Source organism: Streptomyces sp. RPT161, from assembly GCF_027533845.1.
Classification (GTDB): domain Bacteria; phylum Actinomycetota; class Actinomycetes; order Streptomycetales; family Streptomycetaceae; genus Streptantibioticus_A; species Streptantibioticus_A silvisoli_A.
Map to the genome: position 1 here is coordinate 115344 of NZ_JAPZVN010000003.1, position 113501 is coordinate 228844.

At 70.4% G+C, this 113501-nt stretch carries 105 protein-coding genes and 2 pseudogenes (2 of these 107 cut by a window edge); 62 read left to right on the forward strand and 45 right to left on the reverse strand.

Annotated features, from left to right (window positions below; all coding sequences use genetic code 11):
* Window positions 1–1608, reverse strand: partial view of an FUSC family protein gene (locus tag O5O46_RS08610; protein WP_269854709.1) — the 5' portion only. 804 nt of this gene lie to the left of the window's left edge; the window shows 1608 of its 2412 coding nt (coding positions 1–1608); it begins with the start codon at window positions 1606–1608; its stop codon lies beyond the left edge, outside the window.
* 175 nt (window positions 1609–1783) lie between these two features.
* On the opposite strand from O5O46_RS08610, the pseudogene O5O46_RS08615 reads away from it, so the two are divergent.
* From O5O46_RS08615 to O5O46_RS08630, 4 genes and pseudogenes are all read left to right on the forward strand, one after another.
* Window positions 1784–2038: pseudogene (locus O5O46_RS08615) on the forward strand (IS5/IS1182 family transposase); the annotation flags it as partial.
* Between the two features lie 328 nt (window positions 2039–2366).
* Window positions 2367–2615, forward strand: coding sequence for a V-type ATP synthase subunit D (locus O5O46_RS08620; protein ID WP_269854710.1), 249 nt, complete (start codon window positions 2367–2369; stop codon window positions 2613–2615).
* Window positions 2612–3484, forward strand: coding sequence for a universal stress protein (locus O5O46_RS08625; protein ID WP_269854711.1), 873 nt, complete (start codon window positions 2612–2614; stop codon window positions 3482–3484). The genes O5O46_RS08620 and O5O46_RS08625 overlap by 4 nt, the downstream gene beginning before the upstream one ends.
* Window positions 3485–3620: 136 nt before the next feature.
* Window positions 3621–4277 carry a CBS domain-containing protein gene (locus tag O5O46_RS08630; RefSeq protein ID WP_269854712.1) on the forward strand — a complete coding sequence of 219 codons (657 nt, stop codon included), beginning with the start codon at window positions 3621–3623 and terminating at the stop codon, window positions 4275–4277.
* 18 nt (window positions 4278–4295) lie between these two features.
* Here the strand turns inward: O5O46_RS08630 and O5O46_RS08635 are convergent, their stop codons facing one another.
* Window positions 4296–4964: a CBS domain-containing protein gene (locus tag O5O46_RS08635; protein ID WP_269854713.1), complete on the reverse strand. Its 669-nt coding sequence runs from the start codon at window positions 4962–4964 to the stop codon at window positions 4296–4298.
* 220 nt (window positions 4965–5184) lie between these two features.
* Here O5O46_RS08635 and O5O46_RS08640 point away from each other — a divergent pair, with 220 nt between their 5' ends.
* The 6 genes from O5O46_RS08640 to O5O46_RS08665 are packed head-to-tail and all read left to right on the forward strand — an operon-like array spanning window position 5185 to window position 12501.
* Window positions 5185–6330 carry a 4Fe-4S dicluster domain-containing protein gene (locus O5O46_RS08640; protein WP_269854714.1) on the forward strand — a complete coding sequence of 382 codons (1146 nt, stop codon included), beginning with the start codon at window positions 5185–5187 and terminating at the stop codon, window positions 6328–6330.
* Window positions 6327–6785 (forward strand): Crp/Fnr family transcriptional regulator, encoded by a 459-nt coding sequence (locus tag O5O46_RS08645; RefSeq protein WP_269854715.1) that lies wholly within the window; start codon window positions 6327–6329, stop codon window positions 6783–6785. The genes O5O46_RS08640 and O5O46_RS08645 overlap by 4 nt, the downstream gene beginning before the upstream one ends.
* Before the next feature lie 23 nt (window positions 6786–6808).
* Window positions 6809–7615, forward strand: a complete 807-nt coding sequence (locus O5O46_RS08650; RefSeq protein ID WP_269854716.1) for an FAD/NAD(P)-binding protein — start codon at window positions 6809–6811, stop codon at window positions 7613–7615.
* Window position 7616: 1 nt separating this feature from the next.
* On the forward strand, window positions 7617–8405 hold the full coding sequence (locus tag O5O46_RS08655) for an oxidoreductase (RefSeq protein ID WP_269854717.1): 789 nt from the start codon (window positions 7617–7619) through the stop codon (window positions 8403–8405).
* Window positions 8402–9763, forward strand: a complete 1362-nt coding sequence (locus O5O46_RS08660; RefSeq protein ID WP_269854718.1) for a Ni/Fe hydrogenase subunit alpha — start codon at window positions 8402–8404, stop codon at window positions 9761–9763. The genes O5O46_RS08655 and O5O46_RS08660 overlap by 4 nt, the downstream gene beginning before the upstream one ends.
* A gap of 38 nt (window positions 9764–9801) precedes the next feature.
* On the forward strand, window positions 9802–12501 hold the full coding sequence (locus O5O46_RS08665) for a cation-translocating P-type ATPase (protein ID WP_269854719.1): 2700 nt from the start codon (window positions 9802–9804) through the stop codon (window positions 12499–12501).
* 3 nt (window positions 12502–12504) lie between these two features.
* Here O5O46_RS08665 and O5O46_RS08670 read toward each other — a convergent pair whose 3' ends face one another.
* The 4 genes from O5O46_RS08670 to O5O46_RS08685 all read right to left on the reverse strand — a co-directional run bounded on the left by O5O46_RS08670 (window position 12505) and on the right by O5O46_RS08685 (window position 18778).
* The gene (locus tag O5O46_RS08670; RefSeq protein WP_269854720.1) at window positions 12505–15198 is read right to left on the reverse strand and encodes a bifunctional acetate--CoA ligase family protein/GNAT family N-acetyltransferase; all 2694 of its coding nucleotides are present in this window, start codon (window positions 15196–15198) and stop codon (window positions 12505–12507) included.
* A gap of 20 nt (window positions 15199–15218) precedes the next feature.
* Window positions 15219–15503: an Hsp20/alpha crystallin family protein gene (locus tag O5O46_RS08675; RefSeq protein WP_333482348.1), complete on the reverse strand. Its 285-nt coding sequence runs from the start codon at window positions 15501–15503 to the stop codon at window positions 15219–15221.
* Window positions 15504–15649: 146 nt separating this feature from the next.
* Window positions 15650–18049, reverse strand: a complete 2400-nt coding sequence (locus O5O46_RS08680; RefSeq protein ID WP_269854721.1) for a glycoside hydrolase family 65 protein — start codon at window positions 18047–18049, stop codon at window positions 15650–15652.
* 45 nt (window positions 18050–18094) lie between these two features.
* On the reverse strand, window positions 18095–18778 hold the full coding sequence (locus O5O46_RS08685; protein ID WP_269854722.1) for a helix-turn-helix domain-containing protein: 684 nt from the start codon (window positions 18776–18778) through the stop codon (window positions 18095–18097).
* A gap of 412 nt (window positions 18779–19190) precedes the next feature.
* Between O5O46_RS08685 and O5O46_RS08690 the strand changes: the two genes are divergently transcribed.
* The 12 genes from O5O46_RS08690 (at window position 19191) to O5O46_RS08745 (ending at window position 38391) form a co-directional block, all read left to right on the forward strand.
* Window positions 19191–19874, forward strand: coding sequence for a pyridoxamine 5'-phosphate oxidase family protein (locus O5O46_RS08690; protein WP_269854723.1), 684 nt, complete (start codon window positions 19191–19193; stop codon window positions 19872–19874).
* 819 nt (window positions 19875–20693) lie between these two features.
* Window positions 20694–21377, forward strand: a complete 684-nt coding sequence (locus O5O46_RS08695; RefSeq protein WP_269854724.1) for a hypothetical protein — start codon at window positions 20694–20696, stop codon at window positions 21375–21377.
* A 284-nt stretch (window positions 21378–21661) separates the two neighbouring features.
* A complete protein-coding gene (locus O5O46_RS08700) occupies window positions 21662–22405 on the forward strand; it encodes an IPT/TIG domain-containing protein (protein ID WP_269854725.1) in 744 nt (247 codons plus the stop codon).
* 178 nt (window positions 22406–22583) lie between these two features.
* Window positions 22584–24155: an IPT/TIG domain-containing protein gene (locus tag O5O46_RS08705; protein ID WP_269854726.1), complete on the forward strand. Its 1572-nt coding sequence runs from the start codon at window positions 22584–22586 to the stop codon at window positions 24153–24155.
* Window positions 24156–24658: 503 nt separating this feature from the next.
* Complete coding sequence (locus O5O46_RS08710; RefSeq protein WP_269854727.1) at window positions 24659–25126, forward strand: peptidase inhibitor family I36 protein; 468 nt, start codon at window positions 24659–24661, stop codon at window positions 25124–25126.
* On the forward strand, window positions 25111–26097 hold the full coding sequence (locus O5O46_RS08715) for a hypothetical protein (RefSeq protein ID WP_269854728.1): 987 nt from the start codon (window positions 25111–25113) through the stop codon (window positions 26095–26097). The genes O5O46_RS08710 and O5O46_RS08715 overlap by 16 nt, the downstream gene beginning before the upstream one ends.
* 582 nt (window positions 26098–26679) lie before the next feature.
* Entirely contained in the window at window positions 26680–27546 is an 867-nt protein-coding gene (locus tag O5O46_RS08720) for an IPT/TIG domain-containing protein (RefSeq protein WP_269854729.1), read from the forward strand.
* A gap of 786 nt (window positions 27547–28332) precedes the next feature.
* Entirely contained in the window at window positions 28333–28542 is a 210-nt protein-coding gene (locus tag O5O46_RS08725) for a DUF5988 family protein (protein ID WP_269854730.1), read from the forward strand.
* 84 nt (window positions 28543–28626) lie between these two features.
* Window positions 28627–29970 carry a beta-ketoacyl synthase N-terminal-like domain-containing protein gene (locus O5O46_RS08730; protein ID WP_269854731.1) on the forward strand — a complete coding sequence of 448 codons (1344 nt, stop codon included), beginning with the start codon at window positions 28627–28629 and terminating at the stop codon, window positions 29968–29970.
* Between the two features lie 115 nt (window positions 29971–30085).
* A complete protein-coding gene (locus tag O5O46_RS08735; protein ID WP_269854732.1) occupies window positions 30086–36400 on the forward strand; it encodes a type I polyketide synthase in 6315 nt (2104 codons plus the stop codon).
* 331 nt (window positions 36401–36731) lie between these two features.
* Window positions 36732–37640 (forward strand): hypothetical protein, encoded by a 909-nt coding sequence (locus O5O46_RS08740; protein WP_269854733.1) that lies wholly within the window; start codon window positions 36732–36734, stop codon window positions 37638–37640.
* Window positions 37641–37860: 220 nt separating this feature from the next.
* Window positions 37861–38391: an ATP-binding protein gene (locus tag O5O46_RS08745; RefSeq protein WP_269854734.1), complete on the forward strand. Its 531-nt coding sequence runs from the start codon at window positions 37861–37863 to the stop codon at window positions 38389–38391.
* Between the two features lie 293 nt (window positions 38392–38684).
* Here O5O46_RS08745 and O5O46_RS08750 read toward each other — a convergent pair.
* From O5O46_RS08750 to O5O46_RS08765, 4 genes and pseudogenes are all read right to left on the reverse strand, one after another.
* A pseudogene (locus tag O5O46_RS08750) lies at window positions 38685–40031 on the reverse strand (transcriptional regulator); the annotation flags it as partial.
* A 673-nt stretch (window positions 40032–40704) separates the two neighbouring features.
* Window positions 40705–41001, reverse strand: coding sequence for a hypothetical protein (locus tag O5O46_RS08755; RefSeq protein ID WP_269854735.1), 297 nt, complete (start codon window positions 40999–41001; stop codon window positions 40705–40707).
* Between the two features lie 323 nt (window positions 41002–41324).
* Window positions 41325–42488: an acyltransferase family protein gene (locus O5O46_RS08760; RefSeq protein ID WP_269854736.1), complete on the reverse strand. Its 1164-nt coding sequence runs from the start codon at window positions 42486–42488 to the stop codon at window positions 41325–41327.
* Window positions 42489–42620: 132 nt separating this feature from the next.
* Window positions 42621–43871, reverse strand: a complete 1251-nt coding sequence (locus O5O46_RS08765; RefSeq protein WP_269854737.1) for a glycosyltransferase — start codon at window positions 43869–43871, stop codon at window positions 42621–42623.
* Between the two features lie 384 nt (window positions 43872–44255).
* Here O5O46_RS08765 and O5O46_RS08770 point away from each other — a divergent pair, with 384 nt between their 5' ends.
* From O5O46_RS08770 to O5O46_RS08815, 10 genes are all read left to right on the forward strand, one after another.
* Window positions 44256–44543 carry a hypothetical protein gene (locus tag O5O46_RS08770; RefSeq protein ID WP_269854738.1) on the forward strand — a complete coding sequence of 96 codons (288 nt, stop codon included), beginning with the start codon at window positions 44256–44258 and terminating at the stop codon, window positions 44541–44543.
* A gap of 41 nt (window positions 44544–44584) precedes the next feature.
* Window positions 44585–45043 carry an SRPBCC family protein gene (locus O5O46_RS08775; RefSeq protein ID WP_269854739.1) on the forward strand — a complete coding sequence of 153 codons (459 nt, stop codon included), beginning with the start codon at window positions 44585–44587 and terminating at the stop codon, window positions 45041–45043.
* Between the two features lie 400 nt (window positions 45044–45443).
* Window positions 45444–45671 (forward strand): hypothetical protein, encoded by a 228-nt coding sequence (locus tag O5O46_RS08780; RefSeq protein ID WP_269854740.1) that lies wholly within the window; start codon window positions 45444–45446, stop codon window positions 45669–45671.
* 100 nt (window positions 45672–45771) lie between these two features.
* Window positions 45772–46278 (forward strand): nitroreductase family deazaflavin-dependent oxidoreductase, encoded by a 507-nt coding sequence (locus tag O5O46_RS08785; protein ID WP_269854741.1) that lies wholly within the window; start codon window positions 45772–45774, stop codon window positions 46276–46278.
* A gap of 359 nt (window positions 46279–46637) precedes the next feature.
* Window positions 46638–48071, forward strand: coding sequence for a molybdopterin-dependent oxidoreductase (locus tag O5O46_RS08790; protein WP_269854742.1), 1434 nt, complete (start codon window positions 46638–46640; stop codon window positions 48069–48071).
* Between the two features lie 2 nt (window positions 48072–48073).
* Complete coding sequence (locus tag O5O46_RS08795; protein WP_269854743.1) at window positions 48074–48577, forward strand: hypothetical protein; 504 nt, start codon at window positions 48074–48076, stop codon at window positions 48575–48577.
* Window positions 48578–48651: 74 nt separating this feature from the next.
* The gene (locus O5O46_RS08800; protein WP_269854744.1) at window positions 48652–49254 is read left to right on the forward strand and encodes a class I SAM-dependent methyltransferase; all 603 of its coding nucleotides are present in this window, start codon (window positions 48652–48654) and stop codon (window positions 49252–49254) included.
* A 277-nt stretch (window positions 49255–49531) separates the two neighbouring features.
* Window positions 49532–51355 (forward strand): glycoside hydrolase family 15 protein, encoded by a 1824-nt coding sequence (locus O5O46_RS08805; protein WP_269854745.1) that lies wholly within the window; start codon window positions 49532–49534, stop codon window positions 51353–51355.
* 786 nt (window positions 51356–52141) lie between these two features.
* On the forward strand, window positions 52142–52465 hold the full coding sequence (locus O5O46_RS08810) for a putative quinol monooxygenase (RefSeq protein WP_269854746.1): 324 nt from the start codon (window positions 52142–52144) through the stop codon (window positions 52463–52465).
* Window positions 52466–52540: 75 nt separating this feature from the next.
* Entirely contained in the window at window positions 52541–52777 is a 237-nt protein-coding gene (locus O5O46_RS08815) for a hypothetical protein (protein ID WP_269854747.1), read from the forward strand.
* Between the two features lie 27 nt (window positions 52778–52804).
* On the opposite strand, the gene O5O46_RS08820 is transcribed toward O5O46_RS08815, so the two are convergent.
* A complete protein-coding gene (locus tag O5O46_RS08820; protein ID WP_269854748.1) occupies window positions 52805–53176 on the reverse strand; it encodes a hypothetical protein in 372 nt (123 codons plus the stop codon).
* Window positions 53177–53330: 154 nt separating this feature from the next.
* On the opposite strand from O5O46_RS08820, the gene O5O46_RS08825 reads away from it, so the two are divergent.
* Both O5O46_RS08825 and O5O46_RS08830 read left to right on the forward strand, forming a co-directional pair.
* A complete protein-coding gene (locus tag O5O46_RS08825; RefSeq protein WP_269854749.1) occupies window positions 53331–55319 on the forward strand; it encodes an aconitate hydratase in 1989 nt (662 codons plus the stop codon).
* Window positions 55309–56328 carry a zinc-dependent alcohol dehydrogenase family protein gene (locus tag O5O46_RS08830; protein WP_269854750.1) on the forward strand — a complete coding sequence of 340 codons (1020 nt, stop codon included), beginning with the start codon at window positions 55309–55311 and terminating at the stop codon, window positions 56326–56328. The genes O5O46_RS08825 and O5O46_RS08830 overlap by 11 nt, the downstream gene beginning before the upstream one ends.
* 3 nt (window positions 56329–56331) lie before the next feature.
* Here the strand turns inward: O5O46_RS08830 and thrS are convergent, their stop codons facing one another.
* Window positions 56332–57603, reverse strand: a complete 1272-nt coding sequence (thrS, locus tag O5O46_RS08835; protein ID WP_269854751.1) for a threonine--tRNA ligase — start codon at window positions 57601–57603, stop codon at window positions 56332–56334.
* Window positions 57604–57846: 243 nt separating this feature from the next.
* Here thrS and O5O46_RS08840 point away from each other — a divergent pair, with 243 nt between their 5' ends.
* On the forward strand, window positions 57847–58233 hold the full coding sequence (locus O5O46_RS08840) for a VOC family protein (protein WP_269854752.1): 387 nt from the start codon (window positions 57847–57849) through the stop codon (window positions 58231–58233).
* Between the two features lie 48 nt (window positions 58234–58281).
* Here the strand turns inward: O5O46_RS08840 and O5O46_RS08845 are convergent, their stop codons facing one another.
* On the reverse strand, window positions 58282–59148 hold the full coding sequence (locus O5O46_RS08845) for a DUF4142 domain-containing protein (RefSeq protein ID WP_269855143.1): 867 nt from the start codon (window positions 59146–59148) through the stop codon (window positions 58282–58284).
* 242 nt (window positions 59149–59390) lie between these two features.
* On the opposite strand from O5O46_RS08845, the gene O5O46_RS08850 reads away from it, so the two are divergent.
* Window positions 59391–59720, forward strand: a complete 330-nt coding sequence (locus O5O46_RS08850) for a DUF3040 domain-containing protein (protein ID WP_269854753.1) — start codon at window positions 59391–59393, stop codon at window positions 59718–59720.
* Window positions 59721–59730: 10 nt separating this feature from the next.
* Here O5O46_RS08850 and O5O46_RS08855 read toward each other — a convergent pair whose 3' ends face one another.
* The 5 genes from O5O46_RS08855 to O5O46_RS08875 all read right to left on the reverse strand — a co-directional run bounded on the left by O5O46_RS08855 (window position 59731) and on the right by O5O46_RS08875 (window position 62832).
* On the reverse strand, window positions 59731–60375 hold the full coding sequence (locus tag O5O46_RS08855) for a LysE family translocator (RefSeq protein WP_269854754.1): 645 nt from the start codon (window positions 60373–60375) through the stop codon (window positions 59731–59733).
* 103 nt (window positions 60376–60478) lie between these two features.
* Window positions 60479–60952: a group III truncated hemoglobin gene (locus tag O5O46_RS08860; protein WP_269854755.1), complete on the reverse strand. Its 474-nt coding sequence runs from the start codon at window positions 60950–60952 to the stop codon at window positions 60479–60481.
* A gap of 70 nt (window positions 60953–61022) precedes the next feature.
* The gene (locus tag O5O46_RS08865) at window positions 61023–61343 is read right to left on the reverse strand and encodes a nuclear transport factor 2 family protein (RefSeq protein WP_269854756.1); all 321 of its coding nucleotides are present in this window, start codon (window positions 61341–61343) and stop codon (window positions 61023–61025) included.
* Between the two features lie 65 nt (window positions 61344–61408).
* Entirely contained in the window at window positions 61409–61861 is a 453-nt protein-coding gene (locus O5O46_RS08870; protein WP_269854757.1) for a Crp/Fnr family transcriptional regulator, read from the reverse strand.
* A gap of 491 nt (window positions 61862–62352) precedes the next feature.
* The gene (locus O5O46_RS08875; protein ID WP_269854758.1) at window positions 62353–62832 is read right to left on the reverse strand and encodes an RrF2 family transcriptional regulator; all 480 of its coding nucleotides are present in this window, start codon (window positions 62830–62832) and stop codon (window positions 62353–62355) included.
* Between the two features lie 113 nt (window positions 62833–62945).
* On the opposite strand from O5O46_RS08875, the gene O5O46_RS08880 reads away from it, so the two are divergent.
* From O5O46_RS08880 to O5O46_RS08890, 3 genes are read left to right on the forward strand one after another with little or no spacing between them, the layout of a single operon-like run.
* Window positions 62946–63680, forward strand: coding sequence for a VIT1/CCC1 transporter family protein (locus O5O46_RS08880; RefSeq protein WP_443072431.1), 735 nt, complete (start codon window positions 62946–62948; stop codon window positions 63678–63680).
* Between the two features lie 42 nt (window positions 63681–63722).
* A complete protein-coding gene (locus O5O46_RS08885) occupies window positions 63723–64391 on the forward strand; it encodes a transcriptional regulator (protein WP_269854759.1) in 669 nt (222 codons plus the stop codon).
* Complete coding sequence (locus tag O5O46_RS08890) at window positions 64381–64539, forward strand: hypothetical protein (protein ID WP_269854760.1); 159 nt, start codon at window positions 64381–64383, stop codon at window positions 64537–64539. The genes O5O46_RS08885 and O5O46_RS08890 overlap by 11 nt, the downstream gene beginning before the upstream one ends.
* Before the next feature lie 29 nt (window positions 64540–64568).
* Here O5O46_RS08890 and O5O46_RS08895 read toward each other — a convergent pair whose 3' ends face one another.
* Window positions 64569–64841, reverse strand: a complete 273-nt coding sequence (locus O5O46_RS08895) for a hypothetical protein (RefSeq protein WP_269854761.1) — start codon at window positions 64839–64841, stop codon at window positions 64569–64571.
* Between the two features lie 84 nt (window positions 64842–64925).
* The gene (locus tag O5O46_RS08900) at window positions 64926–65813 is read right to left on the reverse strand and encodes an alpha/beta hydrolase (protein WP_269854762.1); all 888 of its coding nucleotides are present in this window, start codon (window positions 65811–65813) and stop codon (window positions 64926–64928) included.
* A 147-nt stretch (window positions 65814–65960) separates the two neighbouring features.
* On the opposite strand from O5O46_RS08900, the gene O5O46_RS08905 reads away from it, so the two are divergent.
* A complete protein-coding gene (locus O5O46_RS08905; protein WP_269854763.1) occupies window positions 65961–66965 on the forward strand; it encodes an aldo/keto reductase family protein in 1005 nt (334 codons plus the stop codon).
* Window positions 66966–67064: 99 nt separating this feature from the next.
* Complete coding sequence (locus O5O46_RS08910) at window positions 67065–67850, forward strand: VOC family protein (RefSeq protein WP_269854764.1); 786 nt, start codon at window positions 67065–67067, stop codon at window positions 67848–67850.
* 5 nt (window positions 67851–67855) lie between these two features.
* Here O5O46_RS08910 and O5O46_RS08915 read toward each other — a convergent pair whose 3' ends face one another.
* The 3 genes from O5O46_RS08915 to O5O46_RS08925 all read right to left on the reverse strand — a co-directional run bounded on the left by O5O46_RS08915 (window position 67856) and on the right by O5O46_RS08925 (window position 70921).
* On the reverse strand, window positions 67856–68620 hold the full coding sequence (locus tag O5O46_RS08915; protein WP_269854765.1) for a bestrophin-like domain: 765 nt from the start codon (window positions 68618–68620) through the stop codon (window positions 67856–67858).
* A gap of 67 nt (window positions 68621–68687) precedes the next feature.
* The gene (locus tag O5O46_RS08920; RefSeq protein ID WP_269854766.1) at window positions 68688–69434 is read right to left on the reverse strand and encodes a hypothetical protein; all 747 of its coding nucleotides are present in this window, start codon (window positions 69432–69434) and stop codon (window positions 68688–68690) included.
* Window positions 69435–70048: 614 nt separating this feature from the next.
* Complete coding sequence (locus tag O5O46_RS08925; RefSeq protein WP_269854767.1) at window positions 70049–70921, reverse strand: chitosanase; 873 nt, start codon at window positions 70919–70921, stop codon at window positions 70049–70051.
* Between the two features lie 170 nt (window positions 70922–71091).
* Between O5O46_RS08925 and O5O46_RS08930 the strand changes: the two genes are divergently transcribed.
* Window positions 71092–71604 (forward strand): DinB family protein, encoded by a 513-nt coding sequence (locus O5O46_RS08930; RefSeq protein WP_269855145.1) that lies wholly within the window; start codon window positions 71092–71094, stop codon window positions 71602–71604.
* 10 nt (window positions 71605–71614) lie between these two features.
* Here O5O46_RS08930 and O5O46_RS08935 read toward each other — a convergent pair whose 3' ends face one another.
* A complete protein-coding gene (locus O5O46_RS08935; protein ID WP_269854768.1) occupies window positions 71615–71914 on the reverse strand; it encodes a hypothetical protein in 300 nt (99 codons plus the stop codon).
* A gap of 264 nt (window positions 71915–72178) precedes the next feature.
* Here O5O46_RS08935 and O5O46_RS08940 point away from each other — a divergent pair, with 264 nt between their 5' ends.
* Window positions 72179–72598, forward strand: a complete 420-nt coding sequence (locus tag O5O46_RS08940; protein ID WP_269854769.1) for a hypothetical protein — start codon at window positions 72179–72181, stop codon at window positions 72596–72598.
* 205 nt (window positions 72599–72803) lie between these two features.
* Here the strand turns inward: O5O46_RS08940 and O5O46_RS08945 are convergent, their stop codons facing one another.
* Complete coding sequence (locus tag O5O46_RS08945) at window positions 72804–73178, reverse strand: RNA-binding S4 domain-containing protein (RefSeq protein ID WP_269854770.1); 375 nt, start codon at window positions 73176–73178, stop codon at window positions 72804–72806.
* A gap of 48 nt (window positions 73179–73226) precedes the next feature.
* On the opposite strand from O5O46_RS08945, the gene O5O46_RS08950 reads away from it, so the two are divergent.
* From O5O46_RS08950 to O5O46_RS08960, 3 genes are read left to right on the forward strand one after another with little or no spacing between them, the layout of a single operon-like run.
* Window positions 73227–73574, forward strand: a complete 348-nt coding sequence (locus tag O5O46_RS08950; protein ID WP_269854771.1) for a hypothetical protein — start codon at window positions 73227–73229, stop codon at window positions 73572–73574.
* 45 nt (window positions 73575–73619) lie between these two features.
* On the forward strand, window positions 73620–74264 hold the full coding sequence (locus O5O46_RS08955; RefSeq protein WP_269854772.1) for a TetR/AcrR family transcriptional regulator: 645 nt from the start codon (window positions 73620–73622) through the stop codon (window positions 74262–74264).
* On the forward strand, window positions 74261–75157 hold the full coding sequence (locus O5O46_RS08960) for a VC0807 family protein (protein ID WP_269854773.1): 897 nt from the start codon (window positions 74261–74263) through the stop codon (window positions 75155–75157). The genes O5O46_RS08955 and O5O46_RS08960 overlap by 4 nt, the downstream gene beginning before the upstream one ends.
* Before the next feature lie 142 nt (window positions 75158–75299).
* Here O5O46_RS08960 and hpnH read toward each other — a convergent pair whose 3' ends face one another.
* On the reverse strand, window positions 75300–76304 hold the full coding sequence (hpnH, locus tag O5O46_RS08965; protein WP_269854774.1) for an adenosyl-hopene transferase HpnH: 1005 nt from the start codon (window positions 76302–76304) through the stop codon (window positions 75300–75302).
* Window positions 76305–76416: 112 nt separating this feature from the next.
* On the opposite strand from hpnH, the gene O5O46_RS08970 reads away from it, so the two are divergent.
* The gene (locus tag O5O46_RS08970) at window positions 76417–77067 is read left to right on the forward strand and encodes a TetR/AcrR family transcriptional regulator (protein WP_269854775.1); all 651 of its coding nucleotides are present in this window, start codon (window positions 76417–76419) and stop codon (window positions 77065–77067) included.
* On the opposite strand, the gene O5O46_RS08975 is transcribed toward O5O46_RS08970, so the two are convergent.
* Window positions 77064–77813 carry a (2Fe-2S)-binding protein gene (locus O5O46_RS08975; protein ID WP_269854776.1) on the reverse strand — a complete coding sequence of 250 codons (750 nt, stop codon included), beginning with the start codon at window positions 77811–77813 and terminating at the stop codon, window positions 77064–77066. The genes O5O46_RS08970 and O5O46_RS08975 overlap by 4 nt on opposite strands.
* A gap of 339 nt (window positions 77814–78152) precedes the next feature.
* Between O5O46_RS08975 and O5O46_RS08980 the strand changes: the two genes are divergently transcribed.
* On the forward strand, window positions 78153–78776 hold the full coding sequence (locus tag O5O46_RS08980) for an acetate uptake transporter (RefSeq protein ID WP_269854777.1): 624 nt from the start codon (window positions 78153–78155) through the stop codon (window positions 78774–78776).
* Here the strand turns inward: O5O46_RS08980 and O5O46_RS08985 are convergent.
* A complete protein-coding gene (locus O5O46_RS08985; RefSeq protein ID WP_269854778.1) occupies window positions 78724–78984 on the reverse strand; it encodes a hypothetical protein in 261 nt (86 codons plus the stop codon). The two genes, O5O46_RS08980 and O5O46_RS08985, sit on opposite strands and share 53 nt — an antisense overlap.
* Before the next feature lie 468 nt (window positions 78985–79452).
* On the opposite strand from O5O46_RS08985, the gene O5O46_RS08990 reads away from it, so the two are divergent.
* Window positions 79453–79689, forward strand: a complete 237-nt coding sequence (locus O5O46_RS08990; protein WP_269854779.1) for a chaplin — start codon at window positions 79453–79455, stop codon at window positions 79687–79689.
* Window positions 79690–79801: 112 nt separating this feature from the next.
* On the opposite strand, the gene O5O46_RS08995 is transcribed toward O5O46_RS08990, so the two are convergent.
* On the reverse strand, window positions 79802–81250 hold the full coding sequence (locus O5O46_RS08995) for a dihydrolipoyl dehydrogenase family protein (RefSeq protein ID WP_269854780.1): 1449 nt from the start codon (window positions 81248–81250) through the stop codon (window positions 79802–79804).
* 182 nt (window positions 81251–81432) lie between these two features.
* On the opposite strand from O5O46_RS08995, the gene O5O46_RS09000 reads away from it, so the two are divergent.
* A complete protein-coding gene (locus O5O46_RS09000; RefSeq protein WP_269854781.1) occupies window positions 81433–82038 on the forward strand; it encodes a histidine phosphatase family protein in 606 nt (201 codons plus the stop codon).
* 44 nt (window positions 82039–82082) lie between these two features.
* On the opposite strand, the gene ligD is transcribed toward O5O46_RS09000, so the two are convergent.
* The 3 genes from ligD to O5O46_RS09015 are packed head-to-tail and all read right to left on the reverse strand — an operon-like array spanning window position 82083 to window position 85142.
* Window positions 82083–82982, reverse strand: coding sequence for a non-homologous end-joining DNA ligase (ligD, locus tag O5O46_RS09005; protein WP_269854782.1), 900 nt, complete (start codon window positions 82980–82982; stop codon window positions 82083–82085).
* Between the two features lies 1 nt (window position 82983).
* Window positions 82984–84375, reverse strand: a complete 1392-nt coding sequence (locus O5O46_RS09010; protein ID WP_269854783.1) for an NADP-dependent succinic semialdehyde dehydrogenase — start codon at window positions 84373–84375, stop codon at window positions 82984–82986.
* Between the two features lie 53 nt (window positions 84376–84428).
* Window positions 84429–85142, reverse strand: coding sequence for a YoaK family protein (locus O5O46_RS09015; protein WP_269854784.1), 714 nt, complete (start codon window positions 85140–85142; stop codon window positions 84429–84431).
* A 646-nt stretch (window positions 85143–85788) separates the two neighbouring features.
* Here O5O46_RS09015 and O5O46_RS09020 point away from each other — a divergent pair.
* On the forward strand, window positions 85789–86925 hold the full coding sequence (locus tag O5O46_RS09020; RefSeq protein ID WP_269854785.1) for a baeRF3 domain-containing protein: 1137 nt from the start codon (window positions 85789–85791) through the stop codon (window positions 86923–86925).
* A gap of 173 nt (window positions 86926–87098) precedes the next feature.
* Window positions 87099–87989 (forward strand): trypsin-like serine peptidase, encoded by an 891-nt coding sequence (locus O5O46_RS09025; protein ID WP_269854786.1) that lies wholly within the window; start codon window positions 87099–87101, stop codon window positions 87987–87989.
* On the opposite strand, the gene lysX is transcribed toward O5O46_RS09025, so the two are convergent.
* Both lysX and O5O46_RS09035 read right to left on the reverse strand, forming a co-directional pair.
* Window positions 87986–91276 (reverse strand): bifunctional lysylphosphatidylglycerol synthetase/lysine--tRNA ligase LysX, encoded by a 3291-nt coding sequence (gene lysX, locus O5O46_RS09030; protein ID WP_443072432.1) that lies wholly within the window; start codon window positions 91274–91276, stop codon window positions 87986–87988. The genes O5O46_RS09025 and lysX overlap by 4 nt on opposite strands.
* A 238-nt stretch (window positions 91277–91514) precedes the next feature.
* Entirely contained in the window at window positions 91515–92489 is a 975-nt protein-coding gene (locus tag O5O46_RS09035) for a TauD/TfdA family dioxygenase (protein WP_269854787.1), read from the reverse strand.
* A 281-nt stretch (window positions 92490–92770) separates the two neighbouring features.
* Between O5O46_RS09035 and O5O46_RS09040 the strand changes: the two genes are divergently transcribed.
* Window positions 92771–94162, forward strand: coding sequence for a glutamate decarboxylase (locus tag O5O46_RS09040; RefSeq protein WP_269854788.1), 1392 nt, complete (start codon window positions 92771–92773; stop codon window positions 94160–94162).
* Between the two features lie 19 nt (window positions 94163–94181).
* On the opposite strand, the gene O5O46_RS09045 is transcribed toward O5O46_RS09040, so the two are convergent.
* Window positions 94182–95639 (reverse strand): aldehyde dehydrogenase family protein, encoded by a 1458-nt coding sequence (locus tag O5O46_RS09045; RefSeq protein WP_269854789.1) that lies wholly within the window; start codon window positions 95637–95639, stop codon window positions 94182–94184.
* Window positions 95640–95737: 98 nt separating this feature from the next.
* The gene (locus tag O5O46_RS09050) at window positions 95738–96604 is read right to left on the reverse strand and encodes a helix-turn-helix domain-containing protein (RefSeq protein WP_269854790.1); all 867 of its coding nucleotides are present in this window, start codon (window positions 96602–96604) and stop codon (window positions 95738–95740) included.
* Window positions 96605–96828: 224 nt separating this feature from the next.
* Between O5O46_RS09050 and O5O46_RS09055 the strand changes: the two genes are divergently transcribed.
* Window positions 96829–97320 (forward strand): ATP-binding protein, encoded by a 492-nt coding sequence (locus tag O5O46_RS09055; protein WP_269854791.1) that lies wholly within the window; start codon window positions 96829–96831, stop codon window positions 97318–97320.
* A 94-nt stretch (window positions 97321–97414) separates the two neighbouring features.
* Here the strand turns inward: O5O46_RS09055 and O5O46_RS09060 are convergent, their stop codons facing one another.
* Entirely contained in the window at window positions 97415–97639 is a 225-nt protein-coding gene (locus O5O46_RS09060) for a DUF397 domain-containing protein (RefSeq protein WP_269855147.1), read from the reverse strand.
* A gap of 168 nt (window positions 97640–97807) precedes the next feature.
* On the opposite strand from O5O46_RS09060, the gene O5O46_RS09065 reads away from it, so the two are divergent.
* The gene (locus O5O46_RS09065; RefSeq protein ID WP_269854792.1) at window positions 97808–98068 is read left to right on the forward strand and encodes a hypothetical protein; all 261 of its coding nucleotides are present in this window, start codon (window positions 97808–97810) and stop codon (window positions 98066–98068) included.
* Here the strand turns inward: O5O46_RS09065 and O5O46_RS09070 are convergent, their stop codons facing one another.
* Together O5O46_RS09070 and O5O46_RS09075 are read right to left on the reverse strand one after the other, a co-directional pair.
* A complete protein-coding gene (locus O5O46_RS09070; RefSeq protein ID WP_269854793.1) occupies window positions 98069–99070 on the reverse strand; it encodes a GNAT family N-acetyltransferase in 1002 nt (333 codons plus the stop codon).
* A 14-nt stretch (window positions 99071–99084) separates the two neighbouring features.
* On the reverse strand, window positions 99085–99606 hold the full coding sequence (locus O5O46_RS09075) for a GNAT family N-acetyltransferase (RefSeq protein ID WP_269854794.1): 522 nt from the start codon (window positions 99604–99606) through the stop codon (window positions 99085–99087).
* A gap of 75 nt (window positions 99607–99681) precedes the next feature.
* Here O5O46_RS09075 and O5O46_RS09080 point away from each other — a divergent pair, with 75 nt between their 5' ends.
* Window positions 99682–100479 carry an exodeoxyribonuclease III gene (locus tag O5O46_RS09080; protein WP_269854795.1) on the forward strand — a complete coding sequence of 266 codons (798 nt, stop codon included), beginning with the start codon at window positions 99682–99684 and terminating at the stop codon, window positions 100477–100479.
* 15 nt (window positions 100480–100494) lie between these two features.
* Here the strand turns inward: O5O46_RS09080 and O5O46_RS09085 are convergent, their stop codons facing one another.
* On the reverse strand, window positions 100495–100914 hold the full coding sequence (locus tag O5O46_RS09085) for an ankyrin repeat domain-containing protein (RefSeq protein ID WP_269854796.1): 420 nt from the start codon (window positions 100912–100914) through the stop codon (window positions 100495–100497).
* A gap of 345 nt (window positions 100915–101259) precedes the next feature.
* On the opposite strand from O5O46_RS09085, the gene O5O46_RS09090 reads away from it, so the two are divergent.
* Both O5O46_RS09090 and O5O46_RS09095 read left to right on the forward strand, forming a co-directional pair.
* Window positions 101260–101454: a hypothetical protein gene (locus O5O46_RS09090; RefSeq protein WP_269854797.1), complete on the forward strand. Its 195-nt coding sequence runs from the start codon at window positions 101260–101262 to the stop codon at window positions 101452–101454.
* 85 nt (window positions 101455–101539) lie between these two features.
* Window positions 101540–103075, forward strand: a complete 1536-nt coding sequence (locus O5O46_RS09095) for a hypothetical protein (protein ID WP_269854798.1) — start codon at window positions 101540–101542, stop codon at window positions 103073–103075.
* 43 nt (window positions 103076–103118) lie between these two features.
* Here the strand turns inward: O5O46_RS09095 and yczR are convergent, their stop codons facing one another.
* A complete protein-coding gene (yczR, locus tag O5O46_RS09100) occupies window positions 103119–104618 on the reverse strand; it encodes a MocR-like transcription factor YczR (RefSeq protein WP_269854799.1) in 1500 nt (499 codons plus the stop codon).
* A gap of 102 nt (window positions 104619–104720) precedes the next feature.
* On the opposite strand from yczR, the gene yczE reads away from it, so the two are divergent.
* From yczE to O5O46_RS09120, 4 genes are all read left to right on the forward strand, one after another.
* Window positions 104721–105392 (forward strand): membrane protein YczE, encoded by a 672-nt coding sequence (gene yczE / locus O5O46_RS09105; protein ID WP_333482355.1) that lies wholly within the window; start codon window positions 104721–104723, stop codon window positions 105390–105392.
* A gap of 18 nt (window positions 105393–105410) precedes the next feature.
* A complete protein-coding gene (locus tag O5O46_RS09110; protein WP_269854801.1) occupies window positions 105411–106190 on the forward strand; it encodes a glycerophosphodiester phosphodiesterase in 780 nt (259 codons plus the stop codon).
* A gap of 72 nt (window positions 106191–106262) precedes the next feature.
* On the forward strand, window positions 106263–107642 hold the full coding sequence (locus O5O46_RS09115; RefSeq protein ID WP_269854802.1) for an MFS transporter: 1380 nt from the start codon (window positions 106263–106265) through the stop codon (window positions 107640–107642).
* Window positions 107643–107936: 294 nt separating this feature from the next.
* Window positions 107937–108311, forward strand: coding sequence for an RNA polymerase-binding protein RbpA (locus O5O46_RS09120; protein ID WP_255925068.1), 375 nt, complete (start codon window positions 107937–107939; stop codon window positions 108309–108311).
* A 75-nt stretch (window positions 108312–108386) separates the two neighbouring features.
* Here the strand turns inward: O5O46_RS09120 and fxsA are convergent, their stop codons facing one another.
* From fxsA to O5O46_RS09140, 4 genes are all read right to left on the reverse strand, one after another.
* Window positions 108387–108962: an FxsA family membrane protein gene (gene fxsA, locus O5O46_RS09125; protein ID WP_269854803.1), complete on the reverse strand. Its 576-nt coding sequence runs from the start codon at window positions 108960–108962 to the stop codon at window positions 108387–108389.
* A 249-nt stretch (window positions 108963–109211) separates the two neighbouring features.
* A complete protein-coding gene (locus tag O5O46_RS09130; protein ID WP_269854804.1) occupies window positions 109212–109997 on the reverse strand; it encodes a polyprenol monophosphomannose synthase in 786 nt (261 codons plus the stop codon).
* A complete protein-coding gene (lnt, locus tag O5O46_RS09135; protein WP_443072434.1) occupies window positions 109997–111658 on the reverse strand; it encodes an apolipoprotein N-acyltransferase in 1662 nt (553 codons plus the stop codon). Before lnt ends, O5O46_RS09130 begins: the two co-directional genes overlap by 1 nt.
* A gap of 672 nt (window positions 111659–112330) precedes the next feature.
* On the reverse strand, window positions 112331–113501 hold the 3' portion of the coding sequence (locus O5O46_RS09140; RefSeq protein ID WP_269854805.1) for an amidohydrolase. 464 nt of this gene lie beyond the right edge of the window; 1171 of the gene's 1635 nt are visible here — the last part of the coding sequence; the start codon falls outside the window, past its right edge; it ends in the stop codon at window positions 112331–112333.

Below are 113501 nucleotides of genomic sequence, written 5' to 3' on the forward strand. Positions count from 1 at the left end.
CAGCGCGGTGGTGAAGCCGGCTTGGCCGGCGGCGAACGAGACAGCGGCAGGCGCAAGACCGGCGAAGACCACAGCGGGCGGAAGCAACAGCCAGCAGACTGTGGTGTTCGTGCCCAGAACGAAGATGAGCCCACCACCGATAAGGAATCCGACGGCGGTTCCCAGTAGAGCGCGCAGGGCGTTCTGGCCGGTGTTCAGCGCATTGGAGCGCAGTACGGCCAGCGTGCCGAGGACGACCCAGAACGAGTGTTGCACGCCGGTCATTTCGGCGACGAGCACGGCCAGGCCCAGGGCCATCGCCCCGCGCACGCTGTTGTGAAGCCACACCGAGTGACGTTCGACGTGCGCTCCGAGGCGTTCTTGCGCAGAGGACAGCGGGGAGGTTTCCCCGACGGGACGGCGTCCCAGAAGATGTTGCCACCAACTGCGCTGGCGGGCGGCCACGCTGAGTTCGATGTTCACGGCGATCGCCGAGATCGCGAAAGCCATCTCCTGGGCGCGAAAGCTGGGCGCAAGTGAGCTGACGAAGTCTGTCACCCCCTTGTCGGACACTCCATGCTGAGGTCTCGGGGCGCCGTGCACCGGGAGAGCGGATGTGACGGCGCGCCCCATGGCCTCCCGCGCCCGTTCCAGACGTCTCAGATCGGTTTCCAACCGGTGGGGATCACCACTGACCGATTCAAGCAACGCCGCGCCACGTTCCAACAGCGTCGCGGCTTCCAACTTGACTTCACACACTGCCGATGCGGTCGAACCGGGCCGCATGTCCTGGGGCGTTCGCGCGAGGATGGCATCAAGCCACACCACCTGGTCGATCACGCGAATGAGGGCGCGCGCCGACGTGGTGAGTCCAGTCGGGCAGTAGGACGTGCCGAAGAACGACGTGCGCAGCGCTGTGACCGCACCGGCCGCCCGTTGGGCCAGCACGTCGAAGTCCGCGCTGTTCGCCGGGGCCAAGCCCCCGCGAACACAGTCGACCTCTGCGCGCAGCCGCTGAGCCAACAACGCGCAAGCCTGAGCCGTCGAGAGCCGCAGTGGGTCGCGGACCGGTGCGGGCCACAGTACGGCGACGGCGACCAGTGATGCCACGCCGGCCAGTAGCCAGCCCCCGAGCCGCTCCGGGATCGAACTCACCGAGCCGGACAGCGTGACCGGCAGGACGAAACTGATAAGGAGCGCGGTCGCCGACCCGGCCAGCGTAGAGCTGACGACGCCCACGAACAGCACGAAAAAGGCGATGATGAAAGTGGCAACGACAGCCACCCAGACCACTTGGGACACCAGGGTTCCCAGGCAGACGAAGACCGCTTCGGCCAGCACCAGGCCGGTCTGCGCCGACAGCCGCTCGCGCATGGGACCGCTGAAGTCGACGTACAGCAGGGTCGCGAACCCGCCGAAGGCCGCGAAAGTGGCAACGGTCGGATCACCGATGAGTTCCACGGCGATGGCGAAGACCGCAGGTATGACGACTCCGGCTCGGCCTGCTCGCCGTAGCGCAGCGAACTCCGTGTCGCGCGCACGGAGCCACTGGACGATCTGCACGCGCGCGGGGCTGCCGCGACGCCTCGGGCCGTCCGGAGAGTCGAACCGCTGCGAGATCTCCCTCACGCCTCCCATTGTCGGCGCAGTGGCAGCGTCCCCGCACGAAGCAACGGGACCGCCACGACGCGGACGCGGGGCCGCCCGCGGCATGCTCCCCAACCCGAGAACTCGATCACCTCGATCGCCAAGCTCCTCGGCGTCAGCCCGGGGACCCTCTACAACCACGTCCCCGACCTGCAGCGCCGACCGCGGCTACGACTACGACACCTATCGCCGCGAGCTGCGCGGCTTGGGCCTCCGCCCGGTCATCGCACGCCGCGGGACCGAGCACAGCTCTGGCCTGGGTGTCCACCGCTGGGTCGTCGAAGCCGCCTTCGGACTCCTGCACTGGTTCCGCCGCCTGCGCACCCGCTGGGAAATCCGCAGCGACCTCCACGAAGCCTTCCTCACCCTCGGCTGCAGCATCATCTGCTGGCGCCGCCTGAAGGCCTCTTTTTGCCAGGAGTCCTCAGCCCTGAACCCGGGCCATACGTCCCGAAGTCAAACGAAACTCGCCTCTCCAGACGACAGGTGTCCGGCCGTACGAGAACCTGGAAGAGGCAGCAGGGGCAGAGGCTCACCGTGAGGAGGTCTCTCATGGCTGGGTTCAGGGATTTCCCGACGCGGTTCCGTCCGGCCAGCGCTCCCGGGCCGACGGCCATCGGCGTTCCCGCCGAGCGCTCCGCGGAGCTGGCACCACTCCTGGCCCTGTTGGAGGCGGCCGAGTCCGAGGCGCGGACCATCCGGGAGACGGCTGCCGAAGAGGCCCCCACCGCCAGGAGGCTGTGCGAGCAGCGCCCGAGTACGCCACGGCCCGTGCCGCCGCCCGCCTCGTCGGCGACGAGGCGGCCCGCACCCGTCGGCGAGTGCGCGCGTTGCGCCGCCACTGGATCCCCCGGCTGACCGAAGTGCTCGCGGCAGCGGACCTGGCCTTGGAGCAGGCTGAACACGAGGACTTCGTCCGTCACCGATGGGCCGCCGAAGCCCGGCGGACCGCGCAGTGGCGGGGCGATGAGCGCGGGAGGCAGCCATGACCACCAGCACCTGGGCCGGAGACATCGTGGTAGGCGTCGACGGCTCGGAGGACTCTGACCGCGCTCTCGACTGGGCCGCCGCCGAGGCCGACCGCCATGGCAGCGCGCTGCACATCGTGCACGGCGTCGGTGCCGCCCCGGATCCGGACAAGGGGACCGGCCCGGCCGACGGGGACCTGCTGACCGCGCAGGCCGCGCGCTCCATGTTGGACGAGGCGGGGGAACGAGCGGCGCGCGAGCACCCGGGCCTGAAGGTGACGACCACACTCGCCTACGAGGAGGGCCCACAGGCGGTTCTCGCCGCGGCCGCCGGGGCCGCTCTCATCGTGCTCGGCACCCGGGGACGCGGCGGCTTCGCCGCCCTCCTGCTGGGATCCGTCGCACTGCGCGTCGCGGCCCACACCACCTGCCCGCTGGTCGTCGTACGCGGTGAGCGGGCCCGACCCGCGATCGGGACGGTCGTGGTCGGGGTGCAGGACGAGATGGACGCCCAGACCGTTCGGTTCGCCCTCACCACCGCCGCGCGCTGGCACGCGTCGGTGCGCGCGCTGCACGCGTGGCAACCGCTCGGGGAAGTCGGGCTGATGGCCACGCAGGTCGACACAGTGCACGAACTGCGGGAAGCGCATGCGGCACTGCTGTCCCACACGGTCGAGGCCGCGCATCTGACCGCTCCGGAAGCACCACTGTCCCAGGAGGTCGTGGTGAGCAGGCCCGCCGTCGCCCTCGTGGAGGCGTCGGCCGAGGCAGACCTGGTGGTGGTGGCCGCCCACCGGCCGCACGGGCCGCTCGGGCTGCGCCTCGGGCCGGTCGTCCACGCTGTCCTGCACCACTCGCGCTGTCCCGTCGCCCTGGTGCCGGACCGCTGAGGCCAGCGGCCCTGCGTGCCTATGCGCCGCGCAGGACGGGTCCGTTCGGCCCTGCCGAAGGCTGGTCGGCGGAACTAGCGTGCCTTGTAGACGACCCCGGGAGGTAATGATGGTCGGGTCGACTGTGCACGATGTGATGACGAAGGACGTCGCGGCGGTTCGCCTGCACACCCCGTACAAGGAGATCGTGCGGATCCTGCAGGAACGCCGGATCAGCGCCCTGCCGGTCCTGGATGACGACGGCAGACTGGCGGGTTTGGTCTCCGAGGCCGACCTGTTGGACAAGACATCGGGTGAGGAACGTCCCACCGGACCGCTGAGCGGACTGCGTCGGCGATCCCGCCATGGGCCGAAGGCGACCGGTCTCACCGCTGATGCCGTCATGACTGCTCCGGCGATCACCGTGAACGCCACGGCGAGCGTGGCCGCGGCGGCGCGGATCATGGCCCGTCGCGCGGTGAAGCATCTACCGGTGGTGGACGACCAGGGGCGGCTGGTGGGCATCGTCAGCCGCCGCGACCTGTTGCGTCTCTATCTCCGGTCGGACGAGGAGATCCGCGAGGAGATCCAACGCGATGTGTTCATGCGGGTGTTGTGGGCGGATCCTGAGAACTTCGACATCGAGGTGCACGACGGAGTCGTCACCTTGACCGGCATGCTGGAGCAGCGCAGCGCGATTCCGGTGGCAGAACGGCTGAGCCGTTCCGTGGGCGGAGTGGTCGACGTCGACAACCGTCTCACCTACCGCTTCGACGACACCGAGGGCAGGCCGGCGTTCCGATCCGTCGAATGACGCGAGACCCGCCCGTGCTCAGGACGGTTCGAACCGCTTCTGCCGGGCGGACACCAGATCGCATTCGACGTCCACCACGCCTTCGACCGCACGTGTCAGGCGGACCGCGATGGGCACGAGCGAGGCGTCCGGCACCTGGCCGCGCAGGGTGGCGACGCCCTGGTCAACGGTGACGTCGACCGGGGGCGAGCCGCCGGGGAAGATCAGCCCGACGATGTCTCGACGGATCTCCTCCTCGATGTCCTCGTCACCGCGCATGAAGACCTTCAGCAGGTCACCACGGCTGACCACGCCCGCCAGATGGCCTTCGGCGTCGATCACCGGCAGGCGTTTGACGTGCGCGTGCGCCATGGCCCGTGCCGCCTGCGCGAGCGTGGCGTCGGCGTGGACGGTCACCGCGGGGGTCGTCATCAACTGCTCAGCGGTCGTCGCGCCCGCCTTCGCGAGATCCCCCAGGCGCTGCAGCTGCTCGATCCGGGCCGGGTCGCTGTCGCGGAACTCCTCCTTGGGCAGTAGATCGGCCTCCGAGACGACGCCGATCACGCGCCCCTCGCCTTCGAGGACGGGCAGCGCGCTGACCTTCCACTGCTGCATGGTCTGGACGATCTCCTTGAAGGACGCGTCCCGACCCACGGCGACGACGGTGTGTGTCATCACGTCACTGACGATGTGCGGGCTGTGCGGCATGGCGGCCTCTTCTCCGCGTACGACGCGACTTCCTACTGCCAGCGTCCGCCCACACCGCCCGAACCGGGATGGGCCGGAGGTCCCGGGATGCCTCCCGGCCCGCACTGACGACCGTACGAAGGAACGACAGGGCCACTCGGACCACACCCCGGAAGTCGGCCCCCGCCCGGCGGCCGCAGTCCACACATACTGACCGAACGGGACAACCAGGAGGTCGGTGATGGCAGACGACGGCGCCGCGGTGATCGACAAGGCGGGGCTGAACACGCTGATCACCGCCCTGGCCAGGCGCGGTCGCACGGTCATCGGACCGACCGTCCGCGACGGAGCGATCGTTCTGGCCGAGCTCTCCAGCGGCGACGAACTCCCCTACGGCTGGGGCGTCGAGCTGGAAGCGGGTCACTACCGGTTGCGGGAACGAGCGGATGGCGCCGCCTTCGCGCACAGCGCGGGCCCGCAGTCCTGGAAGACCTTCCTGCACCCGCCACGGGAGCGGCAGTGGACCGCCGCTCGCACCGCCGACGGCGAGTTGGAGTTCAGCGAGGACCGGACACCGCCGCCCGCCTACGCCTTCCTCGGGGTGCGCCCTTGCGACCTGCGGGCCATCGCGGTGCAGGACCGGGTGCTGACCGCCGGGCCGCACGCCGACGCCCGGTACCGGGGGCGCCGCAGGCGGGCCTTCCTGGTCGCCGTGGAGTGCACGGAACCGGGCGCCACCTGCTTCTGCGTGTCCATGGGCACCGGCCCCGCCGTGGGCCCCGGCTACGACCTGGCGCTGACCGAGGTGCTCGACGACAACGGACACCGCTTCCTGGTCCGTGCCGGTACCCAAGAGGGCGAGTCCGTACTGGCCGAACTGCCGCGACGCCCCGCCGACCCGGCCACCCGAACCGCGGCCCGTGACCGGGTCGCCGAGGCGGCCGACCACATGGGCCGCACGATGCCGCCGGTCAACCTGCAAACGCTGATGCGCGACACACTGGACGCCGAGCGCTGGAACGACGTCACCGCACGATGCCTCACCTGCGGCAACTGCACGATGGTGTGCCCCACCTGCTTCTGCACCAGCACCGAGGACATCACCGACCTCACCGGTGACCACGCCGAGCGGTGGCGCCGCTGGGAGTCCTGCTACGACCTTGACTTCACGCACCTGGCAGGCGCCGGCTCGGTCCGTAGCTCGCCGCGCAGCCGCTACCGGCAGTGGCTCACCCACAAGATCGGCACCTGGCACGACCAGTTCGGCAGCTCCGGATGCGTCGGCTGCGGCCGGTGCATCGTGTGGTGCCCGACCGGCATCGACATCACCGAGGAAGCGCATGCGCTCAACGCGGAGCGGGCGGCGGCAACGGGGCAGCCGCGATGACGGACTTCCTCGGCTCCCTACCGCCCACCCTGCGTGGCTGGTTGCTCGGCTTCGCGCACGACACCTCCTTCCCGGGCGACACCCGTCTGTTCGCGGAAGGCGGTGCGGCCGACCGCTTCTGGCTCGTGCGCAGCGGGCTGATCGCGCTTGACGTGCACATCCCGGGGCGGGGCGCGGTCGTGGTCGAGACGATCGGTGACGGTGAACTGCTCGGCTGGTCCTGGCTGTTCGAGCCGTACCAATGGCACCTGGGCGCGCTGACCCGTACCGCCGTGGAGGCTTACGAGTTCGACGCTCCGCAGGTGCGCGCCGCGATGGACGAGGACCCGGCGGCCGGGCTGGCCCTGTTCCGCGCCATCGGCGACCAGGTGATCGGGCGGCGGCTCAAATCCGCCCGCACCCGGCTGCTCGACCTGTACGGACCACGATCCTTCGAGAGCGGCCCGGCCCGATGACGGTTCTCGCTCCGCGTGCGTCCGTGGCGACGGTGCCCGTTCCGTACCGGGTGGTGGAGTGCTCGGCGGAGTCGGCGGACACCGCCACGATCGCTCTGGAGCCCGTGGGTTCGCCGCTCCCGGCCTTCACACCGGGTCAGTACGCGATGGTCTATGCCTTCGGGGTCGGTGACATTCCGCTGTCGGTGTGCGGAATCGACGGGCACCGCCTCACCCACACGGTCCGTTCCGTCGGCGCGACCTCCGCGGCGCTGCGGTCGCTGCGGCCGGGTACCAGGGTGGGGGTGCGCGGCCCGTTCGGTACCGCATGGGACCTGGACGCCGCGTCCGGGCGGGACCTGCTGTTGGTGGCCGGCGGCATCGGGCTGGCGCCGCTGCGTCCCCTGGTACACGACGCGCTCGCCGCGCCGCAGCGCTATGGACGGCTGAATGTCCTGATCGGAGCGCGCACGCCCGGCGATCTGCTCTACACCGAGGAGTTGCGCCGATGGCGGGACGCCGCACGGACCTTGGTGACCGTCGACCGGCCCGACGCCACCTGGACCGGGGATGTGGGTGTGGTAACCGCGCTACTCGACCGGGCGGCCTTCGATCCAGCCAACTCGGTGGCCTTCGTCTGCGGACCCGAAGTGATGATCCGGGCCACCGCCCGCGAGTTGGTCCACCGCGCGATGGATCCGGACCGGATCCGGGTCTCCCTGGAACGCACCATGCACTGTGCGACCGGCCACTGTGGCCACTGCCAGCTCGGCCCGCTGCTGCTCTGCCGCGACGGCCCCGTCGTCACCTGGACTCACGCCCAAACACTGCTGTTCGTAAGGGAGTTGTGACATGTCGGCCGAAGGCGGTCGGCGGCCGAAGCTCGCCGTGTGGAAGTTCGCCTCCTGCGACGGCTGTCAGCTCACCCTGCTGGACTGCGAGGACGAACTGCTCGGCATCGCCGAGGAGACGGAGATCTCCTACTTCCTCGAGGCGTCCAGCGCCGCCGGTCCGGGCCCCTACGACCTGTCGCTGGTCGAGGGCTCGGTCACCACCCGGCAGGACGCCGAGCGGATCCAGCACATCCGCTCCGCCTCCCGGCGACTGGTGACCATCGGCGCCTGCGCCACCGCCGGAGGCGTGCAGGCGCTGCGCAACTACGCCGACGTCGCCGAGTTCCGCGCCGCCGTCTACGCCCGACCCGAGTACATCGCCACGCTCGCCACCTCCACGCCGATCAGCGCGCACGTCCCCGTGGACCTGGAGCTGCGCGGCTGCCCCATCGATCGGGGCCAGTTGGTGGAAGTCATCACCGCATTCCTCGCCGGGCGCAAGCCGGATGTTCCGGAACACAGCGTGTGCTTCGAGTGCAAGCTGCGCGGCACGCCCTGCGTGATCGTGGCGCACGGCACGCCCTGCCTCGGTCCCGTCACACACGCCGGATGCGGCGCGCTGTGCCCCGCGTACGGGCGGGGCTGCTACGGCTGCTTCGGCCCGTCCAACTCCATCAACTTCTCCGCGTTCATTCCGCTGTTGCGCCGTGATGGGATGGACACCCTCGATGTGGTACGGGTGTTGCGCACGTTCAACACCGCCTCCCCGGAGTTCGACGCCGCCTCGCGCGAGGAGACGCAACGGTGAAGACAAGGGAGTTGAAGCTCGGCGCCCTGGCCCGCGTCGAGGGAGAGGGCACGCTGCACCTACGCCTGCGCGACGGTGAGGTCACCGAGGCCCGGCTGAGGATCTACGAACCGCCCCGCTTCTTCGAGGCGTTCCTGCGCGGCCGTGCCCACACCGAACCCCCGGACATCACTTCCAGAGTGTGCGGGATCTGCCCGGTGGCCTACCAGCTCAGCGCCTGCCGCGCCGTGGAGGACGCCTGCGGGGCCGTGGTCGACGGCCAGCTGGCGGCACTGCGGCGGCTGCTGTACTGCGGCGAGTGGATCGAGAGCCAGACCCTGCACATCCACCTGCTGCACGCGCCCGACTTCTTCGACTGCGCCAGCGTCATCGAGCTGGCCAGGGTCCAGCGCGCCGCGGTAGAACGCGGCCTACGGCTCAAACAGGCCGGAAACGCCATCATCGAGTTGCTGGGCGGCCGCTCGATCCACCCCGTCAACATCCGCGTCGGCGGCTTCCACCGTGTCCCCACCAAAACCGAACTCCGCCCGCTCGCCGAGCGGTTGCGCCGGGAACAGGACGCCGCGGTGGAGCTGGTGCGCTGGGTGTCGGGGTTCGACTTCCCTGACGCGGGGTGCGATCACGAACTGCTCGCCCTGGCCGAACCCGGCACCTACGCCATCGAGTCCGGCACCCCAACCGCCATGGACGCTCCGAGCGCGGCCGGGCTCCCGGCCGACACCGACCGCGCACTGCCGACCCGGACCTTCGACGTCCACGACTTCGGCGACCACGTCGTCGAACGCCAGGTGCCCTACTCCACCGCACTCCATTCCGTACTGGACGGACGCCGCCACCTGACCGGCTCACTGGCCCGCTACGCCATCAGCGGCCGGTGGCTCACCCCCATCGCCCTGGAAGCCGCAAGGGACGCCGGGCTCGGTGACCCCCAACAGGGCACGGTGTGCCGCAATCCGTTCCGCAGCATCATCGTCCGAGCCGTCGAGGTGCTGTACGCCATCGACGAGGCGCTGCGCATCATCGACACCTACGAGCCCCCGGCCCACCCCGCCGTGGCGGTCCCGCCACGAGCCGCCACCGGTCACGGGGCGACGGAAGCACCACGCGGTCTGCTGTACCACCGCTACACCCTGGACGCGCGGGGCACCGTCACCGACGCCAACCTCGTCCCGCCCACCGCCCAGAACCAGGGCGCGATCGAGGAGGACCTGCGCCGCACGGTACGGCACCTGTTGCGCACCGGTGAGCCCACCGACGCCGAGCTGACCGCCCTGTGCGAACGGGTCATCCGCAACCACGACCCGTGCATCTCCTGCTCGGCCCACTTCCTCGACCTCAGGGTTCGCCGGGGGGCTTGATGAGGAGTCAGCACGAGACGTGGGTAAGGCCCCCTGGGGTGAACCCCGAGGAGGCGGCTGACCTCCTGCTGCGGGACCTGAGCAGTTCGTCCGCCGGGCTGTCGAGCACCGAGGCCCAGCGACGGTTGTCGCAGTATGGGCCCAACGCGTTGCGGCGACGCCGCGGGGTGCGTTGGCCGGTCGAGTTGGCGCGCCAGTTCACCCACCCCCTGGCACTGCTGCTGTGGCTGGCCGCCGCGCTGCTGGTCACCGTCGGTTCGCTGGTCGTCGCGGCGGCGGTCGTGCTGATCATCGTGCTGAACGCGGCCTTCGCGTTCATCCAGGAAGTCCACGCCGAGCGCGCGGTGGAGGCACTCGCCGAGTACATCCCGCAACGGGCCAAAGTCCTGCGCGACGGTGAGCCACGGGAGGTCGACGCGGCCGAACTGGTACCGGGTGACATCGCGATCATCGAGGAGGGGGATCGCATCGCGGCGGACATCCGCCTGCTCGCTGGTGCCATCGAAGCCGACATGTCGGCGTTGACCGGCGAGTCGGTTCCCACGTTGCGTTCGGCTTCCATCCTGGACGTGGACGTCCCTGTTCTCAGGGCGCACGACCTGGTCTTCAGCGGCACGAACTGCACCGGCGGCGAAGCGCGTGGTGTCGTCTTCGCCACGGGGATGAGCACCGAACTCGGACGGATCGCGGCGCTGTCGGAGCGGGTCAAGCAGGAGCCGAGTCCGTTGGAACGCCAGGTCCGGCGGGTGGCCTGGCTGATCGCCGCAGTCTCGGTGGCACTGGCGCTGGCGTTCATCCCCGTGGCCACCTTCGGTGTGCATCTGTCCTTGATCAACTCGCTGGTCTTCGCGGCTGGTCTGCTCGCCGGAATGGTGCCCGAGGGCCTGCTGCCGGTGATCACCTTGGCGCTGGCGGTGGCCGTCCGGGCGCTCGCCTCCCGGGGCGCGCTGGTGAAGCGGCTGAGCGCTGTGGAGACGCTCGGATCAACCGATGTCATCTGTACGGACAAGACGGGCACGCTCACCGAGAACCGGATGCGGCCGCTCGCAGTGTGGACCGCGTCCGGCGTTCACGACCTGGAAGCCGACTCGGGCACCACTGCGGCGGGTGAACTCCTGCCCACCGTGGCCCGCATCGCGTCGGCCTGCAACAACGCGCGGTTGACACCCGGTGAGGAGCCGAGTGGCGATCCCACCGAAGTGGCCGTCCTTCTCGCGGCCCGTGCGCTGGGAGCCGAGACGGACGCGGCCCATCGAGAGGGCAAGAGACGTTGGCAGTTCCATTTCGATCCCGAACTGAAGCTGATGTCCACCATCGACCGGGACGGCGACCGACTCGTGGTCCACACGAAAGGGGCGCCGGAGGCACTGCTTCCGCACTGCACGACGCTTCTTGGCCCCCAGGGGTGCCCAGTGCCACTGGACGCCGCCCACCACGACCTGATCACCGCGCAGGTGAACGCTTTCGCCACCAACGGCCTACGGGTCCTCGCCCTGGCCGAGCGCCCGCTGCCCGCTGGAATCAGGCCGCCGCACCGGCGTGCGGACGCCGAGCACGAACTGTGCTTCGTCGGACTGATCGCCATGCTCGATCCCCCGCGTCCCGAGGTGGCCGAGGCCGTGGCGCGCTGCCGCACGGCGGGTATCCGCGTCATCGTCATCACCGGCGACCACCCGCTCACCGCCGCCGCGATCGCCCGCCGGGTGGGCATCAGCGGTGACAGTCCCACCACCGTCAGCGGCGAACAACTCGACCGCCTGACCGAGCCGGAACTGGCCCAACTGCTGTCCAGCGAACCGGACATCATCTTCGCCCGCGCGTCTCCCGAGGCGAAGCTGCGCATCGCCGACGCCCTGCGCGGCCAAGGACACGTGGTGGCGATGACCGGCGACGGAGTCAACGACGCCCCGGCGCTGCGCCGCGCGGACATCGGCGTCGCGATGGGACGCACCGGCACCGACGTCGCCCGGGAAGCGTCCACCATGGTGCTCACCGATGACGACTTCGCCTCGATCGTCGCAGCGGTGCGGGCCGGGCGGCGGATCTATGACAACGTCCGCAAGTTCATCATCTACATCTTTGCCCACGCGACACCCGAGGTCACACCGTTCCTGGTCTTCGCGCTCGGCGGCGGACTCGTTCCCCTGCCGTTGACGATCCTTCAACTGCTCGCCTTCGATGTGGGCAGCGAGACCGCGCCCGCCCTCGCCCTGAGCCGGGATCCCGCCGAACCTGGCCTCATGCACCGCCCGCCACGCCCCCGCTCCGAAGGGGTTATCCGCGGCCCGATGCTGGTGCGCGCCTGGCTCTTCCTGGGGGTCATGGTCAGCGCACTGCAGATGGCCGGGTACTTCTACGTACTGTCCTCGGCCGGCTGGCACCCGGGAGCTCCCGTCGGCGAAGGCACACCCCTGCACCACGCCTATCGGCAGGCGACGACGATGACGTTCCTGGGCATGATCGCCGGTCAGATCGGTACGGCGTTCGCCGTCCGCACCCAGCGCGCCTCGCTCCGCTCGGTCGGCGTGTTGTCCAACCGCTACCTGCTGTGGGGCATCGCGGCCGAACTGTTCCTGGCGGCCGTGTTCGTCTACGCCCCGCCGTTCCAGGGCCTGCTGGGCACCGCCGCCCTCCCGGTGGGCGACCTGCTGTTGCTGGTGCCCTACCCGTTCGTGGTCTGGGGCGCCGACGAGGCGCGTCGCTATCTGGTCCGTCGGCGGACCGCGCGGCACGGCTGAGGCTCAGCGCAGCCGACGCAGATACGGGTCCTGCGCGCGGCGGGGCAGCAACCGGACGCGGGCGTCGAGCGTCAGGACGCCGTCGGGACGGGCGACCACGGGGTTGAGGTCGGCCTCGGCGAGTTCGGGCAGATCGCACGCCATCCGCGACAGTCGCGACAAGAGCTGCTCCAGCCCCTCCAAGTCGACCGGCCCGCCGCCCGGTTGACCGAACAGCAACGGCGCACAGCGTGGCATACGGATCAGCGCGTGGACGTCACGGTCCGTCAGCGGCGCGAGCCTGGCCGCATGGTCAGCGAGCACATCGGTGACCGTACCGCCGAGACCGAACAGCACCAGCGGACCGAACACCGCGTCCTGCACGATCCCCGCCACCAGTTCCACACCCCGCGGTGCCATCGGCTGCACCACCACACCGGTCATCACGTCCCCGAAGCGCGCCACGAGGCTGGCATGGGCTCGGCGTACAGCGACCTCGCCTGCCAGGTCGAGAGCGATCGCACCCTGGTCGCTCTTGTGCATCAGGCCTGGCCAGTGGGCCTTGAGCGCCACAAGTCCGTCGCGACCGGCCAGGAGCGCGGCGGCCCTGACCGCCTCCTCCTCGCTCTCCGCCCAACTCCAGGGCGACTGCCGAATGCAGTAGTACGAAAGGAGCTCAGCGCACTGGCGCGGATGCAGCCAGCCGCCCTCCGGGCGCTGCGCGAGATAGGCGTCCACCAGCGACGTCGCACCATCGCAGTCGATGCCAGGCAGTTCCGGAATCGTCCCCGGTGGCTCGGCAAGCCACGCGGCACGGGTCACCGCGTGGGCGAGCGCTCGGGCCGCGGATGTGGCGTCGGCGTAGGCGGGCACCGCCCCGCCGCCCTCGGCACGCAGCAGGCGGACGGTTTCCGCCTGGTCGAGCAGGACCGCTGCCACCGGCCGGGAGCGGCGCCCGTTGAGGGCCAGGCGGGGATCATCACCAGTCGCTCTGACCAGCGCCGTGGGCACCAGCACGACCATCACCGCGTCGACACGGCCGTGGGTGGCGAGCCGGTCCACACAGGACCGCAGTGCGGAGGCACCCACAACCGCCGTGGCGTCGACCGGGTTCCCGGCGCAGGCTCCTTCGGGCAGATCGGCCAGGAGGCCGGCGGCCAACTTGGCGGGGAGTTCGGGGAGCGTCAACCCTGCCTCGACGCAGGCATCTGCGGCGAGCACTCCCGCACCCGCCGCGTTGGTCACCACGGCCACCGAGCCACCGGTGGGCAGCGGTTGGGAGTGCAACAGGGCCGCGGTGTCCAGGAGTTCGGCGATGGTGCGGGTAGCGGTGATCCCTGCCTGTGAGAACAGCGCACCCCGCGTCATGGTGGGCGTGGCCGCCGCGGCCGTGTGCGCGGCGGCGGCCCGGCGGCCAGCGGCGGAACGCCCGGCGTCCACGGTGAGCACCGGCATGCGCCGGGCCACCCGGCGTGCCGTACGGGAGAAGGCGCGCGGATTGCCGAAGGACTCCAGGTGCAGCAGGGCCAGTTCGGTGTGGCGGTCGCCCTCCCACCAGCACAGCAGGTCGTTGCCGGAGACGTCCAGCTTGTCGCCGAGCGAGACGAAGGAGGAGACTCCGATGCCGAGCCGCGACAGCCCGTCGAGCAGCGCCATGCCGACCCCGCCCGACTGCACGCCGACCCCGGCACTGCCCGGCAGTGGTGGGTGAGCGGCGAATGTCGCGTCCAACGCCACTGCTTCTTCTGTGTTGGCCAGGCCAAGGCAGTTCGGCCCCACCAGCCGCATGCCGTAGCGGCGGCAGACCTTCAGCAGTGCCGACGCTCCCTCGGCGTCGAACCCCGAGGCCAACACCACCAGCGCGCGGACGCCCCTACGGCCGCACTGCTCGGCGACGTCCGCCACGGCACCCGCGGGCACCGCGATCACCGCCAGGTCGGGTGGGTGTGGCAGGTCGCTCACCGACGGGTAGGCGGGCGTGCGAGCGATGGCGTGCGCATGCGGATTCACCGCGCAGACGCGCCCGTTGAACCGTCCGTGGCGGATGTTGCGCAGCACCGCCCGGCCGACCGAGGTGGTTTTGGTGCCCGCCCCGACGACGACCACGGAACGTGGTCTCAGCAGCGGTGACAGGCTCGCGCGGTCCGCGCTCGCCGCACGAAGGTCGAGGGCCGACAGGTATGTCTCGTCCTCGTCCAGCCGTATGCTGCACCGCACTTCGGGCCCCTCGAAGTGCCGGGACACGCGCAGCCCAAGGTCCGCGAAGACCTTCAGCACCGCGGCGTTGTGGGTGAGCGCGTCAGCGGTGAACGTCGTGATCCCGGCCTCGCGGGCGGCGTGCACCAGGTGTTCCAGCAGCAGTGTGCCCACACCGCGGTGGTGCCAGGCGTCCGCGACCGCCACGGAGATCTCGGCGCTCGTCGAACCGGCGCGCGGATCGTCCGCCTCGTACTCCGCGATGCCCACCACCGCGTCGTCGACGAGAGCGAGCAGCCCCTGATAACCGGGTTTGCCGCAGCGAGCGACGCGCTCGGCAGCCCGTTCCGCCGGGCGGCGGCTCACGTCGAAGAACCGGAACCGCAGGTTCTCCTCGGACATGCACTCGTACAGCGCCCGTACGCCGTCACGGTCGCCGGTGCGTACCGGTCGGATCCGTACGGTCGTGCCATCGGCAAGCAGCGCATGTACGCCGTCTGCGGCGAGTGCCGAAGCCGTCATGTTGGTGCGCTCGATTCGTGTCAGGTTCCCGCCTTACCGGGCTGGGAGATCTCGATGTGCCGTGGCTTGGCGGCCTGAGCCTTGGGAATGGTCACCGTCAGCCACCCTTCGCTCAAGGTGGCCTCGATCTCCTCGGCCTTCGCGTCGGCGGGCAGCAGCGCCCGGTACTCGAAGCGTCCGGTTCGGCGAGTGCTTCGACGCAGTACGCCTTCGCGCTCGCGCTCCTTGTGCTCACCGGTGATGGGCAGCTCGCGCCCGTCGAAGAGCTCGTCCGGCTCGGCGGCGAGCGGTTCACTCAAACCCATGGACGGGAACGCCCTCTCCTCAGGCCTCCGTGCCGGTGCCGTATGGGCAGGGTCATCGCGGTTCACCTCCGCGAACCGATGGCGTTCGGGCGATTCCCATGCTGCTCGCCTTGCCCCCACCGGGCGAGTCGTACGGCCATACCGCCCTAGACCAGGTCCAGCCATCGGGCGTGACCAGGCGCGACGCTGACCTCCCGATGTGGGAGGACGACGCGGATCGGCTGTTCTTCGGAGGACGGGACGCTGATGCGCAGCCGTCCGGGCCGCATGTGCAGGGCCACGCCCCAGTGCCCTCGGTAGCGGAGGGAGAAGCTGAACTCCGACAGTTCGGGCACCGGCGCAGGGTCCACCCACAGCGCCTCCTCCCGGGTTTCCAGACCGGTCAGGCCGCGCTGCACGAGATCCAACGTCCCGGCCATGGCACCCAGGTGAATGCCTTCAGCCGTGGTTCCCCCCTGGAGATCGGTCACGTCTTCGGCGAGCGCGTCCTGCAGGTACTGCCACGCTCCGGCGCGCCGGGTCCGGGTGAGCACCCAGCCGTGCACGAGCTCGCTCAGCGTGGAGCCGTGGCTGGTGCGGCGCAGGTAGTAGTCGACGGTCTTCCGCCAGGTGTCGTCGTCCACGTCGTAGCCCAGCAACCGGAACAGACGCGAGAGCTCGCCAGGCGAGAACAGGTAGCCGAGCATGAGAACGTCGGCCTGTTTGGATGCCTTGTACCGGTTGGTCGTGTCGCCCTCGCCCTCCAGGATCCGGTCCAGACGCTGGATGCCGCCATAGCGGTCGCGGTACTTCTGCCAGTCGAACTCCACGAGGTCCGCGTAGCCGTCGAACTGGCTGACCACCCCTTGGTGGAAGGGCACACGCAGTTTCCGGGACACCTCCTCCCAGCGGTCCAGCTCCTCAGTGCCCAGGGCGATGCGCTCGAAGAGTTCCTGGCGGCGGGGCACCGGCAGGGTGCGCGCCAGGTCGAGGGCGCGGTGCAGCACCCAGGCGGCGGTGACGTTGGTGTACGCGTTGTCGTCTAGGCCAGGCTTGGTGGCGTCCGGGTAGGCGTCGTGGTACTCGTCGGGACCGACTACGCCGCGGATCCGGTACCGCCCGCTTCCGGCGTCGAGCTCGGCGGCGCTGGCCCAGAAGCGGGCGATCTGAAGCAGTATCTCGGCGCCCTTGGTGTGCAGGAACTCGGTGTCGCCGCTGGCCTGGCAGTACTGCCACACGTTGTAGGCCACTGCGGAGCCGACGTGGTGCTGGAGCCGGGAGTGGTCGGGCAGCCAGCGACCGGAACGCGGGTTGAGGTGCAGCGTCTGCGCCTCCTCCCGGCCGTCGCTGCCGCACTGCCAGGGGAACATCGCACCGTCTCGCCCGGCCTCGCGGGCCGCGCGGCAGGCCTGGGGCAGCCTTCGGTGGCGGTACACGAGCAGTGCTCGGGAGACTTCGGGAAAGTGCAGGTTCAGGAAGGGCAGTACGAACAACTCGTCCCAGAAGACATGGCCGCGGTACGCCTCGCCGTGCAGTCCCCGTGCGGGCACGCCGACGTCGAGTTCCGCGGTGTGCGGCGAGAGCGTCTGGAGCACATGGAACAGGTGCAGGCGCAGGATCCGCCCGGCCTCCCCCGGCACCCGCAGCTCCGCCCGCTGCCAGAGGTGCTCCCACGCCGCATGGTGTGCCGCGAGCAGCTCCGGGAACGCCATCGCGGTGCCGGCGCGGTCCAGGGCGGCGTGCAGCGGGTCGCTGATCGCCATGTCCCGCGAGGTGTGCAGGGCGACGGTCTTGTCGACGTACACCGCCTTGGCTCGCCTGACCGGCACGACGAGCAGCTGTGTGACGCTCCGGGGCCGCAGCTCGGCGCGTGGTCGTACGGCCGAGCGCGTGCCCGTCGTGGCACGGGTACGCGCGGCCATGGCAACGGCGATGTCCGACGCGGACGTACGGCAGTGCAGCCACACCGTCTCGGGATCGACGGCACCCGTCCGCCAGTCAGTCAGATGGTGGCCTTCGAAGTCGCGGTAGCGGGCGACGCCCGCGTTGGTGACGTCCCCGTCGATGGCGGACTCGACATCGAGTTCACCCGCCCAGTTCTGCGCGGTGAAGCGGGTGCGCAGGGCAGCCAGATGGGGATCTGCCATGTGGACAAGGCGCTGCTGGTCGACGGCCAGGCCACGGCCTTGGTCGTCGACGAAGAGCATGTGCCGGGTGAGCACGCCGCGGCGCAGGTCGAGGCTCTGCCGGTACTCCCGCAGGTAGCCGTCGTCGACGTGGAACCACCCACCGCTCCCGGCGCCCGTGGCGTGGATCCGGAACCGTAGCGGCAGCCAGTTGGGGAGGTTCACCAGGTCCTCGTTCTCGACCTGTCGTCCGGCGACGGTCGAGACCAGCCGGTTGTAGCAGCCCGCGGCATACGTCCCGGGGTAGTGTGCCGGTCCCGTCGAGGACTCGCTGGCGGCGCCGCGAGTGGCGAAGTAGCCGTTGCCCAGGGTGCACAACGCTTCCCGCAGCCGTTCCTGGGCCGGGTCGTACCCCTCGTACTCCCAGGCCCAGTCAGACATGCCCGGCCTTCCGACCCGGCGCGTCAGGCGCGCCCGCCAATGCCATCAGCGCACCTGGATCAGGCGGCCGGTGATGTGTTCCGGTTCGACGCGGATCCAGGTGTCGCGGTCGCCGCCCGCCCAGGGCTTGCTGTGTGCCTCCGCGACCAGCCGTGCGATGGTCGCGGGGTCGGTGACCCGCTGGGCCATCCCGACGACCAGCACGCTCCAGCCCTGACTCAGCGCCTCGTCGATGTGGTCCACCTCGAAGGCGACCTTGGTTCCGGACGCCGACGCGGGCGCGGTGCCCGGCGCCGTTCTGAACACCACCGCGTCGTCGATGACGGAGTAGTTCACGGGGATGATGGCCGGTCCCGCCTCGGTCGTCACCGAGACCCGCCCCACACCATGGGTGGCGAGCCGGGCACGGCACTGCGCCTCGTCCAACGCCACCAGCTCAGGGTGGTACGCGGCCTCGCCGAGCCCCGGCGGCAGGTCAGCGTTGCCACCACACAGCTCCGTCACGGTGGTCTCCAACGCCCCGGCGACCCGCAGCAACAACCCGACGTCGGGCAGAGCTGGATGCTCCTCGACGTACCTGATGTACCCCGCCGCCGCACCGGCCCGAGCGGCCACCTCGTCCCGCGTCAACCCCAGCTCCTGACGCCGCGCAGCCACCCGACGCCCGAAGTCACTGCGCTCCGGCCCGCCGGTCCGGGGTTCCTTGCCGGATGGTTCCTGCTCTGACATGGCGGTTCACTTTCTCCGCTCGGGTCTCCACACACCGAGTGGGCGGCACTCCTGTCGGGACCACCGGTGACTGCGCGCTGACGTGGCCTGACCTCAGGATGGGATGGGTCGCCCGGATGCGCCACCGCGGGCCCGGGGGCGTTCAGCGGCGGCAGCCCATGCGGTCGCGCGGCCTCGCGCCGGCGTGAGCAGGGAAGCCACGGGAGGGTCGAACCCTTCCTTGACGTCCCGCGTTCCGGACCATAACCCCGAAGCGCTGGCCGTGGGCCCGCGGGTCTGAGACCTCTCAGGCGGTCGTTCAGCGCTGGCGGGATGCCGCTGGCTCTGATCCCCTGGAAGGGGAGTAGCCAGGCGGCGTCGGCGACGCCTACCGGTGCGGACACCAACGGGCAGACATGCGGAGGAACCGAGCGTGCACGGCGAAGGAACGCCGCCAAGGGACTCAGCCAGCGCCTCGTCCCAGGGCGACACCATGGCCACCCGCGCCTCCGTGCGTCGTCGGCAGCTCGGGATGACGCAGGAGGAACTGGCCCGCCGGGCCGGCATGTCCGTCGCCTATCTGCGCCAGCTCGAGAGGTCCAGCGACGACTTCGACACCGCCGCCCTCATGCGACTGGCGGCCGCCTTGGAGATGCCCTACGAGGAGCTGATGGCGGGCCGCCGCGACGCAGCGCCTGGTCAGCAACCCGCGGCGGCTCATCCCGTGCTCATGCGGCTGTCCGAACGCGAGTGCTGGGAGCGACTCGGTACTCACGGCATCGGCCGCCTGGGGCTCTCGTCAGACACCGGTCCCGTGGTGCTCCCGGTCAACTTCCTGGTGGACGCCCACACCATCGTCTACCGCACCGACCCGGAGGGTGCGGCCGCGGTGTCCGCCGGAGACCAACTGGCCTTCGAGACAGACCGCCTTGACGAGCAGTCGAGGAACGGCTGGAGCGTACTTGTGACCGGCACAGCAGACCGCATCACCGACCCCGACGTCGTGCGCACTCTGGCTGACCGGCCAGGGGCCCAGCCCTGGGCAGGGGGCCGACGCGACCTGTGGATCCGCATCACACCCAGCGAGGTGACGGGTCGGACCATCGGGACGGTGTGACGCGACGACCAGGCCGCATGCCATCGCCGTCGGGGATGACTGGTGAGGTCGGCACACCGCGAAATGGGGACGGCGCTCGACCACGCACCCACGCCGAGTCCGCGGTCACCGCTCCCGTCCTGCAGCAGCCCTCAGCCGTTCTTCACTCGTCTCATCAGGCACCTCCGGTTCTGGATCAACTGACCGCTGGTCGCCCGACCCTGAACCGGACACAGCTGGTCGTTCGCCGTTGTCCGCCCGCACCATGGCCACCAGCATGGGGCGAGAGATTAGCCGGGGCGTTGCCAGTCGATCGCCTGGACCGCCGTGCTCAACAACTGCGTGCGGGGATGGTTGCGGGCCCCACAAGCCGCGTAGCCAGCTCGATGTCCTGGTGACGGTGACCGCGAGCCTCTTCGTCGAGAAACCGAGCCACAACTGGTGGATGGCGACCATCCCCCTTCAGCCTCGCCTCCCCGCGCGGCTGGATGTACGGCCAGGGTGAGGGGCGCGTCGGCCCTGAGGGTGACGAGGTTGAATCCTGGGTGTTCTGGCGGCCGACTCGGCCGTACGCCCCTCCATTCGGGTGACTCGGCGTCAACGTTATTGCAGCCCCGCTCACTCTGATGGATTACTGAGTATGTCTAATCCGGTGGGCTGCCCATCCTCTCCGGGGGAGTGGCAAGCGGCCTTCCGTTTGCCCGGCCACGGCTCTTGTGGTGGTGGCGGCTGATTGCCGCGTGGGCTCCCTTGGCTGAGGACGACGTGGATCGACCAACTGGTGCTGTTCGTTGGTGCTGGTAGGGGTGGTGGCTCGCGACCGTCACGCAGGGAGCTGTCATGCCAACTGCCCGGAAGCTCTGGTCCTTGCTCGGTGTCTGTGCGCTGTCCGCTGCGCTGGCCGCGGTCCCGACAACCGCGCATGCGCAGGTACCGGTGTTGTGCAGCGAGACCGCGTTGGTGAACGCGATCTATGGGGCGAACGCGAATGGCGGAGACACCCTGCTTCTGACTCCGGGCTGCACGTACACGCTCACCAGCGCGCACGGCACCGCGTCGGACGGACCGGTGGGACTGCCGCCGATCACCACGCCGATCACCATGCTGGGGATGGGAACCAACATCGCCCGCGACCCCTCCGCCCCCGCCTTCCGGATTCTGGAGGTCGACGGGACCGCAAATGTGCCCGGGACCAAGGGCCAGCTCAACATGACCGGGATCACCGTCAGAGGTGGCAACGCCGTGGCGCCCTTCCCCGGCGGAGGCATCGCCGACCGGGGCGGTGCGGTGTCCCTGACGGCGGGCAGCGTCACTGGCAACACCGCCGTTGCCGGGGGCAGCATCTACGTCGACAACGGCAGCGTCACCCTGATGACCAGCAGCGTCACCGGCAACACGGCCAGCGCCTCCGGCGGCGGGATCTACGTCAACTCCGGCGCGGTGAACTTGCTGGTCAGCACGGTCAACGGCAACACCCCGGACAACTGCGCCCCATTGGGCAGTGTGCCCGGCTGCACCGGCTGACCGGCTCGACCAGAGTCCGCAACGGCGTCGCCCCTACAGGAGGCTCTCCCGGCGACGACGGCGCACGGCAGCCGTCCGGTAGACACTGCCCAATGTGTCCCACCGAAGGCGCAGTCATCGGTGGGCAGGTGGGCGCAATGGGCATCGCGATGCAGCTCACCGGCGGCGGCCATAGGTAACGAGGCCCGGTGCCCTGGGATCCCAGGGCCGTTTTCAGCTCGTCGCGTATCGCTCATTCACGTCAGTCCATCGTCACTCATGCACGCCACACGAAGGAGGCAGTCATGCCTATCTCCCCGAACCAGGGTTCCACCGGTGGCGGGACCGTGGTCACCATCACCGGCACCAATCTCAGCGGTGCCACCGCCGTGCACTTCGGATCCAAGCTCGGTACCATCACCGCCAACACGGCCACCTCGATTACCGTGACCTCACCTTCCGGTACCGGCACGGTCCCGGTGACGGTGACCACCCCCGGCGGTACCAGCAACCCGGTGTCGTTCTTCTACGTCGGCGCGCCGTTCAAGTCCAGCATCAGTCCCCTCTCCGGTGTCACCGCGGGCGGCAACACTGTCACCGTCAACGGTACGGGCCTGTCCACGGCCACCGCGGTGCACTTCGGCGCCGCCTCCGCAACCCCGACCGTGGTCAACGACAGCCAACTGACCGTCACCGTCCCAGCGGGCACGGCGGCTGGGCCGGTGGGCGTCAGCGTCACCACCGCTGGCGGCACCAACAACGGCCTGTCGTACACCTATGTCGACGTGCCCGCCATCACCTCGGTGGCCCCCGCCTCCGGTCCGACGTCCGGGGGAACGGCGGTGACCATCACCGGCACGAACCTGACCACCACCCAGTCGGTCACCTTGGCGGGCGCGCCCGCACCGTTCTCCGCCATCAGCGACACCACTCTCTCCGCGGTCACTCCGCCGGGAACCGCCGGTGCCGCCGACGTCACCGTCACCACCAGCGCGGGCAGCGTCACCGACACTGGCGGCTTCACCTACACCGCCGGGCCCGGCATCTGACGCGCTGCCCCATCCGCTGACGGCCTGGTCCCTCGCGACCAGCCGCGCGGACCGCCCACCTGGGCAGGGTGTCCTCCCACGCCCCTGCCCAGGTGGGCCCCACTGCACGCCGTGACGAGGCCCGGTCGACTTTCCCATCTGCCAGTCGGCCGGGGCTCCCCTTCGGAGGACCCTGTTTGTGACCAACTCTGCGAATTCGCCGACCACTTCCAACCATCCCCCACTGGCCGGGGTGGTGCCCACGGTCAGTGCCGTCTCCCCTACTTCGGGTCCCTCCGCGGGCGGCACCAGCGCGACGGTGAGCGGTACCGGCTTCACCGGCGCCACCATGGTGCGCTTCGGCGCCACGGCCGCGCCCTCCTTCACCGTCAACTCCGACACACAGGTCACCGCCACCACCCCCGCCGGAACCGGCACCGTTCAAGTCACCGTCACCACACCCGGCGGCACCAGCTCCCAGTTCGTCACCTACACCTACGCGGCCACCTCCGGGCCGACCCTCACCTCGATCGACCCCGCCTCCGGGCCAGCGTCCGGCGGCACCACGGTCACGCTCACTGGTACCGGCCTGTCGGGCACAGGTGCGGTGCGGTTCGGGTCTACGGCGGCCACGTCGTTCACCGTCAATTCCGATACTCAGGTCACGGCTGTCGCTCCAGTTGGATCGGGCACGGTCCAGGTCACGGTGACCGCTCCCGGCGGTACCAGCAACGGGCTTGCCTATACCTATGTCACCGCGCCCGTGCCGGTCCTCAGCTCGATCGCCCCCGCCTCCGGGCCAGCGTCCGGCGGTACCACTGTCACGCTCACCGGCACCGGCCTGACCAGGGTCACCGCGGTACGGTTCGGCTCCACGGCGGCGACCTCGTTCACGGTGGTCTCCGATACGCACATCTCGGCTGTCGCGCCCGCCGGGTCCGGCACGGTCCAGGTCACTGTCATCACGCCCGGCGGCACGAGCAACGGACTCCCCTACGGCTACGTCATGAACCCGGTCGTCAGCGGCGTGAGCCCCGACCAGGGGCCGCTTTCCGGTGGGAACACCGTCACCCTGACCGGCACCAACCTCGCGGGAGCCACCGCGGTCACCTTCGGCGCCACCCCCGCAGCCTCCTTCGCCGTCGTCTCCGCGACCCGGGTCACGGCCACCGCCCCACCGGGAGTCGCCGGGCCAGTCAGTGTCACCGTCACCACCGCTGGCGGTACCAGCGCCCTGGGGACCGCCTACTTCTACGTCAACGCCCCGGCCCTCACTGGCGTGACCCCGGCCTCGGGCCCGCTTTCGGGTGGCGATACGGTCACCCTGACCGGGGCGCACCTCATCGAGGCCACCGCGGTGCACTTCGGCAACACGGCGGCCAGTGACTTCACGCCGGTCTCGGACACCCAGCTCACCGCGCTGGCCCCGCCCGGGGCCGCGGGCCCTGTGCAGATCACCGTCACCACCGCCGGGGGAACCAGCAACCCGGTCTCCTACACCTACCTCGCGGCACCCACCCTCATCGCCCTCAGTCCCAACCAAGGTCCGCTCTCCGGTGGGAACGCCGTCAGCCTGACCGGCACCAGCCTCACCGCGACCACGGCGGTGCTGTTCGGTTCGGTGGCCGCCGCGTTCACCGTCATCTCCGACAGTCAACTCACTGCCGTGGCCCCGCCCGGGGGCACTGGGCCGGTCAACGTCTCCGTAACCACCCCCGGCGGCACCAGCCCGGCCCTGATCTACACCCGAATCCCTCCGCCCAACACCTGATGCCAGCGCGACCTGACCAACGCAACATGCTGAGGGGCGAAACAAGGCCCGTTGTGAAGGAGTGCAGATAGCCTCCGGTGGGAATCAACTGGTTGCCCGGCTTCAAGAGCGTCTTGCCGACGGTCGGGCTGGCTTGCGGCTTTCCGGTGCGTGATCTCGCGGACACCTCAACTCCTGCGCGCCTGAGGAGAAACCAGGCTGGGACGGGGTGCGTTGACAGCCCCCGAGCGCCAGCCCGGGCACCGACTGGCAGGCCGCCACCGCAACCGAAGCAGGATCGGTCGACCACCTGCCCGGATGGAGAAACTTCCCGGCGGTGGCCGACACCCAGAACGGCTCCGGTGACGTGGACGTTGCAGCAGCAGCCCACCGCTGTGGGATGGCCAGTTTCCCGGTGTGCGCACCGACACGAGTGAGGCAGCATCGGCGTGTCACAGCACGCGCCTGATCGCACTGCCGAAAGCCCTGCGATCCCTTCGAGGTTTCCGAAAGGAACGAGCGCTATGCGAAAGAGACAAGTAGCCGGGACCGTGGCGGCCCTGGCAGCGGCCGTCTCCCTGGGCTGCGGCGCCACTGCCGAAGCCTCCGCAGCTACGGCGGCACCGCGAGTCGGCACGACGTCGCTCACTCCCCAGATCAACACCTGCCCGGTGAGCAGTGGCTACGCCTGTTTCTGGGTGGATTCGTACCGGGGCGGCGCGATGGGCAAGGTGTCCGGCAACAACTCCAACTACATGAACCTGTCGAACAGTTCCGGCTGCACCGCGTATCCGGGCACGTGGAACGACTGCATCAGCTCCATCGAGAACCAAGGCACCCAGTGCACGGTCTATTTCTGGACTGACGCGGGATACACCGGCCGCTACCACAGCCTGTCCATCGGCGACCGGGTGGATGACTTCGCCACCGGCTACAACGACCCGTCGTTCAACGACAGCATCAGCTCCAACCACTGGTGCACACCCAGTTGATCGGCAAGGCCGCCGCGGCATTCCTGACCGGATGTGCCCTGGTAGCGGGAGCGGTCGGCTGCACAGCGGCCACGCAGTCGACCGGCCGCGGTCCTGAGCCCGCCGGGGTGTCCACCACGATGACGGACCTGGCCACCAGATCAGGCCGCTGGCCGACGGGGGCGGCACAACTACAGGCGGCCTTCGACCAGTTGGACAGGGAATGCCTGAGCACAGCGGGGTTCCGCCTTCCCTCCATCCCGAGGGTGTCGTTGCCGGTGCCCGAGAACGAGGCCGCTGCCATCGACCTCGACGGGCGTAAGCAGCATGGCTACGGAATATCGACACCCGGCGATAGCTCCGCGGCCACCGCGAACCCGAACGCCTACGTCTCCTCGCTGTCCTCCAGGGACCAGAAGCGCTTCAACGACGTGCAGTTCGGACCGGGGGCGCCGAGAACCGCGGTCGCGCTGTACAGAACGGGCCGGGCCGCCGTGCCCACGGCGGGATGTGTCGCACGTGCCCGGCGGGCACTGGCCGGTGACGTGCAGGCGTGGGCGGCGATCTCCTACGTGCCCCAGCAGCTCGACGACCAGCTCAGTCGCAAGGCCTTGCAGGACGCCAGTTACCAGGCCGCGCTCGCCCGGTGGCGCGTCTGTATGGCGAAGGCGGGCTACCCGTATGCCAGTCCAGAGGCCGCCGTGACCCGTCTGCGGCGGGAGCACGAACAGGGAGCGAGCGGTTCCGGCTTCCGGCGTCTGGAGATCGCGGTAGCCGTCGCCGACGGGCAGTGCGCGAGCCACACCCACCTCCCTTCGATACTGCTGCGAGCCCGTCGGCAGCTGACAGCCCAGCTTCCTGCCGGCAATCTGTCCTTCCTCCGCTCGGTCACCGAGAGCTGGGAATCAGCCGTGGCCCGGGCCCGCTCAGTCTTGAGCGATACGGCCCTACATGACCACGCCGCTGGCTCCGCAAGTCCTTCAGCACGGTGATGGACATAGAGCTGTGGCCCCGCTGACCTGGGGATGTTTGCAGGTCAGCGGTCGGGCCGGGTCGTCGGACACCGTTCCCTGGGCGAGCAAGGCGGCAAGGAGCGTTCCCAGCACGTCAAGTAGACGGTTGCTCAAGGCAGTTCACCTCCGTCAAGGGGTGCCTGCTGCTCGCAGCGGCGAGTGTTCCGGAGTGGCACGAGGTGGTGTCCGGAGCACACGGTGCTGAGGTGACACGCAGTTGTGCGACTGGTGGTCAGGGCACCGGGGGCGGACGCTCCCGCTGTTCGGGTGAACCGACGCCGGCTCCCTTGTCCGGGATCAACTTCTTATGGGCTAATGGGATCAACCCGGCCGGTTGACCGCCCATCTCCTCCCGGCCGTTACGGGTTCGACCCGGTCCCCTCCGCAGTGCGCGGGGGCCCGACGACCACTGGTTCTCATTCGGCCACCGGCCATGTCCGCCGATGCTCCGCGAAGTCAGGAGCGTCGCAGCGGCACCGGTTCACCGCCACCGCGTGCAAGCACCCCAACGGTGTGCGGCGGCCGACCGTTCCACCTTCCACCTCAACGAGGAGGACACCCATGTCCATCCCGACCCACATCCCGACATCGGTGGTGCCATACGGCATCCAGGCGCCCGGGGCGGCCTCCCTGCTTCCCGGCCTTCTGGCCGCGCCGAGTATCGGCTTGATCGTCCCGACGTCCGGACCCACCACCGGTGGCAACCCCGTCCTGATCCTCGGTTCGGGTCTCGCCAACGCCGTGTCGGTCACCTTCGGCGGCACGCCGGCCACCATCCTCTTCCAGGACCCGATCGGGCTGGTGATCATCGCTCTCGCCCCGGCCCACGCCGCGGGGACCGTACCGGTCGTCGTCACAACCGCGTCCGGCCCGAGCGCGCCCGCCATGTACACCTACCTGGGCGCGCAGCCTCCCGTCGTGTTCTCCCTGAACCCGACAAGCGGCCCGGCCACCGGCGGCACCGGGTTCACCATCATCGGCGCCAACCTCAGCGGAGCGAAGGTCACGTTCAACGGGAACGCCGCCACAGGTGTCACGGTCGACCCCACCGGTACCGTGCTGACCGGCGTCACCCCGGCGGGTACGGTCGGCAACGCCACCGTGACCGTCACCACGCCGGCCGGTTCCGTCAATGTGCCCGGCGGCTTCACCTACACCGCCGCGGTGGCGCCGGTAGTGACGGGTATCGTCCCGCCCAGCGGTTCGATCGCAGGCGGGACCGCGTTCGTCATCACCGGAACCAACCTGTCCGGCACGACCTCGGTCACCTTCAACGGCAACCCGGCCACCGGAATCGTTGTGAACGGTGCCGGCACCGCGGTGTTCGGGCTCACGCCCGCCGGTGTGGTCGGCAACGCCACCGTTACGGTCACCACCCCGGTCGGCTCCGCCGTTGTGCCCGGCGGCTTCACCTACACCTCCCCGTGACGCCCCGTCACCGATGACGTCAGCCCCCGCCGGTCCTCCGGCGGGGGCTGACGCCTTCAGGGGACATTTCCGCGAGCAGGCGGCCTCGTGCCGCGAAATCCCTTGAATAGCATGGGAGTTGGCGATGAGTAATTCCAACCTGCCGACATATGGCGGGGCTCACTACCGTGGTGCACACGGTAGTGCACGAAATCACCCCATGACATGCGCTCTTCCATTAGGGTGACTTCATCCCAAGCCCATTGCCGACGGATTCAACGCGGTGAATTAATAGTCACATCCAAACCGGTGGGCCGCCCATCCTCCCCGGGGGGCGTGGCACCCGACCCAACCGCCGACCCGACCTGGAGCCTGGCGGCGGGACAAGCCGCGGTGCCGCGATGGGCACCCTCGGTGGAGGAATTGGATCCATCAGCCGGTGCCGCTTGTCGGCACCGGCTGATGCGCCAGACCGTGAAATAGAGCGGTCGAGGCGTCCGAGAACGAAGCGGCCCCGACGGTACTGCCGCACTTGGCGCCTTGCTCAGCACAAGCCCCTGTCCGGACGAGGCATCCCTCTCCTCGTCCGGACAGGTTCACACATACCGATCCCGCTAATCTCAGCCCAGTTGACGGTGACTGCCTCCGTCGCACCGAACTACTTTCACCACGAAGACGCCATGGGCAACCCACACCGATCCCCACGCGACCTTTCGGGTCGACCGCCGGAGCGGGTAACGTTTTTAACAGCCAATTCGGAGTCGGCAAAAGAGGGGACTCGCCACCTGATCCACCGAGAGGCGCATCATGTCTCGAAACAAATACGTGGTGCTCGTCGGCGGCCCACCCGGGACTCCACGGGTGTGGACGGCCCCGGCCCCAGAGGATCAGAGCCAGGTCAAGGTGCCCCACGGCAACGGGTACGAGCACTTCGAATTCACCGAGGAATACGCGGAAGTGGCTGGCGAGCAGGTCCCGGTGTATCGATGGCGCTGCCGCACGTTCATTGCGGAGTAGCGGCAGTTCACGTGTCAACGACGACATAGGTCGAATTAGCAGAGGAACCACGAAGATGCTGCCTCGCTGCCTCAGGAGCACGACATGATTACGCCAAGCGGTTCGGCGGTTACCGCCAAGGGCGGCCCCAGAGCACGGAACGCGATGGTCACCGGCATGGGCTTCTGCCTGCCCGGCCACCTTGAACCCGTCTTCACCGCCGGACAGGTGTGGGACGTCGCCGCCCACGGCCTTTCCTGCCTGGTGCGGGACGAGATCTACTACGGCTCGGTGAACCTGTCCCCCGCGATGTTCGACGAACGCCTGCCCGGAATCCCGTCGTTCTTCTCCCGCCACTACACCTCAGCGCACCGCTTCGGCCTCGTCTCCCTCGCGGAGGCGTGTGCCGACGCCGAACTCGACTTCCGCGCGGGCGACTTGAGCAACGCGGCCATCCTGGTCGGACGCGGCGGTGTGGACGCCAACATCGAAAGCTACCTCTCGGTTCAGCGGGCCGATCCGGAGAAGACCACGGCCATGGAGGCGATGGAACTCTTCGTCGCCGCGGAACAGGCGGTGACCCCGTCCGACGTCGCACTGGTGCAGGGAGCCATGACGCGCTCCAACGGCCCCGCCTTCACGGTGTCGTGCGGCTGCGCCTCCTCCGCCGTGCAGGTCGGGAACGCCCAGCGGCTCATCGCCAACGGCGAGGTCGACATCGCGGTGGTGACCGGAGTCGACGTCTTCAACATCGGCCTGATCCAGAACATCCAACGCCTTCTGCGGGGCGCGCAACAGACCTACGAGTCGATCCGTTCGGATGGCATGCCGGAATTCGTGCCGTCCTTCGACGCCCTCATGCGGCCGTACGACCGACGCGCCGAATGCATCAACCACGGCGAGGGATCCGCGACGTTGGTCCTGGAAAGCCGGGAACACGCGGAGCGGCGCGGCGCCCGGGTCTACGGCCAGGTCCTCGCGACCGCCATGAGCCGGGACGGCCTGGCGAACCCGTTGGCGTCCGACGACTCGGGCACCGAGTTGGTGGCGGCGGTGCGCAGGTGCCTCGGAAACCGGTGGCACATCGAGCAGGTTCCGTACGTCCACGGCGGCAGCGACGGCAACCCGGTGGTGACGGCCTTCGAGACCAACACCGTCAGGGAGTTGTACGGCCCGGGGTCATCGGTCCTGATGACTTCTCAGGAGGGCTGCTTCGGCCACAACGGGGCTCCCGCGGGCTGCCTTGGTGTCGCGCTGACCCTGCTGATGATGGAGCAGGGCCAAGTGTGCCCCACCGCCAACTGCGAACAGCCCGCGGACGGCCTCACGTTCGATCCGGTACCGGGCATGCGCACCCGGCCGCTCGACTTCGACTACGCGCTGACCTTCAACTACCAGGTCGGCGGCGTCAAGAACGTGATCCTGCTGGGCAGTCCGGACGCCGCCTAGCCGCCGCGGAACCCATCTGAGGGCCGGTGCCGCGCACAGCGGCCCGCCCCGCGTGACCGTTTCCGGCCCCGCTGGACCGGCACAACGCAGCACCGAACCAAGTACGGAGTCCCCGATGAGCCAGCACATGACCACGCCCAGCGAACCATCAGAGCGCATCGCCGTTGTCGGCCTCGGTTGTCGGCTTCCGGGCGAAGTCCACTCGCCCACCGCGTTGTGGCGTCTGCTGGCCGAGGGGCGTCAGGCCGTCGGAGCACCACCACGCGAACGTCAGGACCTGTGGCCGGAGTGGACCGGTCAGGCCACGGGGCTTTCCCGAGGCGGCTTCCTGCGCGACGTGGCAAACTTCGACGCCGAGTTCTTCGGTGTGTCGGGGCGCGAGGCGGATGTACTCGATCCACAGCACAGGCTGCTGCTGGAGGTCACCTGGGAGGCACTGGAGCACGCGGGTTTGGTCCCGGACCGGCTCGACGGCACGTCCACGGGGGTTTTCGCCGGGCTCAGTTACAACGACTACATGGATCGTCTCGCCGGACACCCCCTGGAACTCGAAGGCTCGATCCTGACCAACGGGCACTGTGTCGCCGCCGGGCGGATCTCCTACCTGCTCGGACTGCGCGGCCCCTGCGTCGCGTTGGACACGGCCTGCTCGTCCTCGCTGGTCGCCGTCCACCTGGCCTGCCAGGCGCTGCGCGCCGGCGAATGCGACCTGGCCCTTGCCGGAGGCGTCACCCTCATCATCGGTTCCAGGACCACGCTGTCGTTCACCAGGATGGGCATGCTGTCGTCCTCTGGGCGCTGCCACACCTTCGACGCCGCGGCCGACGGATTCGTTCGCGGTGAGGGATGCGGCATCGCGGTGCTGAAACGCCTCAGCGACGCGGTCCGGGACCGCGACCGCATCCTGGCTGTGGTACGCGGATCCGCGGTCAACCAGGACGGTCGATCCGATGGCCTGGCCGCGCCCTCGGCCGCCGCCCAGGAGGCCCTGTTCGGCGAGGCGCTCGCCAGGGCCGGAGTGCAGCCAGGCGACGTGGGAATGATCGAGACCCACGGCACGGGCACCCCGGTCGGGGACCCGACGGAGTTCGCCAGCCTGGCGCGGGTGTACGGCAGCGGCTCGGACCGGTGCGCCCTGACATCGGTCAAGACCAACGTGGGTCATTTGGAACCGGCCGCCGGCATCACCGGTCTGATCAAGGCCGTGCTCTGCCTGCGCCGCGGCCTGATCCCGCCCAACGTGCACTTCAATCGATGGAATCCGGCCATCAACGCGGAGGGAACGCGTTTCTTCGTGCCCGCCGAACTGACCCGGTGGCCCGTGCGCAACCCGCCGCGGCTGGCCGCGGTGTCCTCCTTCGGGTTCTCCGGAACCAACGCGCACGTGGTGCTTGAACAGGCATCCAACACACCAGCGCACCGACGGGTGCCGCATCCGCGGCAGGCGCCGCAGTCACCGCCGGATGTCTTCGTGGTCCCGGCGGGATCCGCCGCCGTGCTGCCGGTCGCGGCGCGGCGACTCGCCAACTGGCTTGAGGACGACGGCGCCCTCGTGCCACTGCGTGACATCGCCCATACCCTCGCCGTGCGTCGCAGCGCGGGGCGTGGACGGCTCGGCGTGGTCGCCACCCATCGCCGTGAACTCCTCCACGGGCTAAGGGCGTTCGCGGTCGGACGGGAGCACCCAGGCGTGTTCGCGGGGGCAGTGGGTGCCGCGGTCTCCCGTCGGCCCGTGTGGGTCTTCTCCGGACAGGGCTCACAGTGGCCGGGCATGGGACGCGGCCTGCTGGAAGGCGAACCGGCGTTCGCCGCGGCGTTGGCGGAGGCCGACACACTGATCGCCGCGGAGTCCGGCTTCTCCGTCCTCGACGCCGTCCGGCTCGGCGGGCCGGTGACCGGCTGCGGCCGTGTGCAGCCGATGCTGTTCGCCCTACAGACGGCACTCGCGGCCCTCTGGCGCGCCCATGGCGTCCAACCGGCCGGGGTCATCGGCCATTCCATGGGCGAGGTGGCGGCCGCCGTGGTGGCCGGTGCGCTCTCCCTGGCGGACGGCGCACGCGTGATCTGCCGACGGTCCGAGTTGCTGACCCGGATCGCCGGAGCCGGTGCCATGGCTACGGTCGGGCAGGCGGCCGACGCGGTGGAGGCGGAGCTGGCGGCCGTCGGTTCGGTGGCGGTGGCGGTCCACGCCGCACCCGACTCCACCGTCGTGGCGGGCGACGCCAAGGAGGTGGAGCGGCTGGTCGCGCACTGGGAAAGCCGAGGTGTTCCGGCGTCCTTGATCGCTGTCGACGTCGCCTCCCACTCCCCCCAGGTGGAACCACTCCTCGATGACCTCAGGTCCGGGTGCGCCGATCTGACGCCGCACCGCCCGGAGATCCCCTTCTACTCCACCGTGCTCGACGATCCGCGAAGTCTTCCCGCCTTCGACGCCGAGTACTGGTGCGCGAACCTGCGACGACCGGTGCGGTTCGCCGCGGCCGTGGCCGCCGCCGCGGCCGACCGCCACCAGGTGTTCGTGGAGATCGCCCCGCACCCCGTGGTCACCCATTCCGTCAGCCGCAACCTGGCCGGCCTGGTCGAGAACCCGGTGGTGCTGCCGACGTTGCGCCGCGGCGAGTACGAACCCGGCACCTTCCGGAACCAGTTGGCGGCGCTGCACTGCGCAGGGGTCGAGGTGGACTGGTCGGTGCTGTACGGGGACGGCAACCTCGTCGACGTACCCACCATGACCTTCGACCGAAAGCCCCACTGGGTCGAAACTCCCCCAGCCCGAGCCGAGTTGGGGACGGACCAGGGGGGAAGTCCACTGCCCGGCCGCCACACGGAGGTGCCGGGGAAGCCGGTCCGCCACTGCTGGCACGGCGACGCGGGTACGGCACCGCTGCCGTGGCTGGCGGACCACCGGGTCCACGGCACACCCGTCTTCCCCGGTGCCGCCTACTACGCCGTCACGCTGAGCGCCGCCTGCGAGGCGTTCGCCGAGCCCCCGGAGAAAGTCGAGGTCACTGACCTGCGGTTCCACGAACTGCTGCGACTCGGGGAGCGGACCCCGATCAGCACCACCGTCACCATGGCCGCCCCGGACCGGGCGGCGTGCGAGGTGTTCGGACACGGTGACAGCGGAGAGTGGACGCTGCTGGCCACCGCGACGCTGCGCCGACTGTACACACCGGCCCAGCCGCACGCGGCGTCCACGGTCACGCTGGCCATGCGCCACCCGGTCTCGCTCGATCCCGCCGAGTTCTACCGGAGTCTGCGCAGCCGCGGTCTGGAGCACGGTCCCGCGTTCAGCGGTATCAAGGAGCTGCGGGGTTCGCGCCGAGGCGAGAGTTTCTGGGCCCGCGTGCACGTTCCGGAAGCGGCTCGGAGACCGGATCCCTCGCTGCGGATCCACCCGGTGCTCGTCGACCAGTGCGCACAACTCGTCGTGGCGAAACTGACCCAGGAGGACGGCGACCGCGGGCTGGTCCTGCCGGTCCGCATGCAGGCGGCGCGGCTGCTCGGTGACCCCGCCGAAGCGGCCTACTGCCACGCCCGCCTGGTGGACGCGACGAGGGACGCCCTCGTCGGACAAGTACGTCTGCTCGACGAGGCGGGCAAGCCCGTGTTGGCCATCGACGGTCTGCTCTTCACCCGCCGGGCCGCGCAGGAGAACGCCGAGGTCGACCGGTGGTTCCTGGAGGTCGGCTGGCACAGGGCCGAGCACCGCGCGTCAACGCCGGCGAAGCGGCCGGGGAACTGGCTGGTCATCGGGGAGGCGGACGGCGGCGCGGACGGGCTGGCGGCCGCCTTACGGACTGCCGGGGCGCAGGCCGAGGTCTGTGACGCCGCCTTGGACGACGCGGAGCTCGACTCCGTCCGGGACTCCTTCGCCCGCCGACTGGCGACCCTGCCCACCCCGCCCCGGGGCGTGCTGGTGGTGTGCGCGGAACAACCGAGCGCGGATCCCGAAGTCTCACTACGGCGCACCCGAAGACTGCTCGGCATCGCCCAGGCGGTCACCACCAACTCGACGGAGGCGCCGCGGCTGTTCGTGGTCACTCGCGGCGCCCGCCCCGTGGCGACCGGGGAGACGACGGACCTCGGGCCGAGCGCCTTGCGCGGTGTGGTGCGCGTACTGGCACTTGAGCACCCGGACGTGCGGGCGACCTGGGTGGACGCGGACCCGGATGACCCCGAGTGGGCGGCCGTGACCGACGAACTCCTCGCGGACGGCGCCGAGGACGAGGTCGCGCTGCGCGGCGGCCATCGTTACGTGGCCCAACTGGCGAGCGCCCCGCTGACGAGTGCCGAGCGGAAGAAGGCCGCGGCCTGCACGGTCCACCACGGTGTGGACGGGTTCCGGCTGCGTGTCGGACGCCCCGGTGACCTGGACAGTCTGGAAATCGCGGCGACGGGACGGCGTCCGCCGGGCAGTGGCGAGGTCGAAGTGCGGGTGACGGCCGCGGGGTTGAACTTCCGCGATGTCCTCACCGCCATGGACCTGCTGCCGGGTGACGAGGACATCCGCTACCGGATCGGCTTCGAATGCGCGGGGGTGGTCACCGCGGTCGGACGGGGCGTCGACCATGTGCGAGTGGGTGACCGGGTACTCACCGTCGACCTGCGGGGCGGCGCCTTCGGTTCCTTCGTCACCGTTCCCGCGGTCGCGGTGGCGCGGATTCCCGGCAGGCTCGACCCGATCGCCGCGGCCGGGCTGCCGATCGCGTTCCTCACCGCCTGGTACGCCCTGCGCCACGTCGGTCGTCTCGCCCAGGGAGAACGGGTGCTGATCCACTCGGCCACCGGGGGAACCGGCCTCGCGGCGATCGCCGTCGCTCGACTGCTCGGCGCCGAAGTGCTGGCCACCGCGGGCAGCGAGGAGAAGCGGCGACATCTGCACGCCATGGGCATCCCCCACGTGATGGACTCCCGGACGCTCGACTTCTGCGCCGCGGTGCGCGAGGCCACCGGTGGTGAGGGCGTGGACGTCGTGCTCAACTCCCTGTCAGGAGCCGCCATCCAGGCGGGACTTGAGTGCCTGCGTCCGTTCGGCCGCTTCATCGAGTTGGGGGTGCGCGACATCATCGCCGACACCCCGCTGGGCCTGAAGCCGTTCCGCCACAACATCACCATGCGCGCCGTCGACCTGATCGGACTGCAAAGAAGTCGGCCCAAGGTGTTCGCCAAGGTGCTGCGTGAGGTTCTGGCCGAGTTCGCAGGCGGCAAACTCAAACCGCTGTACTGCACGGCGTTTCCGCTCTCCGAAGCCACCGACGCGTTCCGGCTCATGGCCGGCGCCGGACACATCGGCAAGTTGCTGCTGACCGTTCCCGACAGCGGCGAAACGGCCGCCGTGCTGCCCGACGGGCCGCTGACCGTGCGGCCGGGCGGGTCGTACATCGTCACCGGCGGTCTGCGTGGGCTGGGGCTGGAGACCGCTCGCTGGCTGGCGGAGCAGGGCGCCGCCCATCTCGTCCTCAACGGCCGCACCCCTCCCTCACCCGCCGCGTCGCAGGTGCTCGGCGAGTTGGCCGCGCGAGGCACCAAGGTCACGGTCACGCTGGGCGACATCGCCGTGCCCGGCACCGCCGAGCGCCTGGTGGCCGCCGCTCGTGCCGACGATCTGCGGCTGCGGGGTGTGGCGCACTGTGCCATGGTCCTCCACGACGCCTCGGTCACCAACATCCGCGACGAGCAGCTGCGTCAGGTGTGGGCGCCGAAGGTGACCGGCGCCTGGCACCTCCATCGGGCCACGGCGGGGCACACCCTCGACTGGTTCGCCGTGTTCTCCTCGATGGCCTCGCTGCTCGGCAATCCAGGCCAGGGCGCCTACGCGGCCGCCAACTCCTGGCTGGACGGGTTCGCAGCCTGGCGTTCATCCCGTGGAATGCCCACTCTGGCCGTCAACTGGGGGCCGTGGGGCGAAACGGGTGTGGCCACCGATTTCGCGGCCCGCGGCTACCGGACGATCCCCACCGAAAAGGGCCTACAAGCCCTGCACGCCCTCCTGGCACACCGGCGGGTGCAAACCGGAGTGATTCCGGGAGAACCCAGCACATGGGTACCCGGCGCCGGGCGCGGTTCGGCCTTTTTCCGCCTCGTCCTGCCGGGCGAGGAGCAAACGGCCGCGGCTCCGGGGGAGTCCAGTGACATCCGGGCGCGGCTGACCGCAATGCCCGCCGGGCTGGCTCGCCGTACGGCACTGGAGACCTTCCTTTCCGACCACATCCGAGCCGTTCTGAGGTTGGGCGACAATGCCGTCGATCCGCAGACGCCGCTGAAGGCACTCGGTTTCGATTCACTGCTCGCCATGGAACTGAGGGTGCGTCTCGAATCCGCCTTCGGCGTGAAGTTGGCGAGCAACTTCGTCTGGCAGCACCCCACACTCGCAGCGCTCGCGGACGGCCTGGCCCAGCACATGGGCCTGGAGCTGGCCGGCAAGTAGTGCGAAACGACGATCACCTGGCCCGGACAGTGCGCGCAGGCGCTCTGTCCGGGCCGCCGCGTCCCAGGAAAAGGGACATCCGAATTCCAGGAACGGTATTCTTCACTTAATACTCCTTGACTCCTGAAAAGCTCCTCTTTATCCACCTTGCCCACCCTGCGACTTCCGGGATAATCGGCCACTTGGTTCAATTAAGGAAAGCGGGACGGATGGCCCAAGAGGCCCTCACCTCGGTTTCCAGAAGACACCACAAGGCGTTCTCCGACGAATTCGGGAACAGAGGCACAAGAGTCTCGCCAGAGCCACGCACAGCGTGCGTACAGGAGAGGTCATGAATCCTCGCAGGAAATTCCAGTTGATCGGCCTGGCGTCAGCGGGCATGGTCGCGTCGGCGCTCATGACGGCCACCCCGGCGGCGGCGCAGCCGGTACTCGTCCCGTGTTCGGCAACGGCGCTGCAGGCCGCGATCACAGCGGCGAACACAGCGGGCAGCGGTGAGCTACTACTGACTCCCGGCTGCACCTATTCCATCACCACCCCGGTCACAGGCGAGGACGGCCTGCCGCAGATCACCGGCGACATCCGCGTCGTCGGCTCAGGTGACACCATCACCCGCGCCCCGTCGGCAACCGCCACCTTCCGTCTCCTTGATGTCGCCTCAGGCGGCAAACTCACCCTCGGCGGCCTCACCGTCAGCGGCGGCAACCCCACCGGCGACGGCGGCGGCATCAGCAACGCGGGCATCCTCACACTCAACGCCGTCCAGGTCACGAAGAACTCCACCGGCGGCAACGGCGGCGGCGTCGCCAACACCGGCACACTCAACACCTTCGCCACCCGGATCACCGACAACACGGCGACCACCGGGGGCGGCGGAATCTTCAACGGTTCCTCCGCGACCGCCGCGCTGCGGGCGAGCAGTGTGGATGACAACACCACCACCGGCGCGGACTCGCAGGGCGGAGGCATCCTCAACAACGGCGGCAGCGTCACCGGCGACCTGTCCAGCCTCGGTTCCAACTCGGCCACCGGCGCGGGCTCATCCGGTGGAGGCATCGCCACCGTCGGCGGAACGGTGAGACTGACCCTGGACGCGGTGACGGACAACCACGCCACCACCGCTCCCGGCGGCATCCTGAACAACGGCGGCACGGTGTCCCTGGTGCTCACGGGTGTCTTCGACAACACCCCGACCAACTGCGCCGGTAGCCCATCACCGGTGCCCGGCTGCTTCCACTGACATCCCGGAGGTGCTTCTCCGGCGGGCCCGGGCGTGGAAGGCGTCGCCCCGGCCCGACCGGAGGAGCCGTACCGCCAAGTGAACGGCGATACGGAGCAGGCGTGTCACCAACCCCCACATGAAGTCGCACCAGGAGTTACTGCGACCCTTCAGGGGTGACCGGCCCCAGAGGTAGCAGGCGGCTTCTTTTCCGACCCCCCAACTCACGGGAGAAGTCACCATGTTGCCGACGACCACGCGCGCCAACGAGATCGAGCTCACCGTCCGGCAGATCAACGAGTGGCCCGATACGGAGGAGGCGTTGGCCCGGCTCGGCCGACGTCCGACAGGAGCCCCCCTCGTAATCTCCACACCACCGCTGGACCGGGCGGTCCCAGTCTGCCGAAGACTCGCGTTGTACTGGATGGACACGGCGCGGATCGATGACGAGGACGCGCGGTACACCATCCAACTGGTGCTCTCGGAACTCCTCACCAACGCGGTCCGGCACACGGAGAGTTCACACATCACCTGCCGCTTGTGGAAAGCGGGCGGTGTGCTCTACGTGGAGGTGCGTGATCAGGGCGGGACGTGGTCCAGTCGGCCGGACAGCCGTACCGACGGCGCCAGGGACCACGGCCGCGGACTGACTCTGGTCGCCGGGGCCTCCCGCGGCTGGGGCAGGCGGTTCGCCGCGGACGGCAGCTGCTCGGTCTGGGCGGCGGTACCCGTACCGCCAAGCCGTCACCAGGAGTTCGACCAGGAAACCTGAAAAGCAGTCCCCGCGCGGAGAACGGTACGCGCGGGCAGGGACAGCCGACGGTCAGGACTGTTCAGGTCGCCATCCCCCCTCTACGCGACCGGAACGACCTGGCCGTCGGCGCGCTGTCGCACGCAGCCTCTCTCCCTCCTCCCGCCGACGGCGTCCCGTAGGCGGCGTTCAGGTCACGGCCTGACGTCCCACGGCCCTTGGCGCTGACTGGGCACGCGGCCCTGCTCTTCGCAAGGGGTCAGACATCCGTTCACCGGGCATGCCTCCAGTGAACGTCCCTCAAGCCACTCCTCGAACTCCCTGACGGCCGGCACGTGTCTGTATGGGTCAAGCTGCCGTCGGAACTCGGCCAGGTACGCGGTGCCGATGGTGGAGCGCAACCCGCACAGCAGATCGACGGCGCGCGTCGCGGTCGCGCAGGCCCGTTCCACCTCCCGGGTCGTCAGCTGCGCGCCGGCAAGGAGCAATATGTCGATGACACGCCGCCGTACGCGCGTGTCCGGATGTCCGGCCAGCGCCTCCTCGGCCCACCGGGCGGCGAGTTCCGGCTGCTCCAGATCGCGGTGGCAGTGCGCCAACTCATCAGCCAGATAGGCCCTGTCGAAGTGGCTGATCCATTCCGGATCATCCTGCGCGTTGCCGCGCTCCAGGGCCTCCATCGCCTTGTCCGCTGTCGCCTGGCACGACCGTACGTCCCTGAGCAAGGCGTGCCCCCGCGCCTCGGCCGCGTAGAACATCGCTTCCGAGGTGGGCGTGACATGGCCACGCGAACCCTCCTGAGCGACCCGCGCCAGCTGCACGACCTCCCGGGGGCTGCCGAGGGCCCCGGCGAGATGGCTCATCCCGGACGCCAGCACATAGCCGCCGTATCCTCGGCGGCCCGCGGCCTGCGCCAGCCGTAGCGCCTGGATGTAGTAGCGCTGGGCCAGTCCAGGGCGGCCGGTGTCGACAGCCATGTACCCCGCGAGCTCGGTCAACCGGGCTGTTGCCGTCATGAGTTGACGCCCGATCTCCTCTCCGTACGAGCCCGTGAGGAGCATGGACACGACGCTGTCGAGGTAGTGCACGACGATCGGGCGCACATGTCCGCTGCCGAACCGGTGGTCGAGCTCCACCACGTACTCCGTCGCCTTCCGGACCGCCGCCACGTCCGCGGCGACCACCCGCACCCCACCGCATCTCGCGACGGCCGTGTCCGGCTCGGTGATCAGCCAGTCCCGACTCGGCTCGACCAACGCCGATACCGGACGCGTCCCCCCGCTCACGAGACTGCGGCCTCCCGCGTCGTTGCGCCAGAGGTCACACACCTGCTCGACCGCGCCGGGCACGGTGGGCGCGAAGTGCAAACCAACCTCGGACGCCGGGTTCTTGCCGCCTGCCATGCCGATCTCCTCGGCCGACAGCGTTCTTCCGAGCTTGCGCCCCAGGGCCTCGGCGATGATCTCGGGGACCCGACCGCGTGGCTGCTGACCACGCACCCATCGACCGACGGACGTCTTGTCATACCGCAGATCGAGTCCATGCTCGGCCCCGCACAGGTTGACGCGTCGTGCCAAGCCGGCGTTGGAGACTCCCGCTTCCTGAATGAGGGCCTGCAGCCGTTCATTCGGCTGGCGCGCAAGGATCGATCGGGCCGACATCGTCGTTTCCCCTTCAATTAAAATCTCCATCCGCGGTCCCCTCAATTGCGTGCACTCCGACACACACCGCACCCCCGGGTTGATTATGGGGGCATATGCCAAGAGAACATACCAAGAGGCTCAAGACTTTACTTAACCGTCCGCGCGAATGGGTGTCAGGTGGTGGGCAGCATATGCGTTGCCGCCGCCTTCACCACCCCGTACATCAACGCGCCCCGAAACCACCCTTGCGCAATCCTGCCCATAGCTTCGGGCTGTAAGCGATCGAGCGCAGCTCGACCACCACATCTGCCCGGCAGAGGTTTCGTCAGGCATCACGGCGAACGGGACCCGTGCAGGTCGCCTCAGCATGGCGACTGGAAAGACGCCCCCGGCGCCCCGGGTACGAACCGCCGGATAAACATTGTGCCCGTTGTAAGCGGGCTCCTTTCGGAAAATACCACCCACGCCGTGGCTCCACCCCCTGAAATCCGCAGATTCACCAACCGGCGCTCGCCCGCACGCCTTTACCACCACTAGCACCTTGTTGCGAGTCCCGTTACACCGCCGCAAGGCCGGTCACCCGCGTCCGCGCGAATTCACTCCACCGCGACGGCTGGCGCAAGAGCCTGACAGACCAGCACCGCCCGCGTCACGCGGCGCACTGGGGGCGACCACCCGTTTCCCCTTCCCGTCAGCTGCCCAACGAGTCTCCCACTTCGCCGCCATGGAGGGTTCGGTCCAGGTAACGCCGCCGGGCCGACTCGGCGATCCGGTTGACCTTGCGGGAGAAACCCGCACGGACCCTCTGCAGATCGCCGGCGAGCAGCAGCCCTTCCGCGACGCCCTGGTCGGCGGACTGCTTCAGACACGCGAAGACCGAATCCCTCAACTGCCGGACCGCCGCCCTCACCTCGGCCTTCTCGGCCGCGGTGCATTCCGCCTCGATGAGCAGGTCGACCTGTGCGGGTGTCAACTGTTCCAGCCGCATGGACCTCTCCTTGTCGAGCCAAGCTGATACACGACCAGTTGCCGTCTGGCTTCTTACGCTCCGCCAAGCCATTCCGCTCGGCAGGAGCCGAGGATCACTCAATGTATCCACATGAACACGCTTGGCGATGCATGGTGACAGGTGCGCGGTACCGGCGCTCGGTGCACGACCAGCGCGCGAGCGAAACGCGCCCCCCACCGGACCCCCAAACGCCTCCCCCCGCCACCTGGTGAGGCGTGCCTGCCTGAGCGCGGGTGGCGCCGCTGGCGGGCGGTGCGGCCACCAGGCAACGCCCGTCGGCCACCGGGAGTTTTGTTGTGCGTTCATTTGTTCGAGGGCTCCCTCGTATGACATCGGCGCGCAGTAGCGAACTGACGCATACACGGCCGCTCCACCGTCACGTAGAGCAGCCAGGACGCAAGCGGGACGAGGGGCAGGGCGATGACGACCGCGGCGCCACGACTCCATCCGCGATCGGTCAGGGATACGAACGCCGCGGTCAGCACCAGCGCGTGGACGAGATACATGGCGTATGAGATCTCGCCGAGGAACACCACTGGTCGGGCGCGTAGCAGCGACGGCTTGCCCTCGAGGTCGAGCCGCGCGGTCGCGTGGACCAGGAGGGCGAGCGGCACCACGTTCACCGCCGCGTACATGAAGGGGTGGGAGAGGTGGTCGCCGCTGAAGACGACCGTGCCCACCGCGCTGAGCCCGGCCGGCACGGCACCGACCCGGGGAAGCCGACCGCCAGTCATGGAGAGACGGGCCACCATCATGCCAAGGAGGAACTCGGGTAGACGCGTGACGGGCAGTACGTACAGGAACCAGTAGCCGGGGAAGAAGGCACCCGCGGGGTTGATGACGAACCCGCAGAGCACCGGCCAGGTCCAGACGACAGCGATCGCCATGGCCGAGCCGATCAGCAGCCCACGCCGCGACAGCCGCTCCACCCTCGGCAGAAGCACGGGGAAGAGCAGGTAGAAGAACATCTCGGCGGCCAGTGACCACGACACGGGGTTTCCGGCGAACACGAAACGACTGCTGGGAATCCAGGTGTTCACCAGCAAGAGGTTGGCGGCCAAGGCCGCTGCTCCGGCGCCGCTGATGGCGGCCACGCCACCAGCGCCCACCAGCACCGCCACCGCGACGCACCAGGTGAACACATGGTTGGGCAGGATCTTGGCAGCGCGTCGCCGCCAGAAAGTCCACGCGGTGTCGGTCGGACGCGCTGAGTGGGTGAGCAAGTAGCCGCTCAGGATGAAGAAGAGCGACACAGAGCTCATGCTCACCCATACTTCGGGGCCGAACGTGCCGACAAGGTGCGGACTGACCAGCAGTCTGGCGTGGGTGTAGACCACTGCGCCCGCGGCGGCGAACCGCAGACCGGTCAGCGAGGGCAGGCGTGCGGAAGCGGGAGGTGCGGTGGTCTTCGCGGTCCACTGCGTGCGCGGTTGCGAAGGTGGTTCGAATGGTCTGCCCGGGTTCATGCCGAGGCTTCCTTTCAACTCTGTTCTCGGCGCACGGCCCGCGGCGGACGCGCACCGCTCGGCGCCCGGACAGCCACAACGGAGGCCGCTGCCCTGGCCGCTGAGCGTCGCGGGCCCGCGATGCGTCGGCCGTCAAGCCGACCTGGCGAGGTTGTCGATCGCCTCGATCACCGGAGCGGCACCGTCCTCATCCGCCAGTCGGCAGGACACCGCTCTTGCCTTGCGCAGGTGTTCGGGGTCGCGAACGGCCATCGTGATGGCGTTGGCGAGTCGTTCCTCCGAGAGTGCGCAGAAGGGCACCACCGAGGGGCTGACGCCCAGGGCGACGAGACGCGCCGCCCAGAAGTGCATGTCGAACAGGAAGGGCACGGGCACGGCAGGAACCCCCGCTCGCAGCCCGGCAGAGGTGGTACCGGCGCCCGCGTGGTGCACGACCGCGGCGGTACGGGGGAACAACCACTCGTGCGACACCTCTCCGATGGAGAGGATGTCGCCGTCGGCCGTCGCTTCCATCCCCGCCCAGCCCCTCTGAACCACTCCTCGCACACCGGCGCGGCGCAACGCGGAGACGACCACCGTGCCGAGCCGTTCGCCGTGGCTCGGAGCGTTGCTGCCGAAGCCGACATAGACCGGAGGTGGCCCGGCGCCGAGGAAGTCGACCAGTTGTGGAGGCGGCTGCCACTGCCGAGGCGACGCGGGCCACCAGTATCCGGACAGCTCCAGGCCGGGGCGCCAGTCCGGCGGCCGAGGAACCACATGTCGGCTGAACCCGTGCCAGATGGGCCAACTCCGCAGGATGTCGCGGCGGATTCCCGCGCCGCGGCGGGGCAGGCCGAGTTCCGTGCGTAAGCGCTGGACCTCCGGGGTGTACAAGCGCATGGCCAGGGACATCATCACATTGCCCGCGGCCCGGTTCCCCCGCGCACCCAGCGACCTGAGACTGACGCCGACCGGGGGGAAGGAGGCCGTGGGCATGAGCGGCACCACGAAGACCCCCAGGCTCGGCAGATCCAGCCCCTCCGCCACGACCCGGCCCAGGGGCGCCACTCCCTGGCTGACCAGAAGCACGTCAGCGCCCTGGCGGGCCGCATCCAGCACACCTTGCCCGCAGTCCCTGAGCAGGGAGGGGATGAGCCGGGCCACCGCCAGCCTCGGCGGAAGGCCGGTGCCCGACCGTTCGACACGAACCCCCATCGTCGAGGCCGCCCGCCAGGGGTCGCCCGGAAAACGCCGGTACTCCAGTCCGCAGGAGCGGATCAGGTCCTCGAATCCCTGGTGGGTGGCTATCGCCACCTGGTGACCCGCCTGCCGTAGCCTGAGCCCCAAACCCGTGTACGGCGCGACATCACCCATGGTGCCGGTCGCGATGATCAGTATCTGCACGGCTTTCTCCGACTTCTGGCGCACGGAGTTGGTGCTCGGTGCTCGTATCCGTGTCACCGACGGCGTCACGACACCGAATCCGCTCAAACCCACGGCCGACGCGCTGACACCACCGTCGCCATCCACCTCGCTGGACGTAAATCGTCCGAACGGGTGGTCGGGGCCGAACGCCGCAGCTGACCGGAGTGATGCACGGGCGAGCAGGCTGCGCTCCCCGGCTCAACACGCACCCGCGCCCCACCGACACACCTGCTGAATCCGCGTAACTCCACTGCCGCTCCCGGTACTTCCACGCACCGGTGCCCCTCGATGGTGACCGCCCATACGGTCGGTGATGGGTGGGCCACGCAACGGAAGTGGCCCTGACGCACGGAAGGAACCGCCATGCGACGCATCGCTACCGCCCTCGGAGCCGTTGTCACCGCCGGAACGCTCGCCCTCGCCATTCCAGGCTCCGCCTACGCGGCCACCGGAAACCTCGTCATCAACGGCGTCGGCCACAACAACCCCAGCGGCTGCTTCGCGACTGGAACCCTCGCATCGCTGATCGTCAACCAGACAGACGGGATCGCCTATGTCTACTCGGACCTGAACTGCTCAGGAGACGTGCAGGAGATCATCCAACCCGGCGGAACGGCGCTCTCCTTCGGATCCAGTGTCTACATCGGGTGAACCGACCGGTCGTGACGAGCCGAAGTAAGTAGAGTTCCTCCGTGGGCACTACTCGGTTGAACCGCCGCCTTCGGGCCCCGCGTGCAGTCGTCTACCGTGCGCTGCTCAGTGCGGAGGCCGTCCAGCAGTGGATGGTGCCCGATTCGATGACGAGCCACGTCCACTCGTTCGACGCACGCGAGGGCGGCGCCTTCCGGATCTCGCTGACCTACGACGTGCCCACGACCGTGGGAAAGACGAGTGCTCGGACCGACACGTTTCACGGCCGGTTCGTCAAGCTGGTGCCCGAGACCGCGGTCGTTCAAGTGCTGGAGTTCGAGACCGACGACCCAGCCATGAAGGGTGAGATGACGATCACCTACACGCTGGCGGACGCTGGCGACGGCACCGACTTGACCGGTGTGCACGAGAACCTCCCTCCGGGAGTGTCACCGGCTGACAACGAACTGGGCTGGAGCATGTCGATCGACAAGCTCGCCAAACTCGTTGAGAAGCGCTGACGCCCGCATCAGGTGCGGCCGGTCCCACGACCGGCCGCCCCGAACGAGGCGTAGGTCACCGGAACTTGGGATGACTGCGCCACCGACACCCTCCTGCCGACCTCCGTCCCGCGGGCCGTGGCGGTGAGCGGAAAGGCGCCCTGCGCGGACGTCGGTACACCCACCCGGAAGGGTCCAGAAGCCGTCCTGGGGCGGGCGGGCCGCGAAATCGCCAACAGGCACTGACAGCGGACCAAGCGACCTGGGCACCCGCGGTGCGGGCAGCGGAGACCGCCAGCGAAGGGGATCGACTCAGCCGCGCGAACAGCACACGTTTTGCCTTGTGCCAATTTTGCCTATGGCAATAATGGGCTTATGCGATGGACGTCATGTGGGGCTCGAAGCCGCCGGAGGGGGACGCATGGATGTCGAGAAGGGAGTTGACCTCGTCGAGTTCATCTGCCCGAAGTGTGGCCACCAGTGGGAGCGGCAGTACGACGTCCGTCACTGCGAGACACCGAGCGGGGAGGTGCGGGAGTACTTCCAGATCGGGGGCTTCTGGGTGCTACCGCCCTACACGCCGGCTGGCGCACCCCAATGCGTCAAGTGCGGGTGGCGGGTCGTCGGGCGCTGGCTGGGGCGCCGCTGAAGTCCGGTCATGTCGCGCGGCTGCTTTGGGGATCCGAAGCGTCCGCTATGGGTTCGGACCATCGGGGGCTGTCGTGGCCCTGGTGAAGAAGGGGAGTTCCATGCCTCGTAAGTCGAAGGACCTTCCGTCACCGGCCGGGCTGCGGCGGCATGTGGTGCGCGCCCCGATCCACCTCTACCGATGGCGCCTGGGGTGGCTGCTCGGAAGGCGCTTCCTGCTCCTCACGCACACCGGACGGACGACGGGACGGCTTCGCCAGGTCGTCCTCGAAGTCGCCGGGTACGACCCGCGATCCGACACCTACCTGGTGGCCTCGGGCTTCGGCGCCCGCGCCCAGTGGTACCGCAACATCTGCCGGAATCCGGCCGTCACCATCCAGGTGGGACGCCGCCGCACCCCTGCCGTCGCCTCCCCGCTCACCTCCGAGGCATCCGGCCGCGCCATGGCCGACTACGCCAGCCAACATCCCCGCATTGCCGCCAAGTTGATGCGGATCTGCGGCCTGGAAGTCAACGGCACCAAAGACGACTTCTACCTCGCAGGGCGCGACCACGTCCCCTTCGTCAGGCTGACCCCGACTCCCACACGGACAGCCGCCGACAGTTGAGGCACCCGCATGCAGGTCCGCCGACCGCATGGCATCGGCTACCCACACCTCAGGCGCGAGCGGACGACGAACCAGACCGCTTCCCTGGTCAGCGTGGTGCGGCCGGGCTTACTGGGGGCGCTGTGCCGTGTGCTGGGGTGTGGCATCCCACCATCATGAGGCCGGCGTGCGGGAATCCGTCGAACCGTGCGGAGCGCCGGTTCGCCCGATCGGCTGGCGACGGACGCCCGCATGCATGCCAGACACGGAGAGCCGACACATCTGTGCCAGTTTGTAGCGACGATGTGACAGACAGTTACGGATCGATGGGGTTCGAGCCACCTCTTTGAGAGTCGGCTCGGGGACAGAGGAGGTGGCCGATGGACAGTGGCGGACGGCCGTCGGCCCCGGGCTCCGGCGGCCCGCGGCGCCCGAGGTCGGATGAGGACCACACGCCGGGGCGCGTTGAGCGTTTCCGCGATGCCATGGCGGCGCGGGCCGCCACGGGGGCCGCTGGTGCCCGGGCCCTGGTGCGGCGGGTCAAGCAGACTCCCCCGCCCCCGGGGCCGTTCCGTCCCGGCTTCTGGCGCAGTCCCATCCGCGGGCCCTGGCTGACGTCCGTGTTCGGCCTGGTGCTGCTGATCGGCATCCCGCTGCTGTTCGTCACCGGGATGCTTTCCTACGCCGCCTACAACCCGGGACTCGACCGCATCAACGACCAGACGCCGGACAAGGGCCTGCTGGGCTTCTACCTGTTCGACTGGCCCACGCATCCGTACTGGCTGTACCGGCTGACCCAGGGCGTGCACGTGACGCTCGGTGTGGTGCTCGTGCCCGTGTTGCTGGCCAAGTTGTGGTCGGTGATTCCGAAGCTGTTCGAGTGGCTGCCGGTCCGCACCGTCGCCCACGGGCTGGAGCGGTTGTCTCTGCTGATGCTGGTCGGCGGGGTGATCTTCGAGTTCGTCACCGGCATCCTCAACATCCAGCTGTACTACGTCTTCCCCGGCTCCTTCTACACCCTGCACTTCTACGGCGCCTGGGTGTTCATCGCCGCCTTCGTCGTCCACGTATGCCTCAGACTCGGCCGGATGAGCCGCGCCCTGCGCTCCCGCGGCCTGGCCGCCGAACTGCGCACCGACCTCGCCCACACCCGGCCCGAGCCCCCCGACCCCGACGGCCTGGTGCCGCAAGCTCCCGCGCCGCCGACGATGACCCGGCGCGGCGCGCTGACCATGGTGGGCGGCGGATCGCTGCTCCTCCTGGTGGTCACCGCGGGACAGAGCATCGGCGGCTGGGCGCGCAACACCGCTCTTCTCGCGCCGCACAACCGCGCCCCAGGCAGCGGCCCGAACGGCTTCCAGATCAACAAGACCGCCGCGGCCGTCGGCGTCAATCCGGCACACCTCGGGCCGAGTTGGCGGCTGGAGCTACGAGGTAGTCGGCCGCCGTTGGTCTTCACGCGCGAGCAACTCCTGGCGATGCCCCAGCATGCCGCCGCGCTGCCGATCGCCTGCGTGGAGGGATGGTCCACCCCCGACCAGCACTGGAGCGGCCTTCGGCTGACCGATCTCGCCGCCCTTGCGGGCCTCCCGGACGCCGGAAGCGTCCTGGTGGAGTCCGTCCAACCACCCGGCCCCTACGCCTCGGTGGTGCTACGGGGCAACCAGATCCACGACCCGCGATCACTGCTCGCCCTGCACGTCAACGGCGCGGACCTCTCCATCGACCACGGCTACCCAGCCCGCATCATCGTCCCGGCCAACCCCGGCGTGAACAACACCAAATGGGTGCACCGGCTCACCTTCAGGACCTGACCATGACCCGCTTCGTCCGCTGGTACGGCTCCAGCCCCCTCCATCTTCTCGTCCTGATCGCCTCGTTCGCCCTCACCGGCTACGCCGTGGTGCGCCTGTTCGCCGTCCGCCCACTCGACGTCGCGATCTGGTTCGTCGGCGCGGCCATCCTCCACGACCTGATCCTGCTGCCCCTGTACTCACTCGCCGACCTGTCGGCCCACACCGTTCTCCGGCACCAGGCCACCCCCGAACCGCAGGTGCCGTGGATCAACTACCTGCGCGTGCCCACCTTCCTCTCCGGCGTGCTTCTGCTCGTCTGGTTCCCCCTCATCTTCGACCTGTCGATCCCCTACCCCGGTGCCGCACGACTGCCCGAAGGGGTCTACCTCGGCCGGTGGTTGGCCATCACCGCCGTGCTCTTCGCCGCCTCCGCACTGGCCTTCGCCCTCAAGCTCCGCCGCGTCCGGCGGGCAGCGCGCGCCGCCGAGGAACGACCCGCACCGGGTCAAGACGCCGCACCATGACGTCCGACGAGGACCCATCGCCCTGCCCCGGTGCAGACCCCTACGCACAGGCCCTGCGAACCGGCCACGGACCGATGTACCTGCGGCTGGCGGACGGGCACCGGACCCGGATGCCGGTGCACCGCTGGTACGCGCAACCCACCGCAGCCGACGAATCCGTGCTCAATCGCTGCGCCGGCCCCGTTCTCGACGTCGGCTGCGGACCGGGCCGACTGTGCAGAGCACTCTTGAGTCGCGGAATCTTCGCGCTGGGTGTCGATGTGGCTCCCCGCGTGGTGGCGCATACCACCGCTCTCGGCGGGATCGCACTGTGCCGGTCGGTGTTCGACCGGCTACCGGCCGAGGGAGGCTGGCAGACCATCCTGCTCATCGACGGCAACATCGGCATCGACGGCGACCCGCACGCCCTGCTGCGCCGGTGTGTCCAGCTCGTCGCCCCGACGGGTGTCCTCCTCGTCGAGGTCGAACGTCACGACGTCGAGGAACTCTGCACCGCCTGGTTCGAGGACGTCCACGGCCACAGGGGGCCGCCGTTTCGCTGGGCGCGCCTGGGAGCACCAGCGCTTCACAGGATCGCCAAGGACCTTGCCCTCAGCGTCACCGACCAGTGGAGATGTCGCCACCGATACTTCCTCGCCCTCCGCCGCCAGGCCTCAACTTCGGGACGTCGTTGCTGAGGGAGGCTGATCACGCGGTGGCGAGGAGACACGACGTACGCCGACCAGACGCCAGGTGCAGGGCGCGCTACCAGGTCGTGCCACCCGTACGGGTCAATCACCGGCAGCCGGGACGTGCGACCCACCGATCGTGCTGGTTGGGTGGGGGAATCCGCTGTGCAGGGAGGCTGGGATCAAATGACACCCGTCAGGCACCTGGACAGGCCTGCGGCACAGGCGACTGCTCACGTCGTCCCAGCTGGGCCGCGCCCGGCCCGAGGTGGACGGGCTGCGACGTATGAGTGCGCGACCGATCGGTGACCACGCTCTGTTGTCCGACTGCCGCTCGGCCGCGTTGGTCACCTCCGACGGCTCGGTGGACTGGCTGTGCCTGCCCCGGTTCGACAGCCCGGCGATCTTCGCTCGACTCCTCGACGAGGACGCCGGCCACTGGTCCATCCGCCCTACCGGCCCGTGCGAGATCAGCCGCCGCTACGTGGAAGACACCCTTGTTCTGGAGACGACCTTCCGCACGACCGCGGGTACGGCGGTCCTGCACGATGCCCTTGCCCTGGGACGGCGCGAACGCGGGCACGCGCTCGGGACCGCTTCCCCCGGAACGCTCCTGCGGCAGATCACCTGCACCGAAGGGCGGGTGAACATCGAGATCGCCTACGCGCCGCGCCCCGAGTTCGGACTCGTCCACCCACTCCTGTCAGCCGTGCGAGGCGGGCTCGCGGCGTACGGGGGCGCCCATGTTCTGCTGTTGTCGAGCCCCGTCGAGTTGCGGGTGAGCGGCTCCACAGCGCACGGCCGAATCCCGCTCTCGGCGGGGCACCGCCTCGGATTCGCCCTGCACGTCGGATCGGCGTGGGAAAAGGAGCCGGTGGGCTGGCGGGCGGGGCGGATCCGGCGCCGCATGTCCGACACCATCGAAGGCTGGCGCTCCTGGTCGAAGCTCCACCGCCGCTACGTCGGCCCCTGGCAGGACGAGGTGGTTCACAGCGGGCGTGTGCTGCGAGCCCTGACCTTCGCCCCCACCGGGGCCATCGTCGCCGCGGCCACCACCTCCCTGCCCGAGAGAACGGGCGGGATGCGCAACTGGGACTACCGCTACACCTGGGTCCGCGACGCGAGCTTCACCATTCAGGCGCTTGCCACGGCCGCCTGCGAGAAGGAGAAGGACCGGTTCTTCGGCTTCCTCGCCCGGGCCGCGGCAACCCAACTCGACCGCGGGGTCGACCTGCAGATCATGTACGGCATCGGCGGGGAACGCGATCTGAGCGAGCGGCCTCTGCCTCACCTGACCGGCTGGCGCGACAGCGGCCCCGTCCGGATCGGCAATGACGCCTGGCGCCAACGCCAACTCGACGTCTACGGCGAACTCCTCGACGCCGCTCACCAGACCCTGCCGCCCGATGAGCCTCTCGACCCAGCCACCCGCACCTTCCTGGTCCAGGCGGCCGAGACAGCCGCTCAGCGGTGGGCCCAACCGGACCAGGGCATCTGGGAAAGACGCGGACCCAGCAGACACTTCCTCCATTCGAAACTGATGTGCTGGGTCGCCCTCGACCGCGCCATCGCCATGGCCTCCATCCTCCAGGCCGACGAACGCCTGCCCCACTGGCAGCACGAGCGCGACCAGATCCGCCAAGCCATCGAACAACGCGGTTGGAACCCCGCCTTGGGCGCCTTCACCCAGGCATTCGACAGTGACGACCTCGACGCCTCCGCGCTGATGCTGCCCATCGTCGGCTTCCTGCCGCCGCACGACCCCCGCGTCCAGTCCACCGTGCTGGCCATCGCCACCCAACTGGCCGACCGCAACGGCCTGGTCCGCCGCTACCTCACCGACGAGCTGCAGGAAGAAGAAGGCACCTTCCTGCTGTGCACCTTCTGGCTCGCCCAAGCCCTCGCCCTCACCGGCCACACCACCCGTGCACGACGCGCCTTCCAAGCCGCCCTCACACACGCCAACGACCTGGGCCTGCTGGCCGAGGAGACCGACTCCACCACAGCAGAGGCTCTCGGCAACTTCCCCCAAGCCTTCAGCCACATCGGGCTCATCAACGCCGCTCGCGCCATTCGCGATGCCGAACGACGGGAAGTTCACGCCCAGTAGGCGAACAACCCGTCTCACAGCCCAGGCCCACGGCATCAGCGCCGCCGCCCCCCCCTCGGCACCGTCTCACTCAAGCGCCTGTACGCCCTGATCTTCATCCCTCGCCGCCGCAACGCTGCTTGCGCCTTCAACCCACGCCCGAATTCGCGGAGAGCCTTCCGCGCGGCACCGTGAAGCAGCCGACATCTCCCTCCCTGCCACCGCTTTAGCCGGTTGAGCCCGGCCCCGTCTGAGAGACGGACACCAGCGAGCAACGTCATGTTGGCGACGAGCACATATGTGGCTTTGCAACGAAGCTCATCTCTTCAGCCAGCCCCTGGACCTCCTCTTCAGCCGATTTACGCAATAGCGCTCCTGCAGGGCAGTTGAGCGACAGAGCGGGTGGCAATTTGCCCGAGCACCCGAGCAGGAGGTGAGGTCCGCCACCTGAGTTCGCCAGCAGCAGACGTCCACGACTGGAGACTGGGCGGTCCCCCATGCCAGCGTGCGGGCGTTGGAACCCGGTGGCCGGGCTCATCAATCAACATCACCGTGGACCAGTACGGTCACATGACCCAGGACGGCCGCGAGTACTGCGGGCAGGTCGTCCACGCGGCCTTCAGGAAGCACCTGGCAGGAGGAGCCCAGGGCATGAACGGTGCTGACTTTGTGCTGACCTCGTGGGACGAAAGGCGCGACTGGCGGTCGACAGGTGGCCGATCCCCCGGGCTCACGCCAGTGAGCCCGGGGGCCCGCCGACACGAACGGTAGCGAAACACCATCCGTTCCATTGGGTAACATCCCGATATGTCCACGCCTACGATCGGCCGTTTCGTCACCATGCGCGCGCAACCCGGCAAGGGGGGCGAGCTGGCTGACGTCCTGTCGAAAGTCGCTTCGGTGCTGGAGGCGGCACCGGGCTGCCGGATGTATGTGATCTGCCAGGACAAGGGCGACGTGGACGTGGTGCGGGTCGTTGAGATGTGGGCCGATCAGGAGAGTGTGAACGCCGCTTTGGCCGCTGTGACGCCGGAGCGGGAGTTCACCGTCGAGGATGTGCTGAACAAGCTCGCCGGGCGGCCGGAGGTCGTGGAGTTCACCCCGTTGAGCGGGCCGGGGTTGCCGTCGTAGGGCGACGCACCAGTGACCCATCGCGGACTTTTCCGTTCTTTCGGGCAGAAGCCTTCAGCGAGGAGAGGAAGTCCCATGGTCAGGGTCAGCAAGGTTCATCGGTCAGCGGCCGCCGCCGTGCTCGGCGCCGGTCTGGTGTTGACCGCCGTAGGCACCGCGTCGGCGGCCGGGCCGCTGGGCACCGGGGCGACGACGGGCCAGCGGCACTGCGGTGGCCTGCCCCTGGCCCAGCAGGCGCTCAGCGACAGCATCGTGTCCCGGGACTCGCTGACCGGCCTGTGCGACGCCTTCCACACCAACGGCGCGGGCTGACCGCGCACCGGAGTGCCGCCGCTCCGCTCAGTGCCCGAAGATGTGCAGCCCGTGCCGATGCCGTGGCTTGCCCGTCGTGGCACCGGCCTCAGCGGCGGGCGGCTCGCCCTGTGTGTCGCGGGCGGTCGTCATATCGCGCTCCCGCGCCGCCCGGCGGGCACGCCGCCTGCGGCGCCGAACCCGCATCCACAGCGCACCGCCGGTCATCATCGCCAGGCCGAAGCAGAACACCAGGGCCAGCGCCAGTCCCGCCAGGAACGTCTCCAAGGCGTTGAGCGTCGCGACGTGCTGGCCAAAGAGGGTCACGCTGTAACCGGGCCCACCTGAGAAGTTCTCCACGATCGCCAGTGCTACGAAGGCGGCGGTCGCTCCCACCAGCAACATTCCCAACACGAGCATCACGGTCACCTCGATCCGTACGTTCTCCCCCTAGGCATACCCGTTCCACGCCGTCCGATACGGCCCGTCCCGCACGTGCGGGACGGGCCGGTACGCGCCAGGCTGGACAAGGGGGTACGCCCGGTGGATCCCCCACTCGACAGGGAGGGAACTCATGGAGACGCCCGCGAAGGGGACCGTCGCCCACCAGCTGATCACCGCCCACCTGGTGTCCGGGCGGATGGAACCGGGCGAGGAGATCGCGCTGCGGGTCGACCAGACCCTCACCCAGGACGCGACCGGCACCCTGGTGATGCAGGAGCTGGAGGCGCTTGACCTGGACCGGGTACGCACCGAGGTAAGCGTGCAGTACGTCGACCACAACCTGCTCCAGGCCGACCAACGCAACGCGGAGGACCACGACTTCCTGCGGTCGGCGGCGCGCCGGTTCGGCGTCTGGTACTCTAAGCCGGGCAACGGGGTGTCACACCCCACCCACATGCAGCGCTTCGGGGTCCCGGGCAAGACCCTGATCGGCTCCGACTCCCACACCTGCGCGGGCGGTTCGCTGGGCATGCTGGCGATCGGCACGGGCGGTCTGGAGGTCGCCCTGGCCATGGCGGGCCGCCCGCTGTACGTGACCATGCCGCGGATCTGGGGCGTACGGCTGACCGGTGAACTGCCGCCGTGGGTGAGCGCCAAGGACGTCATCCTGGAGATGCTGCGCCGCCACGGGGTGCGCGGCGGGGTCAACCGCGTGCTGGAGTACCACGGTCCCGGTCTGGCGTCCCTCACCGCGATGGACCGGCATGTCATCGCCAACATGGGCGCCGAACTCGGCGCCACGGCAAGCGTGTTCCCGTCGGACCAGGCGGTACGCGACTTCCTGCGGGCGGAGGGGCGCGAGGACGACTTCACCGAGATCAGCGCGGAGCCCGGCGCGCGTTATGACCTGGAGGACGAGATCGACCTCAGCGCTCTTGTGCCGCTGATCGCCAAACCCACCTCGCCGGGAAACGTGGTGCCGGTGCGGGAGGTGGCGGGTGAGTCGATCAGCCAGGCGGTCATCGGCTCCTCGGCCAATCCGGGACTACGGGACTTCGCGATGGCCGCGGCGATGGTCCGGGGACGGCAGACCGCGCCGGGTGTGAGTTTCGACGTCAACCCGACCTCGCGGGAGATCCTCCAGGACCTGACCCGCTCGGGCGCGACGTTCGATCTGATCGCGGCGGGCGCCAGGATCCACCAGGCGGGCTGCCTGGGCTGCATCGGCATGGGCCAGGCACCGGCCGCCGGGCGCAACTCGCTGCGTACGTTCCCGCGCAACTTCCCCGGCCGTTCCGGCACGGAGGAGGACGCGGTGTGGCTGTGCTCCCCGGAGACCGCGGCGGCCTCGGCGCTCACCGGGGTGATCACCGACCCGCGCGACTGGGCCGAGGACCGCGGAATCGGCTACCGGGCGCCCGAGCTGCCGCAACGCGCCTCGGTCAACCCCGCGATGCTGGAGCCGCCGCTGCCGCCGAACGAGGCGGCACGGGTCAAGCTGGAGCGCGGGCCGAACATCTCCGCGCTGCCGGACTTCGATCCGCTGCCGGACACCATCGAGGGGCCGGTACTGCTGAAGGCGGGCGACAACGTGTCGACCGACGAGATCTCCCCCGCCGGTGCCAAGGCGCTGCCGTACCGCTCCAACATCCCCAAGCTCGCGCGGTTCACCCTCACCCGGATCGATCCGGAGTACCCGCAGCGCGCCGCTGACACCCGGGAGGACGGCGGCCATCTGATCGTGGCCGGTGAGAACTACGGCCAGGGCTCGTCCCGTGAGCACGCCGCGATCACCCCGCGCTACCTGGGGCTACGAGCCGTCGTCGCCAAGTCCTTCGCGCGGATCCACTGGCAGAACCTGGCCAACTTCGGAGTGCTGGCCCTGGAGTTCGACGATCCGGCGGACTACGACCGTGTCCGGCCGGGCGATCGGCTGCGGCTGACCGGTCTGCACGCCGCGCTCGCCGCGGACGCGGAGCCGAGGCTGCGCATGCGCAACACCACCCGCGACGAGGAGTACGGCGTACACCACCACCTCTCGCCCCGCCGGAGGAAGGCGGTGCTCGCGGGCGGCGTCATCCCCGCTCTGGCACGGGAGGAGGCGGCCGATGACGCATGAGACCGTGACGCTGGCGTGGGTGGTGGAAACCCCGGGCCCCATGGCGAGCGCGCCGTTGCGCCGGGTGCGACGTGAGGTCCCGCCGCCGGGAGACGAGGAGTTGCTGATCGAGGTGCACGCGTGCGGTGTGTGCCGGACCGACCTGCATCTGGCCGAGGGCGATCTGCCGCCGCGCCGCCCGCGGTGCACCCCCGGCCATGAGATCGTCGGCCGGGTGCTGGCCGCCGGTACCGCCGTACGCGACTTCCGGCCCGGTGAGCGGGTGGGCGCCGCCTGGCTGGCCGGCACCTGCGGCGTCTGTCCGTACTGCCGCTCCGGACGCGAGAACCTGTGTCCCGAGTCCCGCTACACCGGTTGGGACATCCACGGCGGATACGCGGGGCACACCGTGGTGGACGCGCGGTACGTCTACCCGCTGCCCGAGGGCTGGCCGGAGGACGAACTGGCGCCCCTGCTGTGCGCGGGCATCATCGGCTACCGCGCACTGCTGCGCGCCGAGCTGCCGCCGGGTGGCCGCCTCGGCCTGTACGGGTACGGCGCCTCCGCGCATCTGACCGCACAACTCGCCGTGGCCCAGGGCGCCACCGTGCACGTCCTCACCCGTGGCGAGGACGCCCAGCGGCTCGCCCTGGAACTCGGTGCCGCGTCGGCGGGCCCGGCGACCGCGAGCCCGCCGGAACCACTGGACGCGGCGATCCTGTTCGCACCGGCCGGTGAACTGGTGCCGGTCGCGCTGACCGCGCTCGACCGGGGCGGCACGCTGTCCATCGCGGGCATCCACCTGTCGGACATCCCGTCGCTGAACTACGCGCGGCACCTGTTCCAGGAGCGGACCGTCCGCTCCGTCACCGCCAACACCCGTGCGGACGGCCGGGCCTACCTCGCGGAGGCGGCCCGGGTCCGACCGCGGGTGCACGTCCAGCGGTACGGCATGGCGCAGGCCGACCGGGCGCTGACCGACCTGGCCACCGGCAAGGTCAACGGGGTGGCCGTACTGCTGCCTGACTGAACATCACTCCTCCCACAGTTCAAGGGAGTTGCGGCCGACCAGTGCGGCGATCCGGTCCACCGCCTCGGACACCGGCAGCGGGTCGATCCGGCGGCCGTCACGCAGCCGTAGCGCCACCCGCTCGTCGACGGCCTCCTTCGGGCCGATCACGGCCTGGTAAGGCACCAGTCGCGCGGCGCGCACCCGGGCGCTGAGCGAACCGCGGTCCGGCGCGGCGCACTCCGCGCGCAGGCCCTGTTCGACGCACCGCCGTACCAGCGCCTGGGCGTCGGGCAGTTCGTCGTCGGACACCGGGAGCACCGCCACCTGGACCGGCGCAAGCCAGCCGGGGAACGCGCCGCCACGGGTGTCGATCAGATGGGCCACCGCCCGCTCCACGCTGCCGATGATGCTGCGGTGCACCATCACCGGGCGGTGCGCCGCCCCGTCGGGTCCGATGTAGTGCAGATCGAACTGGCGCGGCTGGTACAGGTCCACCTGAACGGTGGACAGGGTCGACTCCCGGCCGCTCCCGTCGGCGATCTGCACATCGATCTTCGGCCCGTAGAAGGCGGCCTCGCCCTCCTCGGCCTCGTACGGCGCCCCGATGGCGTCGAGCACCTCGGTGAGCAGGGCTCCGGCGCGCCGCCACATCGCCGGATCCGACACGTACTTGCCCCCGGGACCGGGCAGCGAGAGGCGGTACCTGGCGGCGCGGATGCCCATGGCCCGGTAGGCGCGGTCGATGAGTTCGAGCGCCGCCCGCGCCTCGTCGGCGGCCTGTTCCAGGGTGCAGAAGACATGGGCGTCGTTGAGCTGGATTGCCCGCACCCGGGTGAGCCCACCCAGGACACCGGACAGTTCGGAGCGGAACATTCCGCCCAATTCAGCAATCCGCAGCGGCAGTTCGCGGTAGCTGTGCTCGCGGGAGCGGTAGATCAGGGCATGGTGCGGGCACAGGCTGGGGCGCAGTACGAACTGCTCACCGCCGAGTTCCATCGCGGGGAACATGTCGTCGCGGTAGTGCGCCCAGTGCCCTGAGATCTCGTACAGCTCGCGCTTGGCCAGTACGGGCGAGTGGACGTGGCGGTAGCCCGCTCGCCGTTCCGCCTCCCGGATGTACTCCTCCAGGGCGTGCCGCACCGCGGCGCCGTTCGGCAGCCAGTACGGCAGCCCGGCGCCGATCAGCGGGTCGGAGTCGAAAAGGTCCAGCTCACGGCCGAGCTTGCGGTGGTCGTGCATGGCGGTCTCCTCGGTACTGCCAGAGCGAGTGACCGCGACGAAGCCCCGGGGCACTCGCCCCGGGGCTTCTTGGCAGGTGTCAGCGCGCCGGGACTGGGTCCGGCGTCGTCGTCACAGCGGCGCGCTTCATGATCACAGGGTATCTCCTGCGGCGGGGGTGGGCGATGGTTTTTTCCTGGAGCGCGGCACCTGCCCAAGTGGGTGCCCCGGCTTCGCCCGGTGGGGGTGCCGGGCGGGCGCGGAGTGGACCTACCCTTTTCCTAGGGCTTCAGCCACCCATGCTTGGAGGCTTTCGCCATGACGATCCAGCTCAACCACACCATCGTCGCGGCGCACGACAAGGAGGCGTCGGCGCGGTTCCTGGCTTCCGTGCTCGGTCTCGAAGTCGGTGCGCCCTACGGGCCGTTCGTGCCCGTGACGGCGGCGAACGGTGTCACGTTGGACTTCGCGGACAGCGGTACGGAACCGATCACCCCGCAGCACTACGCGTTCCTGGTGTCGGACGACGAGTTCGACTCGATCTTCGAACGCATCAAGCAGGCGGGCATCACGTACTACGCCGATCCCCACCACGCCGAGAAGGGCCGCATCAACCACCGCGACGGTGGCCGGGGGGCGTACTTCGACGATCCGGACGGGCACAATCTGGAGATCCTCACCCGCCCCCACGGCGACGGCGGCTGAGCCCGAAGGGCGTTCAACTCTCCGTGGCCCGCATCGCACTTGCCGCGGTCAGCGGGACAGGTCGCGGTGCCATCTGCGGGTGGCCCACGCCGAGGCGGCGATCACCAGCAGCGAACCCACCACGAGCACCGAGACGTGCGTGGCGCTCCATCTGCCGTGTGGCGACTTCCAAACACCCGACGCCGTCTGCTGAGGTCCGCCCGAGGCGCCCAGCGGGTGGCAGTTGCGTTCCATCGCCAGGTGGTGAACCACCAGCGGGCGGGCGGATTGGGCGGCGGCGACGACCTTGGAATGGTCGCCCTGCCCACCGGAGGCGATCTCCTGGTCGATCAGTCTGAGGGTGTCGGTGTGCGCCGCCGACCGGGCGCGCAGCCACTGGGTGTCGTAGCCGGATGTGCCCGCGCTCCTGCCGATCCGGGCGAGCTGGTCGTTCTCCGCCGGGGTGGGACTGGGCGGAAGTGCGATCTTGAGCTGTCCGCTGAGCGTGCTGATCGCCTTGTCCATCGCGCCGCGGTCACGCACGAGTGCGGCGCCGACCCGCATCACACATGCCGCCGCCGCGTGGGGCACGGCGTCCCGACCCGCGTTGACCTCGGCGAGGTCCCCCTGGTGCAGCGCGCCGAGGAAGGCGGCGTCACCGGGACCGACGGTGGGCGTCCCGCTGTCCGACGGGCTGGCGCTGCCGCCGGAAGGACTGGCGCTACCCGACGCGCTCGGGTTGTCCGAGGCGCCGGGACTGTTCGACGGGCTGGGGGCGCTGGACGCGGCGGGGCTGTTCGACGGCGCGGGACCGGCCGCGGCGCTGGGCGCGCCCGGTGCGGCGCTCGGATCCTCCGCGGCGGCGGAACCAGCGAGTCCGGCCGCCATCACCAGTCCGGCCGCCGCCACGCAGACCCATGCCCGGCTACGTACCATCACGCCCTCCGTTCCTCTCCTGTGCGCACCGGTCGGCGCCGTGGGAGCCACATACGTCCCCGGTCACACGGCCCCCGACACGGACCGGCCTACGGATGGCGCAACGGTCGTGGCCACCGGGGCACTCGGCCCCGGATCCGGAACAGATCAACTGTGAAACTCCAGCGCTCAGGGGCGCTGCTGCGGCTACCGTAGAAGGTGGGAAGAAAAGGCCTTCGGGAGCGGTCACGGAGGTGTCGGCGATGGACGGACATCGACTCTCCGACGAGGAGCGCCGGGCTCTGGAGCAGATCGAGACGATGCTGCGGCAGGACGACGGCCTGGATCGCCGTCTGCGGACGATGCGCCTGGTGCGGCTCCCGAACGCCGCCGGCTTGCTGCGTCGGTGGCGGCCGCTGCTGGTGGTCCTGGTGACGGTGGCGTCCACGGCGCTGATGGTGATGGCGGTCGCCTCGCTGGCCCCCGCGGTGATCGCGGCCGTCGCCGCGACCTGGCTGCTCACCGTCGTGCTCACCGTGGACATGGTGCGAGACCGGCGCCGGGGGCGACGCGACCGGCCGCCACAGAACTGACCGTGGCCCGTCAGGCCGGTGCGGGGTTGGAGTTGTCCACCGCCAGCCGGACCGCGAGCGCACCGAGCACCGTGCCCATCAGGTAGCGCTGGACCCGCAGCCATGTCGGACGCCGGACGAGGAAGCGCGCGATGGTGCCCGCGGCAAGGACGATGGCGCAGTTGACCGCCAGGCTGACCACCACCTGGATGCCACCGAAGACGAACCCCTGGACCATCACATGGCCCTCCCGCGGCTCGATGAACTGCGGTATGAGCGAGAGGTACATCACCGCGATCTTCGGGTTGAGAAGACTGGTCATCAGGCCCATGGCGAACAGCCGTCGGGTGGAGTCCGGCGCCAACTCGCTCGGCGTGAACACCGATTGTCCGCCCGGCCGCAGGGCCTGCCAGGCGAGGTACGCCAGGTATCCGGCCCCCGCCAGCTTCACGGTGACGTAGAGCGCGGGCACCGCGACGAACACCATCGACAAGCCGAGATTTGCGGCGCCCAGGTAGCACAGGAAGCCGACGCCGACCCCGGCAAGGGAGACCAGACCGGCCTTACGTCCCTGGGTGAGGCTTCGCGAGACCAGATACATCATGTTCGGACCCGGGGTGAGCACCATGCCGAGGGCCACCGCCGAGACACCGAGAACCGAGCCCATTGTGATCATGCGTCAAGCCTGACGCCTGCCAACGGTACAGCACCAGCGAGAGTTTCTAGCAGAATTGATTTAGCATCACTAAACAGTTCAGAAGGCAGAGGCCCAACTCGGGCTAGTGCGAGTGCGGTTGGGGTACAACGGGGAGGCGCGGCGCCGAAGCGTCGAGTACCTCTTGCGGAGTTGACCGCTGGCCTTCCAGGCGGCCGTGCATCGCGGTGGCGATCCGCGCCGCCTGGGCCTTGGCCCGTTCCGCCACGGGACCGGACCATCGCGCGTCGACGGCACGGTTCCACAGCAGCAGCCAGCGGGTGAAGTGCCCTTGGGTCAGCGGGCGTTCACCGTGCACACGCTGGTGCGCGCGGAGCAGTCCGCCCCGGTAGGCACCGTGGCCGAACAACTGCCCCGCCCAGAAGTCGGCGATTACCGGTAGATGCGCTGGGACGTCGGCGCCGACCCCCTCGAACACCGGGGCCAGTACGTCATCCGTGAGGACGGCACGGTAGAAGTCGTCCAGCAGCGCGAGCACATCACCGCGATCGCCCAGATCCCGGCGGCCTGCCGGAGGGACCGGGCGCGGCCCTGCCATCACATCCACCACCACAAATATCGGGAGTTCCCCACTCTAACGGCGCACGGGAGGCATACCGGCTGGTAGCTCAGGCCTGTCCGGTATCGAACCGGCTGATCTTCCCGTCGGTGACGGTGAACCGCCACGCCGTGCGCATCTCGCCCCAGGTGTCGTTGCGGAAGCTGGCGACCAGGGACAGTCCGTCGGCTGACTGCGACTCCACGTTCATGCGGCCGTTGGAGGAGAAGATCTCCCTGTCCGTCCACTGCTGCAGGTCGCGGTCGGAACCGTCGTCGGACATGGTCGCATCGTCTGTCAGCGTCTGGAAGAAGGCCTGCTGGTCGCCGGAGTTGATGGCGTCCACCAGTGCGCGGACCGCCGGGTTGGAAAGCTCGCTGGCGCGGATCACGGGTGTCGTTCCCTTCGTGTGCGGTACTCGACGCAATCAGCCGAACGGGTGAATCGGGTCTCTGGTCACCAGGAGCCGCCACGCTGCGTCTGCAGGTCCATCAGCTTCGAGCGGGCGATCTGGAGCCGGTGGGCGAGGACCTCCGCCACGGCCCGTACCAGGGCGTAGCCCAGCACGGGATCCTCCTCGCACAGCGCGCGCACCCGCGCCCCGTCGAACTCATAGGCGCGCACCGGACTCAGCGCCTCCGCACCGAAGTCCCAGGTGTAGGGCGGGAACATCCATGACCAGCCGAGCAGGTCGCCGGGGCCCAGGGTGGCGACGGTGGCCGGGCGCCGCCCCGGTATTCGCAGGTCGAGGGTGACCGCGCCGGATCGGATGACCCAGAACCGGTCAGCGGTGCCCTGTTCCTCGAAGATCCGGGAGTCCTGGTCGAAGGAGACCTCTTTGGCCAGTTCCATCAGGCGGTCACGGTGCACCGCCGGAAGAGCCCTGAGCAGGCGCGTCGCAGCAGTCATGGCCGTAGGCCTCCTCGCCACCGGGCGGGATCCGGTAGCTCCATTGCACCCGCAATCACCCCCCACGGCATCCCGAGGCCCCGGCACAGCGGCTCCGCTGCCGGGACGCCCCGGAGCCACGGCACCGCAGCCGGATCGCACGGGAACCGCCAGCGGCTCACGCTCCGGGGCCGGTTCTCCGGTCCTGGCGGGGGGCGTCCTGACGTGGGTTTTCCGCGACGATCGCACGCCGGACCGGCGATCATCTCCCGCCGCGACGGCGAGCAGCCCGGGCCACGCACACCAGCGGTCTCAAACCCACCGCAACCCCACGACCAGAAGCCGCCAGCCCCCGCGCGGCACCGCAACCCACACACAACCAAAGCAGCCCCGCGCGGCAGCGCAACCGCACCCCACACACCGAAACGTCCCCGCGCGGCAGCGCAACCGCAGTCCCGACCGCGCCCGCCCTCGGCCGCGCCGGAAGGGCGACCTGACCGCGTAAGCGGCGTTCAGCCGCTTACGCGCTCGTACCAGCTCCGCGCCCGTTCCGCCGCCACCGGGGGCGACGCCGCCATGATGTCGGCCAGTGTCTGCCCGGCCAGCTCCCGCCGCCAGGCCAGTTCCGCCCGCCGCATGGCCGTGGCCACCCCGCACGGCGCGCGGAACTCCCGCACCGGAAGCTCCGCGCCGTCTCCCCGCTGCCGGATCTCGGTGCAGCGGAACGCGTCGTCAGGGCCCTCGATCGCGGCGACCACGTCCATCAACGTGATCTTCTCCGGCGGCCTGCCCAACCGGAACCCGCCGCGGACGCCGGGCGTGGAGGTGAGGATGCCCGCACGGACCAGTGCCTGCAGCCGCTTGTTGAGATACGCCTGGGGAAGGTCGAACCGCGCCGCGAGCTTCGCCGTCGACACCGGATCCTGTCCGCCGAGCCAGGCCAGTGTCAGACAGCAGTGCAGCCCCCACTCGACTCCTTCACCCATCCGCATAACCAGGACACTACACCTCTAGTTTCCACGGACGGGAAGCCCGATCGGCGACGTACCACCGAAGCCTCCCGGAATACCGCTTGCTGACGGCCGGTCAGTGAGATGCTCACCAGGTGAACAAGGACAATTCACCCGGCGAGCCGAGTGCCGGACATCACGAACCGCACACCGGCGGCCTGGGCACCCGGCTCAACTGGCTGCGCGCGGCGGTGCTCGGCGCCAACGACGGCGTGGTGTCCACCGCCGGGCTGGTGGTCGGCGTAGCGGGGGCGACCACGTCCCGGCAGACGCTGCTGGCCGCCGGACTGGCCGGACTGCTGGCGGGCTCGCTGTCGATGGCGACGGGCGAGTACGTCTCGGTGAGCACACAGCGCGACTCGGAGAAGGCCGCGCTGGCCCTGGAGCGCGAGGAGCTGGCCACCGCCCCGCAGGCCGAACTGGACGAGCTGACCGGCCTGTTGGCGGGTCGCGGCATCAGCCCCGACCTCGCCCGCGAGGTGGCGGAACAACTCACCGAACGCGACGCACTGGGCGCGCACGCGCGGGTCGAACTGGGCATCGATCCCGAGGAGTTGACCAACCCGTGGCACGCGGCCTGGGCCAGCTTCGCGGCGTTCACCTGCGGTGCGCTGCTTCCGCTGCTGGCGATCGTGCTGCCCCCGGCGTCGGTGCGCCTGGCCGTCACGGTGGTCGCGGTGCTGTGCGCGCTCGTACTGTGCGGTTGGGCCAGCGCCCGGCTCGGCAACGCCCCGGCCCGGCAGGCCGTACTGCGCAACGCCGCGGGCGGAGCGGTGGCGATGGCCGTTACCTACACGGCGGGCACCCTGCTCGGCGCGGCCGGGGCCTGACCGCACGGCGAACATCCGCAACTCGGAAGAAAGGGTGGAAAAGTGACCCGTACCGCACAGGCGGTCCTCGCGGAGGCCGTCCGCGAACTGGCCCCTGACACCGGCGCCAACCGGCTGGTCCCCCGTATCGCCGCCGGGCAGGCGCCGGTCGAGACGCTGGCGGCGTTCGCGATGGAACAGCACCACGTCATCCCCAGCGACCGCCGCAGCTTCCTGCACCTGACCGAGCGCTGCGCCGCCGATCCGGCCGCCGCCACCTTCTTCACCAGCCTCGCGCACGGGGAGAACATCGCGCTCGACAGGCTCGGTGCGCTCGCCGACGCCCTCGGTCTGGACGACGAGTCCGTGGACGGCTACCAGCCGAAGCCGGGCTGCCAGGCGTACCCGGCGTACGCGGCGTGGCTCGCGCTGAACGCCGAGCCGGTGGACGTGGTGATCGCGCTTACCGCCAACTTCGCCGCGTGGGGCGGCTACTGCCGGACGATGGGCCGGGCGCTGCGCGAGCGGTACGGCTTCGGCGACGAGGCATGTGGTTTCTTCGACTTCTTCGCGGAACCCGCGTCGCAACTCGAACAGCAGGCGCTGGCCGCGGTACAGGCCGGGCTGGACGCCGGTCGCGTCACCCCGCTGGCACACCGCTACGGACGGCTGCTCCAGGCGTACGAGTTGATGTTCTGGAACACCCTTGCCGAACAGGGGAATGAGCGGTGAGCAGCGCATCGCCACCGTACCCACGGCCCTGGTCTCGCCGCTGGCGCCGCTGAGCGCGCACGACGGCTGCACGGTCATCCCCGGTCAGGACGACGCGCTGCCGCTCACCGTCGCCGCCTGTGTCGAGGCGATGGTCCCGGACGACTGAGCCCTCAGGCCGTCCGGTTGGCGGGCGGGTCAACCGGACGGCCGGGATCCGGCACCGATGGCGGCGACCACGATGGTGTGCAGCGCCCCGATGCCCTCCGGCGGGACAGGGAAGGGGCTGCCGGCGAGCGTGTGCCACTCCGATGAGCCGGCCTCGCGCAAGGTCACCTGTGCGCGTTTGGCGGGCAGCTCCGTGGTGGCGACGGTCAGGGTGCCGGTGAGGATGACGCCCTCGCGGGTCATCGCGCCGCTCGGCCCCGCGGTGACCTCGTCGACCAACCGCGTCGGCTCGCCGCCGCTCACGCGGCGCCCGCCACGGCTCCGCATCGGAAAGTGGTCATGGGCTCAGTGGTAGTGGAGCGGATCTTGGGACGGCTTCATTCACCGTTACGAGGGCGCGTCACCCTGCCGCTCGGCGAGCCGTCGGGCGAGCAGCCGCGCCGGTTCGCCCAGCACGATGGTGTAGTGGTTGCAGCCGGGCAGCAGTTCGGTGCGCAGCGACGCGACGCGGTCGCGCCACCGTGCCACTAGACCGGTCGGCAGCAGTCCCGGCGCCCGGTCGAACATGCCCAGCGGTGCGTACACCAACAGCGCCGGAAGCGACAGCCGTTCGAGGTCCGCGGCGACACGGGCGGACGAGGTCAGCAGGTCCCGGCCGTCCGCACGGACCGCGTCCACGCTCACTCGTGAGCGCCATGAACCGTCCGCTCCCGTGAGGTCGGCGCGCACATACGCCTCGATGTCCTCGTTCCAGTAGGGCCCGAGCGCGGGATGGGCGCGGAAGAGGTCGAGATGTGCCGCCGCGCTGTCGAACGTGCGGCCAAGGCGGCCCAGCATCGGGCCGAGCGTCGCGTCGAGCACGCGGTCGGGATCGGCGCCCGGCGGCGTCGGCAGCGGCAGACCGCCGTCCACCAGCAGCAGCCGGTCGAAGAGTTCCGGCCACGCCGCCGCGGCCCGTAGGGCGACGTACGCGCCCATCGAGTGGCCGACCAGCGTCAACCTGCCTTCCGTGCCGAGGAGTTCGGCCGTCCGCCGCACGTCGTCCGCGTGCCGACCGAGGCCGTACGGTCCGGGTAGCCCGGCGCTGCCGCCCCGGCCGCGCAGGTCGAGGGCGAACAGGCTGTACTCCTCGGGCAGTTGGCGGGCCACGGCCCGGAACGCCATGGCCGACCCGGTGATGCCGTGCACGGCGAGCACCAGCCGCGGTCCGGTGCCGAACCGCAGGGCACGCAGGCTTCCGTCGCCAACCGGGATGTGCAGTTCTGCGGTCGCCATGACTCCTCCCACGAAATACCTACCCGGTCGACGCGGCTGTGTCGCGCGTTCGTACGCGGACGGCCGGTGGTACGGAAGGCGGCGGGCACGCGACGCGGGCAAGTCGGTGGCCCGCGTCCACGGGCGGCACAGCTAGATTCGGCTTTCATGGAACACCGTCATCTCGGCCGCAGCGGCCTGCTGATCAGCGAGATCGCCTACGGCAACTGGCTCACCCATGGTTCCCAGGTCGAGGAGGACACCGCGACCGACTGTGTCCACGCCGCACTCGACGCCGGCATCACCACGTTCGACACCGCGGACGTGTACGCCGCCACCCGCGCGGAGACCGTGCTGGGTCGCGCGCTGAAGGGCGAACGGCGCGAGGGACTGGAGATCCTCACCAAGGTCTACTGGCCCACCGGCCCCGGCCCGAACGACCGCGGGCTGTGCCGCAAACACCTCTTGGAGTCCATCGACAACTCGCTGCGCAGGCTCCAGACCGACTACGTCGACCTCTACCAGGCGCACCGCTTCGACCGGTTCACGCCTTTGGAGGAGACCATGGAGGCCTTCGCGGACATCGTCCACCAGGGCAAGGCTCACTACATCGGTGTGTCGGAGTGGACCGCCGACCAGATCCGCAGGGCGCACGCGCTCGCCCGGGAACTGCGGATTCCGCTGGTGTCCAGCCAGCCGCAGTACTCCATGCTGTGGCGCGTGATCGAGCCCGAGGTGATCCCGGCCTGCGCGGAGCTGGGCATCGGCCAGATCGTCTGGTCGCCGATCGCCCAGGGCGTGCTCACCGGGAAGTACCAGCCCGGCCAGCGGCCACCGCAGGGCTCGCGGGCCACGGACGACAAGGGCGGTGCCGACTTCATCAGTCGGTTCCTGCGCGACGAGGTGCTGGAGCGGGTGCAGGCGCTGCGGCCGCTGGCGGCCGAGGCCGGGCTCTCGCTGGCGCAGCTCGCGGTCGCCTGGGTGCTGCAGAACCCGAACGTGTCCGCCGCGATCGTCGGTGCGTCGCGCCCTGAACAGGTCGGCGAGAACGCCAAGGCGTCGGGTGTCCGGCTGGAGCCGGAGCTGATGGCGCGGATCAACGAGGCCGTGGCCCCCGTCGCGGTCACCGACCCGGCCATCACCTATGCGCAGACTCCGACGCAACGGCCCTGAACACGCCCCGCGCACGGCGAGCGGCGACAGATCGCCGGGCATAAGCTGAGTGCGGTCCGCGAGGGCCGGTTGGATGCTGCTTGCCCGGCGGGAGTCGACGTGACCGTTATGCGGAAAGGCTGTGTGTACGGCGCTCCGTGCTGGGTCGGTCTGATGGCCCGCGACCTGGGCACGGCCACCGGCTTCTACGGGCCGCTGTTCGGCTGGCGCTTCGAGCCGGGGCCCGAGCGCTGGGGACCGTACCTTCGGGTGTACTCCGGCGGGTGGGAGGTCGCCGGAATCGGCGAGGTGGCCAAGCGCTGGGAGCTGCCGGTCACCTGGACCACGTACTTCGGCACCGATGACGCCAACGCCACCGCCGCCGCGATCAGGGAGCGCGGCGGCACGGTGGCGGTGGGCCCGCTGGAGTTCGACGCCGGGCGGCTGGCGCTGGCCTCCGATCCGGCGGGCGCCTCCTTCGGCATCTGGGAGGGCAGGGCCAGCTCCCGCACCCGGGAGTGGCCGATCGCCTCTCCGGTGTGGATCGAGCTGCGCACCCGGGACGCCTTCGAATCGGCCCTCTTCTACGGCCAGGTGTTCGGCTGGGACCAGGAGGACCCCAAGCGCTACGAGGTGCGCTACGAGCACGACCGGGTGGTGCTGCGGGTGGACGGGCACAGCGTGGCGGCGCTGTCCGGCGGCGGTACGGAGGCCGCCATGGACCCCCGCGTCCGCCCCCGCTGGCACGTCTACTTCTCGGTGGCCGACGTCGACGCGACGGTCGAGAAGGCCGTGAAGCTCGGCGGCGAGGTGACCGGCGAGCCCCAGGACTCGGCGTACGGCCGGGTCGCCGGACTACGCGACGTCGAGGGCGGACTGTTCTCGGTGATCAGCCAGCACCACTGACGCGATCAGCCGGTTGAGCCGGGGAAGTACCGGGTGAACGCCTCCGCGTTGACGCCCAGCGCGCCGCCGAACGGCATGTCGAGCTGGTGGATCAGCACGATCAGGAAGACGATGAACCCGGACAGGCCCATCACCATCACCAGATGACTGGCCCGGCGCTGGACCCCGAACAGGAACATGAAGCCCACGGTCAGCACCCCGCCGATGAACAGTCCCGCCCACAGCACGCTCGACAACCGGTTCTGCGCGTCCGCCTCCCGACCACGGCGCGCCTCGTCCAGCACCGACAACTGGGCCATCGCCTCCTGCCCGGCGTTCTGCTGGGCGGCACCGGTGGGTTGCGCCGTCTCATAGGTGTCCCGCAGCCGGTTGAGCAGTTGCCAGCCCGAGGGGCCGAGCGGCTGGCGTCGGATCATCTCGGACCATTCACCGCTGGTCACCTGGTGGGCGTAGGAGACGGCCGTGCTCCTGGCCTGCTGTTCCGCGGCGGGCGGTAGGGCGTCGGCGAGCAGATAGACCTGGTGCAGGGCGCCCGCCTCGGTCTGTACGTGTTCCTCGGCGCTGGAGTGGGTGTCCCACACCGACACCAGCGCGAGCCCGAGCACCAACGCGTAGATCACCCCGATCATCATCGAGATGTACTCGGCGAGCGCCTCCCGGGGCTCCTCGTCCGCCTTCGGCGGGAAGACACGGTGCTTGACCACCACACAGGCCACCGCCACCAGGCCGCCACCGAGGACGACACCCAGGGTGCTGAGCAGAGCGAACAACGGAAACCTCCTCAACTGCCTTGCCCGGCAACGGAGTTGCCGGTGGACGACGCCATCGCTTCCCCGGTCACCGACCGCGTGAGCCGGAGCGCGCTCCGGCCGCGACCCCGGCCACCACGGCCGGGAGCAGCACCAGGAAGAGCGCTCCGACGGTGGACAACCCGGCCGGTGCTGCGACCTGGCCGTCCGGCACGTGGCGCAGCCACGCCACCGGACGCGGTACGGCCGCTCTCACCACCGGCGAGGGGGGCGCGCTGGCGCGTGGCGGTGCGGGCACCGCCGGTGGGCTGGGAGCGGCCTGCGGCCGTGGTGCGGGTGGATTGGGCTGCGGCGGTGCGGGCAGCGGCGGGGCGGGCACACCGCAGCTGCGGTTGGCCATCCCGGTGAGCCGTCGCAGCACCGGCGCATTCCCGGCGGTGCGTACGGTGGCGACGCTGCCCGAGACGTCGACGGAGCGCAGCGGGGCGCAGGCGGCGGCGCGCACGGACGCCTCGCAGGACCTCGGGCCCATTTCGGGCAGCACCAGGCCCAGCCCGTGCGGGCAGCGCAACGGGCGGCGCATGCCGGGCAGGCCCGACGGCCAGAAGTGCCGGGCGGTGAACCGGCCGAAGCCCGGCAGCCCCGGCGGAGGTCGCACTCCCCAGCCGGACGGCACGGCTCCCCGTGCTCCCGGGACCGCTGGGCCCGGCCAGCCCATGGCGCACCCGACGCCCCCGCACACCAACACCAGCGCGCCGCCGAGCAGTACCGCCGCCAAGTGCCGCAGCCAGCCCCAGCGGAACCGGCCCGGTGGACCCGCACCCCACGCGAACATGAGCCTCCCCCTCCCGTCGCGTGCTTCCCCCGGCGAGCCAGGTCGTATCGTGCCCCCCTTGGTCGCGATACGACCCGGCTCGCCCCGCGATCAGCTTGTCCACCGCAGCCGTCAACCAGGCAGACACGCCGAGCGAATTCACGCGATAGACGGGCGTAGGCCCTCACGAGGTTTGGCCCGCCGCACGGCACCTAGCCACGGGCCTCGCGGGACGAGCGGTGCCAGGTCGTGTCCAGATGGGCCGGTGCGAGACCCGCGGTGTGCGGCGCCGCAGGGTCCCTGCCGACCCGTCGATCGCCTCGCGCCGCCGACCGGCCGCGGGCATCACCTCCGAACAGGGAGGCGAGGGATCGATACACCTGGCCCCGCACGGGGGACGCGACGAGTGCCGGCTCGTCGGCATGGGCATCCAACGGCTGGCAACCGTCCCCTACGAAAGGTGGGTTCATGCTTCTCGCCCCCCTCCTTCTCCCGGTCGTGAACGTCGTCAGCTTCCTGCTCGGGCTCGGTCACTAGGGCATACACGCTGGGTTGGTGCGGGACCTGCGGTGTCCGGCGCTGGGGACACCCCCATCGGGGCCTCGCAGGGCCCGTGCTGGCCCATCGCACACGCCTTAGTGGTCGATGGAGTAGCTGTCGCCGTACACCTTCCAGTGCAGCGGCGGGTCCAGGTTCAGGTTGCCGTTGCGCAGGAAGACCCGCTGCTCGGTGTCGACCCGGCTGGTGTCGCTGTGCGCCTCCTCCGACTTCATGGCGACCTTGCGCGCGTCGAGGTAGGCGTTGAGGTACGTGGTCTCGTTGCCTCCCTGTGCGGGCGTCTTCGCGTTGCGCATCGCCGTCTTGCGGATCCAGCCGAAGCTGTACTTGTCGTCGCCGGGGCCGTGCATCACGATCGCGTCGTAGTAGATGAACTGGCCGAGCGTGCCCAGCCCGTCCGCCTTCGCCTGGGAGACGGCGGGGTTGAAGTAGACGCGGTCGCGCTCGTTGTTCTGGGCCTGCTGGAAGAGCGGATCGGCGGCGGCCTTCTTCCAGTCCTTGGTGAAGTTCGGGTCGAGGCCCGCGTGCGAGTCCGTTCCGTTGACCTTGCGCAGCGCGGGCAGGTACTTGGCCAGCACGTTGCCAGGCTCGGTGCGGGTGTACGCGGTGACCAGGTCGAGCATGTCGCCGGTGCCCGAGCAGAATCCGATGATGCCCGCCGTGTATCCGCGGCCGTCGCCTATGTCCTCGATGTACTTGTACTGGGCCTTCCAGTCCAGCGTGGAGTTCTCGGCGCTGGAGACCAGCTCCATCGCGATCTCCTTCTTGCGCGGGTCGTTCAGCCCGGCCCCTGACGCCTTCTCGGCTACGGCCCGACTGACCGTCGGGGTCGGTTCGGTGGCGTTTCCGGCGGCGGCCACGGCCAGCGGGGTGGCCGTGGCGGCGAGCACACCGGCGGAGACCAGCAGGGTCACGCGCTTGCGGGAGCGTGCCGCGCGGTGATGGCGCATATGTCTCTCCGTCCCATGGGATCCATTAGGAAAGTTTCCTAACTTACCCCGGGCATTGAAGCACCATCACCAGCGGTCGCCAAGTCCCCGGGGAACGCATGGAGTTGATGCGAGCCGACGGCGGCTCGCCGCCGCCGTTGTCAGACCCCGGTGACAGGATGGCGCCCATGATGTCGACACCGGAACGCCCCATCCCGCCACTCAACGCCGATGAGCGCACCACGCTGGAGAGTTGGCTCGACTTCCACCGGACCACCCTCGCCATGAAGTGCCGCGCCCTGGACGAGACCCGGTTGCGGGAGATGTCGGCGCCGCCCTCGTCGATGTCGTTGCTGGGGATCGTCCAGCACATGGCCGAGGTGGAGCGGAACTGGTTCCGTCGGATCCTGACCGGTGAGGACGTCTCACCGATCTTCGGCGAGCGGAGTGACGAGGAGGGGCCGGACGGCGGCTTCGAGGTGGCCGAGGACGCCACGTCCCAGGAGGCGTTCACCCTGTGGGAGGGGGAGGTCGCCAAGGCCCGGGAGATCGCGGCGGCCCGCTCACTTCAGGACACCGGCACGCTGCTCGGCAGGGAGGTGAGCCTGCGCTGGATCTACGTGCACATGATCGAGGAGTACGCCCGGCACAACGGTCACGCCGATCTGATCCGCGAGCGGATCGACGGGGCGACCGGAGTGTGACCGCGCGCCCTCAAAGCCTGGGCAGCACCGCGTGGTCACACCGTCCCACCACAGGCGCCAGGGCGCGGCGTCGGATACCGCTTGGCCAAGGCGGCTGTTCGGCCAACGCCGCCCACTCCCTGTCGTGCTGACCCGGCACGCTGCGCCCGGCGCGCACCCAGCCGCGCGCCAGCGCCTCGTAGATCGGCGCCTCGGCGGCCAGCGCGTCAGCGGAGGCCGCCGGGCGCGGAATCGATTCTTCGTACCGCGGTCGCTCGTGCCATACGGAGAAGCCACCGAGGAGGCCCCAGTGCGTTGTCACGGTCGTCATATACCGACAACGCCGAACTTCGGCGGGCGGTCACAACGCGCAAGAGGCGTTCACCCGGTGACGGGACACGACCTCACGCCAGTTCGACGCCCACCCGGCCGCCGGACCCTCTGATCCGGCTCTGAGTCGGCTGTTGCAGGACAGTGACAAAGCGCCTACAACGCATTCGTGTGATGGAACGTCTTTTCTGATGAGACCACGCCAATGGCACTTACCTCGCCTTCGGCGCAAAGAATGATGTTCCACTTCGAAAGGGACAGATCCATGATCGTCACCAAGCGGCACTCCCTGCGCATCGCCGCCATCGGCGCCATCAGCGCGGCCTCCGTCGCCCTGGCGGGCACCGCGATGGCGGCCACCCCGGCCGCGCACACCGCGCCTTCCGCCGCCGCGCACCAGGCCGTCGCCGCCAAGGCCAGCATCACCGCCAAGCCGTCGGTGTCGTCGGTCCACGCGTGGCAGCTGTTCCGGGTGACCGGCAAGACCACCGGCCTCAAGGCGGGCAGCAAGGTGACGCTCCAGCAGAAGCAGCAGGGCAAGTGGGTCACGCTGCCCGCCTCCGCGCCCGTCTCGCGCAACGGCTCCTACTCGCTGGGCGTCAAGCTCGGCCTGAAGGGCAAGAACGACCTGCGCATCGTCAGCGGCAACACGGCCTCCGCGGTCTTCAACGTGACCGTCCGCTAGGCCGCCGCGACGGGACGAACGACCACGACGGCGTGGTCCGGCGGTTGCGACAACCGCAACCCACGGAGGCCCAACAGCCCCGCGGTTGCGGTTGGTTCGGCACCGCCGGGCCACGCCGTCGAGCTTCTCGCCCCGCGGCGGCACAAGGGTTGCTGCCGCAGCGGGCGCCTTCCGCCCATACCCGTTGGCGCCGTCCCGGCGCGATTCAACGCCCGCGTAGGCGTTCGAGGTCGCGACGCTCGCGCTTGGTCGGCCGCCCGGCGCCACGGTCGCGCTGACCGACCGCCACCAACTCCTCACGCGGAGGAGGAGGCGGGCTGTTGTCGATGAAGCACTCCGCGGCGACCGCCGCCCCCACCCGCTTGCGCACCACGCGCGTGACGACCACGATCCGTTCCCGCCCGGCATGGTGCAGCCGCACCTCGTCCCCCGAGCGCACCGCGTAGGCGGGCTTGACGCGTTCGCCGTTCACCCGGACGTGGCCGCCACGACACGCCGCGGCGGCGAGCGAACGCGTCTTGGTGAGCCGTACCGACCAGATCCAGCTGTCGACCCGTACGGTCCCCTCGTCTGAAGCCATGCCATGACTCTACGGCGAAACATAATCGAACAGAGGTACTATTTCGATGTGGCTTCCTTCCCCTTCCCCGACGACCTCCGCACCCTGCAACGCCAGCTCCACGCCGTACGGAACGAGCTGACCGCCCTGCACGCGCACCTGCCGCCCCGCCCCGCGGGCACCGAGGCGTTCGTCGACGAGGACGGATTCGAACATCCGGCGACGCCCGCCTGGACCGACGAGGAGCGGCAGACGGTGGACGCGCTGTGGGCCCGGCAACGGAAGCTGGCCCACGCGGTGACGGTCCACCCCTTCTGGTCGACCCTCGGCGCCGACCAGATCGCGGCCCGCGCGGCACTCAAGCACCTGGACAGCACGGCCGAGAGCGACGACGCCGTCGAGACCCCGAAGTCCTGAGCCCGCCCGCGTTTGGGCGTTACTCAGCCAAGGAATCAGTTACTCATGCGAGTAACAAGGGGGAACACCGGGGACACCCCGGAACCAGCACAGCGCTCACTCGCCGCCTCCGCACGACGGTCGCAGATCGTGGCGGCGGCGATCGAGACCATCGCCGAACTCGGCTACGCCCAAGCCTCGTTCGCCCGGATCGCAGAGCGAGCCGGAATCTCCAGCACACGGTTGATCTCGTACCACTTCGGCACCAAGGACGAGCTGATGGACGAGATCGTCGTGGAGATCGCGCAGGGCGCGGACCGGATGATCGCCGAGCGGGTGGCGGAGCAGACCACGGCCGCGGGCGCGCTGCACGCCCGCATCGAGGCGCAGTTGCACTGGATCGCGCGCTATCCGGCGCATGTTCAGGCGCTGTACGAGATCTCGATGAACGCCCGCGGAAGTGATGGTTCACTGCGCTACGGCATGGCGGCCTCGGCGCGTGCCAATGTCGACGCCCTGGAGCCGATCCTGCGCGAAGGGCAACGCAGCGGCGAGTTCCGGGCGTTCGACACCCAGTTGATGGCGCTCACCATCAAGTCGGCGATCGACGCGGCGATCGTACGGATGTGGCAGCCGCCGCGGCTGAGCGTCGAGGAGTGCGTCCAGGAGATCACCACCATCGCCGCGCTCGCCACCCGGCGGTCGTCATGAGCGCGCCCGCCGGTAGGGCGGTGCTGACCATGGTGGTCGACATCGCGCTTCCGCTGGTGGTGTTCTACGGGCTGCGCGCCGCTGGCACCAGCACCTACGCGGCGCTGGTGGCCGCGGCGGTCGCTCCGCTGGCCAGCGCGGCGCTGCAGTTGCTCCGGGACCGCCGACTCGACGGCATGGCCGTCTTCATAGCGACGACCATGCTGCTGGGCCTTGCCGCCTCGCTGGTGACCGGGGGCACCCGGTTCATGCTGGCCAAGGACGGCTGGGTGACCGCGGTCGGCGGGCTGTGGTTCCTGGCCTCGGTGAAGGTCGCCCGTCAGCCGCTGGTCTACCACGGCGCGCGGCCACTGCTTGAGGGCCGGTTCCGCTCCGACGGCACCCCCTGGGAGGTGCTGTGGGAGCGGGAGCCCGCGTTCCGCCGCATCTGGCGGGTGTCCACCGTGATCTGGTCGGTGGCGATGCTGGCGGACGCCGCCGTTCGGGTGACCATGGCGTACACGCTGCCGGTCGACACGGTGCCCGCGCTGGGCGGCGCGCTGTGGCCGGTCACCCTGCTGCTGCTCCAGCTGGTGAACGGGGCGTACTACGAGGTCGCGGGCCTGTGGCGGATCACCGGCGGCCTTGTACGCGAGGGCGGACGGGCGGACGGGTCGCCCGACATGCACACTCGGGCGCGTCGTGCCAGCCTGGGGAGCACCCAGGGATCCACAGGAGGTGCGGACATGGGCGTCACGGATGACTTCAAGCGCAAGGCCAAGGAGATGGCGGAGAAGGCCAGGGCGCAGCGCGAAGCCCAGCGCGCCGAGAAGGCCGGGGAGAGCGCCGCGCAGCCCCAGGAGGACATGCCCAACAAGACGCAGGACCTCAGGGACAAGCCCGAAGACAAGTAACACACGACGGATCGGATGAACGAGGGGCTCGCCGCCTGGCGGGTCCCTCGTCCGCGTACGGCACCCTGCCGGTCGGCGGCTGCCTCGCCGGGCGCGACCTGCGGCCCCTGATCGCGCCCGACAAGATCTGGACGAGCCGGACTCAGCCCGAGGTGATCGCCCGCAGTGACTCCTTGAGCGAGCCCATGGTGGCCAGTACAGCGGTGGGCTCGTATCCGCAGTGCGCCATGCAGTTGTCGCAGCGCGGGTCCTTGCCCCGCCCGTACCTGTCCCAGTCGGTGGCGTCCAGCAGCTCCTGGTACGTCGCCGCGTAGCCGTCCGCCATCAGGTAGCAGGGCTTCTGCCAGCCGAACAGCGAGTACGAGGGAATCGCCCACGGCGTGCACTCGAAGTCGGTACGGCCCTCAAGGAAGTCCAGGTACAGCTCGGAGTGGTTGAGCCGCCACTTGCGGCGCCTGCCGTCGGCGAACGCCTTCCGGAACAGCTGCCGCGTCTGCTCGACGCCGAGGAAGCGGTCCTGGTCGGGCGCCTTCTCGTAGGCGTAACCGGGCGAGAGCTCCATCCGGTCCACCTTCAGTTCGTCGTTGAGGTACTCCATCACCTCGATGACGTCCTGCGGGCTGTCGTTGTTGAAGAACGTGGAGTTGGTGTAGACCGCGAAACCGGCCGCCTTGGCCTGCCGGATCGCCTCCACGGCCTGGTCGAAGACGCCGTCCTTGCTCACCGACTCGTCATGCCGCTCGCGCAGGCCGTCGACATGCACCATCCACGCGAAGTTGCGGTGCGGGGCGAACTTGTGCAGGTGCTTGGGCAGCAGTACAGCGTTGGTGCACAGCACAACGAACTTGCCGCGCCTGAGCAGCTCGCGGGTCATCAGGTCGATGTGCGGATGCATCAGCGGCTCGCCACCGGCCAGCGAGACCATGGGCGCGCCGCACTCCTCCACCGCGCCGATCACCTGGGCGACCGGCATGCGCTGCTTGAGCACACCCGCCGGGTGCTGGATCTTGCCGCAGCCGTTGCACTTCAGGTTGCAGGCGAAAAGCGGTTCCACCTCCACGATGAGCGGGAACTTCTCACGCCGCAGCAGCTTCTGCTTGAGCAGGTAACTGCCCATCTTGACGGTGAGGTTGAGCGGGAGTGCCATGATCCATGTCTCCGTTCCCGAGCCCTCTACTGCTGACCCTGAGCCGGGACCGGCGATGCGCAGGAGCCCGGCCCCCTTCCAACATACAGTCTGTATGGAACAGGATGTACGTATGAAAGGCCCCCGATTTTCCGCAGGCCGCGGCAGCCGCCGGGCGGAACACGTCAGCGACACCCGGCGCGCCCTGGTGGAGGCGGCCAGGCGGCTGTTCGCCGAGCGCGGCTACGCCGCCACCGGAACAGAGGACATCGTCGGCGCGGCGCGGGTCACCCGAGGCGCGCTCTACCACCACTTCCGGGACAAGGCGGACCTGTTCCGCGCCGTGATGGCGGAGTGCGCGCAGGAGATGGCCGAGCGGCTGGTCGAACAGGAGACCCGCAGGGCCGAACGGGAGCCGGGGGACGCCTGGCAGCTGCTGCGCACCGGGTTCCAGTCCTTCCTGGACGCCTGCACCGACCCCGACTTCCAGCGGATCGTGCTGATCGAGGGGCCCGCGGTGCTGGGGCACAGCGCCTGGGACGCCCTGGTCGAGGAGCACGGCTACCTGCTGCTGGCCGAGGCGCTGACCGAGGCCATCCGGGACAACCAGATCGAGGAGCTGCCGCTGGCCCCGCTGACCAGGATGCTGGCCGCGCTGATCTCCGAGGCCAGCCTCTACATCGCCCGCGCGGAGGACCATGGGCGCGCCCGCCAGGAGGCCGGCCTGGTGCTCGACCGGCTACTGGCCGGGCTCTCCGCCCCGACGGTGACCAGCGGGGCCTAGCGCCGCCTCCGCAGTACGCAGTCGCCGCACAGGCCGCCGCCCGGGACCCGGTAGTACAGGCAGCAGCTGCGGCGGCTGAAGACGGGATCCGGGTCGCCGGGCGGCGTCCGCAGCGTTCCGGTGCCGCGTAGCGGCGGGGCGGCGAGCACTCGTTCCGCCAGGTCGAGGGCGTGACGGGCCTGGTCGGGACGACCGTGCGCGCGGCACCACCCGTGCAGTACGCGCACGGAACCGGCCAGCGCCGAGCCCGCGTTCCCCCACAGCAGCCGCGGCGATACCGGGCACAGGGCGCGGATCGCCATGTGCAGCGGCGCCAGGTGGTCCTCGGCCACCGCCGTCGCCAGCCACCGCGCCGCATCGGCGCCTCCGGTCGGGGGCGGCAGCGGGTCCGGCAGCCACAGGTCGTGCGGTGCCATACGATCCGGCTGCCACCACAGCCGCTGCGCGGTCAGCGGCGGAATCCGGCCGCACAGCACCACCGAGCCGAGCGCCAGCGACCACAGCCGGGCGGCCAGCCCCTGGAAGACCAGCGAAGCGGCGACCCTCGGCTCATCGGTGCCCAGCCGCTCGGCCACCGCGGCCAACCGCTCCCCCAGCGGCGACCCCGGACCCGGCCCGGCGTAGAAGTCGGCGAGCGGCCGGTACCCCTCGCCGCCCGGCCCACCCTGCGTCGCCCCGGTCCGTACGCCGAAGAACGGGCCGACAGCGGCGACTTGGCGCAGGTCGTCGTCGGGCGTCGGCGTCACGTTGCGTGTCCTTCGTGCGGGAGCGGCGGGCACTGGATCGTAACGCCGCACCCGCCGCGCTGAGCCGGGAGGCCAACCGCACGCCGCTAGGAGGCCGTTGCCCTTCAAAACGCCAACACGGGAGCGCGTTACGGGAGTCACGCGCCGGTTGTACGCGCCAATGACTGGCGCGTGGGGTGAACCCGGCCGGTGAGAGGGGTGAAGTGAGCATTACACGGGCATCCTGGAGGCGCGTCCTCCGGTCGACGGCGCACACAGCTGGTTCACGCAGGACGGAACCCTCGCATCCACGGCACCCCGGCCCGCCCGGCCGCCTCGTCGAGAGCAAGGAGTACGACCATGGTCGAAGCCAACCCCAACCTCACCGCCCAACTCGATCAACCCCGGCAGGCCGCGGTCGACTCGATCGCCGATCCCGGTCCGCTCGGACTGGCCGGGTTCGCCAGCACGACCTTCGTCCTCAGCTGCTTCAACGCCAACCTGGTCGACGCGAGCCTGTCCGCCGCCGTCCTCCCGCTGGCCCTCTTCTACGGCGGCCTGGCCCAACTCCTCGCGGGCATGTGGGAGTTCCGCAAGGGCAACACCTTCGGCGCGACGGCGTTCAGCTCCTTCGGCGCCTTCTGGCTGTCCTTCGCGGGGTACGTCAGGTTCGTGGCACCGCACCTCCCGTTGGCCGGCGCCCACCAGGCGACCGGCCTGTACCTGCTGGTCTGGGCCGTCTTCACGGTGTACATGACGGTGGCGGCGTTGAGGACGAGCGGCGCGGTACTGGGCGTCTTCGCCTTCCTGTCGCTGACGTTCATCACGCTGTCGGCGGGCGAGTTCGCGCAGTCGACCGTGACCACCAAGGTGGGTGGTTGGCTCGGGCTGGTCACCGCGGTGCTCGCCTGGTACGCGTCGTTCGCGGCGGTCACCAACGAGACCTGGCGGCGTCCCGCGCTTCCGACCTGGCCGCGGACCTGAGCCCGACGACGCCGCCTCCCGCTGCCCGGCCGGTCCGCTCAACACCTGCCGGGCAGTCGGCGTGCCGTCGCGGCACGAGCAGCAGCAAGGTGGCCCGCGCCTCACGTCGCCGTACAGCGCGTCGGGCGAAGGTGGCGGTGATGGCCAGCAGCGAGACCGTCGCGGCGTAGACGACCGCGGCCGCCGCGGACAGGAGCCCGAGATTCATCGGGCACGCACCCTTCTTCCCCCCATCCGACCCAGGCCCCGGCCGGTTGATGGTCATGGGTCCCGCGGTTTCGTTCGCAGATGAGGACTCAGTGCGCCGGGTTGGGCTCCCCCACTCCCAGGCTACCCGTAACGGGCTGGCGGCACACGGTAGTTGGGCACACGGGGCGAGGGCTTGCGGGGCGTGAACGGGCATGCGCGCCGCCGGTGGACGGCCAGCGGACCGTCGGACCAGCGCACTGACAGGCCGTCAAGGAGCAGGCCGCCGACGCCCCCGTCGTACGCCACGGGGCGGACCGATGCGCCACCGACGAGCGGCCTGCCACACCCCCGGTGAACAGGCCCGGACGCGCCCACGGGCGGGCAGAGCGGGGCGACACGCCCCCACTCCGGTGAATGCGGAGGAATGGGGCACTTCAGCCGGTGTGATTGTCCCATCGGTTTTCCATCAAAGCCCTCGGGAGAGACCATGCGTGTTCGTAGTGCCGTCATCGCCGCCGCCCTGGCCCTGACCGGCGCCGTGGCCACCGCCACCACCGCCGTTGCCGACTCAAGCGCCACCGGCAGTGCCGTCGGGTCGCCCGGAGTCATCTCCGGCGACGTGATCCAGGTTCCCATCAACCTGCCGATCAACCTGTGCGGGAACACCATCGACGTCATCGGAATCCTCAACCCGGCGGCGGGCAACGTCTGCGCGAGCAGTTGACGATGAGCTGATCGCTCGCGCTTCCGAGTCCTCAGAGAACCTCATTCACCGGTACGGACGGCACACCATCAACGTGCCGTCCGCGTCCGGCTGCCGGGACGCCCAACGCGCCTCAAGTCCCCGCCGTGGAGCGGTACTTCTCCAGTAGCCGCAGCCACACCTCGCTGATGGTCGGGTAGGAGGGCACCGCGTGCCAGAGGCGGTCCATGGGGACCTCGCCCACCACCGCCACCGTGGCCGAGTGCAGGAGTTCCCCGACGCCGTATCCGACGAACGTGACGCCGAGCAGATGATCTCGGTCCAGGTCCACGACCATGCGCGCCCGGCCCCGGTAGCCGTCCGCGTACAGGCCCGCGCCGGCGACCCTGCTCATGTCGTAGTCCACGGTGCGGATGCGGCGGCCGGCCCGTTCGGCCTGCTCCGCGGTCCAGCCGACGGAGGCGGCCTCCGGGTCGGTGAAGACCACCTGCGGTACCGCGTCGATGTCGGCGGTGGCGGCATGGCTGCCCCAGCGGGCGGTGTCCACCGGCTGGCCGCCGGCCCGCGCACCGATCGCCGCGCCCGCGATCCGCGCCTGGTACTTGCCCTGATGAGTCAGCAGCGCACGGTGGTTGACGTCTCCGGCCGCGTACAGCCAGCCGTCCGGCACATCGGTGACCCGGCAGGTGTCGTCAACAGTCAGCCACTGTCCGGGAGTCAAACCCACTGTTTCCAGGCCGAGATCCTCGGTGCGCGGCGCCCGCCCGGTGGCGAACAGCACCTCGTCGACGACGAGTTCACCGCCGTCCGCCAGCGTCATGGTCACCGGTCCCGACGGATCCGCCCGCCGCACCTCGGACACCTGAACTCCGGTACGGATCTCCACCCCGGCGTCGGTGAGCCCCTCGGCCACCAGTTCACCGGCGAACGACTCCATCCGCGGCAGCAGCCCCGATCCGCGCACCAGCATGGTCACCCGCGAACCGAGCGCCTGCCACGCCGCGGCCATCTCCGCGGCGACCACACCGCCGCCCACCACCGCCAGCCGCCCCGGCGCCTGCCGTGCGCTGGTCGCCTCCCGGCTGGTCCACGGCTTGGCCTCGGCCAGCCCCGGCAGGTCGGGCACCGCTGCCCGGCTGCCGGTGCACACCCCGACCGCGTGCCGGGCGGTGAGGGTGCGCCGGCCGCCGCCCGGCACATCGACCGTCACCCGCCGCTCCCCGGCCAGCCGCCCGTGGCCGCGCACCAGGTCGATACCCGCCTTCGCCACCCAGGCGGCCTGCCCGTCGTCCTTCCAGTACGAGGCGTACTCGTCGCGGTGGGCGAGCACCGCCGCCACGTCCAGCGGACCCTTCACCGCCTGCCGCGCGCCCGGTGACCTGCGGGCCTCGGCGAGCGCGGTCGGTGGACGCAGCAGGGCCTTGCTGGGCATGCACGCCCAGTACGAGCACTCGCCGCCCACCAGTTCGCTCTCCACCAAGGCGACGGTCAGGCCGGCGGACCGGGCGTAGTCGGCGAAGTTCTCCCCGGTGGGTCCGGCGCCGAGTACGACGACGTCGTACTCCTCGGTCTCGGTGGTCACGATCCGGCCTCCCGCTCTGCGTGGCTCGTACGGTGCCCTTGCCCCATCCTGTGGCCATCGGCGGTCGCCCGCCCGTGCCCCCGTCCACCCGGGTGACCGGCCGCCTTCGATGATCGGCGAAGATGGCCGGTAGGGGAAGACCAAGGCCGACGACGCACGCAGGCCACGACGTAAGGACGCACATGGGCGAGCTGATCCTCATCCGGCACGGCGAGACCGAATGGAGCCGGGCGTCGAAGCACACCAGCTGGACGGATCTGCCGCTCACCGCGCGCGGCGAGGAGCAGGCCAGCTCGCTCGTACCGCTGCTGGCCGACCGCCGGATCGCCGTCACGTTCTGCAGCCCGATGGCGCGTGCGCTGCGCACCGCGGAACTCGCCGGGCTGGGCGATCCGGTGATCGAGCCCGACATGCGGGAGTGGGACTACGGCGGCTACGAGGGCATCACCACCGAGGAGATCCACCGCACCCGGCCCGGCTGGGACCTGTGGACCGACGGGGTGGCGCCCGGCCCCGCGGAGCATCCCGGTGAGTCTCCGGCGCAGGTCGGCGAGCGCGCCGACCGGGTGCTCAAGGCGGTGGACGCGGCGCTGGCGGAGGCGGCGGGCGGCGGGGACGTGGCGCTGGTGGCGCATGCGCACTTCCTGCGGGTGCTCACCGCCCGGCGGCTCGGTCTTGCGGCGTCCGGCGGGGCGCTGTTCCGGCTGGACACCGCCACGGTGAGCCGCCTGGGCACCGAACACGACCGTCCGGTGATCACCGCCTGGAACGTGGCGCCGCAGCGCTGAGCCTGCTGATGACGGGTTCGCCGACAAACCCCGCCCTCGGTTTCTCACATTCGCCGCCACGCCGCGCGCAGCGAGCGGCCGCGGCGTAGGACATCGCGCCAGGGATCCTCGGCCAGACGTTCGGCGATGTTGGTCAATGTCCAGCGGCGGGGGTGGAGTTCGGGGTCGTCCAGTTCGGAGCCGTCGATGGGCGTGGCGACCGGCGCGCCGGGCAGTGCGCGGACGGTGTACGGGGCGACCGCGGTCTGGGCGTAGCCGTTGCGCTGGATGTCGAGGTAGAGGCGTTCGCCGCGGTCCTGTTTGCGTGGGGCGGTGGTGAGTTGGTCGGGGTGGCGACTCGCGAGGGTGTCCGCGACGCGCCGGGCGAAGTCCCGGACCTCGTCGACATCCGTTCTGCGGTCCAGCGGCACGATGACGTGCAGTCCGCGCGATCCGGTGGTCATCAGCGCGGCGGGCAGCCGCAGTTCGTCCAGCAGGGCGCACAGTTGCCGGGCCGCCTCGCGGACCGGGGCGAAGTCCTCGCCCGGCGGGTCGAGGTCGAAGACCAGGCGGTCCGGGCAGCGCGGGCGGTCGGCCTTGGCGAGGAAGCGGTGCAGGGTGAGGCAGGCCTGGTCGGCGAGGTAGACCAGGGTGGCGGTGTCGTCGCACAGGACGTGGGTGACGGTGCCGTTCTGCTTCGGCAGTTCGGCCCGCCGGATCCAGTCGGGGTAGTAGTCGGGCACGTCCTTCTGCATGAACCGGCCGCCGTTGATGCCGTCCGGATGCCGCTCCAGCATCAGCGGCCGACCGCGCAGATGCGGCAGCATCCGTGGAGCCACGGTGCGGTAGTGCTCCACGAGGTCGGCCTTGGTGAGGCCGTCGTCGGGGAACAGCACCTTGTCCGGGCGGCTCACCTCGACGGTGCGGCGTCCGGCGCGCACAGCGAGTTTCGGCTTCGCCGCCACGTCAGGCGCCGTACCAGACGGTGGTGACGTTGCAGAACTCGTGCATTCCGTGGCCCGACAGCTCGCGTCCGTAACCGGAGCGCTTCACTCCGCCGAATGGCATCGCGGGGTGCGAGGCGGTCATGCCGTTGAAGTAGACGCCGCCCGCCTCCAAGTCCCTGATGAAACGCCGCTGTTCTGCTTCGTCGTTGGTCCAAACATTGGAACTGAGGCCGAACGGTATGTCGTTGGCCAGTTCCACCGCCGCCTCCAGGTCGTCGGCCGGGTACAGCGTGGCCACGGGTCCGAATGCCTCCTCGCGGTGGATGCGCATGGTCGGGGTGATCCCGGTGAGCACGGTGGGCTCGTAGAACCAGCCCACACGGTGGTGCGGCGGGCGCCGACCGCCGCACAGTGCGGTGGCGCCCTGCCCGACGGCGTCGTTGACGAGTTCCTCCAGGTCGGCGCGGCCCCGCTCGGTGGACAGCGGTCCCACGTCGGTGCTCTCCAGCATCGGGTCGCCGACGGTGAGCGCCGCCATGGCCGCGGTGAAGCGTTCGACGAACCCCTCGTACACGTCGGAGTGCACGATGAAGCGCTTGGCGGCGATGCAGGACTGACCGTTGTTCTGCACCCGGGCGGTGACCGCGGTGCGGACCGCCCGGTCCAGGTCGGCGGAGGGCATCACGATGTACGGGTCGCTGCCGCCGAGTTCCAGCACGGTCTTCTTGACCTCGTCACCGGCGATCGCGGCCACCGACCGTCCGGCGGGTTCGCTTCCGGTGAGCGTGGCGGCGGCGATCCGGGGGTCGCGAAGGATCTTCTCGATGGCGTCCGCGCCGACCAGCAGCGTCTGGAAGCACCCTTCGGGAAAGCCCGCGCGATGGAAGAGGTCACCGAGGTACGAGGCGGTCTGCGGCACGTTGGACGCGTGCTTGAGCAGCCCAACGTTGCCCGCCATCAGTCCGGGCGCGGCGAACCGGATCACCTGCCACAACGGGAAGTTCCAGGGCATAACCGCGAGCACCACACCGAGCGGCCGGTAGCGGACGTACGCGGCGCGCGCGCCGGAGTCCTCGACGTCGGCGGCGGAGGGGCGTTCGTCGGCGAGCAGCCGCTCGCCGTTCTCCGCGTACCAGCGCAGCGCCTTGACGCACTTGGCGGCCTCGGCTCGGGCGGCGACCAGGGTCTTGCCCATCTCGGTCGTCATGGTGTGGGCGATCTCGTCCTGCTCGTGCTCCAGCAAGTCGGCGGTCGCACGCAGCAGTTCGGCCCTGGTGACCAGGTCGGTGGTGCGGTAGTCACGGAAGGCTGCGGTCGCGCGGGCCAGCCGCTGCTCGATCTCGTCCGGACCCTGCGCCTCGAAGGTCTTCAGGGTCTGCCCCGTCGCCGGATTGACGGTTGCGATGGCCATGGCGGTTTCCTCCTCGGACGGTGCCAATGGTCGCGTGCCCGCTAGCTGCGGGTTTACCCCTTGTGCTCCCGGACCGTCTTCCTGGCCGGCCGGGGCGGCCGGTACGTCGCTCCCAGCACCGCCGCCAGGACCAGTACCGGGGCGGGCGCCGCCGCCCAGGCCGGTGCCCAGTGGTGCAGCACGGCGGCCACCGCGGCGCCCGCCACCAGCGCGGCCAGCCGTACCGGCACCCACCGGTCCGCCGCGCCGACCGGGGCACCGGCGCCGCGGGCGACGTACGTGGCGAGTGTGCCGGTGAAGTACGTGGAGGGCCGCGCTGCGCGCCCCGCGACGAGCATCGCGGCGGACTGGCCGCCCATCGCCACGGCGGCCACGCAGAGCAGCACCTGGCGCATCAGCCCGCCGGGCGCTCCGCCGCTGCCCGCCCACAAGGTGGCGTACGCCGCCAGCACCGCGGTCTCTCCGGCCAGGCAGAACAGGGCCCGGGCCGGCCACCCCGGCCGTGCGCCGGGGGCGGCGCCGCGGCAGATCAGCGCGCCGGCCCGGGTGCCCGCGACGAACCCGGCCAGCGCCACCAGCGGCGCCGCCAGATCGGCCGGGTGGCCGGAGGCGAAGGCGATGCCGAGCAGCACCAGGTTGCCGGTCATCACCCCGGCGAAGACATGGCCGAGCACGGTGAACGCCAGCGCGTCCACCGCCCCGGAGGCCGCCGCCAGCAGCACCAGGGCGATGTGTTCCGCGGTGCGGGGACCGCGCTGGCCGGGCAACGCCGACTGCTACCGCAGCGGCCCGGGGTCCGGCACCGGGCTGGGCGCCGGGCCCGGTGTGGGGCCGGGCGGCGGAGACGGTGGCACAGGTTCCGGTTCGGGGCCCGGCACGGGCTCGGGCGGCGGCGTCGGGATGGGGTTCGGCGAGGGGCCCGGCGGAACCGGGCCGGGCACGGGTCCGGGACCGGGCGGCGGCGTCGGCGAGGGGGGCGCGGGGTCCGGGCGCGGAGTGGGGTCCCTTTCGAACGTCGGGGCGCTCATGGACCGCACGGCGTCGGGAGGCTGCGGGGCCCGCACGGCCGGTGGCCCCGGATGCCGCACGTTCGGGCCGGAAGGGGTGGGCAGGGGCTGCCGTGCGGTGTGCTGCTTCATGACGTCCTCCAGCGCCTCGCGGGTGCTACTCGCCCCGCTTCTGCCCGGGATGCGTCCGAGTACCCCTCACCACCCTGGGCACAGCCGGGCGCGGCACGCGCGCAGGCGTAGCCCGGCGGGGGGACGGCGGGACCGGGGCGCCGAGTCGCACTCGGCGGCCATTGCGCGGAGGATGGAAGGACGCCGCCAGCGGGCGCACGCCGCCCGTGCGCTGCCAGGCCATCGACGGGCTGAGCGCGACGAGCCTCAGATCGACGAGCTTAGGGAGAATCCGATGGACGTCTCCTGGGTCACCCCCTCGATCCTCGCGGAACTTCGCCGTCCACGGGAGTACCCCGCCGTCTCCCTGGTACTGCCCGTCCACCGGGCGCAGCCGGAGAAGGCACAGGATCCGATCCGGCTGCGCAATCTGGTGGCAAGGGCCCGCAAGCAGGCCGAGGACGATCCTGAAGTCACCCACTCCCGCCGCATCGATCTGCAAAAGCACCTGGACGCCGCGATCGAGGAGTTGGAGTGGGAGCGTGAGCAGATGTCCGGCGAGGGGCTGGTGCTGCACGTGGCGCCGGGCGAGCACCACACCTGGCTGCTGCCGCAACCGGTGACCGAGCAGGTGGTGTTCGGCACCACCTTCCTCACCCGCAACCTGGTGGCGGCCACCTCCATGCTGGAGCCGTACTGGGCGCTGGTGCTGGCCGAGAAACCGTCCCGGCTGTGGGACGGCTCGCCGCTGTGGCTGCGTGAGGTGACGGAGGGCCGCTTCCCCATCGCCGCGCAGGGCCAGGAGGGAGAGGCGCCGCTCAAGGGCGGCATCGGGGTGCGGCCGAGCCCGCTCAGGGAGGAGCGGCTGCGCCGGTTCTTCGAGGCGGTGGACGAGGCGCTTGGCCAGGTGCTCAACGGCAGGCGCAGGCCGGTGTTCCTGGTCGGCATGCAGTCGCACCTGCACCGGATGCGCGAGGTGACCCGGCATCGCGACGTCCTCGCCGACCCCGAGACGGACACGGACGCGGCCGGGTTCGAGAAGGCGTCCGCCGCGGAGCTGGCGGCGGTGCTGCGGACGGCGTGGGAACGCGCCCACGCCAAGCGGGTACAGGCCGCGCTGGAGGCGTTGGACGCCGCCCGCGGGGAGAAGCGGTACGCGGGCGGCCTGGAGGAGGCCTGGAACCTGGTGAGCGAGGGCCGGGGCAGGCACCTCGTGGTCGACGAGACGTACCGCGTGGCCGCGCGGGTCGATGGGGAACACGTCGAGGTCATCGGAGCTGACGGTGAGATCCGGCCGGACGCCAGGGGGACGGTCGTCCAGGACGCGGTGGACGAACTGGTGGAGCGGCAGTTGGAGCACAGCGGGGAAGTGACGTTCGTGCCGTCTGGGACCATTAACGGCACGGGACTCGCTCTCAGCCTGCGGTACTGATTCCCTCCCGCCCACCGCACCCGTTTGCCGTCAACCTCCGGGTGGCCCGACGCGGTTCCGACCCCGCGGGGCGGGGGGACAGGAAATTCGACCTCCACCGTACGAGTGACTCCCGGAGTGTCCAGCACTGACCGCGCCGTACACCGTCGGATCATCTGCCTTAACCAGAGGTCATGGGAGGGCCAGCGGTGGAGCGGATCGGCACGGCTGCGGCAGCACGCGCGGGTGGCGTCGTAGTCGCCTGCCTGGCCACGGCCATCCTGTCGTCCGCCGCCGTCGGCGGCCCCGCCGCCCACCCCTCGGCCACGGCGCACCGCTCCCCCGCGCACACGCCACACCGTCCGCGCCGCACCCCGGCTCCGGCGAGCCGGGTGGCGGCGCTGCGGGCGGCCAGCCCCACGCCGACGGCCACCTTCCCGCCCGGCTACCGGGTGGGCGCGGTCTTCTCGCTCACCGGCCAGCCGCACCACTACTGCACCGGCAGCGTGGTGGACAGCCCGCACCGCGACCTGGTGATCACCGCGGCGCACTGTGTGCACGGCGGCGCGGGCAGCGGCTACCGTTCGGGCCTCGGTTTCGCGCCCGGCTACCGGGACGGCCGCAGCCCGGCCGGGCTGTGGCGGGTCCGCAGCGCCCTGGTGGCGCCGGAGTGGGCCGACTCCACCGACAGCTCGGCCGATGTGGCGTTCCTGGTGATCGATCCGCTCGACGGGCGCAACATCCAGGACGTGGTGGGCGGCAACCGGCTGAGCACCGGGCGGGACAGCGGCCCGATCCGGCTCGTGGGGTATCCGCGCAACGCCAACGACGCGATCTCCTGCGACGGCACGGCGCGCCCGGCGACCCGCCGAGGGGTGGACCAGCTGCGGGTCGTCTGCCCCGGGTTCACCTCGGGCACCAGCGGCAGTCCCTGGCTGGCCAACGCCGACAGGTCGGGCGGCGGTTCGGTGGTGGGAGTGATCGGCGGCTACCGCAACGGCGGCTCGACACCGGACGTGTCGTACAGCAGCGTCTTCGGCGAGCGGGTGCACGACCTGTACCAGCAGGCCGAGGCGCTGGGTTAGCGGCGCCGTACCAGCGGGAACGGCAGCGTCTCACGGATGGTCAGGCCGGTCAGGAACATCACCAGCCGGTCAACTCCGATGCCCAGACCGCCGGTTGGCGGCATCGCGTACTCCAGGGCGGTCAGGAAGTCGTCGTCCACCTCCATCGCCTCCAGGTCGCCCCCGGCGGCCTTCAGCGACTGCTCGGTGAGTCGTCTGCGCTGCTCCACCGGGTTGATCAACTCCGAGTAGGCGGTGCCCAGTTCGGTGCCGAAGGCGACCAGGTCCCACCGCTCGGCGAGCCGTGGATCGGTGCGGTGCTGGCGGGTGAGGGGGGAGACATCGGTCGGGAAGTCGGTGTAGAAGGTGGGCAGCGTGGTGCGCTCCTCGACCAGCCGCTCGTACATCTCCAGCACCAGATCGCCATGGCTCGTGCCGGGCGCGTACGGCACCCCGGCCTGGTCGCACAGCCGCATCAGCGCGAGGGTGTCGGAGTCCGGGCCGACCCGTTCGCCCAGCGCCTCGGAGATCGCCTCGTAGACCGGCTTGACCGGCCAGTCGCCGGAGATGTCGTACTCGGTGACCGTGCCGTCGGCGGCGGTCCTGCGGGCGATCTGCGCGCCGTTGGCGGCGACGGCGGCGGACTGCACCAGTTCCCGGGTGAGGTCCAGCATCACCCGGTAGTCGGCGAACGCCTGGTACGCCTCCAGCATGGTGAACTCGGGGTTGTGCTTGTACGAGGTGCCCTCGTTGCGGAAGGTGCGGCCCATCTCGAAGACCTTCTCCACACCGCCCACGCACAGCCGCTTGAGGTACAGCTCGGGTGCGATCCGCAGGTACAGGTCGAGGCCGTAGGCGTTGATGTGGGTGGTGAACGGCCGGGCGTTGGCGCCGCCGTGGATCTGCTGCAGCATCGGCGTCTCCACCTCCAGGAAACCCCGGTCCAGCAGGCCCTGGCGCAGCGCCTGGACGGCGGCACTGCGGGCCCGTACGACCTCGCGGGCCTCGGGGCGGATGACCAGGTCCACATAGCGCTGGCGCACCCGGGCCTCGGGGTCGGTCAGGCCCCGGCGCTTGTCCGGTAGCGGACGCAGGCACTTGGCGGTGAGCCGCCAGGAGGTGGCGAAGACCGACAGTTCGCCCTTCTCGCTGGTGCCGACCTCGCCGCGCACCTCGATGTGGTCACCGAGGTCGGTGTCGCCGGTGAACCGGGCCAGCTCCGCCGCTCCCAAGTCGGCCCGGGTGAGGGCGACTTGCAGATCCCCCGACCAGTCCCGGAGCACCGCGAACACCACACCGCCGAAGTCGCGCCGCATCATCAGCCGACCGGTGACGGCGACCCGCTCGCCGGTACGGGTCCCCGGCGGCAGGTCGGGGTGGGCGGCCCGGACCTCGGCGAGGGTGTGGGTCCTGGCCGCGTCCACCGGATACGGCTCGACGCCTCGCGCCATCAGCCGGTCCAGCTTGTGGCGGCGCACCCGGACCTGTTCCGGCAGCGCCGCCAGCTCGTCGGCGGCCAGCGCGGCCGTCTCGTCGGGCGCGCCGTGGGCGAGTTCGGTGAGCGGCGGCAGCGGCTCGGCGCTGACGGGCGGGCGTACCCCCTTGTGCCAGCCGAAGCGCGGGAAGTCCACGAACCCCTCGGCGATCCCGGCGGCCAGCCCGATCCGGGCCACCTGGCGCCCTTCGGCGAAGCACAGGAACCGCGGATACCAGTCCGGCTTGTACTTCACGTTCGACCGGTACAGCGCCTCCAGCTGCCACCACTTGGAGAAGAACAGCAGCATCCTGCGCCACAGCCGCAGCACCGGGCCTGCGCCGATGCGCGCGCCCTGTTCGAAGACCGCGCGGAACACCGCGAAGTTCAGCGACACCCGTTTGATGCCCAACCGCGGTGCCCGCTCGGCGATCTCGGTGACCAGGAACTCCATGACCCCGTTGGGCGCGTTGCGGTCCCGGCGCATCACATCCAGCGAGATGCCGTCCGAGCCCCAGGGCACGAAGGACAGCAGCGCCACGGTCTGCCCCTCCGTGTCGACCGCCTCGGCGAGCAGGCAGTCGGCGTCCGCCGGGTCGCCGAGGCGGCCGAGCGCCATCGAGAAGCCGCGCTCGACCTCGGTGTCCCGCCAGGCGTCGGCCAGCGCGATGACCCGCTCCATCTCCTGCGGCGCCAGGTCGCCGTGGCGGCGGATCCGGCAGGTCATCCCGGTGCGGCGGACCCGGTTCACCGCCTGCCGGGTGACCCGCATGTCGCGTCCGGCCAGGTCGAAGCGGGCGGTCTCCAGCACCGCCTCGTCGCCGAGTTGCAGTGCGTTCAGCCCGGCGCGCGCGTAGGCCTTGGCGCCCTCCTCGCTGGCGCCCATGACGGCCGGGACCCAGGCGTACTTACGGGCCAGGCCCAGCCATGCCTCGACGGCCGCGTCCCAGGCCCCGTGGTCGCCCACCGGGTCCGAACTGGCCAGGCAGACGCCCGCCTCGACCCGGTAGGTGACCGCGGCGCCGCCGCTGGGCGCGAAGACCACCGCCTTGTCCCGGCGGGTGGCGAAGTAGCCGAGCGAGTCATGGGCGCCGTGGCGGGCGAGCAGCGCGCGGAGGCGGGCCTCCTCGTCACCGTGCAGCGTGGCCTGCGCCCGTTGCGAACGGAACAGCACGGCCGCCGCGTTGAGCAGGGCCAGGGCGCCGAACAGCCCGAGCAGGAAGCTCACCGCCATCGGGGGGTGCTGGGGGAAGTGGCGCCCGCTGATCAGTCCGCCGAAGACCCGGTTGGCGGCCCACGGCAGCCGCTGCGCGGCGGGCAGTCCGCCGTGGAAGAGTTCCACCAGGCCCCAGCCGAGCAGTACCGCGACGGCCAGCCCCAGGGCCAGTACGCCCAGTGCCCGCCAGAAGGCGCCGCGCCGCACCCGGGCCGCGAACTGTTTGCGGGACAGCAGCAGCGCGGCCATGATCAGGCCGGTGATCACCAGGGAGACGGCGGCGTCCACCGGGCCGACGAGGTCGATGGTGAGGATCTCCGCGAGCAGCACCAGGCCGGTGTAGAAGGTGACCACCCACCACGCGACCCGCTTGCGGGCGAGCAGCGCACCGGCGAGCAGCAGCAGGAAGACCGCGTAGGCGAGGTTGGGCGAGGCCGGGACGATCCAGTCGTCGATCAGCTCCAGCACTGGCGACAGCAGCCAGCGCACCGGGCTGACCAGCGCGGACAGTGCGCAGGCGATGCCGAGCAGACCGAAGAACCCGCCGGCCCAGGCGGGCACCCGCATCGCCACGCGTCGCAGCAGGCCGGGCCGGGTCTTGCGCTCACCGCCGCTCATGGCCCTCCTTATGGTGGGGGTCCGGGAGGCAACCCCCGTATCCGGCCGGACCCGGCGCTGTCGGTCCGGACACAGGTCACCACCACCGTCACGGTAGCGACGTGCGGGCCGCTTCGCACAGCACACTCGATGCGGCATTTCGCCGGTTTCGTGACACTAGCCTGTCCGGGCGCGTGAGGCGGGCAGCGGAAGGCGGCCGTCGGCATCCGTGCCGACGGCCGCCCGACAACCGCACCGCCTACTGCCCTCCGCGGCTTTGCGCGTAGCAGCGCCGCAGCCAGCGTGCCGTCCCCTGTGCGGCAGGCTGGAACGGGACTCGGCGGTGCAGCACTCGGCGGTTGTCGAAGATGTGGAAGTCCCCCGCACCGATCAGTACCGCGACGCCGTCCAACTCGCCCAGCCGCCGCTCGAATTGGGTCAGTGCCCGGGTGGCGCGCAGCGTCAGGCCGGTGATCCGGCCCGGCCCGTACCGTACGGCGTCGTGGCCGTCCGGCAGCGTCCACAGCAGCGGCACGCCCTCGCGAGCCATCGGGCCGCCGTCGGCACTGGCCGCGTAGGACTCCGGGGCGGTCACCAGGAACTCGGGAAGCCGTAGGTCGTCGACGACCCACTGGGGCAGGGTGGCGAGCACCTCGGCGAGCGGGAGCAGGTCGGTGGGAACCTCCTCCTCGTTGCGCATCCCGTAGAACGAGAGGTAGTGCGGGATCGCTATCGACGCCTCGGCGCCCTCGGTGTGGTCGAGGATCGAGTCGTCGGTGTGCCAGTCGAGCGGTGCGGAGTAGCCCCACGAGGTGAGTGCCCGCCCTGAGCCGGGCCGTGGCGCGACGTTCCGGATGAGGCGTCCCTCGTTCTCCCAGCGGTAGGCCACCGGCGTCAGGCCGAGCAGATGGAGCAGCCCGAAGTGGACCAGGTTGGGAACGGTGAGGGTGGATTCATCGCTGAATCCGTTGCCCGGCGTCGGAATCCATTCCTCCGTTTCCGGCAGGTTGGACACCGTCAGCCAGGGAGAGGGTTCCCGGCGCCACGCCTTCAACTGTTCCAGTACGGCGGCGGGCAGATGATTCCGCAGGTGCTTGGCGCCCGTCTCGGTGTAGGCGCGCGGGTCGGAATCCGGGGTGACGCCTCCGAGGCCAGGGTGCGCACGCAGATCCGCGGAAAGCGACACCTTTACGGCGTCGGCGACGCGGACCGCTTCCCGGGGAACGTCATGCATGCCGTCAAAATCTCCTTAACCGAGGCTTTTTGAGCGAAGTCCAGGGAAATTCAGCAACTCCATTGACGTTACCCCTAGGCCTTCGGCGGCAAATGCCCTTCATGATTCCTTGAGGAAGATCTGAGCTTGCCGCCGTAAGGTCCGGGCGGGCCGCGCCCTACCGCCGTACGCCGTACCACCGAGGCGTCCGAACGGTCCAGAAGGGACGCCGCCCGGCATTGCGAACGGATGACCGGCAGCCGCCCCGGGCAGGATGGAACCCACCGTCAGGAGGTTGTGCCATGCCACTGCACCGCGTCGACCAAGCGCGGCAATACGCACCCGACGACCTGTACGCGCTGCCCGGAGCGTTCGAACCGCTCCCCCGCTACCGCATCCCCGACGGCACCATGCCTGCCCGGGCGGCGTACCAGTTGATCAACGACGAACTGCTGCTGGACGGCAACTCCCGGCAGAACCTCGCCACGTTCTGCACGACCTGGACGGAGCCCGAGGTCCGGGACATCATGTCCGAGACCCTGGACAAGAACCTGGTCGACAAGGACGAGTACCCGCAGACGGCGGAGCTTGAGTCGCGGTGTGTGCACGTCCTGGCCGATCTGTGGCACGCGCCGGACGGTACGTCCGCGGTCGGCTGTTCCACCACTGGTTCCAGCGAGGCGGCCATGCTGGCGGGCCTGGCGATGCAGCGCCGCTGGCGGGCGAAGCGGCGGGCCGCCCGGCAGCCCACCGAGCGGCCCAACCTGGTGTGCGGCCCGGTGCAGGTGTGCTGGGAGAAGTTCGGCCGCTACTTCGACGTGGAGCTGCGGCAGATCCCGCTGCTGCCGGACAGCCTCACCATGCGGCCGGAGCAACTCGCCCAGTACTGCGACGAGAACACCATCGGCGTGGTGACCACCCTCGGCGTCACCTTCAACGGGAAGTACGAGCCGGTCGCCGAAATCACCCGCGCGCTGGACGAGTTGGCGCGGCGCACCAGCCTTGACATCCCGGTGCACGTGGACGCGGCGAGCGGCGGCTTCGTCGCGCCGTTCCTGCAGCCCGACCTGGAGTGGGACTTCCGGCTGGACCGGGTGAAGTCCATCAACGCCTCGGGCCACAAGTTCGGCCTCTCACCGCTCGGCGTCGGCTGGGCGGTCTGGCGGGACGCCGCGTACCTGCCGGAGGAACTGGTCTTCCACGTCGACTACCTGGGCGGCAACATGCCGACCTTCGCCCTCAACTTCAGCCGCCCCGGCGGGGAGGTCATCGCCCAGTACTACAACCTGGTGCGGCTGGGACGCGAGGGCTACACCGCGGTACAGGGCGCCTGCGCCCAGGTCGCCACCCGGCTCGCCGACGCCGTCGCGGAACTCGGGCCGTTCACCGTGCTGCACGACGGCAGATCCGGGCTGCCGGTGGCGTGCTGGACGCTGACCCAGCCGCCGCGCCCGGGCAGCGACGACTGGACGCTGTACGACCTGTCGGAGCGGCTGCGGCTGCGCGGCTGGCAGGTGCCGACCTATCCGCTGCCCGCCGACCGGCAGGACGTCGTCGTACAACGCGTGGTGGTACGGCACGGGGTCAGCCGTGACCTCGCCGAACTGCTCATCAGCGATCTGAAGGCGGCGCTCGCCGACATCCGGCGCCGCCACCTGTCCGGCGCCGAGGAGCAGCCGGGCTTCCACCACTGAGTCGCCGAACGGGAGGGCCTCAGAACGGGAAGGCACTGCGCCCGTGTTGGACGCCGATCCACTTGAGCGTGGTGAACGCCTCGATGGTGGACTCGCCGTTGAGCCGTCCCACGCCCGAGGCCTTCTCCCCGCCGAAGGCGACGATCGGCTCGTCCGCGATGGTCCCGTCGTTGACGTGGATCATGCCGGTGTCGATCCGCTGCGCCACCCGCACGCCGCGTTCGACATCGCCGGTGTGCACGGCGCCGCTGAGCCCGAACGGTGTGTCGTTGGCGATCCGCACCGCCTCGTCCTCGCCGTCGAACGGGATGACCAGCACCACCGGGCCGAAGATCTCCGTCGACAGGATGGGCGCGTCCGCGGGCACCCCGGTCAGCACGGAGGGCTCCATCAGCGTGCCCTCGGTGCGACCGCGCAGCAGGGCGGTGGCACCGCCGTCGATGGCCTGGATGATCTGCGCCTCGATGGCATCGGCCTGGTTGGGGTTGATCAGCGGGCCGATGTGCGTGGCCGGATCCTTGGGGTCTCCCACTCGCAGGCCGCGGATCCGGGCGACGAACCGCTCGGTGAACTCCTTCTCCACCGAGCGGTCCACCAGCACCCGGTTGGCCGCCATACACACCTGACCCTGGTGGGCGAAGCGGCTGAAGACCGCGGCGTCCACCGCGTAGTCGAGGTCGGCGTCGTCCAGCACGATCAGCGCGCTGTTGCCGCCGAGTTCCAGCACGGTGCGCTTGAAGTGGCCCGCGGCGACCTGGGCGACATGCCGGCCGACCTTGTCGGATCCGGTGAAGGAGATGACCTTCGGCACGGGGTGCTCGATGAGCGCGTCACCGATCTCGGCGATGTCGGTGACCACGACGTTCAGCAGCCCCGGCGGAAGCCCGGCCTCCTCAAGGATCCTGGCGATCAGCGTGCCGCCGACGATCGGGGTGTTCTGGTGCGGCTTGAGTACCACGCCGTTGCCCAACGCGAGGGCCGGGGCAACCGACTTCAGGGACAGGAACAGCGGGAAGTTGAACGGGCTGATGATTCCGACGACGCCGACCGGCAGCCGGTAGAGCCGGTTCTCCTTGCCGTCCACCGGTGACGGCAGGATCCGCCCCTCGGGGCGCAGGGACAGGTGCATCGCCTCGCGGAACATGTCCTTGGTCAGGGCGAGTTCGAATCCGGCCTTGACCCGGGTGCCGCCGAGTTCATCGATGATGATCTCGGTGATCTCGCGCTCACGGTCCTCAACGATCCGCAACGCCCGCTCGAAGACCAGCCGCCGGGTGTAGGGATTGACCTGGGCCCACTCCTTCTGCGCGCGTTCGGCGGCGCGGTAGGCCTGATCGACCTCGGCGACGGTGGCCACGGTGATGGACGCGATCTTCTCCCCGTTGTACGGGTTGAAGTCGATGATCTCCCAGGAGCCGCTACCGGGCTTCCACTGCCCGTCGATGTACTGGAGCGCCAGCTCGGACGAATAGGACATGCCATCCCTTTCACGCGGACCTGGTGGACACACCCATTGATCTGATGCGGCCTCATGGTACTGATGTGGCAAGGAAGTTGTGGATCACCGTGGGTGTATCAGGTGTCCCGCAGGATGGTCCGCAACAGGTCGCGGGTGCCCGCCTGGGTGAGCCCCTCGGTACGCAGCCGGTCCATCAGCCGGGCGTACTGCGCCACTTCGTCGCGCTTGTCGAGGTAGAGCGCGCTGGTGAGCTGTTCCAGGTACACCACGTCGGGCAGATCGCTCTCCGGGAAGCGCAACATGGTGAACGCCCCGCACTCCGCCGCGTGGCCGCCGAACTCGAACGGCACGACGTGCAGCGAGACATCGGGGTGGTCGCTGAGTTCGAGCAGCCGCCGCATCTGCCCGCGCATCACCTCCGGTCCGCCGAAGGGCCTGCGCAGCGCGGCCTCGTCCTGCACCACGACCAGGTGTGGCGAACGCTCTCCGGTGAGGATCTTCTGGCGGCGCATCCGCAGGTCGACGCGGCGCTCGACCTCGTCGTCGCAGGCGTTCGGCTGGCCGAGGCGGACTACCGCGCGGGCGTACTCGTCGGTCTGCAACAGACCGTGTATGAACTGCACTTCAAAAGTGAGGATGTGGGACGCGGACTCCTCCAGGCCCACATATGTCTGGAACCAGCCGGGCAGCACATCACCATAGGAGTGCCACCAGCCCGCGACGTTGGCCTCCCTGGCCAGCGCGAGCAGCGCCTCGCGGTCGGTCTGACCGGTCACCCCGTAGAGCGTGAGCAGGTCGGCGACATCGCGTTCCTTGAAGCTCACCCGCCCCAGTTCCATGCGGCTGATCTTGGACTCGGACGCCCGGATCGAGTACCCGGCGTCCTCCCGGGTGACGCCCTTCGACTCCCGCAATCGGCGCAGTTGGGAGCCGAGAAGGATCCGGCGGACCACCGATCCACTCCCCGGCTGATCTGTCGTCATGTGGTTAGCCTCTCCATCCATGGACCAGGCGAAGTCTGTCACCTCCCGGCCGCGGCGGACTCCGCTTCCCGCCAGCTGTAACCGAACGGTGCACATGAGTCTGCCCGTGCATATGCCAACCCGGCATCTGCACGTGCATCCGCTCTTGCATACTGCCTGCCGGTTGGGGACGATGTGAACCGTGCACTTGTCGACCAGGCCCACAACAGCCCGAGGTGTCGGTCATGGGAAGTGACGGCTCGGTGGCGCTCGCGCCCTTATGGGACGTGGTGCTCCCGTCCGAGAGACTGGCGTCGTCGGCCTGCGAGCTGACCGCCGCCTACGAATCGGTGCGGGAGGCGCGGCACTTCACGTACACCACGCTGCGCCGGTGGGAGCTGTGCGAACTGGTGGACAACGTCGCGCTGGTGGCATCGGAACTCGTCACCAACGCGCTGCGGCACGGCGTCGGGACGGACACGGGGCCGCACCCGACGGCCGCGCAGACCTCACCGCCCCCCGTGGTCCGGCTCGGCCTCGCGCGCTGGACCTCGCGGGTGGTGGTTTCGGTACGCGATCCCAGCAGCCAGGGGCCGGTGCCCAGGGCCCCCGACTTCACCGCGGAGTCGGGCCGGGGGCTGCATCTGATCGCGTCGTGCTGTGAAACCTGGGGGTGGCATCCCCTCACGGGTGCGGGGAAGGTCGTCTGGGCTCTCTTCCCGGCCCCGTCCGACTAACTGATTCCGCTTGGCTTCTGGCTCTGGTTCCGCTTCGGCCCGGCCGCGTGGCTTCGCTTCCGCCCGCGGCCGCGCTTTTGTGGAATACGGGATTCTACGGAGCGCCCTGGACCAGATGGTCGAACTCCCCGTCCTTCACCCCGAGAAGCAACGCCTCGATCTCCGCTCTCGTGTATATCAGTGCGGGGCCATCGGGAAAACGGGAGTTGCGTACCGCGACATCGCCACCAGGCAGCGCGGCCAACTCGACGCACGTCCCCTGGGAGTTGCTGTGCCGGCTTTTCTGCCAGACGGCGCCCTGGAGTTCACTCGCTGCCATGCCGTTGTATGTGCGGCGCACGGATACCTCCTGGGACGTGCGGTTCTCACCGGCGGGAATGATAGCGCGCTGCACATGCAGAAGCCCGTGCAGTTGACTGTGCGACAACTCTCAGTAGTGCCACGGAATTCGGGCGCCGGCAACTCCCTGTATGCGCCACGATGCGGTATGGAATGGAAAACCACCAGTGATGTGAAGGCGTTCGACGCGGCCGCCGGGGACTTCCCGCGCGCCCGACCCGCCCAGCACACGGCGCAGCTGACGGTCTGCGCCCGGCCGCGCCAGCGGGGACCGCGCGTGTTCGACGACGGCGATCCGGAGTTCGGCCGGCGGACCGGCACAGTGGTCCGCAGCGAACGCGCTCTATCCGCTGGGCGAGTTGGCGCCGTCCGCAGCGGGTACTTCAGCGAGGGGCGCTTCGAGCCGTGATCAACTGACCGGTGCCATACGGGAGTCGATCACCCGGCACAGCCGGTAGGCGACCGGGGTGAAGCCGAGGGCCGGCCAGTGTCCCGCCGAAAGCGGGGAGGCGGTCGGCCAGTTGGCCGTCATATGGCGGTATCCGCGGTCGTACGCCCAGGCCAGCGCGGTGGCCAGCAGCACCCGGCTGACCCCCTCGCCACGCGTGTCCGGCTCGACGTACGCCTCGGCCAGCTCGACCGCCGACTCGGGGGTGAAGGGGCCCGGGCGGGCCGGGGTGAGCACCACCATTCCGGCCTCCTCACCGCGGCGAACAGCGAGCCAGGCCGCGCTGTCCGGCTCGGCGAGCGCCTCGGCGTAGCGGGTGCGCAGCCGGTCGAGCGCCTCCTGGGGCTGCGGCTGGAACACCGCCGCGTGCCGCCGGTGTTCGGCCGAGGCGGCGGCCATCCGCCCTATCGGCCCGAGATCCGCGGCGCCGGCCCGGCGGATGGACAGCCCGTCCACCCCGCGCGGCTGACGGCCGCTGGCCCGCACCGGCAGCAGCCCGCGCACCCGTTCAAGGCCGAAGCCGAGCCGGAACCAGGCCATCGCCACGGTGTCGTCGGCGGGCAGGTCGACGTGGTGCACCAGCCGGCCGCCCGCCACGAACCGTTCGGCGACCGCCGCGTACAGCGCGCGCAGCGCCTCGGGCTCCCGGCCCGGGTGCAGTGCGTGCCCGCCGTGGGCGACCAGCGCGGAGTGCGGATGCCGGTGCTCGTCCGGCCGGTCGTCGCCGTCCTGCTGGTCCGCGGCGAGGATGAGGTAGCCACCGAGCCTGCCCCGCCCGCCACGCGCCGCCACCGCCTCGGTGCCCGGTCCGGCGAGCAGCTTGGCCAGCGACTCCTCACCGCCGTAGGGGTCTTCGGGCGCCGGATATCCGCGTGGCCGGCGGGCCCGGGTGTACCAGCGGTCGAGGAGGGCGGCGGACTCCGGGATGTGCTCGGCCGTCATCGGCGCGATGGCGAAGGTCATGGTGCGACCGGACGCTAACGGGCCTCGGACCGCTCCGGCAAGGCCCCTACACCGGTCAGCGGACGGCCCAGGTGCACGCTGAGCGGTGCGTCCCGGTACACCCCGAACTTCGCCACCGGTGTGTATCCGCACGAGGTGTACAGGGATATCGCCTCGGGCTGCAGCTCTCCGGTCTCCAGCACCATCCGCCGCCGTCCCGCCGTGGCCGCGCTGGTCTCCAACTCGGCCAGTACCCGGCGGGCCAGCCCCCGGCCGCGGGCTTCCGGAACCACGAACATCCGCTTCAGCTCGGCGTCCCCGTCCTCGTGGCCGTCCCGGGAGGCGTCCTTGGCGCGCCAGCCGCCGGTGGCCACGGGATCGCCGTCGAGGTAGCAGACCAGGAACAGCCCGTTCGGCGGATCGAAGTGCGCCGGGTCCATCGGCGTGGCGTCCGGCTCGCCGTATCGCAGCACGTACTCCTGCTGCACCCGCTCGGTCAGCGCCACCGCGTCCGGGTGGTCGTAGCGCACGGTGCGTATCTCCGCTCGTATGTCCACCCGGGCATGGTACGGGGACCGAAACGACCGTCGAGTAGGCTGGCGCGGCGTTTGTCCGCGACCCAGGAGCATGCTTTGTTCACCATCACCACCGTGAACGTCAACGGGCTGCGCGCCGCGGCCAAGAAGGGGTTCGGCCCCTGGCTGGCGGCGACCGGCGCCGATGTGGTGTGTCTCCAGGAGGTGCGCGCCGAGCTCGCTCAGCTGCCCGCCGAGGTGCGCGAGCCGGACGGCTGGCACACCGTCCACGCCGCCTCCTCGGTCAAGGGCCGGTCGGGCGTCTCGGTGTACTCGCGACAGGAACCGGAACGGGTGCGGGTGGGCTTTGGCTCGGCCGAGTTCGACACCTCGGGGCGCTATGTCGAGGTGGATCTGCCCGGCGTGACGGTGGCCAGCCTGTACCTGCCGTCCGGCGAGGTGGGCACCGAGCGGCAGGCGGAGAAGGAACGCTTCATGAAGGAGTTCCTCGCCCATCTGGTCGACCTGCGCGCCAGCGCCGCCGCCGCGGGGCGCGAGGTACTGGTGTGCGGTGACTGGAACATCGCGCACCGCGAGGCGGACCTGAAGAACTGGAAGGCGAACACCAAGAACTCCGGCTTCCTCCCGGAGGAGCGCGCCTGGCTGTCCCGGGTCTTCGACGAGGCGGGTTACGTGGACGTGGTGCGCTCACTGCATCCGGACGTCACCGGCCCGTACTCGTGGTGGTCGTACCGCGGCAAGGCGTTCGACAACGACGCCGGGTGGCGGATCGACTACGTCGTCGCCACCCCCGGCATCGCGGCGCGGGCCGACTCCGCGACGGTGGAGCGGGCCGCGGACTACACGCTGCGCTGGTCGGACCACGCGCCGGTGACGGTCACCTTCCGGGTCTGACCCCGGCCGCGGTGGTCAGCGGCCTTCGAAGAGGGCGACCAGCTCGTCCTTGCCGAACATCCGGGCGGTCTCAAGCGCGGTCGGCGAGCCCGCGTTGGGGTCGGCGCCCGCCTCGAACAGTTCCCGCACCACCTCGTCCTCGCCCTTGAAGACCGCTCCGGCCAGCGGGGTCTGTCCCCGGTCGTTGGGGCGGTCGGGGTCGGCGCCCCGGGCGAGCAGCGCGGCGACCGCCTTCGGATGGCCGTGGTAGGCGGCGAGCATCACCAGGGTGTCGCCCTTGTCGTTGGACAGATTCGCCGGAACACCCGCGTCCACATAGGCGGCCAGGGTGTCGGTGGCGCCCTGTCGGGCCAGGTCGAAGACCTTGGCCGCGAGCTGGATGACCTCGGGGTCGTGCGCGGGCTCGGTCCCGTTCTCGGGCGTGGGGTGCGTCATCTCTACCGGCTCCTGGGTCGCTTGTCACGGTACGGAGGGGCGATTCCATGCCGCCTCACCATATGCATGGTGACTCCGCCGCACCCCGAGCGGGGCGGCGAGCCTGCGCTCGGCCGCAGTTGAGGTCACATCACCCGCACGGGCGGCTTTTGCGTCGCCGTACCCGGCGGGGACATGGTCCGCCGCGAACCCGGAAATGCTGGCGACGGGCGCGGCTTTCCACAGAAGGGGCCATGGCGGTGAAAAAACAAATAAGTCACCCGAACGGCATCTTTAAGCGATTATTACTTTTTGTAATCCTGGAAGAACTCATGGTGACCGCCCCCACCCCACTGGAGAAACCCCATGATCCTCACCATGTCGGGCGTCCTACTGCTCGGTGTCATCGTCTTCCTGTTCTTCCGCAAGGACGGACTGAAGGTGTCCCACGCCCTCGTCTGCGCACTCTTCGGTTTCTATCTCGCGAGCTCCGCGATCGCGCCGAGCATCAAGGCGGGCGGGGCGAGCCTCGCCAGCCTCATCGGAGGGATCAAGATCTAGCCGGACCGCACCGGTCGCCCGGAGCGGTTCTGCCCCGCTCCGGGCTCGCCGCCCACCCACCCCTTCGGCCCGCTTTGGAGTCCATGTGGCCCGGCGCCCCCTCCCCGGCATCCTGAGCAACCGGCCCGCCTGGGACCGTGGCCGCGACCTCGCACGGTTCGCCGCCGACAACGCCACGGACGTCCTGCACCCCATCATCACCATCACCCGAGGGCTGCGCCGCCAGGCCGCCTGGCTGCACCGCTGGTGGTCCACCGCCCCCAGGGACCGCAGGAACACCACGCTGTTCGTCTCCGCCGCCGCGCTGTTCGTCGTGGCGCTGCTGCCGTACGGTCCGGTCCTGGTCGGCGTGGGGCTGATGGGCTCCGCCGCGTGGCTCGGCCGGGACCGCGTCCGGGCTCCGGACGGTCCCAGCGAGGCCGAGCGCGTCAGGCTGCGGTGCCTCTACGAGGCGCTCGTGCCGTACCTGAGCGCCGAGGGCGATCCCCGGCCGCTCTACCGGCACGAGGGCGACTGGCGGCACGCCTTCGTGGCGTACCAGTTCGCGCAGGGACGGCTGGTCGCGCTGCGGCTGCGCTACCCGGCGTACTTCACCGACGGCGAGCCCGAATCGCGGGCGCGCATCGAGCAGTTGCTGCACGCGAAGGCCGGGCGCGGGCGGGAGTACCGGTTCGACTGGAACGAGGAGGAGAACCACCTCACCCTGACCGCGCTGCCGCCGCTGCCCACCACCATCGTCGCCCAGCGGTTCGTCACCGCGCCCGGTGAGACGGTGCTCGGCTTCACCGACGCGGACTCCGCGAGCCGCACCATCCCGGTACGGGTCGACGACACGGTACGGGACGCGCCACCGGTGGTCTGGCGGACCGGGCCGCGCTCGACCGAACCCCATCTGCTGGCGGTCGGCCGCCCCGGCAGCGGGGTGACCACCCTGCTGCGGTCCATCGCCCTCCAGGCCCTGCACCACGGTGACCTGCTGGCCGTCGACGGCGGCGGCACCGGCGAGTACCTGTTCCTGTCCGGGCGGCCGGGGGTGCTCGCGGTGGAGAGCGGGCTGGCGGGGGCGCTCGCCACGCTGGAGTGGGCGGCACACGAGACGGAACGGCGGCTGATCGCGGTCAGCCGGGCCCGGCAGGCCGGGCGGCCCGCGCCACGGGACACCCGGCGACCGCTGTGGATCATCGTGGACCGGCCGAGCGGACTGTCCCAACTCGCCCATGCGGAAGGGCGCACGGATCCGCTGCGGCTGCTGGAGGTGCCGCTGCGGCACGGCCGCGCGGCGGGCGTCGCGGTCGCCCTCGGCGAGCAGGCGGAGGCGCTGGACTTCGGCGAGCTGCGGCACGCCAACGCCCGGGTGGTGCTCGGCGCCCTGCCCGCCGCGCAGATCCGGGACGTGCTCGGCGCGCTGCCGTGCACGACACCCGCGGCGCACGTGCCGGCCGGGCGCGGGTACGCCCGGCTCGGCGACGGCCCGGTACAGCGGCTTCAGGTTCCGGCCACGCCGGATCCGTACGACGAGGACACCCCCGACGCCCACCGGCAGTTGGTGCTGTCGCTGCTTCCCACCGCCCATCCGCAGCCCGTCTCCATGGCCAAGTCCCCCGAAACCGGGGGCGGTTGAGTCGAGCGGATGTCGTCTGGGGGCAGGCCCCCAGACGCCCGGCTCACGCCACCAGGGATCCGGCGGTCTGCAGGTCGATCGGCCCCCCGGACCGCACCGCCTCCGCGGCGGCGGCCAGGCGGGAGACCGCCTCGTCCGCCACCGAGGCGGCAGCCGAGAACGGCAGGCGGATGTAGCCCTCGAACGCGCCGTCCACGCCGAAGCGCGGACCGGACGGCACCCGCACCCCGTACTGCTCCCCCGTCACGGCGAGCCGGGAGCCGGACACGTCACCGGTGCGCACCCACATGGTCAGACCGCCCGCCGGGACCTCGAACTCCCAGTCAGGGGTGCGCCTGCGCAGCGCGTCCACCAGCGCGTCGCGGTTGGCCCGGGCGAGCGCGCGGCGCAGCGCCACCGCCTCCGCCCAGCCCTCGCCGCGCATCAGCCACACCACCGCGAGTTGCTCGACGACCGGTGAGCCGAGGTCCAGGTAGGCCCGGGCGGCCACCATCCGGCGCACCAGTTCGGGCGCCGCCCGTACCCAGCCGATGCGCAGCCCCGCCCAGAACGCCTTGCTGGCCGAGCCCACCGTCACCACCGTGCCGCCGCCCCGGTCGTAGGCGGCGAGCGGGCGCGGCATGCCGTCCTCGGGGTCGATGGACAGCTCCGCCATCGTCTCGTCGGCGACCAGCGCCACACCCGCCGCGCGCGCCGTCTCGACCAGTTCGCGGCGCTGGTCGTCACCGACCAGCGCACCGGTGGGGTTGTGGAAGTCCGGGATCACGTAGGCCATGGACGGCGCGACGTCCCGCATGACCCGCCGCCAGGCGCCCAGGTCCCAGCCCGCCAGTCCGTTCGCCATCGCCACCGGGACCAGGCGGGCGCCGTTCTCCCGGAACAGTTGGAGGACGTTGGCGTAGCTGGGCGCCTCCACCGCGATCCGTTCCCCGCGCCCGGCGAACAGCCGGGCGGCGGCGGCCACCGCGCCCATCCCACCGGTGGTCACCATGATCTGCTCGGGCATGGTCGGCACACCGCGCTCGGTGTAGCGGTTGGCGATCGCCTCGCGCAGCGCGGGGATTCCGGCCGGGTAGTCGCCGTGGGTGGCGGCGTAGGCGGGCAGTTCGGCGAGCGCGCCCTGGATGCCCCGGGTGAGCCAGGGCTCCGGTGCCGGAAGCGCCGCGCAGCCGAGGTCGATCACCGAGGCGGCGGTCTCCGGGGGCAGCGGCTCCAGGCCTCCCGCGGGCACCGGGCGGCCGTCCGGTACGGCGGTCCAACTCCCCGCGCCCCGGCGGGACTTGACGAACCCGTCGGCGCGCAGCGCCTCGTACGCGGCGGCCACCGTGGTACGGCTGACACCGAGCGCCACCGCCAGCTCCCGTTCGGCGGGCAGCCGTGCCGCGACCGGCACCCGGCCTTCGAGCACCAGCAGCCGTACGCCGTCCGCGAGCCCCCGGTACGCCGGGACCTTGCGGCCGTCACCGCGTCCGCCCCGCTCACTGTGCGGAGCCAGCAGCCGCGCCAGTTGTGCGGCACTCACCGCGGCAGTCCACTGCGCCATCAGGACCAGTCCACCTTCCCTGGATTGGCCGTGGAATTGGACCATGGCCGTACTTCAGAGTGACACGGAGCCAGCCACTTCACCAGGGGGGTGTCCGCTTTGCTGGTTTCCCGTCCGCGTTTTCTCCGCAGGGGTTCACGCATCGGCCGTCGTCTCGTCCACCTCTATGTCGGACTCGTGCTGTACGGCGCGAGCGACGCCCTGCTGGTCCGCGCCGGACTCGGCCTCGACCCATGGGACGTGCTGCACCAGGGCGTCACCCGGCACACCGGGCTGAGCATCGGCACCGTTTCGATCATCGCCGGGGCGCTGGTACTGCTGCTGTGGTGGCCGCTTCGGCAACTGCCCGGTCTGGGCACGGTCTCCAACGTCTTCCTGGTCGGGCTCTCGCTGGACGCGACGCTGCGCCTGGTGCCCGTACCGCACTCGCTGACCGTGCGGGTACCGCTGCTGGCCGCGGCGATCGTGCTGAACGCCATCGCCACCGGCCTGTACATCTCGGCCCGCTTCGGTCCTGGACCGCGCGACGGGCTGATGACCGGACTGCACCGGCGCACCGGCCGCTCCATCCGGCTGGTGCGTACCGCGATCGAGGTCGCGGTGCTGGTGTCGGGCTTCCTGCTCGGCGGTTCGGTGGGCGTCGGCACGGTCGCGTACGCGCTGGCGATCGGCCCGCTGGCCCAGGTGTTCCTCGGTGTCTTCGCGCTGCCCGGGACGGGTGAGGGCACGGTGGTGGCCCGGGACGCGCAGGCACCGGCCAGGGCGTGTGCGTAGCGCGCGATACTGCGTGGTGTGAGCGCACCCCGTCACCCCTTCCTCGACCAGCCGGGACCACTCGCCTTCGCCCATCGCGGCGGTACGGCGGACGGCCTGGAGAACACCCTGACCGCCTTCCGGCGTGCGGTCGACCTCGGCTACCGCTATCTGGAGACCGACGTGCACGCCACGGCCGACGGCCAGCTCGTCGCCTTCCATGACGCGACGTTGGACCGGGTCACCGACGGCCGCGGGGCCATAGCCGATCTGCCGTGGAGGGAGGTGCAAGCCGCCCGGGTGGCGGGCAAGGAGCCGGTTCCGCTGTTCCACGAGTTGCTGGACGCCTTTCCCGAGGCCCGGTTCAACGTGGATGTGAAGGCCGCCGCGGCGATCGAACCACTGGTGCGGGCCATCGAGCGGGCCGACGCCTGGCACCGGGTCTGCGTGGGCTCCTTCTCCCAGGCCAGGGTGGACCGGGTGCGAGCGCTCGCCGGTCGACGGCTGGCGACCTCGCTCGGCGTTCGGGGCGTCGCCGCGCTGCGGCTGCTGAGCTTCGGCGGACGGCTGCCCGCGCCAGCCGCCGTGAACGCCGCGGTGTGCGTCCAGGTACCGGAGTGCCAGTCGGGCCTGCGCGTGGTGGACCGGCGGTTCCTGCGCGCCGCCCACCGCAGGGGCCTTCAGGTGCACGTGTGGACCGTCAACGACCGCGAGCGGATGGGTATGCTCCTCGACCTCGGTGTGGATGGCATCATGACCGACCAGATCGAGACGCTGCGCGCCGTGCTGGCCGAGCGGGGGGCCTGGCCGCAGGGCTGAGCCCCCACACGGTCTGGGACAACGGCCGGTACCCCGGGGTCGGGGACCACGGGGGACGACAAGGGGACAGCGTTGGGCGGGCAGGACAGACGGGACGCGACCACGACCGCGACGGCACCGGCCGTCGGCCGTTCGCCGCGGGAGCGGCGGCGCGAGCAACGGGGCTGGTACTTCTACGACTTCGCGATCACGGTCTTCTCCACCAGTGTGCTGACCGTCTTCCTCGGTCCGTATCTGACCGAGGTCGCCAAGGCCGCGGCCGACGCGCAGGGCTATGTGCATCCGCTGGGGGTTCCGGTCCGCGCGGGCTCGTTCTTCTCGTACACCGTCTCGGCGGCGGTGCTGCTGTCGGTGTTCGTGATGCCGCTGGCGGCGGCGGTCGCGGACCGTACCGGGCGCAAGAAGCCGGTGCTGGCGCTGTTCGCCTACCTGGGCGCGGGCGCCACCACCGGCTTCTTCTTCCTGGCCGGGAACCGCTATCTGCTGGGCGGGGCGCTGCTGATCGTGGCCGTGGTCAGCTACGGGGCCTCGATCGTGGTCTACAACTCGTTCCTGCCGCAGATCGCCGAGCCCGACGAGCGGGACACGGTCTCCTCACGCGGCTGGGCCGCGGGCTACGTGGCCGGTTCGATAGTGCTGGTGGCGAATCTGGCGCTGTTCTTGAACCATGACTCCTTCGGCGTCTCCCAGGGCATGGCGGTGCGGATCTGCATGGCCTCGGCCGGGCTGTGGTGGGCCGTGTTCGCCGTCGTGCCGCTGCGGCGGCTGCGGGACCGGCCGCTGGTGGCCGCGGAGTCGGGGGCGGCGCTCGGCCAGGGGTGGCGGCAACTGGTCTCGACGGCACGTGAGTTGCGTCACTACCCGCTGACGCTGGCCTTCCTGCTGGCCTACCTCGTCTACAACGACGGCGTGCAGACGGTGATTTCGCAGGCCTCGCTGTACGGGTCCCAGCAACTGGGGCTCAGCCAGACCACGTTGATCGCGGCGGTGCTGCTGGTCCAGGTGCTGGCGGTGGCGGGGGCGCTGCTGATGGGGCGGCTGGCCCGGCGTTACGGGGCGAAGCGGACCCTGCTGTGCGCGCTGGTCGCCTGGACCGCGACCGTGACCGCCGGGTTCTTCCTGCCAGCGGGGCGTCCGGCCTGGTTCTTCGTGCTGGCCTGCGCGATCGGGATGGTGATGGGCGGCAGCCAGGCGCTGTCCCGGTCACTGTTCTCGCATCTGATCCCGGAGGGCAAGGAGGCCGAGTACTTCGCCGTGTACCAGATGAGCGACCGGGGCACGAGCTGGCTGGGCCCGCTGCTGTTCGGCCTGGCGTTCCAGCTGACCGGGGACTACCGCTACGCCATCATCTCGCTGGTGGTGTTCTTCGCGGTGGGCTTCGTACTGCTCGCGCGGGTACCGGTACGGCGCGCGGTGGCCGCGGTGGGCCGTTCGGCGCCTGGCCTGATTTAGCTCCTGAGGCGGAAGGGGAGTAGTGTACGCGGTTGACCAGCCGGATGGACCGTTACTGCGCGCTAAGGATGCAAAAACGACGGGTGATATCTCCTGTCAGATGTGACAAAACGGGCGGCGGCGGGTACAACAAAGGGCGGCACGAACAGGCGGTGCTGCGCGATTAGCGCCTCCAGTGAGGGCGACGACGGGCAGATGTCCGAATCGGGAATCTTCACCGCCGACCGGACGTTGACCGGATGACGACGACAGCGACACCTGTCCTGTGGGCGACAAGCCCGGGAGGCACGATTCATGAGTGAGCGAGCTCTCCGCGGCACGCGACTCGGGGCGACCAGCTACGAGACCGACCGCGGCATCGATCTGGCCCCGCGCCAGACGGTGGAGTACGCATGTCAGAACGGACATCGCTTTGAGATGCCGTTCTCAATGGAGGCCGAGATTCCTCCGGAGTGGGAGTGCCGCGCCTGCGGTGCCCAGGCGCTTTTGGTGGATGGAGAGGGCCCCGAGGAGAAGAAGACCAAGCCCGCGCGTACGCACTGGGACATGCTCATGGAGCGCCGTACCCGTGAGGAACTCGAAGAGGTGCTGGCCGAACGGCTGGCCGTGCTTCGTTCCGGCGGCATGAACATCGCGGTGCATCCGCGCGACAACCGCAAGTCCGCCTGACCAGGCGTACAGCGACACACGGCCCGGGCGGCGGCACACACTGCGTGTGCCGCCGCCCGGGCCGTCTGCGTACGGTTACGGGGTCAGCGGCGGCCGGGAGGCGCCCTTCCCGGGCTCCGGTGGCCGCGAGCCGCCGTCGCTGATCACCTCGCCCTGCACCACCTTGCCGTCCGGCCAGCGCATCCGCATCTGCTCCCCCGCGCCACGCGCCTGCTGGAAGGTGTCACCGAGAGACCCGGGGGCGGACCGCCGAAGCGCCCTGCCCGCGACCTTGGCCAGCGCCTTGCGGGTGGGTGGGAACAGGCACAGCAGCCCGGCCGCGTCCGACAGGAAGCCCGGGACCATGATGAGCAGGCCGCCGAGCATCTCCATCCCGGCGCCGTCCGAGTTCACCTCGGGGCCGCCGGAGCGCAGCGCCCCGGTCAGGCCCTGCCAGGCACGCCGCCCGGCCCGCTTGACCGCGTAACCGCCGACCAGGAATCCGGCGAGCAGCAGGAGCAGCACCATGCCGCCACCGATCGCTCCGGCCACCACGGTGAGCAGCCAGATCTCCAGTACCGCCCAGACCGCCACCGCGAGCGGGACGAGCGGCCGGGGACGGGAGCGGGTGGGCCGCGACGGACGGGACGGGTCAGGTGCGCCGAAGGTCATACCCCCAATTGTGCCTGGCACCGCCGGATTGCTTTCGGCGGTGCCATCTCGGTCCCCGGGGGCCGACGCTGCGGTGGGGTGGCCGGGTTGCGCCGACGGGATACCACCGGAGCGCATCGCGGGGTGCTCGCCGTCACGGCGGAAACGACGATCCGTCGCGCCGACGAGCGACCACAACGTTCGAGACCGGCGGTCTCGAACCCACCGCAGCCCGGCGAACCCCGTCCACCTGGCGCTACGCGCCGCCGCTCACTTGCGGCCGCGGACCCGGTTCAGCCGGGAGCTGACGCCCCAGGTGGTGACCCGCCACAGGGCCTCCACGACGATGTTGCGGCTCATCTTGCTGTCGCCGCGCTCGCGTTCCACGAAGGTGATCGGCACCTCTACCACCTGGAAGCCCTTCTGGACCGCGCGCCAGGCCAGGTCGACCTGGAAGCAGTAGCCCGCCGAGGCCACCTCGTCCATGCCCAGGCCCTCCAGGGTCTCCTTGCGGAAGGCCCGGTAGCCGCCGGTCACGTCCCGGATCGGGACGCCCAGCATCAGACGCGAGTAGGTGCTGCCGCCGCGCGAGAGGAACTCGCGGGACTTGGGCCAGTTCACCACCCGGCCGCCCGGGACCCAGCGGGAGCCCAGCACCAGGTCGGCGTTCTGCAGCGCGGTCAGCAGCCGCGGCAGTTCCTCGGGCTGGTGGGAGCCGTCGGCGTCCATCTCCACCAGCACGCCGTAGCCGTTGTCGATGCCCCAGCGGAAGCCCGCCAGATAGGCGGCGCCGAGTCCTTCCTTGCCCTTGCGGTGCAGCACCTTGACGTGGTCGTCCTCGGAGGCGAGCTCGTCGGCGATCTTGCCGGTGCCGTCCGGGCTGTTGTCATCAGCGATCAACAGGTGCGCCTCGGGCACGGACTCCCGCACCCGGGCGACGATCGGCTTGATGTTCTCGGCTTCGTTGTAGGTCGGGATGATGACCAGTACCGTGCCGAGCGGGCCGAACTGCCGCCCCTGGGCGCCGCCTTGGGTGACGCCGTCGCCGTTGTTCACTACTTCCCCTTATCCTCCATACGTCCCCGCCTGCCAGGCCAGATCGCGGCGGCGCAGGACAGGACGCCCACCATAGCGAGAGTCCACTCGGGTACCGCGCCGATCCTGTCGGCAACGGTGGTTCCATCGCGTAGCGGGAGGTTCACATTGAGCACCTCCCGGGTGAATTCCTTGCTTCGCTGCTTGACGGTGCCGTTGGGTTCAACTAGCGCGCTGATTCCGCTGGTTGCCGCCGCGACCACCGCCCGGCCGTGCTCGACGGCCCGCAGCCGGTACATCGCGAGCTGCTGCTCGGGTTGACCGGTTCGCCCGTAGGTGGCGTTGTTGGTCTGTACGACAAGGGCGCGCGCGCCCGCGTTCACCGTGTCCCGGACGATCCCGTCGTAGGCGACCTCGAAGCAGATCACGTCGCCGAGCCGGGCGCCGCCCATCGTCATCACGCCGGTGTGCTTGCCGGGGTAGAAGTCGCGCGGGATCTCGTCCAGCCGGTGGATGACCTTGGTCAGCTCCTTGCGGAACGGCACGTACTCGCCGAACGGCACCGGGTGCTGCTTGGTGTACGAGGCGCCGGGCCCGGTGGTCGGCGACCACAGGATGCCCTCGTTCTGCACGTGGTCCGCGTCCGGCCCGTCGACCAGGGCGCCGACCAGCACCGGCACGCCGATCGCCCGTACCGCCCCGGTGATCGCGTCGTACGCCTGCGGGTAGCTGAACGGGTCCAGGTCGGAGGAGTTCTCCGGCCAGATCACCAGGTCCGGCTTGGGGACGCGGCCCGCCTTGATGTCGCGGGCGAGTTGCAGGGTGGCGTTGACGTGGTTGTTGAGGATCATCATCGGGCGGCCGAGGAAGTGCATCCCCGGCTGGGCCACGTTGCCCTGGACCACGGCGACCTTCAGCTGACCGTCGGCGTTGGTCGGCACCGGTACCGCGTAGCCGCAGCCGCCCACCAACAGGGCCAGCACGGCGGCGCCGAGCCCGGTGAACGCCTGCCGGCCCCGGCCGCGCGAGCGCCACCCGGCGAGCACGGCGGCGGCCAGCAGCCCGCCGCACAGCGCGACGACGAAGGTGACCAGCGGGGCGCCGCCGAGCGCGGCGAACGGGGTGAACGGCGAGCCCGCGTTGGCGAACGCCAGCCGCCCCCACGGGAAGCCGCCGAACGGCACCCGGTCCCTGACCAGTTCCTCCGCGACCCACAGGCAGCCGACCCACAGCGGCCGGCAGCGCAGCCGCGAGGTCAGCGCGAGTCCCGCGCCCAGCGGCACGAAGAAGGCGGCCTCGATGGCGGACAGTCCGATGACCGCGTCCCAGCCGACCACGTGCAGCCACTGCAGCAGCCAGACGAAGAACGGAAACCCGAAGGCGAACCCGGTCCACGCCGCCTGGCGGGCGGTACGGCGGTGGGTGAGCAGCGTGAGCGCGGCGACCGCGGCGATCGACAGCGGCCACAGGTCGTAGGGCGGGAAGGCGGCGGTGAGCGCCAGTCCGCCGGCCACCGCGAGGGCGGTGCGCCGCCAGTCCGCGCGGGCCGCCCGGGCCAGCCGTCGCATCCGCCCCGGCCGGTGCCCCGGTTCCGTCCGGATGCCGGGTTCGGGCGCGCCGAGGGTACCGTCCACGGGTCGAGCGGTGGCGGTGTCGGGTCGCGGTGGCACGGTCGCGGCCATTCCTCTTCTGCGTAGGGGCGACGTCCGTTGCTGGCGGAAGCCGGGGCGCTTCCGGGGACGCTGAGTCGCGATGGTCGTGCAGTGACCGTACAACGACTGAGCGCCCGCCGTCGCCGCCGGGGCGCAAAGCCTTGGGAAGGGGAGGTTTTGCCGACCCTTTCCGCACCAAATGGAACGCTCCGCTCCGCGTTTCCGTGCGGGCCGCGGGCGGCGGTTTCCGCGGGCGGCCGCGGTGGACTGCGGATGGGGACCGGAACGCCCTTCGGGCCGACCTGGGAACCGCTGGCTGCGGATCGACCGAGAGCCGTTGTCTACTGGACGTCCGGGCCCCACCCGGGTCGCACCTGCCGCCCGGGCGGCACCCTTCCCCCCTGGCCCGCCCGCGAGCGGTGAGGGGCCGCGTTCCGTGCCGCGGGCGCTGGACCTGGCTCCCAGCGGCGGAGCGCCCGTTCGGCGCGCCACCCCATGGCCCAGCGGCGGTAGACGGAAGACACGGAGGATCCCGGTCGGTCGTCCTGGTGGACTCGGCCGAACCTACTCGCCCGCGACCGCAGCCTGTCAACACCCGTGTGACCTGCGGCAATTCGGCAAATCAGCAGGTCAGTGCGGGATCGTCGGCCGGGCCGCGACAGGCCGAGTGGGCATCGTTCGGCGGTACGGCCGGGACGGGTGTCACTCGTTCGGCCGCTCGAAGACCGTCCGTCCGCCGACCACCGTGCGCACGCAGCGCGGCAGGGGCTCGCCCGGAGTGAGATCGGGCAGGCCAGGGGTGCCGGAGCGGGGGTCGGTCGACCAGTTCGCCACCCGCTCGTCGGGCGCCTGCACCACCAGCTCGCCCGCCCGCCAGAGCGCGTAGTCGGCCGGTGCGCCCGGCACCAGCACCCCGGCGTCGTCCCGCCGGGCGGCCCGCCAGCCGCCACGGGTGTGCGCGGTGAAGGCGGCACGCACCGAGACCCGGTGCTCGGGCGTGCGGTGGAAGGCGGCAGCGCGCACCGTTCCCCACGGGTCGAGCGGGGTGACCGGGCTGTCCGAGCCCAGCGCCAGCGGCACCCCGGCCCTGAGCATCGCCGCGTACGGGTTGAGGGTGCGCGCCCGCTCGGCGCCGAGCCGGGCGGCGTACATCCCGTCCGTACCGCCCCAGGTCGCGTCGAAGGCGGGCTGCACGGAGGCGACCAGGCCGAGGTCGGCGAAGGCCGCGATGGTGTCCTGGTCCAGCATCTCGGCGTGCTCCACCCGGTGCCGGGCGGCCCGCACCCGCTCGATGCCCAGCCGCTCGGCGGCGGCCCGCACACCGGCGATCACGGCGGTGATCGCCGCGTCACCGATGGCGTGGAACCCGGCCTGCATCCCGGCCTCGGTGCAGGCGCCCACGTGCTGGGCGATCTGCTCCGCGGTCAGATACGCGCTGCCGGTGGTGCGGTCGGCGTCGGCGTACGGCCGGTGCAGGCACGCGGTGTGCGAGCCCAGCGCCCCGTCCGCGAACAGGTCACCCGCCGCGCCCAGCGCGCCGAGGTCACGCACCCGGTCCAGCACGCCGTCGGTGCCGGACAGCGCCGCCTCCGCCCAGTAGGCCAGCACCCGCGGTCCGGGCTCCTCGGCGGCCAGCCGCAGCAGTGCGGTCAGATCGTCCTCGCCGCTGATCTGCGGTCCCGCGCACTCGTGCAGCGCGCCGATGCCCAGCGAGGCGGCCTCGCGCAGCGCGGCCCGCTGGGCGGCGCCGCGCTGCTCGGGCGCGATGGCGTCCTGTGCGGCGCGGCGCACCGCGTGGTGGGCGTCCCGGGTCAGCGGCCCCTCGGGGTGGTAGCCGGTCAGCTTCTCGACACCCGGGACCAGGTCGAGCATC

Coding starts and splice junctions, on each gene's coding strand:
- O5O46_RS08625 (WP_269854711.1), top strand. CDS start 2,612: ATGACCACCAGCACCTGGGCCGGAGACATCGTGGTAGGCGTCGACGGC.
- O5O46_RS08630 (WP_269854712.1), top strand. CDS start 3,621: ATGACGAAGGACGTCGCGGCGGTTCGCCTGCACACCCCGTACAAGGAG.
- O5O46_RS08635 (WP_269854713.1), bottom strand. CDS start 4,964: ATGCCGCACAGCCCGCACATCGTCAGTGACGTGATGACACACACCGTC.
- O5O46_RS08640 (WP_269854714.1), top strand. CDS start 5,185: ATGGCAGACGACGGCGCCGCGGTGATCGACAAGGCGGGGCTGAACACG.
- O5O46_RS08645 (WP_269854715.1), top strand. CDS start 6,327: ATGACGGACTTCCTCGGCTCCCTACCGCCCACCCTGCGTGGCTGGTTG.
- O5O46_RS08655 (WP_269854717.1), top strand. CDS start 7,617: ATGTCGGCCGAAGGCGGTCGGCGGCCGAAGCTCGCCGTGTGGAAGTTC.
- O5O46_RS08670 (WP_269854720.1), bottom strand. CDS start 15,198: ATGACGGCTTCGGCACTCGCCGCAGACGGCGTACATGCGCTGCTTGCC.
- O5O46_RS08675 (WP_333482348.1), bottom strand. CDS start 15,503: ATGGGTTTGAGTGAACCGCTCGCCGCCGAGCCGGACGAGCTCTTCGAC.
- O5O46_RS08680 (WP_269854721.1), bottom strand. CDS start 18,049: ATGTCTGACTGGGCCTGGGAGTACGAGGGGTACGACCCGGCCCAGGAA.
- O5O46_RS08685 (WP_269854722.1), bottom strand. CDS start 18,778: ATGTCAGAGCAGGAACCATCCGGCAAGGAACCCCGGACCGGCGGGCCG.
- O5O46_RS08695 (WP_269854724.1), top strand. CDS start 20,694: ATGCCAACTGCCCGGAAGCTCTGGTCCTTGCTCGGTGTCTGTGCGCTG.
- O5O46_RS08700 (WP_269854725.1), top strand. CDS start 21,662: ATGCCTATCTCCCCGAACCAGGGTTCCACCGGTGGCGGGACCGTGGTC.
- O5O46_RS08710 (WP_269854727.1), top strand. CDS start 24,659: ATGCGAAAGAGACAAGTAGCCGGGACCGTGGCGGCCCTGGCAGCGGCC.
- O5O46_RS08720 (WP_269854729.1), top strand. CDS start 26,680: ATGTCCATCCCGACCCACATCCCGACATCGGTGGTGCCATACGGCATC.
- O5O46_RS08725 (WP_269854730.1), top strand. CDS start 28,333: ATGTCTCGAAACAAATACGTGGTGCTCGTCGGCGGCCCACCCGGGACT.
- O5O46_RS08730 (WP_269854731.1), top strand. CDS start 28,627: ATGATTACGCCAAGCGGTTCGGCGGTTACCGCCAAGGGCGGCCCCAGA.
- O5O46_RS08735 (WP_269854732.1), top strand. CDS start 30,086: ATGAGCCAGCACATGACCACGCCCAGCGAACCATCAGAGCGCATCGCC.
- O5O46_RS08740 (WP_269854733.1), top strand. CDS start 36,732: ATGAATCCTCGCAGGAAATTCCAGTTGATCGGCCTGGCGTCAGCGGGC.
- O5O46_RS08745 (WP_269854734.1), top strand. CDS start 37,861: ATGTTGCCGACGACCACGCGCGCCAACGAGATCGAGCTCACCGTCCGG.
- O5O46_RS08755 (WP_269854735.1), bottom strand. CDS start 41,001: ATGCGGCTGGAACAGTTGACACCCGCACAGGTCGACCTGCTCATCGAG.
- O5O46_RS08760 (WP_269854736.1), bottom strand. CDS start 42,488: ATGAACCCGGGCAGACCATTCGAACCACCTTCGCAACCGCGCACGCAG.
- O5O46_RS08770 (WP_269854738.1), top strand. CDS start 44,256: ATGCGACGCATCGCTACCGCCCTCGGAGCCGTTGTCACCGCCGGAACG.
- O5O46_RS08780 (WP_269854740.1), top strand. CDS start 45,444: ATGGATGTCGAGAAGGGAGTTGACCTCGTCGAGTTCATCTGCCCGAAG.
- O5O46_RS08785 (WP_269854741.1), top strand. CDS start 45,772: ATGCCTCGTAAGTCGAAGGACCTTCCGTCACCGGCCGGGCTGCGGCGG.
- O5O46_RS08790 (WP_269854742.1), top strand. CDS start 46,638: ATGGACAGTGGCGGACGGCCGTCGGCCCCGGGCTCCGGCGGCCCGCGG.
- O5O46_RS08795 (WP_269854743.1), top strand. CDS start 48,074: ATGACCCGCTTCGTCCGCTGGTACGGCTCCAGCCCCCTCCATCTTCTC.
- O5O46_RS08800 (WP_269854744.1), top strand. CDS start 48,652: ATGTACCTGCGGCTGGCGGACGGGCACCGGACCCGGATGCCGGTGCAC.
- O5O46_RS08805 (WP_269854745.1), top strand. CDS start 49,532: ATGAGTGCGCGACCGATCGGTGACCACGCTCTGTTGTCCGACTGCCGC.
- O5O46_RS08810 (WP_269854746.1), top strand. CDS start 52,142: ATGTCCACGCCTACGATCGGCCGTTTCGTCACCATGCGCGCGCAACCC.
- O5O46_RS08815 (WP_269854747.1), top strand. CDS start 52,541: ATGGTCAGGGTCAGCAAGGTTCATCGGTCAGCGGCCGCCGCCGTGCTC.
- O5O46_RS08820 (WP_269854748.1), bottom strand. CDS start 53,176: ATGCTCGTGTTGGGAATGTTGCTGGTGGGAGCGACCGCCGCCTTCGTA.
- O5O46_RS08825 (WP_269854749.1), top strand. CDS start 53,331: ATGGAGACGCCCGCGAAGGGGACCGTCGCCCACCAGCTGATCACCGCC.
- O5O46_RS08830 (WP_269854750.1), top strand. CDS start 55,309: ATGACGCATGAGACCGTGACGCTGGCGTGGGTGGTGGAAACCCCGGGC.
- O5O46_RS08840 (WP_269854752.1), top strand. CDS start 57,847: ATGACGATCCAGCTCAACCACACCATCGTCGCGGCGCACGACAAGGAG.
- O5O46_RS08845 (WP_269855143.1), bottom strand. CDS start 59,148: ATGGTACGTAGCCGGGCATGGGTCTGCGTGGCGGCGGCCGGACTGGTG.
- O5O46_RS08850 (WP_269854753.1), top strand. CDS start 59,391: ATGGACGGACATCGACTCTCCGACGAGGAGCGCCGGGCTCTGGAGCAG.
- O5O46_RS08855 (WP_269854754.1), bottom strand. CDS start 60,375: ATGATCACAATGGGCTCGGTTCTCGGTGTCTCGGCGGTGGCCCTCGGC.
- O5O46_RS08860 (WP_269854755.1), bottom strand. CDS start 60,952: ATGGCAGGGCCGCGCCCGGTCCCTCCGGCAGGCCGCCGGGATCTGGGC.
- O5O46_RS08870 (WP_269854757.1), bottom strand. CDS start 61,861: ATGACTGCTGCGACGCGCCTGCTCAGGGCTCTTCCGGCGGTGCACCGT.
- O5O46_RS08875 (WP_269854758.1), bottom strand. CDS start 62,832: ATGCGGATGGGTGAAGGAGTCGAGTGGGGGCTGCACTGCTGTCTGACA.
- O5O46_RS08890 (WP_269854760.1), top strand. CDS start 64,381: ATGAGCGGTGAGCAGCGCATCGCCACCGTACCCACGGCCCTGGTCTCG.
- O5O46_RS08900 (WP_269854762.1), bottom strand. CDS start 65,813: ATGGCGACCGCAGAACTGCACATCCCGGTTGGCGACGGAAGCCTGCGT.
- O5O46_RS08905 (WP_269854763.1), top strand. CDS start 65,961: ATGGAACACCGTCATCTCGGCCGCAGCGGCCTGCTGATCAGCGAGATC.
- O5O46_RS08920 (WP_269854766.1), bottom strand. CDS start 69,434: ATGTTCGCGTGGGGTGCGGGTCCACCGGGCCGGTTCCGCTGGGGCTGG.
- O5O46_RS08925 (WP_269854767.1), bottom strand. CDS start 70,921: ATGCGCCATCACCGCGCGGCACGCTCCCGCAAGCGCGTGACCCTGCTG.
- O5O46_RS08930 (WP_269855145.1), top strand. CDS start 71,092: ATGTCGACACCGGAACGCCCCATCCCGCCACTCAACGCCGATGAGCGC.
- O5O46_RS08935 (WP_269854768.1), bottom strand. CDS start 71,914: ATGACGACCGTGACAACGCACTGGGGCCTCCTCGGTGGCTTCTCCGTA.
- O5O46_RS08940 (WP_269854769.1), top strand. CDS start 72,179: ATGATCGTCACCAAGCGGCACTCCCTGCGCATCGCCGCCATCGGCGCC.
- O5O46_RS08945 (WP_269854770.1), bottom strand. CDS start 73,178: ATGGCTTCAGACGAGGGGACCGTACGGGTCGACAGCTGGATCTGGTCG.
- O5O46_RS08955 (WP_269854772.1), top strand. CDS start 73,620: ATGCGAGTAACAAGGGGGAACACCGGGGACACCCCGGAACCAGCACAG.
- O5O46_RS08960 (WP_269854773.1), top strand. CDS start 74,261: ATGAGCGCGCCCGCCGGTAGGGCGGTGCTGACCATGGTGGTCGACATC.
- hpnH (WP_269854774.1), bottom strand. CDS start 76,304: ATGGCACTCCCGCTCAACCTCACCGTCAAGATGGGCAGTTACCTGCTC.
- O5O46_RS08970 (WP_269854775.1), top strand. CDS start 76,417: ATGAAAGGCCCCCGATTTTCCGCAGGCCGCGGCAGCCGCCGGGCGGAA.
- O5O46_RS08980 (WP_269854777.1), top strand. CDS start 78,153: ATGGTCGAAGCCAACCCCAACCTCACCGCCCAACTCGATCAACCCCGG.
- O5O46_RS08985 (WP_269854778.1), bottom strand. CDS start 78,984: ATGAATCTCGGGCTCCTGTCCGCGGCGGCCGCGGTCGTCTACGCCGCG.
- O5O46_RS08990 (WP_269854779.1), top strand. CDS start 79,453: ATGCGTGTTCGTAGTGCCGTCATCGCCGCCGCCCTGGCCCTGACCGGC.
- O5O46_RS09000 (WP_269854781.1), top strand. CDS start 81,433: ATGGGCGAGCTGATCCTCATCCGGCACGGCGAGACCGAATGGAGCCGG.
- O5O46_RS09010 (WP_269854783.1), bottom strand. CDS start 84,375: ATGGCCATCGCAACCGTCAATCCGGCGACGGGGCAGACCCTGAAGACC.
- O5O46_RS09020 (WP_269854785.1), top strand. CDS start 85,789: ATGGACGTCTCCTGGGTCACCCCCTCGATCCTCGCGGAACTTCGCCGT.
- O5O46_RS09025 (WP_269854786.1), top strand. CDS start 87,099: ATGGGAGGGCCAGCGGTGGAGCGGATCGGCACGGCTGCGGCAGCACGC.
- lysX (WP_443072432.1), bottom strand. CDS start 91,276: ATGAGCGGCGGTGAGCGCAAGACCCGGCCCGGCCTGCTGCGACGCGTG.
- O5O46_RS09035 (WP_269854787.1), bottom strand. CDS start 92,489: ATGCATGACGTTCCCCGGGAAGCGGTCCGCGTCGCCGACGCCGTAAAG.
- O5O46_RS09040 (WP_269854788.1), top strand. CDS start 92,771: ATGCCACTGCACCGCGTCGACCAAGCGCGGCAATACGCACCCGACGAC.
- O5O46_RS09045 (WP_269854789.1), bottom strand. CDS start 95,639: ATGTCCTATTCGTCCGAGCTGGCGCTCCAGTACATCGACGGGCAGTGG.
- O5O46_RS09050 (WP_269854790.1), bottom strand. CDS start 96,604: ATGACGACAGATCAGCCGGGGAGTGGATCGGTGGTCCGCCGGATCCTT.
- O5O46_RS09055 (WP_269854791.1), top strand. CDS start 96,829: ATGGGAAGTGACGGCTCGGTGGCGCTCGCGCCCTTATGGGACGTGGTG.
- O5O46_RS09060 (WP_269855147.1), bottom strand. CDS start 97,639: ATGGCAGCGAGTGAACTCCAGGGCGCCGTCTGGCAGAAAAGCCGGCAC.
- O5O46_RS09065 (WP_269854792.1), top strand. CDS start 97,808: ATGGAATGGAAAACCACCAGTGATGTGAAGGCGTTCGACGCGGCCGCC.
- O5O46_RS09070 (WP_269854793.1), bottom strand. CDS start 99,070: ATGACCTTCGCCATCGCGCCGATGACGGCCGAGCACATCCCGGAGTCC.
- O5O46_RS09085 (WP_269854796.1), bottom strand. CDS start 100,914: ATGACGCACCCCACGCCCGAGAACGGGACCGAGCCCGCGCACGACCCC.
- O5O46_RS09090 (WP_269854797.1), top strand. CDS start 101,260: ATGATCCTCACCATGTCGGGCGTCCTACTGCTCGGTGTCATCGTCTTC.
- yczR (WP_269854799.1), bottom strand. CDS start 104,618: ATGGCGCAGTGGACTGCCGCGGTGAGTGCCGCACAACTGGCGCGGCTG.
- O5O46_RS09120 (WP_255925068.1), top strand. CDS start 107,937: ATGAGTGAGCGAGCTCTCCGCGGCACGCGACTCGGGGCGACCAGCTAC.
- fxsA (WP_269854803.1), bottom strand. CDS start 108,962: ATGACCTTCGGCGCACCTGACCCGTCCCGTCCGTCGCGGCCCACCCGC.
- lnt (WP_443072434.1), bottom strand. CDS start 111,658: ATGGCCGCGACCGTGCCACCGCGACCCGACACCGCCACCGCTCGACCC.